The sequence below is a fragment of the Arthrobacter stackebrandtii genome (genome assembly GCF_017876675.1).
Lineage (GTDB): Bacteria > Actinomycetota > Actinomycetes > Actinomycetales > Micrococcaceae > Specibacter > Specibacter stackebrandtii.
Window position 1 is genome coordinate 515,910 of the sequence record NZ_JAGIOI010000001.1, and the last position, 114,663, is coordinate 630,572.

At 66.7% G+C, this 114,663-nt stretch carries 103 protein-coding genes, 1 tRNA gene, 4 pseudogenes and 1 riboswitch (2 of these 109 running past the window's edge); of the genes and pseudogenes, 42 read left to right on the plus strand and 66 right to left on the minus strand.

Annotation, left to right across the window (positions count from 1 at the left end; genetic code table 11):
* From JOF48_RS02105 to JOF48_RS02115, 3 genes are all read right to left on the minus strand, one after another.
* Positions 1-422: the 5' portion of a DUF998 domain-containing protein gene (locus JOF48_RS02105; protein WP_209676863.1), read on the minus strand. 226 nt of this gene lie to the left of the window's left edge; 422 of the gene's 648 nt are visible here — the first part of the coding sequence; its start codon is at positions 420-422; its stop codon lies beyond the left edge, outside the window.
* Between the two features lie 19 nt (positions 423-441).
* The gene (locus JOF48_RS02110) at positions 442-915 is read right to left on the minus strand and encodes an NUDIX hydrolase (protein ID WP_209676865.1); all 474 of its coding nucleotides are present in this window, start codon (positions 913-915) and stop codon (positions 442-444) included.
* Positions 916-1,118: 203 nt separating this feature from the next.
* Positions 1,119-2,618 carry a CitMHS family transporter gene (locus JOF48_RS02115; RefSeq protein ID WP_209676867.1) on the minus strand — a complete coding sequence of 500 codons (1,500 nt, stop codon included), beginning with the start codon at positions 2,616-2,618 and terminating at the stop codon, positions 1,119-1,121.
* A 154-nt stretch (positions 2,619-2,772) separates the two neighbouring features.
* On the opposite strand from JOF48_RS02115, the gene JOF48_RS02120 reads away from it, so the two are divergent.
* Positions 2,773-4,629 (plus strand): sensor histidine kinase, encoded by a 1,857-nt coding sequence (locus JOF48_RS02120; protein ID WP_209676869.1) that lies wholly within the window; start codon positions 2,773-2,775, stop codon positions 4,627-4,629.
* The gene (locus tag JOF48_RS02125) at positions 4,626-5,288 is read left to right on the plus strand and encodes a response regulator (protein ID WP_209676871.1); all 663 of its coding nucleotides are present in this window, start codon (positions 4,626-4,628) and stop codon (positions 5,286-5,288) included. The genes JOF48_RS02120 and JOF48_RS02125 overlap by 4 nt, the downstream gene beginning before the upstream one ends.
* Positions 5,289-5,386: 98 nt before the next feature.
* Here JOF48_RS02125 and JOF48_RS02130 read toward each other — a convergent pair whose 3' ends face one another.
* Positions 5,387-5,896 carry a prepilin peptidase gene (locus JOF48_RS02130; protein ID WP_209676873.1) on the minus strand — a complete coding sequence of 170 codons (510 nt, stop codon included), beginning with the start codon at positions 5,894-5,896 and terminating at the stop codon, positions 5,387-5,389.
* Between the two features lie 58 nt (positions 5,897-5,954).
* Here JOF48_RS02130 and JOF48_RS02135 point away from each other — a divergent pair, with 58 nt between their 5' ends.
* The 7 genes and pseudogenes from JOF48_RS02135 (at position 5,955) to JOF48_RS02160 (ending at position 10,804) form a co-directional block, all read left to right on the plus strand.
* A complete protein-coding gene (locus JOF48_RS02135) occupies positions 5,955-6,764 on the plus strand; it encodes a hypothetical protein (protein ID WP_209676875.1) in 810 nt (269 codons plus the stop codon).
* 147 nt (positions 6,765-6,911) lie between these two features.
* Complete coding sequence (locus JOF48_RS02140; protein ID WP_209676877.1) at positions 6,912-7,178, plus strand: hypothetical protein; 267 nt, start codon at positions 6,912-6,914, stop codon at positions 7,176-7,178.
* A 34-nt stretch (positions 7,179-7,212) separates the two neighbouring features.
* Positions 7,213-7,540 (plus strand): annotated as a pseudogene (locus JOF48_RS20120) (transposase); the annotation flags it as partial.
* A 64-nt stretch (positions 7,541-7,604) separates the two neighbouring features.
* Positions 7,605-8,378: pseudogene (locus JOF48_RS19475) on the plus strand (transposase); the annotation flags it as partial.
* Between the two features lie 294 nt (positions 8,379-8,672).
* Positions 8,673-9,761 (plus strand): IS110 family RNA-guided transposase, encoded by a 1,089-nt coding sequence (locus tag JOF48_RS02155; RefSeq protein WP_209676708.1) that lies wholly within the window; start codon positions 8,673-8,675, stop codon positions 9,759-9,761.
* Positions 9,762-9,777: 16 nt separating this feature from the next.
* Positions 9,778-9,996, plus strand: a pseudogene (locus tag JOF48_RS19480) (IS3-like element ISAar46 family transposase); the annotation flags it as partial.
* 289 nt (positions 9,997-10,285) lie between these two features.
* Positions 10,286-10,804 (plus strand): PDDEXK family nuclease, encoded by a 519-nt coding sequence (locus tag JOF48_RS02160; RefSeq protein ID WP_209676883.1) that lies wholly within the window; start codon positions 10,286-10,288, stop codon positions 10,802-10,804.
* A gap of 149 nt (positions 10,805-10,953) precedes the next feature.
* Here the strand turns inward: JOF48_RS02160 and phoH2 are convergent, their stop codons facing one another.
* The 3 genes from phoH2 to JOF48_RS02175 all read right to left on the minus strand — a co-directional run bounded on the left by phoH2 (position 10,954) and on the right by JOF48_RS02175 (position 13,913).
* The gene (phoH2, locus tag JOF48_RS02165) at positions 10,954-12,240 is read right to left on the minus strand and encodes an RNA 5'-3' helicase PhoH2 (RefSeq protein WP_245346684.1); all 1,287 of its coding nucleotides are present in this window, start codon (positions 12,238-12,240) and stop codon (positions 10,954-10,956) included.
* Positions 12,241-12,468: 228 nt separating this feature from the next.
* Complete coding sequence (locus JOF48_RS02170) at positions 12,469-13,143, minus strand: YoaK family protein (RefSeq protein WP_342591131.1); 675 nt, start codon at positions 13,141-13,143, stop codon at positions 12,469-12,471.
* Between the two features lie 8 nt (positions 13,144-13,151).
* Positions 13,152-13,913 (minus strand): isoprenyl transferase, encoded by a 762-nt coding sequence (locus JOF48_RS02175; protein WP_209684032.1) that lies wholly within the window; start codon positions 13,911-13,913, stop codon positions 13,152-13,154.
* A 175-nt stretch (positions 13,914-14,088) separates the two neighbouring features.
* Here JOF48_RS02175 and trhA point away from each other — a divergent pair, with 175 nt between their 5' ends.
* Positions 14,089-14,730: a PAQR family membrane homeostasis protein TrhA gene (gene trhA / locus JOF48_RS02180; protein WP_209676888.1), complete on the plus strand. Its 642-nt coding sequence runs from the start codon at positions 14,089-14,091 to the stop codon at positions 14,728-14,730.
* Positions 14,731-15,187: 457 nt separating this feature from the next.
* Here trhA and JOF48_RS02185 read toward each other — a convergent pair whose 3' ends face one another.
* From JOF48_RS02185 to mca, 6 genes are all read right to left on the minus strand, one after another.
* Positions 15,188-16,390, minus strand: a complete 1,203-nt coding sequence (locus tag JOF48_RS02185) for an ABC transporter permease (protein ID WP_209676890.1) — start codon at positions 16,388-16,390, stop codon at positions 15,188-15,190.
* Entirely contained in the window at positions 16,387-17,154 is a 768-nt protein-coding gene (locus JOF48_RS02190; RefSeq protein WP_209684034.1) for an ABC transporter ATP-binding protein, read from the minus strand. Before JOF48_RS02190 ends, JOF48_RS02185 begins: the two co-directional genes overlap by 4 nt.
* 53 nt (positions 17,155-17,207) lie before the next feature.
* Complete coding sequence (locus tag JOF48_RS02195) at positions 17,208-18,281, minus strand: efflux RND transporter periplasmic adaptor subunit (RefSeq protein ID WP_209676892.1); 1,074 nt, start codon at positions 18,279-18,281, stop codon at positions 17,208-17,210.
* Positions 18,282-18,771: 490 nt separating this feature from the next.
* Positions 18,772-20,970: a thioredoxin domain-containing protein gene (locus tag JOF48_RS02200; protein WP_209676894.1), complete on the minus strand. Its 2,199-nt coding sequence runs from the start codon at positions 20,968-20,970 to the stop codon at positions 18,772-18,774.
* Positions 20,971-20,976: 6 nt separating this feature from the next.
* A complete protein-coding gene (locus tag JOF48_RS19485) occupies positions 20,977-21,357 on the minus strand; it encodes a hypothetical protein (RefSeq protein WP_342591132.1) in 381 nt (126 codons plus the stop codon).
* Positions 21,358-21,415: 58 nt separating this feature from the next.
* On the minus strand, positions 21,416-22,324 hold the full coding sequence (gene mca, locus JOF48_RS02210; RefSeq protein WP_209676896.1) for a mycothiol conjugate amidase Mca: 909 nt from the start codon (positions 22,322-22,324) through the stop codon (positions 21,416-21,418).
* Positions 22,325-22,483: 159 nt separating this feature from the next.
* Here mca and JOF48_RS19830 point away from each other — a divergent pair, with 159 nt between their 5' ends.
* Positions 22,484-22,921 (plus strand): DUF4307 domain-containing protein, encoded by a 438-nt coding sequence (locus tag JOF48_RS19830; protein ID WP_209676898.1) that lies wholly within the window; start codon positions 22,484-22,486, stop codon positions 22,919-22,921.
* Between the two features lie 192 nt (positions 22,922-23,113).
* A complete protein-coding gene (gene greA, locus JOF48_RS02220; RefSeq protein WP_209676900.1) occupies positions 23,114-23,605 on the plus strand; it encodes a transcription elongation factor GreA in 492 nt (163 codons plus the stop codon).
* A gap of 188 nt (positions 23,606-23,793) precedes the next feature.
* Here greA and ilvA read toward each other — a convergent pair whose 3' ends face one another.
* From ilvA to JOF48_RS02235, 3 genes are all read right to left on the minus strand, one after another.
* Positions 23,794-25,032 (minus strand): threonine ammonia-lyase, encoded by a 1,239-nt coding sequence (gene ilvA, locus JOF48_RS02225; RefSeq protein ID WP_209676902.1) that lies wholly within the window; start codon positions 25,030-25,032, stop codon positions 23,794-23,796.
* A gap of 82 nt (positions 25,033-25,114) precedes the next feature.
* Positions 25,115-26,428, minus strand: coding sequence for an AI-2E family transporter (locus JOF48_RS02230; RefSeq protein WP_245346368.1), 1,314 nt, complete (start codon positions 26,426-26,428; stop codon positions 25,115-25,117).
* Between the two features lie 178 nt (positions 26,429-26,606).
* Entirely contained in the window at positions 26,607-27,536 is a 930-nt protein-coding gene (locus tag JOF48_RS02235) for an aldose 1-epimerase family protein (protein ID WP_209676905.1), read from the minus strand.
* Positions 27,537-27,650: 114 nt separating this feature from the next.
* On the opposite strand from JOF48_RS02235, the gene JOF48_RS02240 reads away from it, so the two are divergent.
* From JOF48_RS02240 to galK, 3 genes are read left to right on the plus strand one after another with little or no spacing between them, the layout of a single operon-like run.
* Positions 27,651-28,466 (plus strand): DeoR/GlpR family DNA-binding transcription regulator, encoded by an 816-nt coding sequence (locus JOF48_RS02240; protein WP_209676907.1) that lies wholly within the window; start codon positions 27,651-27,653, stop codon positions 28,464-28,466.
* Positions 28,463-29,578: a galactose-1-phosphate uridylyltransferase gene (gene galT, locus JOF48_RS02245; protein ID WP_209676909.1), complete on the plus strand. Its 1,116-nt coding sequence runs from the start codon at positions 28,463-28,465 to the stop codon at positions 29,576-29,578. The genes JOF48_RS02240 and galT overlap by 4 nt, the downstream gene beginning before the upstream one ends.
* Positions 29,575-30,735: a galactokinase gene (galK, locus tag JOF48_RS02250; RefSeq protein WP_209676911.1), complete on the plus strand. Its 1,161-nt coding sequence runs from the start codon at positions 29,575-29,577 to the stop codon at positions 30,733-30,735. Before galT ends, galK begins: the two co-directional genes overlap by 4 nt.
* A gap of 135 nt (positions 30,736-30,870) precedes the next feature.
* Here galK and JOF48_RS02255 read toward each other — a convergent pair whose 3' ends face one another.
* From JOF48_RS02255 to eno, 10 genes are all read right to left on the minus strand, one after another.
* Complete coding sequence (locus JOF48_RS02255; RefSeq protein ID WP_209676913.1) at positions 30,871-32,058, minus strand: TerC family protein; 1,188 nt, start codon at positions 32,056-32,058, stop codon at positions 30,871-30,873.
* A 93-nt stretch (positions 32,059-32,151) separates the two neighbouring features.
* Positions 32,152-32,997, minus strand: a complete 846-nt coding sequence (locus JOF48_RS02260) for a Bax inhibitor-1/YccA family protein (RefSeq protein WP_209676915.1) — start codon at positions 32,995-32,997, stop codon at positions 32,152-32,154.
* A 236-nt stretch (positions 32,998-33,233) separates the two neighbouring features.
* Positions 33,234-33,309 (minus strand) — tRNA-Leu (locus tag JOF48_RS02265).
* Positions 33,310-33,436: 127 nt separating this feature from the next.
* Complete coding sequence (locus JOF48_RS02270) at positions 33,437-33,937, minus strand: GNAT family N-acetyltransferase (protein ID WP_245346369.1); 501 nt, start codon at positions 33,935-33,937, stop codon at positions 33,437-33,439.
* Between the two features lie 140 nt (positions 33,938-34,077).
* Positions 34,078-35,538: an NAD(P)/FAD-dependent oxidoreductase gene (locus JOF48_RS02275; RefSeq protein WP_209676918.1), complete on the minus strand. Its 1,461-nt coding sequence runs from the start codon at positions 35,536-35,538 to the stop codon at positions 34,078-34,080.
* 115 nt (positions 35,539-35,653) lie between these two features.
* Entirely contained in the window at positions 35,654-37,270 is a 1,617-nt protein-coding gene (locus tag JOF48_RS02280; protein ID WP_245346370.1) for a S8 family serine peptidase, read from the minus strand.
* Between the two features lie 28 nt (positions 37,271-37,298).
* Positions 37,299-38,252, minus strand: a complete 954-nt coding sequence (locus tag JOF48_RS19490) for a Ppx/GppA phosphatase family protein (protein ID WP_245346371.1) — start codon at positions 38,250-38,252, stop codon at positions 37,299-37,301.
* 3 nt (positions 38,253-38,255) lie between these two features.
* The gene (locus tag JOF48_RS19495; protein ID WP_342591133.1) at positions 38,256-38,873 is read right to left on the minus strand and encodes a DUF501 domain-containing protein; all 618 of its coding nucleotides are present in this window, start codon (positions 38,871-38,873) and stop codon (positions 38,256-38,258) included.
* A gap of 91 nt (positions 38,874-38,964) precedes the next feature.
* Positions 38,965-39,756: an FtsB family cell division protein gene (locus tag JOF48_RS02290; protein ID WP_209676921.1), complete on the minus strand. Its 792-nt coding sequence runs from the start codon at positions 39,754-39,756 to the stop codon at positions 38,965-38,967.
* A 109-nt stretch (positions 39,757-39,865) separates the two neighbouring features.
* The gene (gene eno, locus JOF48_RS02295) at positions 39,866-41,146 is read right to left on the minus strand and encodes a phosphopyruvate hydratase (RefSeq protein ID WP_209676923.1); all 1,281 of its coding nucleotides are present in this window, start codon (positions 41,144-41,146) and stop codon (positions 39,866-39,868) included.
* 633 nt (positions 41,147-41,779) lie between these two features.
* On the opposite strand from eno, the gene JOF48_RS02300 reads away from it, so the two are divergent.
* On the plus strand, positions 41,780-42,535 hold the full coding sequence (locus JOF48_RS02300; RefSeq protein ID WP_209676925.1) for a PadR family transcriptional regulator: 756 nt from the start codon (positions 41,780-41,782) through the stop codon (positions 42,533-42,535).
* Here the strand turns inward: JOF48_RS02300 and JOF48_RS02305 are convergent.
* The 11 genes from JOF48_RS02305 to JOF48_RS02355 form a co-directional block, all read right to left on the minus strand.
* The gene (locus JOF48_RS02305) at positions 42,517-43,260 is read right to left on the minus strand and encodes a MazG nucleotide pyrophosphohydrolase domain-containing protein (protein ID WP_245346372.1); all 744 of its coding nucleotides are present in this window, start codon (positions 43,258-43,260) and stop codon (positions 42,517-42,519) included. The genes JOF48_RS02300 and JOF48_RS02305 overlap by 19 nt on opposite strands.
* Positions 43,250-44,467 carry an adenosine deaminase gene (locus tag JOF48_RS02310; RefSeq protein ID WP_209676927.1) on the minus strand — a complete coding sequence of 406 codons (1,218 nt, stop codon included), beginning with the start codon at positions 44,465-44,467 and terminating at the stop codon, positions 43,250-43,252. Before JOF48_RS02310 ends, JOF48_RS02305 begins: the two co-directional genes overlap by 11 nt.
* Before the next feature lie 10 nt (positions 44,468-44,477).
* A complete protein-coding gene (locus JOF48_RS02315) occupies positions 44,478-45,458 on the minus strand; it encodes a DedA family protein (RefSeq protein ID WP_342591134.1) in 981 nt (326 codons plus the stop codon).
* A 502-nt stretch (positions 45,459-45,960) separates the two neighbouring features.
* A complete protein-coding gene (locus JOF48_RS02320) occupies positions 45,961-47,286 on the minus strand; it encodes a thymidine phosphorylase (protein ID WP_209676929.1) in 1,326 nt (441 codons plus the stop codon).
* Positions 47,287-47,442: 156 nt separating this feature from the next.
* Positions 47,443-47,841 carry a cytidine deaminase gene (locus JOF48_RS02325; RefSeq protein WP_245346373.1) on the minus strand — a complete coding sequence of 133 codons (399 nt, stop codon included), beginning with the start codon at positions 47,839-47,841 and terminating at the stop codon, positions 47,443-47,445.
* Between the two features lie 4 nt (positions 47,842-47,845).
* Complete coding sequence (locus tag JOF48_RS02330; protein ID WP_245346374.1) at positions 47,846-49,141, minus strand: ABC transporter permease; 1,296 nt, start codon at positions 49,139-49,141, stop codon at positions 47,846-47,848.
* Entirely contained in the window at positions 49,138-50,400 is a 1,263-nt protein-coding gene (locus tag JOF48_RS02335) for an ABC transporter permease (protein ID WP_209676932.1), read from the minus strand. The genes JOF48_RS02330 and JOF48_RS02335 overlap by 4 nt, the downstream gene beginning before the upstream one ends.
* Positions 50,397-51,983 (minus strand): ABC transporter ATP-binding protein, encoded by a 1,587-nt coding sequence (locus JOF48_RS02340; protein ID WP_209676933.1) that lies wholly within the window; start codon positions 51,981-51,983, stop codon positions 50,397-50,399. The genes JOF48_RS02335 and JOF48_RS02340 overlap by 4 nt, the downstream gene beginning before the upstream one ends.
* 126 nt (positions 51,984-52,109) lie before the next feature.
* Positions 52,110-53,237 carry a BMP family lipoprotein gene (locus JOF48_RS02345; protein WP_425353698.1) on the minus strand — a complete coding sequence of 376 codons (1,128 nt, stop codon included), beginning with the start codon at positions 53,235-53,237 and terminating at the stop codon, positions 52,110-52,112.
* A gap of 255 nt (positions 53,238-53,492) precedes the next feature.
* Positions 53,493-54,701 carry an amidohydrolase gene (locus tag JOF48_RS02350; RefSeq protein WP_209676937.1) on the minus strand — a complete coding sequence of 403 codons (1,209 nt, stop codon included), beginning with the start codon at positions 54,699-54,701 and terminating at the stop codon, positions 53,493-53,495.
* Positions 54,702-54,914: 213 nt separating this feature from the next.
* Positions 54,915-56,060, minus strand: a complete 1,146-nt coding sequence (locus tag JOF48_RS02355) for a mannose-1-phosphate guanylyltransferase (protein WP_209676939.1) — start codon at positions 56,058-56,060, stop codon at positions 54,915-54,917.
* 301 nt (positions 56,061-56,361) lie between these two features.
* Between JOF48_RS02355 and sdhC the strand changes: the two genes are divergently transcribed.
* The 4 genes from sdhC to JOF48_RS02375 all read left to right on the plus strand — a co-directional run bounded on the left by sdhC (position 56,362) and on the right by JOF48_RS02375 (position 59,905).
* Complete coding sequence (gene sdhC / locus JOF48_RS02360) at positions 56,362-56,754, plus strand: succinate dehydrogenase, cytochrome b556 subunit (RefSeq protein ID WP_209676941.1); 393 nt, start codon at positions 56,362-56,364, stop codon at positions 56,752-56,754.
* A gap of 1 nt (position 56,755) precedes the next feature.
* Positions 56,756-57,223, plus strand: coding sequence for a succinate dehydrogenase hydrophobic membrane anchor subunit (locus JOF48_RS02365; protein ID WP_209676943.1), 468 nt, complete (start codon positions 56,756-56,758; stop codon positions 57,221-57,223).
* Positions 57,224-57,314: 91 nt separating this feature from the next.
* On the plus strand, positions 57,315-59,114 hold the full coding sequence (sdhA, locus tag JOF48_RS02370; protein WP_209676945.1) for a succinate dehydrogenase flavoprotein subunit: 1,800 nt from the start codon (positions 57,315-57,317) through the stop codon (positions 59,112-59,114).
* Positions 59,114-59,905, plus strand: a complete 792-nt coding sequence (locus JOF48_RS02375; protein WP_209676947.1) for a succinate dehydrogenase iron-sulfur subunit — start codon at positions 59,114-59,116, stop codon at positions 59,903-59,905. Before sdhA ends, JOF48_RS02375 begins: the two co-directional genes overlap by 1 nt.
* Before the next feature lie 133 nt (positions 59,906-60,038).
* On the opposite strand, the gene JOF48_RS02380 is transcribed toward JOF48_RS02375, so the two are convergent.
* The 7 genes from JOF48_RS02380 to JOF48_RS02410 form a co-directional block, all read right to left on the minus strand.
* Positions 60,039-62,723 carry a LuxR C-terminal-related transcriptional regulator gene (locus JOF48_RS02380; protein WP_209676949.1) on the minus strand — a complete coding sequence of 895 codons (2,685 nt, stop codon included), beginning with the start codon at positions 62,721-62,723 and terminating at the stop codon, positions 60,039-60,041.
* Between the two features lie 241 nt (positions 62,724-62,964).
* Positions 62,965-64,044, minus strand: coding sequence for a YihY/virulence factor BrkB family protein (locus tag JOF48_RS02385; protein WP_209676951.1), 1,080 nt, complete (start codon positions 64,042-64,044; stop codon positions 62,965-62,967).
* Positions 64,025-64,522: a 2'-5' RNA ligase family protein gene (locus JOF48_RS02390; protein ID WP_209676953.1), complete on the minus strand. Its 498-nt coding sequence runs from the start codon at positions 64,520-64,522 to the stop codon at positions 64,025-64,027. The genes JOF48_RS02385 and JOF48_RS02390 overlap by 20 nt, the downstream gene beginning before the upstream one ends.
* Before the next feature lie 59 nt (positions 64,523-64,581).
* The gene (trpS, locus tag JOF48_RS02395; RefSeq protein ID WP_209676955.1) at positions 64,582-65,610 is read right to left on the minus strand and encodes a tryptophan--tRNA ligase; all 1,029 of its coding nucleotides are present in this window, start codon (positions 65,608-65,610) and stop codon (positions 64,582-64,584) included.
* Between the two features lie 17 nt (positions 65,611-65,627).
* Positions 65,628-66,470 carry an exodeoxyribonuclease III gene (locus JOF48_RS02400; RefSeq protein WP_342591135.1) on the minus strand — a complete coding sequence of 281 codons (843 nt, stop codon included), beginning with the start codon at positions 66,468-66,470 and terminating at the stop codon, positions 65,628-65,630.
* 102 nt (positions 66,471-66,572) lie between these two features.
* Positions 66,573-67,226, minus strand: coding sequence for a hypothetical protein (locus JOF48_RS02405; protein WP_209676957.1), 654 nt, complete (start codon positions 67,224-67,226; stop codon positions 66,573-66,575).
* 76 nt (positions 67,227-67,302) lie between these two features.
* On the minus strand, positions 67,303-68,088 hold the full coding sequence (locus JOF48_RS02410) for a GAP family protein (protein ID WP_209676959.1): 786 nt from the start codon (positions 68,086-68,088) through the stop codon (positions 67,303-67,305).
* Between the two features lie 124 nt (positions 68,089-68,212).
* Between JOF48_RS02410 and JOF48_RS02415 the strand changes: the two genes are divergently transcribed.
* On the plus strand, positions 68,213-69,640 hold the full coding sequence (locus tag JOF48_RS02415; RefSeq protein WP_209676961.1) for a sensor histidine kinase: 1,428 nt from the start codon (positions 68,213-68,215) through the stop codon (positions 69,638-69,640).
* On the plus strand, positions 69,637-70,323 hold the full coding sequence (locus JOF48_RS02420) for a response regulator (RefSeq protein WP_209676963.1): 687 nt from the start codon (positions 69,637-69,639) through the stop codon (positions 70,321-70,323). The genes JOF48_RS02415 and JOF48_RS02420 overlap by 4 nt, the downstream gene beginning before the upstream one ends.
* A 3-nt stretch (positions 70,324-70,326) precedes the next feature.
* On the opposite strand, the gene JOF48_RS02425 is transcribed toward JOF48_RS02420, so the two are convergent.
* From JOF48_RS02425 to JOF48_RS02435, 3 genes are all read right to left on the minus strand, one after another.
* Complete coding sequence (locus JOF48_RS02425; RefSeq protein ID WP_209676965.1) at positions 70,327-70,608, minus strand: SHOCT domain-containing protein; 282 nt, start codon at positions 70,606-70,608, stop codon at positions 70,327-70,329.
* A gap of 151 nt (positions 70,609-70,759) precedes the next feature.
* Positions 70,760-71,431: a response regulator gene (locus tag JOF48_RS02430; protein WP_209676967.1), complete on the minus strand. Its 672-nt coding sequence runs from the start codon at positions 71,429-71,431 to the stop codon at positions 70,760-70,762.
* Positions 71,428-72,645, minus strand: coding sequence for a sensor histidine kinase (locus JOF48_RS02435; RefSeq protein WP_209676968.1), 1,218 nt, complete (start codon positions 72,643-72,645; stop codon positions 71,428-71,430). Before JOF48_RS02435 ends, JOF48_RS02430 begins: the two co-directional genes overlap by 4 nt.
* A gap of 153 nt (positions 72,646-72,798) precedes the next feature.
* Here JOF48_RS02435 and JOF48_RS02440 point away from each other — a divergent pair, with 153 nt between their 5' ends.
* Together JOF48_RS02440 and JOF48_RS02445 are read left to right on the plus strand one after the other, a co-directional pair.
* Positions 72,799-73,872 (plus strand): M4 family metallopeptidase, encoded by a 1,074-nt coding sequence (locus tag JOF48_RS02440; protein ID WP_209676971.1) that lies wholly within the window; start codon positions 72,799-72,801, stop codon positions 73,870-73,872.
* Entirely contained in the window at positions 73,869-74,177 is a 309-nt protein-coding gene (locus tag JOF48_RS02445) for a protealysin inhibitor emfourin (RefSeq protein ID WP_209676973.1), read from the plus strand. Before JOF48_RS02440 ends, JOF48_RS02445 begins: the two co-directional genes overlap by 4 nt.
* Before the next feature lie 315 nt (positions 74,178-74,492).
* On the opposite strand, the gene JOF48_RS02450 is transcribed toward JOF48_RS02445, so the two are convergent.
* Both JOF48_RS02450 and glyA read right to left on the minus strand, forming a co-directional pair.
* Positions 74,493-75,365 carry a bifunctional methylenetetrahydrofolate dehydrogenase/methenyltetrahydrofolate cyclohydrolase gene (locus JOF48_RS02450; RefSeq protein ID WP_209676975.1) on the minus strand — a complete coding sequence of 291 codons (873 nt, stop codon included), beginning with the start codon at positions 75,363-75,365 and terminating at the stop codon, positions 74,493-74,495.
* 5 nt (positions 75,366-75,370) lie between these two features.
* Positions 75,371-76,657, minus strand: coding sequence for a serine hydroxymethyltransferase (glyA, locus tag JOF48_RS02455; protein ID WP_209676977.1), 1,287 nt, complete (start codon positions 76,655-76,657; stop codon positions 75,371-75,373).
* Positions 76,658-76,739: 82 nt separating this feature from the next.
* Positions 76,740-76,828, minus strand: a riboswitch (ZMP/ZTP riboswitch).
* 49 nt (positions 76,829-76,877) lie between these two features.
* Here glyA and purU point away from each other — a divergent pair.
* Positions 76,878-77,753: a formyltetrahydrofolate deformylase gene (gene purU, locus JOF48_RS02460; RefSeq protein WP_209684048.1), complete on the plus strand. Its 876-nt coding sequence runs from the start codon at positions 76,878-76,880 to the stop codon at positions 77,751-77,753.
* 92 nt (positions 77,754-77,845) lie between these two features.
* Here purU and JOF48_RS02465 read toward each other — a convergent pair whose 3' ends face one another.
* Both JOF48_RS02465 and JOF48_RS02470 read right to left on the minus strand, forming a co-directional pair.
* Positions 77,846-79,357, minus strand: a complete 1,512-nt coding sequence (locus JOF48_RS02465; RefSeq protein WP_209676979.1) for an amino acid permease — start codon at positions 79,355-79,357, stop codon at positions 77,846-77,848.
* A 255-nt stretch (positions 79,358-79,612) separates the two neighbouring features.
* Positions 79,613-80,719: a YeiH family protein gene (locus JOF48_RS02470; RefSeq protein WP_209676981.1), complete on the minus strand. Its 1,107-nt coding sequence runs from the start codon at positions 80,717-80,719 to the stop codon at positions 79,613-79,615.
* Between the two features lie 70 nt (positions 80,720-80,789).
* Between JOF48_RS02470 and JOF48_RS02475 the strand changes: the two genes are divergently transcribed.
* The 7 genes from JOF48_RS02475 (at position 80,790) to JOF48_RS02505 (ending at position 88,207) form a co-directional block, all read left to right on the plus strand.
* Entirely contained in the window at positions 80,790-81,686 is an 897-nt protein-coding gene (locus JOF48_RS02475) for a LysR family transcriptional regulator (RefSeq protein WP_209676983.1), read from the plus strand.
* A gap of 108 nt (positions 81,687-81,794) precedes the next feature.
* Positions 81,795-82,784, plus strand: coding sequence for an aldo/keto reductase (locus tag JOF48_RS02480; protein WP_209676985.1), 990 nt, complete (start codon positions 81,795-81,797; stop codon positions 82,782-82,784).
* A gap of 33 nt (positions 82,785-82,817) precedes the next feature.
* A complete protein-coding gene (locus tag JOF48_RS02485; RefSeq protein ID WP_209676987.1) occupies positions 82,818-83,345 on the plus strand; it encodes a gamma carbonic anhydrase family protein in 528 nt (175 codons plus the stop codon).
* A 315-nt stretch (positions 83,346-83,660) separates the two neighbouring features.
* The gene (locus JOF48_RS02490) at positions 83,661-84,854 is read left to right on the plus strand and encodes an ROK family transcriptional regulator (protein ID WP_209676989.1); all 1,194 of its coding nucleotides are present in this window, start codon (positions 83,661-83,663) and stop codon (positions 84,852-84,854) included.
* A 172-nt stretch (positions 84,855-85,026) separates the two neighbouring features.
* Positions 85,027-86,319, plus strand: a complete 1,293-nt coding sequence (locus tag JOF48_RS02495; RefSeq protein ID WP_209676992.1) for an ABC transporter substrate-binding protein — start codon at positions 85,027-85,029, stop codon at positions 86,317-86,319.
* 89 nt (positions 86,320-86,408) lie between these two features.
* Complete coding sequence (locus JOF48_RS02500) at positions 86,409-87,314, plus strand: carbohydrate ABC transporter permease (protein WP_209676994.1); 906 nt, start codon at positions 86,409-86,411, stop codon at positions 87,312-87,314.
* Between the two features lie 50 nt (positions 87,315-87,364).
* Entirely contained in the window at positions 87,365-88,207 is an 843-nt protein-coding gene (locus JOF48_RS02505; RefSeq protein WP_209684050.1) for a carbohydrate ABC transporter permease, read from the plus strand.
* Between the two features lie 205 nt (positions 88,208-88,412).
* On the opposite strand, the gene JOF48_RS02510 is transcribed toward JOF48_RS02505, so the two are convergent.
* The 10 genes and pseudogenes from JOF48_RS02510 to JOF48_RS02555 form a co-directional block, all read right to left on the minus strand.
* Positions 88,413-88,655: a hypothetical protein gene (locus JOF48_RS02510; RefSeq protein ID WP_209676995.1), complete on the minus strand. Its 243-nt coding sequence runs from the start codon at positions 88,653-88,655 to the stop codon at positions 88,413-88,415.
* A gap of 3 nt (positions 88,656-88,658) precedes the next feature.
* A pseudogene (locus JOF48_RS02515) lies at positions 88,659-89,343 on the minus strand (DNA alkylation repair protein).
* A gap of 62 nt (positions 89,344-89,405) precedes the next feature.
* Positions 89,406-90,503, minus strand: coding sequence for a Gfo/Idh/MocA family protein (locus tag JOF48_RS02520; protein ID WP_209676996.1), 1,098 nt, complete (start codon positions 90,501-90,503; stop codon positions 89,406-89,408).
* Between the two features lie 196 nt (positions 90,504-90,699).
* Positions 90,700-91,413 carry an ABC transporter ATP-binding protein gene (locus JOF48_RS02525; RefSeq protein ID WP_209676997.1) on the minus strand — a complete coding sequence of 238 codons (714 nt, stop codon included), beginning with the start codon at positions 91,411-91,413 and terminating at the stop codon, positions 90,700-90,702.
* The gene (locus JOF48_RS02530; protein WP_245346376.1) at positions 91,400-92,293 is read right to left on the minus strand and encodes an ABC transporter ATP-binding protein; all 894 of its coding nucleotides are present in this window, start codon (positions 92,291-92,293) and stop codon (positions 91,400-91,402) included. The genes JOF48_RS02525 and JOF48_RS02530 overlap by 14 nt, the downstream gene beginning before the upstream one ends.
* Complete coding sequence (locus tag JOF48_RS02535; protein ID WP_209676998.1) at positions 92,290-93,570, minus strand: branched-chain amino acid ABC transporter permease; 1,281 nt, start codon at positions 93,568-93,570, stop codon at positions 92,290-92,292. The genes JOF48_RS02530 and JOF48_RS02535 overlap by 4 nt, the downstream gene beginning before the upstream one ends.
* Complete coding sequence (locus tag JOF48_RS02540; protein WP_209677000.1) at positions 93,567-94,574, minus strand: branched-chain amino acid ABC transporter permease; 1,008 nt, start codon at positions 94,572-94,574, stop codon at positions 93,567-93,569. The genes JOF48_RS02535 and JOF48_RS02540 overlap by 4 nt, the downstream gene beginning before the upstream one ends.
* Before the next feature lie 138 nt (positions 94,575-94,712).
* Positions 94,713-95,945, minus strand: a complete 1,233-nt coding sequence (locus JOF48_RS02545; protein WP_209677002.1) for a branched-chain amino acid ABC transporter substrate-binding protein — start codon at positions 95,943-95,945, stop codon at positions 94,713-94,715.
* 193 nt (positions 95,946-96,138) lie between these two features.
* Positions 96,139-97,599, minus strand: a complete 1,461-nt coding sequence (locus tag JOF48_RS02550) for an MFS transporter (RefSeq protein WP_209677004.1) — start codon at positions 97,597-97,599, stop codon at positions 96,139-96,141.
* Between the two features lie 169 nt (positions 97,600-97,768).
* The gene (locus tag JOF48_RS02555; RefSeq protein ID WP_209677006.1) at positions 97,769-99,988 is read right to left on the minus strand and encodes an NADP-dependent isocitrate dehydrogenase; all 2,220 of its coding nucleotides are present in this window, start codon (positions 99,986-99,988) and stop codon (positions 97,769-97,771) included.
* A gap of 182 nt (positions 99,989-100,170) precedes the next feature.
* Between JOF48_RS02555 and JOF48_RS02560 the strand changes: the two genes are divergently transcribed.
* Positions 100,171-100,674, plus strand: coding sequence for a ferritin (locus JOF48_RS02560; protein WP_209677008.1), 504 nt, complete (start codon positions 100,171-100,173; stop codon positions 100,672-100,674).
* Positions 100,675-100,817: 143 nt separating this feature from the next.
* Here the strand turns inward: JOF48_RS02560 and JOF48_RS02565 are convergent, their stop codons facing one another.
* Positions 100,818-101,003 (minus strand): hypothetical protein, encoded by a 186-nt coding sequence (locus JOF48_RS02565; protein WP_209677011.1) that lies wholly within the window; start codon positions 101,001-101,003, stop codon positions 100,818-100,820.
* Positions 101,004-101,376: 373 nt separating this feature from the next.
* Positions 101,377-103,044 (minus strand): bifunctional phosphoribosylaminoimidazolecarboxamide formyltransferase/IMP cyclohydrolase, encoded by a 1,668-nt coding sequence (gene purH / locus JOF48_RS02570; protein WP_209677013.1) that lies wholly within the window; start codon positions 103,042-103,044, stop codon positions 101,377-101,379.
* 78 nt (positions 103,045-103,122) lie between these two features.
* Between purH and JOF48_RS02575 the strand changes: the two genes are divergently transcribed.
* The 6 genes from JOF48_RS02575 to JOF48_RS02600 all read left to right on the plus strand — a co-directional run bounded on the left by JOF48_RS02575 (position 103,123) and on the right by JOF48_RS02600 (position 109,545).
* Complete coding sequence (locus JOF48_RS02575; protein ID WP_245346377.1) at positions 103,123-104,679, plus strand: glycoside hydrolase family 3 N-terminal domain-containing protein; 1,557 nt, start codon at positions 103,123-103,125, stop codon at positions 104,677-104,679.
* Between the two features lie 159 nt (positions 104,680-104,838).
* Positions 104,839-105,798, plus strand: coding sequence for an N-acetylmuramic acid 6-phosphate etherase (murQ, locus tag JOF48_RS02580; protein WP_342591136.1), 960 nt, complete (start codon positions 104,839-104,841; stop codon positions 105,796-105,798).
* Between the two features lie 67 nt (positions 105,799-105,865).
* Positions 105,866-106,999: a serine hydrolase domain-containing protein gene (locus tag JOF48_RS02585; protein WP_209677017.1), complete on the plus strand. Its 1,134-nt coding sequence runs from the start codon at positions 105,866-105,868 to the stop codon at positions 106,997-106,999.
* 49 nt (positions 107,000-107,048) lie between these two features.
* Positions 107,049-108,401, plus strand: a complete 1,353-nt coding sequence (locus JOF48_RS02590) for an MFS transporter (RefSeq protein ID WP_209677018.1) — start codon at positions 107,049-107,051, stop codon at positions 108,399-108,401.
* A 134-nt stretch (positions 108,402-108,535) separates the two neighbouring features.
* Entirely contained in the window at positions 108,536-108,838 is a 303-nt protein-coding gene (locus JOF48_RS02595; RefSeq protein ID WP_209677020.1) for a hypothetical protein, read from the plus strand.
* A gap of 83 nt (positions 108,839-108,921) precedes the next feature.
* Positions 108,922-109,545, plus strand: coding sequence for a DedA family protein (locus JOF48_RS02600; protein ID WP_209677021.1), 624 nt, complete (start codon positions 108,922-108,924; stop codon positions 109,543-109,545).
* Positions 109,546-109,646: 101 nt separating this feature from the next.
* Here JOF48_RS02600 and purN read toward each other — a convergent pair whose 3' ends face one another.
* The 3 genes from purN to JOF48_RS02615 form a co-directional block, all read right to left on the minus strand.
* Positions 109,647-110,210 carry a phosphoribosylglycinamide formyltransferase gene (gene purN / locus JOF48_RS02605; protein WP_209677023.1) on the minus strand — a complete coding sequence of 188 codons (564 nt, stop codon included), beginning with the start codon at positions 110,208-110,210 and terminating at the stop codon, positions 109,647-109,649.
* Positions 110,211-110,243: 33 nt separating this feature from the next.
* Positions 110,244-111,566, minus strand: coding sequence for a cell division protein PerM (locus JOF48_RS02610; RefSeq protein ID WP_209677025.1), 1,323 nt, complete (start codon positions 111,564-111,566; stop codon positions 110,244-110,246).
* A gap of 237 nt (positions 111,567-111,803) precedes the next feature.
* The gene (locus JOF48_RS02615) at positions 111,804-112,007 is read right to left on the minus strand and encodes a cold-shock protein (RefSeq protein ID WP_038467205.1); all 204 of its coding nucleotides are present in this window, start codon (positions 112,005-112,007) and stop codon (positions 111,804-111,806) included.
* Positions 112,008-112,491: 484 nt separating this feature from the next.
* On the opposite strand from JOF48_RS02615, the gene JOF48_RS02620 reads away from it, so the two are divergent.
* The 3 genes from JOF48_RS02620 to JOF48_RS02630 all read left to right on the plus strand — a co-directional run.
* Entirely contained in the window at positions 112,492-112,986 is a 495-nt protein-coding gene (locus JOF48_RS02620; protein ID WP_209677027.1) for a hypothetical protein, read from the plus strand.
* A 150-nt stretch (positions 112,987-113,136) separates the two neighbouring features.
* Positions 113,137-113,874 carry a DsbA family protein gene (locus JOF48_RS02625; protein WP_209677029.1) on the plus strand — a complete coding sequence of 246 codons (738 nt, stop codon included), beginning with the start codon at positions 113,137-113,139 and terminating at the stop codon, positions 113,872-113,874.
* 2 nt (positions 113,875-113,876) lie between these two features.
* Positions 113,877-114,663, plus strand: partial view of a cytochrome c biogenesis CcdA family protein gene (locus JOF48_RS02630; protein WP_209677031.1) — the 5' portion only. Its footprint extends 77 nt past the window's final position; only the first 787 of its 864 coding nucleotides appear in the window; its start codon is at positions 113,877-113,879; the stop codon falls past the right edge of the window.

Here is a 114,663-nt window from a genome sequence, read left to right on the forward strand (position 1 = left end):
TGGATGAGCGCGGAGACGGGAACCAGCAGGAACGCGGACGAGGCACCCACGTTGTGGACCATGCCGGTGCCGGTCATTTCTTCGGGCAGATCGGGCGTGCCGGCCGGGAATCCGCCCCCTGGCTGGCCGTTGCAGATCCCTGCGGCAATGAGCCCGGCAGCCGTGCCGCCCATGAGCCAGGTATGGGCCCGCGGGATATCCTTGCTGCGTGCCAGGCCCGCCGCGTACGCAGCGAACAGGGCACCGGCGGCCAGAAAGTTGGTCTTTTGCACCCAGCCGCCGGGGCCCAGGGACAGCGAGCTGACGGGATGTTTTTGCCAGTCATAACCTTTTCGGAAGGCTCCCTGCAGCGTGAACGATCCGATGAACGCGGGCCCGGCAGCGGCACCAGCACCCAAGCCAATGCGTTGTTTGTTGTCCAAGGGTGGTCTCCGGCTGGTCTCAGGAACGCTGGAAGTGGGGTTCGCCGGTGAAGGCCAGGGCCCGTTGGATGCAGTCGAGGTGCCCGGGGCGCAGGGGCGGGAGCGCGTCGATGGCGAACCAGCCGACGGCGAGGGATTCGTCGTCGTTCACGCGGGCGGTGCCGCTTTCGTAATGGCAAATGAATTCAATGTTCAGGAAGTCGCAGACGTCGCCGTTGGGAAATGTCACCGGGCCAACGGCCGCCACGCCAAGCAGGTGCTCGATCCGGGCCACGACGGCCGTTTCCTCGAAGATCTCGCGCAGCATGCCCGGGCCGGGTTCCTCCCCCGGCTCCAGGATGCCGGTGATCAGCGCCCACCCGCCGGTGTCGGAGCGTTCGCCCAGGAGCACCCGGCCGTCGCCGTCAAACACCACTGCACGCACGCCCGGGAGCCACAGCGGGTCGTGTCCGATTTTTTCGCGGAGCGCAACAATGAAGTCAGGTGATGCCATGCTGCCAGCCTATCGCCAGAAGGCCGCACGGCGGCTGCACCATGCGCGGTGACCGCCGGCCGGGGCACCGCTGCAGCCCATCCCCTGCCCGGACAATGCTGCGACAGCATCGGGTTTGGCCATGCAGAAGGGCCCGGCCCGGACGCCTTGCGGCGGTCCGGACCGGGCCCGGCGTCTGGCGCCTGCCCCAGCGGGGATGGCAGCTAGCCGAAGGGGATGACCCCGATGCCGACGGCCACGACGAGCATCACAAGTGAGACCACGAGGGCACGCCAGAGCACCTTCTTGTGGTGGTCGCCCAGTTCCACCTTGGCCAGTGAGACCAGCAGCAGGATGGCAGGCACCAGGGGGCTCTGCATGTGGACCGGCTGGCCGGTGATTGAGGCCCGGGCCATGGCGGCAGGGTCGATCCCGAAGTGGGCGGCAGTTTCGCTCAGGACCGGCAGCACACCGAAGTAGAAGGCGTCGTTGCTCATGAAAAACGTCATGGGGATGCTCAACAGGCCGGTGATGACTGCCATGTACGGGCCCATGGAGGTGGGGATGACACTGACCAGCCAGGCGGCCATGGCGTCGACCATGCCGGTGCCGCTGAGCACGCCGGTCAGCACGGCCGCGGCCATGACCATGGAGACGACGGCGACGATGCTGCCGGCATGGGACACCAGCGCCTTGGCCTGGTCCTTCACGTTGGGGAAGTTCACAATGAGGGCGATGGCCGAACCCACCATGAACACGTAGGCCAGGGGCAGCACGTCAAGAACCAAGGTCACCATGATGGCCACCGTCAGGACCAGGTTGAACCAGAACAGCTTGGGCCGCAGGGTGGCGCGATTGGGGTCCAGCTGCGAATCGGCCAGGCCAGTGTTCACGGAGTCCGCGTCCTGCTCGGCCACGGCGAGCACCTGGGCATCAAAGCGGGCCTGGGCTGCAGAGCGGGGTTTGTCCACAACCAGCAGGGTGCCGGAAGCTGCGCCGCGGGGCAAGCCGCTGCGGCCGTTGCCGCCCCGGGGTGCACCCGGGGTGCCGGTTCCGCCTGCGGGAATTCCGGCGTCGTCCATGTCAGCAGGCGTCCACAACCGCCCGGCCAGCGCCAGGCGGCGGCGTTCGCGGACGCCAAGGTGCCAGGCGAAGAGGAAGATCACGATCATGCCGGCGACGAGTGAGGGGATCATGGGGACGAACACCTCGGACGGGGAGACCTTCAGTGCGGCGGCGGCGCGGGCGGTGGGCCCTCCCCACGGCAGGATGTTCATGGTGCCGTTGGCCAGGCCGGCCACGCAGGTCAGAACCACGGGGCTCAGGCCCAGGCGCAGGTAGATGGGCAGCATCGCGGCGGTGGTGAGGATGAAGGTGGTGGAGCCGTCGCCGTCGAGCGAGACGACGGCGGCCAGCACGGCGGTGCCGACAACCACCTTGGCGGGGTCGTTGCCGAGGGTGCGCAGGATCAGTTTCACGAGGGGGTCGAACAGGCCGACGTCGATCATCATGCCGAAGAAGACGATCGCGAACATGAGCAGGGCCGCCGTGGAGGTCAGGGACTTCATGGAGTCCATGACCATGTCGCCAATGCCCAGCCCGGCGCCGGCGAAGAGGCCGAAGATCGTGGGGATCACGATCAGCGCCACGACGGGCGTTAGTTTCTTCGTCATGACCAGCGTCATGAACACCGCTATCATGGCAAAGCCAAGGATGACCAACATGAGAACTCCTTTGTACACGGCCGCAACCGCGACCCACTCATGCAAAGTTATAGTGATGCGGATCACGGCCCGGGGTTTAGTGCCCTTGACCCAAGTAGTGCCCGTTGAATACGTTTAGCCCATAAAACCCACCCACGCCCGGCGAGGAGGCCCCGTGAAACAGGCACGCACCGCGCCGCGGCTGCGGTTTGCCACGCGCGTGCTGCTGGTGCAGCTGGCGGTGGTGGCCGCCGTCGTGCTGGCCACGGCCGGCACCTTCGCGGCGCTCAGCTGCCAGTGGGCGGGTGAGCAGGCCGAGGCGCGGGCCCTGGCCGTGGCCCGGACCGTGGCCTCCTCGGACGACGTCAGGCGTGAAACCGCCCTCCTCGCGGCCGGCCCGGCGTCCGCGCTGACGCCGGAAACGCTGGCGGGCGGGGTCCTGCAGTCCGACGCCGAGACCACCCGGGAGCGCACCGGCGCCTTGTTTGTGGTGATTACGGACGACGCCGGCCTGCGGCTTGCGCATCCCACGCCGGCTTTGCTGGGGCAAAAGGTATCAACGGACCCGTCGGTGGCGCTGGCCGGGGGCGAGGTGACCAGCCAGGAGAAGGGGACGCTGGGCCGGTCTGCACGGGCCAAGGTGCCCGTGTACGCGCCGGGGTCCGGTGGCGCCGCCGCGGACGTGGTGGGCGAGGTCAGCGTTGGCTTCTCCAGCGACGACATCTCCGCCGCAGTGCTGGCCAACATTGTGCCGCTGGTGCTGACCGCGGCCCTGTCCCTGGCCCTGGGCGTGCTGGCGTCCGTGCTGTTGGGGTCCCGGCTGCGGCGGCTGACCCTGGGGCTCGAGCCGGAGGAAATTGCCGGACTTGCGCAGGACCAGGAGGCGGTGCTGCGGGGCGTCGACGAGGGCGTGATCGGGGTGTCGGCCAACGGGACCATCACCGTTTTCAACGAGGGCGCCCGGCGGCTGCTGGCCCCTGCTTCGACCTTGCAGTACGGCGGCCTGGCCCTGGCGGACAGCGGCCTGCCGCCCTTTCTTGCCGACGCCGCTGCTGCCGGGGGCGGCGAATACGGCCCCGCCGAGCACGTGCTGGGCGACCGCGTGGTCATTGTGAGCGCCCGGGCGGTGCGGCTCGACGGAAACGGCGGGCAGGGCCTGGGCCGGGTCATCATGGTCCGCGACCGCACCGAGGTGCAGGCGCTGACCCGCCAGCTCGACGCCGTCAACGCATTGGGCACGGCCCTGCGGGCGCAGCGTCACGAGTTCGCGAACAGGCTCCACACCGTGGCCGGGCTGCTGCAGATTGACCGGGCCGAGGAAGCCCGCGAGTACGTTTCCTCCCTCGTGGCCAACGGCCCGCTGCAATATCCCGCGGCAGACCTTGCGATGCTCCGCGACCCCTACCTGGAGGCGTTCATCGGCGCCAAGAGCATCGAGGCCCATGAGCGCGGCGTCGAGTTGCGCATCGGGGCCGAAACGCTCATCCGCGGCCGCATCACCGATCCCCAGGATGTCACCGCCGTGCTCGGCAACCTCCTGGACAACGCCATTTCAGCCGCCGTATCCGGCTCATCGCCCAGCCGCTGGGTGGAGGTTGAGCTGCTCGATGAAGAACACGCCGACGGCGGGACCCTCCACATCGTGGTGGCCGACTCCGGGGACGGGCTCCCCCGGCCGGTCACGACCGGCCCGGGTGGGGCCGATGGCGCCGCAGGTTCCGGCGCCGCAGAGATGCGCGAGCTGGTGTTCACTGACGGATTCTCCACCGCCGCGCATCCCCCACCCACGGCGTCCGCCGCGGCTGCCGCACCGCCTGAAAGGCGCCCGGATCCTGCCGCCTCCCTGCCGGGGCGCTCCGGCAGTGCATCCGGGCACGGAGTGGGCCTGGCCCTCGTGCGGCACCTGGCCCGGCGCCGCGGCGGCGACGTCTGGTTCGCCGACGCCGGTTCACCACAGTCCCACGGCGCAGTCGTCTGCGCCCGCCTTCCCGGTGTCGTGTCACCGGCCGCCCCCGCCGAGGAGAGACCATGAGCAGCACTTACACCGTCCTGATAGTTGAGGACGACTTCCATGTGGGCCGCCTGCATGCCAGCTATGTCGACGCCGTTCCAGGGTTCCGGGCCCTGCCGCCTGCATCCACTGCGGCCCTCGGGCTCAAGGCCGTCCACGAATCGGCTCCGGACTTGGTCCTGCTGGACGTGTACCTCCCGGACGCCACCGGGCTGGATCTGCTCGGCAGCATCGATGTGGACGCCATGATGCTCAGCGCCGCCTCGGATCCGGCCACCATCCGCAAGGCCCTGCGGCGTGGCGCCCTGGGGTACCTCATCAAGCCGTTCACGGCGGAAGTGTTGGCGTCGCGGCTGCGCGGTTACGCCCGCTACCGGCGGCTGCTGTCCGACAGCGTCACCCTCACCCAGGACAGGATCGAAACTGCGTGGCAGGCACTCCATCCGGCCGCCACCACGTCGGGGCCGAAATCTGTCTCCGCAACCGAAACGGCGGTGCTCGCCGCCCTGGCCGCCCGCCCGGACCAGTCGACGGCGGAGGTGGCCGCCGCGGTTGGGATCTCGCGGACCACCGCCCAGCGCTACCTTTCCGCTCTGGCCGACGACGGTGCCGTCACCATTGGCCTGCGCTACGGCAGCACCGGCCGCCCGGAGCACCGCTACAGTGCGGCCACTGACTGAACAGTGCCGCGACAGCGTCCTCGAAAAACCAGCCAGAGATGCGAGAGCGTCGGCGGAAAACCAACCAGTGCTGCGACAGCGTCCTGTGCGGGGCGGGATCAGACGGGCAGCAGGAGCATGGTGGCCAGGGTCCCGGCCAGCATCGACGGGCCGAACGGGATCGCGGACTTGGCCGTTCCCCGCCGGCTGACGATGAGCGCAATCCCCCACAGCCCACCCACCACGAAGCCCGCAGCGGTTCCCAGCACCACGTGCTGCCAGCCAAGGAAACCCAGGAACAGGCCCAGCACGCCCGCCAGCTTCACGTCACCGAAGCCGATCCCGGCCGGCTGCACCGCCCACAGCACCCAGTACAGCGCCGCCATCGCCAGCGCGCCCGCCGCGGCCGCCCCGGCCAGGGCCGGCATTCCGCCCGCCACCGCCGCCACCAGCAACAGCACCCCCGCCACCGGATACGCAGGCAGCACCAGCCGGTCGGGCAGCGTGTGGGTGCGGATGTCGACCACGCTCAATTGCACAGCCAGCCACACCAGGTACAGGCAGGCTGCCGCGGCGGCGAGAAACGCCGTCGTACTGTTTTCCCACAACTCGAGCAGCCGCGTGACCATACGCGCGATGCTACCAGCGCCCCGGACCAATTTGGCGCGCCGGGGCTAAGCTGTGGATATGACCGCCTACACCCCCGACGCCTTCAGGCACATCGCCCGCTCCTCCCCGTGGCGCTGGGACACGGTGCGGTTTGAGCTGCACAGAAAGTTCCCCAACGCGCCCGACGGCGGACCCGGGCGCAGCTGGGTGCCCTCGGCCGGGAGCGGGGCCGGGCCGGGCGGCGGGCTGCCGGACCTGGCGCTGAACTGCTGGGTGCGGCGGCCGGGCGCGCTGCGGGTCGAGACACTGGAGGGGAAGCTGCTGGCGAGCACCACGAAGATCAACGAGTCGCGGGATTCGTTGTTCATCAGCGGCAACCGGAAGCCGTGGCTGCTGCAGCCGTCGCTGGTGAACCCGGTGAAGGACGAGGACGGCTATGTGGTCCGCCGGCCGGAGGCGCGCTATGGCGAGCCGGCGTACGGGACGGGGCGCGCGTCGGCCTGCCTGGATCCGGTGGAGCTGGCCGGGGACCGCCCCGTGCCGCTCGAGGCGCCCTTTGCGAACGTGGCCGAGATTGAGGACATCGCGGCCGTGACCCACCACGGGCGGCCGGCGATTGAGGCCGTGCTGACGCCGAACCCCAGCTACCGGCCGCTGTTTCCCGATGCGCCGCTGCTGTTTCCCGGACGGACGGCCATCCGCCTTGACCTGGAGACGTCCATTTGCGTGGCATCGCAGTCGCTGGAGGGTGAAACCGCCGGGGCGGGGCACTGGATGGCGCTGCTGGGCATCAACGAATACATGCTCGACGACCTCTTCGAGGAGGTCAGCATGGGCCTGACAGACGTCCGCGCCCACATTCCTTGGAACCTGGGCCCGAACGCCTGACCCCCCCCTCCCGGCTATGACGCACTTGTTGTACCGTTTTCGGGAATGTAAGCGCTATCCAGTGCATCAGCTGCGTCATAGAATGTGGGGCGGGCAGGCTGTGGATAACTTTCTGCGGGCGGGACAAAAACCAGCCATGCTGGATCCATGGCTGCGTATCAAGGATTGCCCCGGAAATTTCAGGCCTCGCCGTTCACTGTGGCCGAGGCTGCCCAATCAGGGCTGAGTTATGGCAAGTTGCGCCACCGTGATGTCATGACACTCAGCCGGGGCATCAAGGCTCTCCGATCCGATGATGACGTCCCACTCGCGTTGCTGACCCCCTACGTGTCAGGCTGGGACGGTACCACGGTGAAAGAGCAAGTCCGTTTGATCGCGTGGGGCGAGAACCAGGAAACCAGTAATAATGTCTAGTCCAGTTTTGTCCGCGGTAGGCCATGATGGTGGCATGAGTAGTTCCGGTCCGCGTGCCGGTGGCCCGACCCGTCGTAGGTCGTACACCCCCACGCAGAAGCTTGATTTTTTGGTCCAGTACGAGGCCGCTGTCCTCTCCAATGAAGGTGGTGCTTTCCTGCGCCGCGAGGGCTTGTATTCCTCCCAGATGACCGAGTGGCGCCGCCTGCGTGACGCCGGTGTCCTGGAGGGCAAGAAGGCCGGGGAGTCCATCGGCAGGCTCTCCAAGGACCAGGCCGAGATCGCGCGTTTGCGCCGCCAGTTGGAGGTGACGCAGGGCCGGTTGAAGACCTCCGAGGCAGCCCTGGGTGTGCTGGGAAAACTTCACGCTCTCTTGGAGGATCTCTCCGAGAGGGAGGAAGGCGGGCCGAAGCCCGGCAAGCGCTGATGGCCGCCTACAAGGAACTCCTCGCAGTGGGGGTTCCCCAGCGTCGTGCCGCGGTTCTGGCCGGCGTCTCGAGGACGACCATGAATCGGAAGCCGGCCGAGCCCCGGGACCATGCACCGGTGGTCCCGCCGAACAAGCTCAGTCCCGCCGAACGGACCGAGCTTCTGGCCGCGGTGAACTCGCCCGAGTTCGTTGATCTGGCACCCCAGCAGGTCTACACCAAGCTCCTTGATGTGGGCGTCTATCTGGGCTCTGTCTCAACGATGTACCGGGTGTTGGAGGAGAACCAGCAGGTCAAGGAACGCCGCCGCCTGGCCAAGCATCCGCCCCGGGCCGTGCCTGAGCTCGTGGCCAACGCACCTGGCGAGGTGATCACGTGGGATATTACGAAATTGGCTGGCCCGGTCAAGGGTAAATACTTTGACTGCTACATGGCCGTGGACATCCATTCGCGGTTCATCGTCGGCGCGCACGTGCACGCCACCGAAACCGGCGATTTGGCGGTGGAGATGATGAAGGAAATGTTCGGCATCCACGGCATCCCGCACGTCCTTCACGCCGACCGCGGCACCTCGATGACGTCGAAGACCGTGGCCACGCTGCTGGCCGATTTGGAAGTCACCCAGTCCCATTCCCGACCCCGGGTCAGCAACGATAATCCGTGTTCTGAGAGCTTGTTCAAGACAATGAAGTTCGGCCCCACTTTCCCCGAACGCTTTGCATCCCTGCCCGATGCCAGGGCCTTCATCAGCGAGTTCGTGGACTGGTACAACTGTGAGACTTGTTTTAGCTGGTCTGGGACTGGCTGGCAGGATAGTTACCGGCCGCTCCACACTGCAGGCGTGACCCTTGGTACAACTGACCCTCATGGTGTCCTTTTGTGGACTTGTCCGTCTACCAGGATGGTTCGGCCGGTACCCGTCCGGCCCACCACGGTAGCTTGATTAGAAGATTGTCCACCCTCACGGGCGTGACCCCTCACAGTTCTGTTCCGTAGTGATTCCTACCCGGACTTGTACCGGCCGTCAACGGCCACCAACCAAGTCCATCACAAAAGGAAAAGCACGGTGACCGCTCTGTCTATCGTCTCTCATTGCCACCCATTTGTCGTGGGTGTCGACACTCACGCACGCAACCACGTCTACGCCATCCTTGACGCCACCAATGGCGCACTGCTGGATACGCAGTCTTTCCCGACTACCGCGGCCGGTATCAACCGCGCCATCAAATGGGTCGCACGCCGCACCAACGCCGACGCCGATACCCTCTGGGTTATCGAGGGAGCCGCGTCCTACGGAGCGATCCTCGCCGGTACCGTAGCCGCCCATGGATTCCCCGTTACCGAGGCTCCTCGTATGGATGCCAAGAAGAACCGCGGTGTCGGTAAAACCGATGCCTTGGACGCCCACCGGATGGGCATGGCCGTGCTGTCGTTGCCGGTCGAGAAACTGCGCTGCCCCCGCTTGAATGAAGGGATCCGCCAAGGCTTGCGGATCCTGGTCACCGCCCGCGAGTCCATGACCAAGGGCCGTACCCGTTCGATCAACGCATTGAACGCTTTGGTACGAAGTAACAATCTCGGCATTGATGCCCGCAGGAAGCTCACCCCAGTCCAGATCGAGGAGATCTCACGCTGGCGTGAACGCGTGGAAGAACTGGCTTTGAGTATCGCCCGCTCCGAGGCGGTCCGCCTCGCCAAACACATCCTGGACCTCGGTGAGCAGTTGGAGTCCAACGAGCAAAAGCTGGACGAGCTGGTCAAGGTCAGCGAAGCCGCGCCCCTGCTTGAGGAGAAGGGATTCCAGGCGGTCGCCGCGGCGAAATGTCTGGTGGCGTGGTCGCACGAGGGACGGGTCCGTAGCGAGGCTGCCTTCTCCTGTCTGGCCGGCGTGAATCCCATCCCCGCATCGTCCGGGAACACCGTTCGGCATCGGCTGAACCGTGGAGGCGATAGAAGGCTCAACAGTGCTCTTCACATGGCCGCGATCACCAGGATGACCTACGACTCTGAAACCTGCGACTACGTCGAGAAACGACGTGCCGAAGGTAAGACCGACAAAGAAATCCGACGTTGCATCAAGCGCTATCTGGCCCGTCGGGTGTTCAGGATTCTGACTGCCGCGGCTCAGGCGACAAAGGTGCAGGAAGCGGCTTGACAGATATAGAAGAGTCCATGACCACCAACACTCCGGAATCGGCTTCCACACACCCGCAAACGTCCACTACGGCCTCGCCGCCGAGATAGCCAGGCAACGCTCCGAAACACTCGCCGCAGCCCGGTCAAAAAACCCGATTCGCTTCAACAAAAACACTGACCCCAAGATCCTCGACCTGCCCGGGCCGGCGTGGATCAACAAACCAAAGGAAAGCACCCAGAAACAAGCCGCCTAACTCCCGTTGGTACCACCCGACTTGAAAAATTCCGACCCGCCCCCTCACCCTTGTTACCGGATATTCCGCCGCATCCCACGCCACGGCGTTTGCCATCTGGGAATTCCCCGGTTTCCTGCCGGGAGCAGACAGCCCACGAATCCACATCTCCCGCCAATATCCGCACACTTCTCCCAGACGGCAAGGGATCGAAGCTCATCGTGCCATGTTCCGCGACGACGAGGTTGAATTCCATGACGGGCTGTGGATCACAACCCGGGTGAGAACCTGGTTGGATTGCGCCCGCAAGATGAGCGTGGATGAACTGGTCGTGGTGGCGGATCATCTTGTCCGCGTTCCCCGTGAAGCGTTTGAAGGCCGCTCGGAACCTTACGCAACCATGCCAGAGTTGGCCGCGATGCTTGATCGACACAAGGGAACCCCCGGCATCGTCAAGGCCAGGGAGGCCCTCAGGCTTGCCAGAGTTGGCTCGGATTCGCCGCAGGAAACCAAGGTGCGGCTGGCCTGTGGGCGTGCGGGCCTTCCGGAGCCGGAGCTAAACGTGCCAACCACGTTGTCGCCCGGAGTGTCCCGAACCCCGGACCAGTCCTACCCTGAATACAAAGTCGCCTCCGAATACGACGGCGACACCCACAATGACCCCCGCCAGGTGGTGCGGGACGTTGAACGTGCCGACGACTACCGCCGGGCCGGTTGGATCGAAGTCCGGATCATGAAGACGCATATGCTCAACGATGCCAAGGAAGCGGTCCGGAAGATCCGCGACGCCCTCCACTCGCGCGGTTGGCGGAGCGCATCGGACCACTGAGCCTGCCGTTTCTCGTGCTGCACCCCAGTCCCCACCGGGCACCTTGCCGCCCCTCCCGTCTATGACGCAGCAGTTGCACTGGAAAGCGCTTGCTTTCGCGAAATTGCTACAACTAGTGCGTCATAGACGATGGGAGAGGAAGGAAGAGGCTAGATTTCCGCCCGCTCCAGCATTTCCGTCACGAGCGCCGCGATCGGCGAACGCTCCGAACGGGTCAGCGTCACGTGCCCGAACAGCGGGTTGCCCTTGAGCGTCTCCACCACGGCTGCCACTCCGTCGTGCCGGCCCACGCGGAGGTTGTCGCGCTGGGCGACGTCGTGGGTGAGGACGATCTTGGAGCGCTGGCCGATCCGGCTCATGACCGTCAGCAGCACGTTTTTCTCCAGCGACTGAGCCTCGTCCACAATCACGAAGGAGTCGTGGAGCGAGCGGCCGCGGATGTGCGTCAGCGGCAGCACCTCCAGCATGCCGCGGGCCATGATCTCGTCCATGACGGTCTCGGAGACCACCGACCCCAGGGTGTCGAACACGGCCTGCGCCCACGGGTTCATTTTTTCGCTCTCAGACCCCGGCAGGTAGCCCAGTTCCTGCCCGCCCACCGCGTAGAGCGGCCGGAACACCACCACCTTGCGGTGCTCGTTGCGTTCCAGAACCGCTTCGAGCCCGGCGCACAGGGCCAGTGCGCTCTTGCCGGTGCCGGCCCGTCCGCCCAGGGACACAATGCCCACCTCCGGGTCCATGAGCAGGTCCAAGGCCAGCCGCTGCTCGGCGGAGCGCCCGTGCAGGCCGAACACCTCCCTGTCCCCGCGCACCAGCCGCACCTGCCGGTCCTCGCCCACCCGGCCCAGTGCGGAGCCGCGGTTGCTGCTGATGATCAGCGAAGTGTTGACCGGCAGCACGGCGGCATCCGGGATGGGCACGGGCTCTTGGCTGTACAGCGCCGCCACCTCATCGTCGGTGGCATCGACCTCGGCCACGCCCGTCCATCCGGAATCGGGCACCAGCTCGTTGCGGTACTCCTCCGCGGCCAGGCCCAGCGCGGAGGCCTTGACGCGCATGGGCACGTCCTTGGAGACCACGCTGACCTCGTGCCCCTCACTGGCCAGGTTCTTCGCCACGGCAAGGATGCGTGAATCGTTGTCCATTCCCCGCATGCCCGCCGGAAGCACCTCAAGCGAAACGTGGTTGAGCTCCACACGCAACGTCCCGCCGTCGTGCCCCAGGGGAACGGGGGTGTCCAGTCCGCCGTGGGTCTCGCGCAGCTCATCCAGCAGGCGGAGGGCGGCACGGGCGAAGTAGCCCAGCTCGGGGTCGTGGCGCTTGCCCTCCAGCTCGGAGACCACCACGATCGGCACCACCACGTGGTGTTCGGCGAAGCGCATGATGGCGCGGGGGTCGGAGAGCAAAACGGAAGTGTCGATGACGTAGGTGCGCAGCTTCGTGCCGGCCTGCGCGCCGGGGGTGTGAGGGTTGGGGGAATGCTGCTCGGTGTGCAATGTTTCAACCACGTCGGCTCCAGCCCTTCCGGCTGCTGGGCGCAACCGGAAATCTACTCGGTACGTCGGGCGGAGTTGCCCTCCGTTATGCCCAAACTACGCCGAAACGCCCGGCCGCGGGGGGCGCCACGCCACGGCGCCGCATGAACGTTGCGTGAACGCCGCAGGCTACAAAACCACGCGCGTGGCCGGCGGGCGCGGCGGATTCCGGCGGATCCAGTCGTTGAACAGCACCCCGCCCACCAACACCGCCACGGCAATCCACAGCGCGTTCAGGTTCAGCGCCAGGTACGCCACGCCGCCAATGATCGACCCCGTCGTGAGCGAGAGCCACAGCAGCGCATACCGCTGCCACAGCGTCTTGTCACCGCCGGTCACCGCGTTGGCGATGTGCTGGCCCATCTTCACCAGCGTCCCGGTCATGTAGGTCAGGCCGATGCTGACCTCGCCGTCGCGCTCAAAAATGACGTTCTCGGCACCCATCGCCACCGCCATCATCGCCGGCGCCAGCCACCCGGCCACGCCCAAATCAAAGAGTGCGACGGCGCTGGCCAGTGCCGCTGTCACGTACAGCAGGACGGCCAGCCGCTTGCGGGACGGGACCAGCCGCCGCAGGATCGCTGCGGTGATGACGCCGAAGAGGAATGCGGCGACCAGCCCGAAGGCGATCGCGAAGCCCATCCAGTTTCCCTCGGCCAGGGACGTGCCGCCCCGGGTCGAGTTCCCGCTCATGAAGGAGACAAAGTAGCCGCCCAGGTGGATGAAGCCCACGGCGTCCACGAACCCGGCCGCGCAGGCGAGCACGGCGGCGAGGGTCATTTCGGAGCGCCGGTGTTTTTGCACGCGTGCGCCTAATTGCCGAAGCGGCGGCTGCGTCCGGCGTAGTCGCGGAGCGCCCGCAGGAAGTCGATCTTCCGGAACGCCGGCCACAGGGCCTCGCAGAAGTAGAACTCACTGTAGGCGCTCTGCCACATCAGGAATCCTGAGAGGCGCTGCTCCCCCGAGGTGCGGATGACCAGGTCGGGATCGGGCTGGCCGCGGGTGTAAAGGAACTTGGAGATGTCATCCACCGTCAGGGTGTCCGCAACGTCTGCCATGGTGCGCCCCGCGGAGTCCGCGTCGTGCAGGAGCTCCCGGACGGCGTCGACAATTTCCCGCCGCCCGCCGTAACCAATAGCCATGTTGACGTGGATGCGCTCCTTGGCGGGAACGCGGGCGGTGAGCGAGGAGAGCCGTGCGGCCAGGTAGTCCGGCAGCAGTTCCGGGGCGCCCATTGCGTGGACGCTGATGTCGGTGTCGGCGTCGAGCAGGTCAAGGGTGTTGGCGATGATGCCCATGAGCTCATCAAGCTCTTCCGGCGAGCGGCTCATGTTGTCGGTGGAGAGCATGTAGAGGGTGACAACCTTGATGCCCAGGTCCTGGCACCAGCCGAGGAATTCCAGGATCTTGTCGGCGCCGGCCTGGTGGCCCTGGCTCGTGGGGGCGTTGAACTGCTTGGCCCAGCGGCGGTTGCCGTCAACCATCACGCCTATGTGGGCGGGGACGCTGGAGAGGTCCAGCGAATTGGCCAGGCGGCGTTCGTAGAAGTTGTAGAGAATCTTTGGCATCCGCATGGACGCGGTGGACAACCGCATGAAAGTGCACCGGACCTTTGCGAATAACGGCCCTGCGGCCTTACGAATCTTGCAAGCTCTAGACTACCTGCCCCGGCCAAATAATCTCATTAGGAGTTGTCTTGCTACTTTGTACCAGCGAGTAACTTAGCAGCCGTTGCGATAGGCTTCGACCATGACGAGCACCGCCGAACTCAAACCCACCTGGCGCGGCTGGCTGCATGCCGGAACGGCGCCGCTGGTGCTCATCGCCGGGATCCTGCTGGTGGTTTTTGCCCCGGGAACCGCCGCCAAGGTTACGTGTGCCATCTACATTTTCACCGGCGTGCTGCTTTTTGGCACGAGCGCGCTATATCACCGAGGGAACTGGTCCCCGTCTGCCAAGGCCACCTTGAAGCGGCTGGACCACAGCAACATCATGCTGGTGATTGCCGGAACCTACACTCCGCTGTCGTACCTGATGCTCCCCCGCCCCACCGCGACGCTGCTGCTGTGGATGATCTGGATCGGCGCCATTGCCGGCGTCATCTTCCGGGTGCTGTGGGTGGGCGCACCGCGCTGGCTGTATGTTCCCATATACGTGTTGCTGGGCGTGACGGCGCTGTTTTTTCTGCCCCAATTCTGGGCTGCGGGGCCGCTGCCCACCATCCTGATTTGCGCGGGCGGGGCCATGTACATCGCGGGCGCCGTCATCTACGGCATCAAGAAGCCCAACTTCAGCCGCCGACATTTCGGCTTCCACGAACTGTTCCACGCCTTGACTGTGGCCGCCTTCGCCACGCACTTCCTGGCCGTGGTGCTGGTAGTTTTCGCCTGACCTCCCCACCGCCAGCCCAGCCCTCGCACCCCGACCCCGACGCTGTCGCACCATTGGCTGGTTTTTCCTCGACGCTGTCGCACCAATGGTTGCTTTCACGCCAACCCTGTCGCACCAACGACTGGTTTCAGGCGGACAGCGGCAATCTGGGCGGCGGGCGGGCAGGACCCTGCACACCGGATCCTGCCCGCTGCCAGGGCCAATCCCCGCCACCGCCGGCAATGGCGGCGGTTCCGATTCCCGGTGCCGGACTGACTCGCCGGGTCCGGATGAATCTCACTTTTTGCGTTTCCCCCTCGGCGAATAGTGCACGCCGCCGACTGCTGTTTCCGGCCGGCTGCAGCGGGAACCAGAAATGAGACCTTGACTGCGACGGGGTCGGGCAATAAATCAGCCAGTGCTGCGACAGCGTCGGAAGAAACCCAGCCAATGCTGCGACAGCGTCGGAATGGAGAAGCTAGAAGCGGATGGCGTCAATGACCTTTACGCGGATCGCCACGAGGGCGGGGATGGCGCCCGCAAAGGCACCCACCACCACTGCCGAGCCCAGGCCCAGCAGCGCGGCCTCCACGGGGAACGCCGGATACACGTCCAGGCCCGGAGCGATCTTTTCCTCCACCCACGGGTTCTTCACCACCGCGACGGCCAGCATGACGCCCAGGGCACCGGCCACCGTCGTGGCCACCACGGACTCCATCATGACGCCGGTAAAAATGCGCCCGGAGGTGGCCCCGAAGCTGCGCCGGATGCCGATCTCCCGCACCCGGTAGCGCACCGTGACCATGGAAATGTTCAGCAGCCCCACGGCCCCCAGCAGCAGAATCAGCGCCGCTATCCCCGACACCGCCAGCTGCACCGGGGCAAAGGGGTCGCCCCAGGCGGCGTAGTCGCTGCGGTAGACGCCCACGTCATAGTCGGGCAGCTGCGGGGCAACCTCGCGGGTCAGCACCTCCGTCAGCTCATCCGCCATGCCCGGCGGCACCCAGACGCGCAGCTCCCGCCCCACCGGCCCAAACATGTCCCCGCTGATCCCGAGCGCATCCACGGCCTCGGTCAGCATCACGGCCCGCGGCCGCTCCTCCGGATACATGTTCGGCACCACGCCGATCAAAACCCCCGTCACCGGCCCCGTGCCAATCACGGTGACCTTCGGATTCGTGGTGATGTTCGGCCGTCCCGCAACTTGATAAAAAGCTTCGTTGACGACGACGGCGGGAGCCAGCCGGTCGGCGTCGTCCGCGGCAAACCAGGAACCTTGGGAGATGTCCACCCGGGTGATGTCGCCATAGGCCGGATCAACCGCCATGAGGTCCACCATCTGGACGCCGTCGGGGAACTGGAAGCGGGCCTGCGTCTGCGTGAACCGCGAGGCGTGCGTGAAACCGTAGCGGTCCACTGCGCCCTGCAGCACCTCGTCCAGCGTCGCCGTGCCGGCGTTCTCCGGACCGCGCGGGAAGGCGGTGACGGACAGGGTTGCCTCGCGGCCGCCGTTGCGCTCGGAATCCACACGCATGCCCTCGCGGGCCAGCGTGCCCATGCCCACCACGGTGGTCAGCACGGCGACGGAAAGTGCCACGCCAACCAGTGCCAGCAGCACGCGGGTCTTGTGGATGCGCAGCTCCGACCAGGCCTCCACCATGGTGGAAATGAACGCCGTCATGCTCCCACCGCCACAAGGTCGGGTTCCGCGGAGGCGTCCATGGAGAGCACACCGGTGTCGAGCCGGTAGCGGGTGCGGGCGCGGGCTGCCACGTTGAGGTCGTGGGTGATGGTGACCAGGGCGGCCCCGGACTCCGTGGCGATGGTGTCGAGCAGGTCCATGACGGCCTGCCCGGTTTCCACGTCGAGGGCGCCCGTGGGCTCGTCGGCGAGGATCAGGCGGGGACGGCGAACCAGTGCACGGGCGATCGCCACGCGCTGCTGCTCACCGCCGGAGAGCATGTGCGGCTGCGTGGCTGCGCGTGCCGCCAGGCCCACCCTGTCCAGCATGTCCATGGCAATCTTGTTGCGCTGCCAGAATTCCTTCGCCGTGCCGTACATGAGCGGGGTCATGACATTCTCCAGGGCGCTGCGTCCGGGGAGCAGGTTGAACTGCTGGAACACGAATCCGATGCTGGCACCGCGCATTTTGGCGCGCGCATTGTTCCCCAGCTTCGCCACGGGCCGGCCTTCAAAGGCCATGGTGCCGGTGGTGGGCGAGTCCAGTAGGCCCAGGATGTTCAGCAGCGTGGACTTGCCGCAGCCGGAGCGGCCCACGATGGCCGTGTGGTCGCCGACCCGGATCTGCAGGTCGATGCCGCGCAGGATGTGCAGCTGCTCGTCGTCGGGCAGCAGGACGGTGCGGGTCACGTCCCGCAGGTCCACGAGCGGCGGGTTGCCCTGGCCTGCTGTGCCGCCGTCGTCCTGCGGCCAGGCTTCCGGCATGTCTTGGTCGACGGCGGATTCCTCCGGTTCGTCGTGAAAAATGCTGCTCACGGCTAGCCGCCAATCCGGCCGAAGCCGGCCATTTGTCCGTCTTCCGGCATCGGGGCGTCGGCGCCGGGAACAAACTCGAGCACAGACTCCCCTTCGGCCAGGCCGGAGACAATCTCAACCTTTACGCCGTCGTTCAGGCCAAGCACCACCTCGCGCTCCTCAGGCTGGCCGGCGCCGTCCTCGGAGGGAAGCCAGACCAGCCCCTTCTGAACGCTGCCCTTAACGGATGTCAGCGGCAGGGTCAGCACGTTCTGCGACTCGCCGGCCGTCAGTGTGATGGTGGCGCCGAGCCCTGAAAACACGCGCACGTCAGCGGGAACGGCGCAGCTGACCTGCCCCGCACCGCTGCCGCCTGACTGGCTGTCCGGCCCCATGGCTCCTGCCATCGGATCAGACGGTGCCGCCGGATCCTCGGCGGCCTCCTTGCTGCTCAAGGTCACGTTCTGGCAGCTGAACGGAGCCGGGCCGTTCACCACGGTGCCGATGGCGGTGGCGGGCTTGTCCAGAAGGCGGAACTGCTGGGCCGTGGTCAGCGTCCCGGCAATGGAAAAGGTGCCGGGGAGAACCGAGCCGGCGGTGTCGCCGACGCTGACTTCCTGGTTCAGCAGGACCGTCAGGGAATTCAAGGTTCCGGCGGCCGGGGCCAGGACGTCCGTGTAGGTGTAGACGGGTGCCGGCGGCGCTGCCGGCGGGGCAGGCTCATCGCCTTCCGCGGGGGCCTCCGGCTGCACAATCTCAGTGGGGTCCGGCATGACCTCGGAGCGGATCTGGAACAGCTGGTCGCCGGCTGCCACCTGGGCACCCTCGTTGACGAAGAAGTAGACCACCTTGCCGACTGCCGTGACACGCACGGGAACGGCCGGATCCTCCTGGACGGCACCCTGAAGTTCAACGGTGTTGGTGACAGTGTCCACGGTGGCCGCCACCACGGGCGCCTGGATCTGGGCTTCGGGCTGCAGTTGCGCGTTTTCCTGCTGGATCCCGTCGAAGAAGGCCAGTTTGACCAGTGCCGCCGCGATGACTGCGATGAGCAACAGCCACAGGATTGGAAAAACTATTCGACGCAAGACCCGCATGCCTGATTCCTTCCGGATTCTCCCCACAAGTCCCCGGACGGAGAAATGCACCCCACCAATCTATCCGGATAACACCATTCGTCAGCAATACGGCGACACAAACACTACAAAAGGCGTGGCAATCACGAATCCGCCGGACCGCCAGCCTGCCATGCCTCCGGACCCCCTCGCAGCAATGGCCGCCTCTTCGCAGACGCTGTCGCAGGCGTGCGGTTGCGGCGGCCGGAGTGCCCCGGAATGTGGGGCCGGCCAAGGTATCGAACCGCTTGTCCAGGGGCTGCCACGGCGGCTTGCGGTGCAAAGCCACAGTCGCCGGACCATTGCAGGTGCTCGCCCAGCACAGCAAAGGCCGCTGCAACAGCCCCGTGCAGACCCCGTGTCCACAACCATCCTGAAATTGGTGCGACAGCGTCCGGGGAAAACCCGCCAATGATGCGACAGCGTCGAAGAAGAAGCCGCCAATGGTGCGACAGCGTCGAGGGGGAAGGGGCTACTTCAGGAGGGGCAGCAGCTCGGATGCCGTCTCCACCGGCCGGGCGCACACCATGTTCCGGCACACGTAGGCCAGCGGCCGCGCCTTGCCGGAGGCCGCGGAAGTTGCAGCAGCCCCGCCGCGCTCCGCAATGGACCGGCCCTCCAGCAGCGGCACCGGCACATGGCCCGCCCCGTCCCAGACGGCCAGCACCATGCCCGGCGAGAAGGAATGCCATGCGGCACCAAGCAAATCGTCGCGCAGCTCCCCCGGCGCACCCACGACTGCGATTTCCAGCGGACCCGCCGCCAGCGCCAGCCCGGAACCCAACAGCCCGCCGGCAGCCCGCGGGGCACGCCGGACCAGCTCCGGGACAGAGCCCAGAATGGCCTCGGCCAGGGCCCGGTGCCGGCCCGAGCCGGTGTACGCCGACCACGCAACCAGCGCATCGGCGGCCAGGGCAGGCCCCGACGGCGTTGCGTTGTCGAAGGGATCGGCACTGCGCGACCCCGGCACGGGACCGCCTGAACCGTCCCCGGCACCCTGCTTCAGCAGCACGCCGCCGGAAATGAAGTCCCGCTCCAGAACCTCCAGCAGCTGCCCCGCAAACACAAACCAGCGCGCCTCTCCCGTGGCCGCATACAGCGAAAGATACCCGCCGGCGCACGCCGCATAATCCTCCAGGAGACCTTCGATGCCGCGGGCCGCACCGTCGTGGGAGACCCGGTGCAGGGTGCCGTCCCAGTGCACGGCCTGCAAATATTCGCCAAGCTCGACGGCGGCGGCCAGCCAGGCGGGCTCCCCCAGCACCATGGCGGCCTCGGCCAGCGCACCCATGAGCGTGCCGTTCCAAGCCGCCACGACCTTGTCGTCCCGCGCCGGCATGACCCGGGCCGCCCGCTGGCGCAGCAATGCGGGCTTGATCCGGTCCCAGGCGGCGGCCTCGTCCGGCGTCAGTTCCCGGCCCGGGTTCAGCGGCCGCGCCTCCCGGGCATCCAGCCCCATGAACCCGGCCACGGAAAGGGCCAGCTGCCGCGCCGAGGCGGCGGCATCGGCACCCGCACCCGCGCCTTCCAGGGCGGCCGCCTCAATGTCGGCGACGGTCCACTTGTAGCTGGCTCCCTCAAAGTGGCGGCCGTCAATGACGGTGTCGGCATCCAGCGAGGACGCAAACGCCCCGCCGTCCAGCCGCATCTCCGACAACAGCCAGCCCACGGTGGCCCGCACGGCGACCTCCGCCTCGGCGGCACCCAGCGGCGCGGGACCGCCCGGGGCGGCACCGGCGTCGGGCGCACCGGGGGCATGCCCGGCCAGCCGGATCCACCCGACCAGGGCGGACAGCAGCCCGGCATTGTCGTACAGCATTTTCTCGTAGTGCGGCTCCGACCAATCGGCCGTCACGCTGTAGCGCGCAAAGCCGCCGCCCAGCCGGTCAAACAGCGCCGAGCGCACCATGGCGCCCAGCGTCCGCCCGGCCAGCCCGCGCGCCCCGCCCTCCGGGTCCAGCGCCGCGAGCCGCAGCAGGAACTCCAGGCCGGGAGTGGGCGGGAATTTCGGGGCCTGCCCCAGGCCTCCGTGCACCGGATCCTCCGCCCGCAGCATGGCCGCCAGCGCAGTCCGGGCCGTTTCCAGCCGGTCGGTTCCGCCTGTTTCGCCAAGTTCGACGGCGTTCGGCCCGCCTGCCGCTGCCGGTGCCGCGGCGTCCGCGCGCACCTGCCACAGCGGCCTGTCCAGGGCCTCGGCGAGGGCGCCGGCCGTCTCATTGACCTGGTCCCGGCGCTCGGTCCAGGCCTCGGTGACTGCTTCAAGAACCTGCTGGAAGGACGGCCGGCCGGTGCCGGGGCGCGGCGGGAAGTAGGTGCCGGCGTAGAAGGCGCGCCCGTCCGGGGTGAGGAAGACGCTCATGGGCCAGCCGCCCTCGCCGCTCAGTGCCTGGGTGGCGGCCATGTAGGCGTCGTCGACGTCGGGGCGTTCCTCGCGGTCCACCTTGATGGAGACGAAGTGCCCGTTCAGGTACGCCGCCACGGCGGGGTCGGCAAAGGACTCCCCCGCCATGACGTGGCACCAGTGGCAGGCGGCGTAGCCCACCGACAGAAAGATGGGCACGTCGCGTGCCGCCGCCTCCGCAAAGGCAGCCGCGTCATACGGCTGCCAGTCAACGGGGTTGGCTGCATGCTGGCGCAAGTATGCACTGGGCTCACCCGCCAGCCTGTTCATGCTTGGCTACTTGCTGTCCGGGGCGGGGCCGTCCGCGTCCGTTCCGGGAGCGGGAGCCGGCGGAACGGCGGAAGGTTCGCTGTCGGCGTCGTGCAGGTAGCTGGCTTCCTTCATGTCCTGCTCACTCATCATGGGGATGCCCATGTGCTCGGCGGCCGGACCGTGCGAACCTCCGATGTGCTCGCCCTCCACCTGGGCCCGGTAGCGGACGCGGCGGATGCGCTTGACCATGTCGCGGATCAGGAAAACCATGACCACCACGATGGCGAAGGTCATGACGAAGCCCAGCAGGCCCGGGGTGATCTGGTCCTCGGTCAGGCCGGGGCGCAGGCCGGGAGGTGAGGGGACCGCGGGGTCCGGGGTGGCCAGCAAAATCAGTGTGTGCACAATTCGTCTTTCGTTTCATCCCCGCCAGGATTGGTGCATGCGGGAAAACGTCCATTGTCTATCGTAGGCCAGCAAACAGGTCGTTCTCTGGGAGCGTGGTGGGCACGCGGGACTCGATGAGCGAATAGTCCTCCCACGGCCATACCTTGCGCTGCATGGCGGGGCTGACGGCGAAGAAGAAACCGTGCGGGTCAACCTGGGTGGCGTGGGCGCGCAGGGCGTCGTCGCGAGTCTCGAAGTAGTCGCCGCAGTCAATCTGCGTGGTGGTGGGGTGCTTGCTCGTGGGCGGGGTGTGGCCCTCGGTATCGGCCTCGAGCCAGGCGGCCAGGCGCTCGGCGTAGGGCGAGGCCAGGCCGGCCTCCTCCAGCGCGTAGTGCAGGGCCCGGAAGCGCTGCGGGTTGAAGGCCAGGTCGTAGTACAGCTTGGACGGCTCCCAGGCGTCGCCGGTGCCGGGGTACTTCTCCGGGTCGCCTGCCGCGTTGAAGGCCTCCACGGAAATCTTGTGCGCCATGATGTGGTCCGGGTGCGGGTAGCCACCGTTCTCATCGTAGGAAACTATGACGTGCGGCCGGAAGCGGCGAACCAGGCGCACCAGCGGAGCCGCGGCAGTCTCAAGCGGCTTGGTGGCGAAGGAGTTCACCGGCAGCGGCGGCAGGGGGTCGCCCTCCGGCAGGCCCGAGTCGGTGAAGCCCAGCCACTGCTGCTGGATGCCCAGGATCCTGGCGGCCTTCGCCATCTCCAGGCGGCGCGCCCCGCCCATGTCCCGGGCCGGGTGCGGGTCCCCGATGAGGGCCGGGTTCTGGATGTCCCCGCGCTCCCCGCCGGTGCATGTGGCAACCATCACCTCGACGCCGGAGGCAACGTAGGAGGCCATCATGGCGGCACCCTTGCTGGCCTCGTCGTCGGGGTGGGCATGAACCGCCAAAAGACGCAGGCGTTGCGCGTCCGGGTGCTCGTTGTTGTTCACGGGGGCTACCTTCGATTCTGGTCAAACTGTCAAGTGGTGAAAATCCCTGGGAGGAACAGCAGCGGCGAAATCAAGGCTAAACTTGTGGTTAGTCCAGCGCCCCGTTGACTGGGGCGGCCAGCCGCGCAAAATTGCGCGGAACAGACACAAGTGGATGCAGTGACAACTTCTGATTCTCCAGCAGCTCCCAGCCTAGCCAATCGCTACGGCACACCCAAGCGCAAGGTCTCCAAAAAAACACAGGCCGTCATTCTTGCCGTGGTTGCTGCCCTGTCCCTGGGCTGGGTCCTGTGGGCATCCCTGGGCATGAACAACGGTGTCAGCAACAAGCTCCTGAGCTACAACGTGGTGGATGCAACCATGACCACGGTGGACCTGTCTGTCAGCAAGGCCCCCGGCGACACCGCCCGCTGCGCCCTGAAGGCCATGAACGACAGCTACGCGGTGGTTGGCTGGAACGTCATCACCATTGGCCCCAACGCCAAGGATGTGGGCAGCGAAAACGGCCGCACCACCACCGTCCGCGGGGCCATGCGGACCGACTCCCTGGCCGTGACCGGCGTCGTTGAAAGCTGCTGGATCGCCACGCCGGAGTAACACCCGCCACGTCATTTCTTGGGTTTATCGACCTTATTGACTAAACTGGACCCTATTACCACCTGCCCCGCTTGGTCAGTCTTTGAATCTTCAGCGTGTGGCATGCGCACTGCAACGCAGTGTGCTGCCTGCGAATGTTCATTGGACCGCCTGTCGCGGGGCCTTTGCTTTTGTACACTCAAGGAGAACTACGTGCCTACCACCAACAGTGCGCCTTCCGCATGGCTGACGCAGGAGGCCTTCGACCGCCTGCAGGCTGAACTGACCCACCTTTCCGGCGCCGGCCGCGCTGACATTGTCAGCAAGATCGAGCAGGCCCGCCAGGAAGGCGACCTCAAGGAAAACGGCGGCTACCACGCCGCGAAGGATGAGCAGGGCAAGATCGAGGCCCGCATCCGCCAGCTCAGCGAGATGCTGCGCAACGCGCGCGTTGGCGAAGCACCGGCCGACGACGGCGTCGTGGAGCAGGGCATGCTGGTTGTGGCGACCATTGCAGGGGACAAGACCACGTTCCTCCTCGGCAGCCGCGAGGTTGGCGCCGGCGACCTCGAGGTCTTCAGCGACCGTTCCGCACTGGGCGCAGCCATCATCGGCCACAAGGTGGGCGACAAACTCAGCTACCTGGCCCCCAACGGCCGCGACATCGCCGTGGAGATCATCTCCGCCAAGCCCTACGAGAGCTAGCCTCAACGCGCCTTTCGGCGCGCCCGGACCCGGGCGGGCTTTACCATTAGTGGTGAAGCCCGCCCGGGTCTTTTTTGCCTGAACTCCGCCCCACGCCTATGACGCAGTTGTTGCAGTGGAATGCGCTTGCCAGGGCGAATTCAGTGCAATAACTGCGTCATAGACGTGCGCGGGCGGAGCGAGCCGGGCTAGTGCACCACGATCGGCTGGAAGCCCTCGGCGCGCAGTGCAGTCAGCACCAGTTCGCAGTGCTCGTGGCCCTTGGTTTCCAGGTTCACGGTGATGGAGACGTCGCCCATGGAGATGGAGCCTCCCACGCGGGTGTGGTCCACGCCGGTGACGTTGGCATCGTTCTCGGCGATGATGCGTGAGATTGTGGCGAGCGAGCCCGGACGGTCGTTGAGCATCATGCGCACCGTCATGAAGCGCCCGGCCGCAGCGAGACCGCGCTGGATGACCTTCAACATGAGCATGGGGTCGATGTTGCCGCCGGAGAGGATCACCGCAGTGGTGCCGGGGTTCTCGATCTTGCCCTCCATGAGCGCGGCAACGCCCACGGCGCCGGCCGGCTCAACCACCATCTTGGAGCGTTCCAGCAGGAAGATCAGGGCGCGCGCCAGCGAGTCCTCGCTGACAGTGATGACGTCGTCCACGAGCTCGCGGATGATGGAGAACGGCAGCTGGCCCGGACGCCCCACGGCGATGCCGTCGGCCATGGTGGAGACCTTCTTCAGGGGCACCAGCGCATCGGCAGCCAGGGACGGAGGGTAGGCGGCAGCGTTCTCCGCCTGCACGCCGATGACGCGGATCTCGCGCCCCAGCTCCTTCGCGCGCGCCTTCACGGCAACCGCCACACCGGCCAGCAGCCCGCCGCCGCCGACGCCCATGATGATCGTGTCCACGTTCGGGACCTGGTCCAGGATCTCCAGCCCGATGGTCCCCTGCCCGGCCACCACGTCAACGTTGTTGAACGGGTGCACAAACACGGCGCCGGTCTCGTTGGCGTAGCGCTCGGCCTCGGCCAGCGACTCGTCCACGTTGTAGCCGTGCAGCACCACCTCGGCGCCATGCCCGCGCGTGGCCGCCAGCTTGGGCAGCGCCACGCCAACAGGCATGTAGATCCGGGCCTTGATGCCCAGCGCCTTGGCCGCCACGGCCACACCCTGCGCATGGTTTCCGGCGGATGCCGCCACCACGCCGCGCGCCCGTTCCTCAGGCGAGAGCCGCGCCATGCGAACATACGCACCGCGCACCTTGAACGAGCCCGCGCGCTGCAGGTTCTCGCACTTGAAGAACACCTCCGAGCCCGTCATGCGCCCCAGCGCCCGCGAACTCTCAATCGGGGTGAGCGCAATAATCTCCTGCAGCAGCTCCCGAGCCTGTTCAACATCTGCAAGGGTGACGGGGAGATCGCTGGTTGCGTTCACGATTTGGTTCTCTTTCTCATAGGAAATGATGGTGGTGCAGTTCTCCGCCCACTCACGGCGGGAGTTTGGGGGCCTTGCGGCGTTAATGGTCGACGGCGGGACCTGGTTCGCGGCCTTCGGCGCCTTCGCTTTTGCCCGGCTCCGGGACGGCCCCAGAGGCGGGGGTGCCTCCGGCTTCGGCAGTGTTCTCCGCTTCGCCGATTCCGGTGGCCACAGTGCCGGGGGCGGCGCCGGCAGCGGCCGCCGCGGCAGTTGCGCCGTCGGGCACCACCTGCGGCAATCCGTAAATGTCCGGCAGGTCTGGATCGTTTTCCCAGCCGCGCGCGGCAATGTAGCGGATAAACGAGTTCGCCACCGCCAGCATGGGCACGGCGAACAGGGCGCCGAGGATGCCCGCCACTCCGGAGCCGGCGGCCACGGCCAGGATCACGGCGACCGGGTGCAGGGACACCGCGCGGCCCATGATGAAGGGCTGCAGTGCGTGGCTTTCCAGCTGCTGGACGCCAAGCACGATCGCGAGCATGATGAGTGCATTGACCCAGCCGTTGGCCACGAGGGCCAGCAGCACGGCCACGGCACCGGTCACCAGGGCACCGACGACGGGGATGAAGGAACCCACGAAGACCAGCACGCCGAGGGGCAGCGCGAGGGGCACCTGAATGATGGCGGCGCCGGCGCCGATGCCGATGGCATCGACCGCGGCCACGAGGATCTGCACGCGGGCGTAGTTGCCGAGCGAGGTCCAGCCCTTGCGGGCGGCACCGTCGATGGCGGGGCGGGCGCGCTTGGGGAAGAACTTGACCACGAACGCCCAGATGTCCTGGCCTTCCAGCAGGAAGAACAGCAGGATGAACAGGGTCAGCAGCAGCCCCACCGTGAAGTGGCCGAGGCCGGTTCCCACGCCCAGTGCGCTGCTCAGGATTGCGCCGGTGTTGTTCTGCAGCGCCGCCAGGGCCTCGTTGAGGTACTTGGTCATTTGGTCGTTGCTCAAGCCCAGGGGGCCGCTGGTCAGCCATTCCTGGATTTGTATCAGCCCTGTGATGGCCTGTTCACTGAGGTCGCTGAAGCCCACCACCATCTGCCGGCCCACGAGCGCCAGGGCGCCGATGACCAGCAGGATCAGCCCGCCCTCGGCGATGGCGACGCTGAGGCCCTGCGGCACGCGCCACTGTTTCAGCTTCCTCACCACCGGGCGCAGCAGCGTGGCCAGGATCGTGGCGATCATGATGGGGATGATCAAGATGCTGACCTTGGCCAGCAGCCAGACCAGCATGGCGGAGACAATCAGGAGGGCGCCGATGCGCCACGACCATGCGCCCGCCACCCGCATCCCGTATGGCACCGCCATGGACTCGTTGATGGGACTGCGCTCGTGGCGCTGCTTCTCAGGCGTCATAACCCAATAATTCCCCATGTGGGACAAATACGTTAACCCGAGTCCATTTGCGCGCGTGGCGGGTGTCCGCTTCACCCTGGCGCACGAGCCGGCCGCGGCTGCAGTCTGTGCTGCAACAGTTTCCGTTCGACGGCGTTCGGCCGCGGCCGGGTGCGTGGTGCGGCCCGGGCCCCTGCGGTCAGAGGGAGGACTCGATGCCCCAGTTCATGGTGAACGACTCCCCGGGCGCCAGCCAGCGCAGGCCCTCGCCGGAGTTGAACGCGTTGGCGGGCCCGGTCATGGGCTCCATGGCCACGGCCAGCGTACGTCCCGGGAACTTGTCCGTGATGTACACGTGGACGTATTCCACGCTTCCGTCATGCCACAGGCTGACACTGCGCCCGTCCGGCGCCGACAGCGTATGCCACCCCACGCCGTCGTCCGTGACAAGGCCGGTGAAGGCCGTGTCCATGAGGCTCTCGGGGACAGGGCGGGCGGTGCGCAGGTCGAAGCGGCCCGCCACCGGCGAGGAGCCCGTGGGGATCATGCGCTCGTCGGCCTTCAGGAAGGTGTCGGCGTTGAGCTGGATGTGCAGTTCCTCGGGGGCCGTGCCGCCAAGGGTGAAGTACGGGTGTGCGCCCAGGACGAAGGGTGCGGCCGCCGCAGAGTCGTTGTGCAGGGTCTGGGCGACGCGCAGGTGCCCGTCGCCGTCAAGTTCGTAGCGGACCTGGTGGCGCAGCAGGAAAGGGTAGCCGTGCTGCGGGTGGATGGCGGCCTCGAGCAGCACGTGTTGCCCGTCATGCCCGAGCACGTGGTAGGCGGTGTTGCGCAGGAGGCCGTGGATGGCGTTGTTGAGCGGCACCTCGGTGATGTCCAGCTGCTGTGGGGCGCCGTCCAGCTGCCACAGCCCGCCGTCCACGCGGTTGGCGAACGGGGCGAGCGTGATGCCGGAGGCCCCGGGGGCAATCTGGTCCTCCGGGTAGCTCTCCACGAGTGCGGCGCCCCCGCGCGTGTAGCTGCGCAGTCCCGCAGCCAGTGCGGTGACGGTGGCGGTTGCGCCGCCGTGCTCCAGTGTGAATTGCTGCCCGGTGGCCGCGGCGTGCCCCGCGGCGCTCTCGTGAATGACCATGAGCTATAGGCTACTGCAATCTTCCGGGGTCACCTGCCGGGGAATGCTTGCAAAGCCATCGGGCAAAATGTAAGATTTTGTTTGAATCTGTTAATAATAGGAAGGTGATGGTCCATGCTGGCACCCGAACGCCAGGCACGCATCCTCAAGGAACTTCAGCTGCACGAGGCCGTGCGGGTCGCGGACATTGCGGCGGTCCTCAACGTCAGCGAAATGACCATCCGCAGGGACATTGACGCCCTGGACGGCAACGGCCTGCTGCGCAAGATCCACGGCGGCGCCACGCGGCTGGCCCGGCTCAGCGCCATTGAACCGGGCTTCCTGCTCAACGCCGACAAGCAGATTGATGCCAAGCTGGCCATTGCGGCCCAGGCCCTGGCGCTGATCCAGCCCGGCATGACGCTGGCGCTCACCGGGGGCACCACCACCTACCAGCTGGCCGTGCTCCTCGCCGCAGACCCCGAACGGCTGCACCAGCTGAGCGTGGTCACCAACTCCCTGAAGATCGCCGAGCTGCTGCACCGCCAGCAGGGCGGCGCAAGCCTGAAGGTGATCCTCACCGGAGGCGAGCGCACCCCGTCCGAGGCCCTCGTGGGCCCCGTGGCGCGGCTGGTGCTGAACAGCCTGAATACGGACCTGTGCTTTATGGGCGTCCACGGCATCGACGCCAAGCGCGGGCTGACCAGCCCCAACTGGCTCGAGGCCGAGACCAATACGGCCTTCATTGACGCCAGCTCCCGCCTGGTAGTGCTGGCCGACAGCACCAAGTTCCATGTCCGTTCACTGGCATCCATCGCACCGCTGGACGCCGTGGACACCATCATCACGGACTCCTCCGTCGCGCCGGCAACGAACGAGCTGTTCACCGCCCGCGTCCCCCATTTCATTGCGGCCCCGCCCGCACCAACCCCCTCCAGGAAGTCATCATGACCCGCGCCACGACAACCCTGCTGGCCGACGGCCGCGAACTCATCTACTTTGACGACGGCGCCACCGCCAAGGACCACACGGCCGCGGACACGCGCCCCCTGGACCCGCGCCAGGAGGAGCACACCGGGGAGTTGCGCTTTGACGCCCTGACCGGCGACTGGGTGGCCATCGCCGCCCACCGCCAGACCCGCACCTACCTGCCCCCGGCCGACCAGTGCCCGCTGTGCCCCACCACGGGCAGCAACCTCTCCGAGATCCCGGCCGCCGACTACGACGTGGCCGTGTTCGAAAACCGCTTCCCCTCACTGGGTCCGGCCGTTGGAGCCATCCCGGAGAGCCCCGTGTGGGGCACCACGGGCCGCGCCTTCGGCCGCTGCGAGGTCGTGGCGTTCACCCCCGAGCACACCGGGTCCTTCGGCGGCCTGTCCACCGAGCGCGCCCGCACCGTCATCGACGCCTGGGCGCACCGCACCGAGGCCCTGAGCGCGCTGCCCGGCGTCAAGCAGGTGTTCCCCTTCGAGAACCGCGGCCAGGACATCGGCGTGACGCTGCACCACCCGCACGGGCAGATCTACGCCTACTCCTACGTCCCCCCGCGCAGCCAGGTCATGGCCAATGCTGCCCTGGACTTCTACCAGAAGAACGACGGCGCCACCCTCCTGGGCGACATCGTCGCCAAGGAGTCGGCTTCCGGAGAGCGCATGGTTGCTGAGGGGAAGCACTTCAGCGCCTATGTCCCCTTTGCTGCGCACATGCCCCTGGAAATCCACCTGACGCCGCACCGCCACGTCCCCGACTTCGCCGCGCTGACCGGTGAGGAGCGCGACGAACTCGCCGTCATGTACCTGGACATCCTGCGCACCGTGGACGGCATCTATGACACGCCCACCCCGTACATTGCCGCCTGGCACCAGGCCCCGCTGGACTCTGTGCTGCGCCCGGCCGGCCGCTTCCACCTGGAGCTGACCAGCCCGCGCCGCGCAGCCGACAAATTGAAGTTCCTGGCCGGCTCCGAGGCCGCCATGGGCGCCTTCATCAACGACACCACCCCGGAGCAGACCGCGGCCATGCTCCGCGAGACCGCCGCAACCATGAAAGCAGGACTGGCATGAGCGCCACCATCGACGCCGCCCAGGTGGGCGCCGACTTCACCCGCACCTTCGGCACCGCGCCCGACGGCGTCTGGGCGGCACCGGGCCGGGTGAACCTGATCGGTGAGCACACCGACTACAACGAGGGTTTTGTGCTCCCGTTCGCCATCGACCGCGCCGCCGCCGTCGCCATCCGCCTCCGGGATGATTCCACGGCGCGCCTGGTTTCCAGCTACGGCGAGCAGCTCGTGGTCGAGGTGGACCTGGACACCCTCTCCCACGACACCATGACCGGCTGGACCGCCTACCCGCTGGGCGTCGTGTGGGTCATGCGCCAGATGGGCATCGCCATCGGCGGATTCGACCTCTACCTGCACTCCACCGTGCCTTCCGGTGCCGGGCTGTCCTCCTCCGCCGCGATCGAATGCGCCGTCGCCACCGCCTTCAACGAGCTGGAAAACGCCGGGCTGAGCCTGAACGAGCTGGTCCTGGTGGGCCAGCGCGCTGAGAACGAGGTCGTCGGCGCCCCCACCGGCATCCTGGACCAGTCCGCATCGCTGCTCTCCACCGACGGCCACGCCGTGTTCCTCGACTGCCGCACCCAGGAATCCTCGCTGGTGCCGCTGGACCTGGCCGCCGCCGGCCTGCTGATCCTCGTGGTCGACACCAAGGTCACGCACGCCCACGCCACGGGCGGCTATGCTGCCCGCCGCGCCTCCTGCGAGCTCGGCGCCGAGGTTCTGGGCGTCGCAGCCCTGCGCGACATCGCCGCCGCGGACCTGCCCGAGGCCGCCGGCCTGCTGGACGAGGAGACGTTCCGCCGCGTGCGCCACATTGTCACCGAGAACCAGCGTGTCCTGGACACCGTTGGGGTGTTGGGCGACGCCGGACCGGCCGCCATTGGTGCGCTGCTCACCGCAAGCCACGCGTCCATGCGCGACGACTTTGAGATCTCCTGCCCCGAGCTGGATCTCGCCGTTGACACCGCGCTGGCGCAGGGCGCCCTGGGCGCCCGCATGACCGGCGGCGGCTTTGGCGGCTCCGCCATTGCCCTGATCCCGGTCGCCGACGAGGCTGCCGTCAGCGCCGCCGTCGTCCGGGCCTTTGCCGATGCAGGCTTCACCGCCCCGGACATCTTCGCCGTCTCCCCCGCACCGGGAGCCCGCAAGGTCTCCTGACCGCGCGGCACACAAAAGACCCGCCGTGTTGATGTGAATTCATCAACACGGCGGGTCTTTTTAGGTGGATCGGCCCACAGCTCCGAGGGCCCCAGTGTGGCTCGCTGGCGAGCCGCACTGGGGAGGAGCTGGGGACTACGCCCCCAGGTGGTCCTTGTGGGCCTGGTGCGCCTGGGCGATTTCCGCCAGGATGGCCTCGGATTCCGGGTGCTTGTCGCGGTACTTGGGCTCCATGGCGGAGATGGTCTTTTCCTCGACCATGAGCAGGCCGTAGACGCGCTCGCGCTCGCCCTTGTCTGCCGTGTAGTCCAGGTCCAGGTAGCTTTCCGCGTGGCGGCGGGCGTTGTTGAGCACCGTCTGGGCCTTGCCTGACTTGCTGACCAGGGAGGCGACGATGGTCAGTGTCAGGACGCCGATGATCACGGTCAGGGAAAGGCCCGTGCTGATTTCAAAGACGGGAACCGGCTCGCCACCGTTGATGAACGGCAGGTTGTTCTCGTGGAGGGCATGCAGCACCAGCTTCACGCCGATGAAGGCGAGGATCGCGGCAAGGCCGTAGGAGAGGTAGATGAGCCGGTCCAGCAGCCCGTCGAGCAGGAAGTAGAGCTGGCGCAGGCCCATGAGGGAGAACGCGGTGGCCGTGAACACGATGTACACGTTCTGGGTCAGGCCGAAGATGGCCGGGATGGAGTCCAGTGCAAAGAGGAGGTCTGTTCCGCCGATCGCCACCATGACCAGCAGCATGGGGGTGAGGACCTTCTTGCCGTCGATGACGGTGGTGAGCTTGTCGCCGTCGTACTTCTCAGAGGTGTTGAACATGCGCTTGGCGGTGCGGATGATGAAGTTGTCCGCATCGTCGCCCTCGCTGTCCTCTTCCTTGAGCAGGTTTCCGGCCGTGATCAGCAGGATGATGCCGAAGATGTAGAACATCCATGACCAGGTGTTGATGAGTGCGGCGCCGGCGAAAATGAACGCGGTGCGGGCAATCAGGGCGAAGACGATGCCGAAGAGCAGCACCTTCTGCTGGTCCTCGCGGGGAACCTTGAAGCTGGCCATGATGACCAGGAAGACGAACAGGTTGTCGACGCTGAGCGCCTTCTCGGTGATGTAGCCGGCGAAGTACTCGCCGCCCATCGTGACACCGCCGAAGGCAAGCACCACGATGCCGAAGACGACGGCAAGGCCCACGTAGATGGAGGACCAGATGGCCGCTTCCTTCAGGGTGGGGATGTGTGCCTTGCGGATGTGGAAGAAGTAGTCAAAGGCCAGGAGGCCCAAAATGACCACAATGGTAATGCCCCAAATCAGAGGGGAGACGTTCATGAGCTGCTTTCGTTAGGTGCGTGCAGGGCTTGGACGGGTCATGCATCAACAACGCCCGGTCCCACCGGGGCCGGGCGTTGTTGCCTGGGGCAGCTAGTCGTTGCCCCGGAGAATCGCCAGGAGGCGCAGGATCTCCACGTAGAGCCAGACCAGTGTGACGGTCAGGCCGAACGCGGCGGTCCAGGAGTATTTGGCGGGCAGGCCGCGCTGGACGCCCTGCTCGATGGAGGTGAAGTCGACAATCAGGGAGAACGCGGCCAGGCCGATGGCGAACAGGCCGATCACCACGCCGAAGGGGATGTTGGTGCCCGGGATGTCCATGCCGTTGACGCCCCATGGGGTGGTGGTGACGTTGAAGATCATCAGGAAGAAGTTGATGAGCGAGAACAGGGCGTAGCCGCCCAGGGCGATCATGAAGAAGCGCGTCATCTTCGGGGTGGCGCGGACCTTGGCGTTGCGGAACAGCACCAGGGTCACCAGGAACACGCTCAGCGTGCCCAGAAGGGCCTGGATGGCAATGCCGGGGTAGATGCTGTCAAGCACGCCGGAGAGACCGCCAAGGAACAAGCCCTCGAAACCGGCGTAGGCCAGGATGAGTGCCTTGGAGGGCTCCTTCTTGAAGGAGTTCACCAGGCCCAGGACCAGGCCCACGATCATCCCGGGCCACATCAGTGCCGGGAACATCCAGCCAACGGCTGCACCAACCAGGACCAGGCCCAGGGTGGCGACGGTCTTCATGATGACGTCGTCGTAGGTCATCCGGCCGGTCTGCGAGGCGTTGGCAGACGGCTTGTTGTACAGGTCCTGCAACTGCTGGGCCGAGAACTGGGACTGGGCGGCCATGGTGTCGGCACCGGCGTTCATGTAGCCGCGCTGGCCTGCGGGCGCGTCCTTGAAGTTCTTGTTGTTGGCAAAGACCGGGTTTCCACCAAGTGCCATGATGCTGCTTCCTCCAAAATAGGGGGTAGATAGATTGTTCAACTCTACCAAGTAGGACGTCTGCGGCGGGCCAAATGTTCCGCTGATTCAGCATTGCCAGCGCATTCCCAGACAACACACAGGCCCAGTTCACTTTGCCGGGGTTCAAAGTGGACACTTAATGGACATTTTTGCCAAAAATAGAAGCCCAATGAGCTTCTCCCACGCTTCAAGATCCGCGGCATTGTGCAGAATTTTGGTACCCCCGGTCGGACTCGAACCGACACTGAATGGATTTTAAGTCCACTGCCTCTGCCATTGGGCTACGGGGGCGCGGCCGTCTCCGGCACATGTCAACACTACTGGATTCACCGGCGTCGGCAGAAACCCGGTGGACCGTCCCATGGCCGGCGCAGATGTACGGCCGCCGGCCAGAATTCAGGCTGGCAACACCCTCCGGTCACAGTGCGTTGAACGGCTCCGCGTACTTGAAGTGGCCGTGGACCCCCGGCACGTGCGCGTCCAGCGCCAGCGCCATGAAGTGCGATCCCCACGACGGGTCCGGGGAAGTGATGCCCATGGAATCGGCCGGAACAAAGCCAAACCGGGGATAGTAGTCGGTGCTGCCGAGCAGGACCAGCGTGGACTCCCCCATCGCATTGGCGGCATCGATGCTGGCCCGCATGAGCGCGGAGCCGATCCCCTGCCGCTGGCGTTGCGGCGCCACGGCAATGGGCCCCAGCCCCAGCGACGGCGTGCTGCCGATCCAGCCGCGCGTGGTGATGACGTGCCCCAAGATCTCGCCGCCCGCACCCTCGGCCACGAGCGAGAGCTGCGGCAGGTACTCCCTGGCGGCGAACAGTTCGCGCAGCAGCTGCGCCTCCACGGAGTCCGGGAAGGCTGCCTCTACGACGGCGAAAATCTCCGGCCTGTCGGGCGCGGTCTCGCGTCGAATGATCATGCCCCCAGCATAGCCGTGGCGGACAGCGTGGAACATGCCCGGGCGCGGATTCGAAAGGCACTGCCTCGGAGCCGGCCAAAGCGCGACGGCGGCCCTCCCGCATGTGGGGAGGACCGCCGTCGTGCTTGGCTCAGGTACGGCTACTTGGCAGCAGCAGTTTCCTTGGCGCCGTTCTTTTCTTCAGACTTTTCCGGATCGGCCTTGGCGTCCTCGGCCGGGGCCGGCTTGGCAGCAGGCTTCGGTGCCGGGGTGGCAGCCGCGACGAATGCGCCGCGCGGGTTGTCCAGGTTTTCCAGCTGGGCGAGGTCGCGGCCGGCAAACACGGCGACGAACCAGTCCATGATCACGCGGAACTTGCGCTCCACGGTGGGCATGGCCAGGCCGTGGTAGCCGCGGTGTGCGAGCCAGGCCAGGGGTCCCTTGAGCTGGATGCCCATGATCTTGGCGACACCCTTCCACGGTCCGAAGCCTGCAACGGCGCCGAGGTTCTTGTGCTTGTAGCCCTTCAGCGGCTTGTTGAAGCGGCTGGCCCACAGGTTCTTGGCAAGGCGCTTGGCCTGGCGCAGGGCGTGCTGGGCGTTGGGGACGCAGGTGCCGTCCGGCAGGCCGCCGGTGACATCCGGAACAGCGGCGACGTCGCCGGCAGCCCAGGCGTTCGGGATGACGCCGAATTCGCCGGTGACCTGCAGGTTGGTGTTGACCGAGACGCGGCCGCGGGGTTCGATCGGGAAGCCGGTGGCGCGGACCATGGGGTTGGCCATGACGCCGGCGCACCAGATCAGGGTGTCGGCCTCGAATTCCTGGGCGACGGTCTTGTCCGGGAGGTTGATGAGCTTGATGCCCTTGCCCTCTGCGTTGTCCAGCGAGGTGTTCAGCAGGACCTCGACGCCGCGGCTGCGCAGGTGCTCCACAACCCAGACGGCCTGCTTCTCGGTGACCTCGGGCATGATGCGGCCCATGGCTTCAACGAGGACGAAGCGCAGTTCGGACTGGTCCACGCGCTTGTTGAGCTTGACGGCGGCGCGGGCCATGTCCTCGAGCTCGGCGATGGTTTCGATGCCGGCAAAGCCGCCGCCGACGACGACGAACGTCAAGGCACGCTTGCGGGCCTCGGGGTCGGTCTCCGTGGAGGCCTGCTCGATCAGGTCGAGGACCTGGTTGCGCAGCGCTACGGCTTCTTCAATCGTCTTGAGGCCGATGCCGGCCTCGGCAAGTCCCTTGATGGGGAAGGTGCGCGTGACGGCACCGGCGGCAATGACGACGTCGTGGTACGGCAGTTCAATGTTTGCGCCACCGTCTGCGGGTGCGACGACGGCCGTGCGGTTCTCGTGGTCGATGCTGGTGACGGAGCCCTGGATCAGCTCGGTCTGCTTGAGGTGCTTGCGGTGGGAGACCACTGCATGGCGTGCCTCGATGTTGCCACCGGCCACCTCGGGCAGGAACGGCTGGTACGTCATGTAGGGCAGTGGATCGACGAGGGTGACTATGCCACCGGAGTTCGCGATCTTCTTCTGCAGGTTAAAGGCCGTGTACAGGCCAACGTAGCCGCCGCCAACTACAAGGACGCGCGGGCGTTCGGAAAAGGTGGGTGTGATTGCCATGTCTCCATTGTACCCCGATTGTGAAAACATTCACTAGCCCTGTTACACGACGGCGTAACGCAACTTTTCGATGGTCGTCACCGGCGTTCCGGGCCGGGCCGGAGACGGCGGCGTGTCAGTGTTTGTGGCCCGGCTTTGTCTTGGCGCTGTGGCCCGGATGGCCCTGCTTGGCATCGGGCGCCGGTGTGGTGGCGGGCCCATTCTGGTCCGAAGCCGGGCCAGCAGGACCTGTCGGTGCCGTTGTGCCGGACACGGCAGCCGTGGGGGCCCCAACGGGCGTGGCTGGTCCCGATGTCCCACTGCCGGAACCACCCGAACCGCCGGGCGCACCGCCGCCGGAGGGTCCGCCGTCGGACGGGCCGCCGGTCGCCGCCTCTTGGGCGCCTTCTGCGCGCCGCCGCGCCAGCAGAATCCGCCAGGCGCCCACACCGCCAACACCGAGGAGCAGCACGAGCGAGCCGATCACCAGTGTGGCCGGCAGTGCGCCCGAGCCCTGCGCGGCGGGGATGGGGCTCGGTGCGGCCTGGTCCACGAGTGTCGGTTCGGGCTGGGGCACCACGTTGCCGGTTTCGCCGCCCTCGGCCGGGGGCGCCTCCTGGCCGCGGCGGTGCACCCGGATCCAGTCGGAAATGCTGCCCAGCGGGTTGGCCTCGACGACCGGGACGTCCGCCGTCAGGGCGGCCTCGGCATCGAGGATGCCGTAGCCGTAGATGGCGTTGGGGACACCGTCGCCGGCGGGCTTGGCCGTGGAGATGATGCGGTTGATGACCTGCGCGGCGCTCATGTCCGGGTACTTGGAGCGGATCAGGGCCGCGACACCGGAGACGATGGGTGCGGCGCCGCTGGTGCCGCTCCACTGGGCGTAGCCGCCGCCGGGCAGCCCGCCGATGAGGTCTTCGGCCGGTGCACTGACGCCGAGGCTGATGCCCTGCGAGGACGAGTCGACGCTGGCGCTGCCGTCACGGTCGAGCCCGCCCACGGCCAGAACGCCGGGGATGGTGGCCGGGGCACCCACCTGTTCGCTGCCTGACTTGCGGTTGCCCGCGGCCGCCACAATCACCACGTCGCGCTGTTCGGCGTAGGCAAAGGCGTCGTCCCAGCTCTGCGGCCAGGCGGTGGAGGTGCTGCCGAGGGACATGTTGATGACCTTGGCGCCCTGGTCGACGGCCCATTTCACGGCGGCGGGAATCTGGTCGTCAATGTTCTTCCCCGAGGGGTTGTCGCTGCCCAGCCATACCGAAACGCTCAGCAGCTCAGCTTCCGGCGCCACGCCGATGACGCCGTCCGGCCCCCCGGCTTCCGGCTCTTCCGTGGCCTTGGCGCTCGCGCTGGACTTGGCCTTGGGCTTGGCACTTGGCTTGGCCGTCGGCGAGGCGGTCTTGTGCCCTCGCCCGCCCAGCATGGTGGCCACGAGCGTGCCGTGTTCCGGTTCGGCCCCGATCCCCTTGCTGCCGTCGGCGTCGCCGGCCCCGGAGATGTCGGTCCCGGGGCCCATGGCGCCCTTGAGGTCCGGGTGTGACTTGTCAACGCCGCTGTCGATGACGGCAACCTTGACGCCCTCGCCCTTGGAAACCTTCCACGCCGCCTCGATGCCCGACTGCGACAGCCAGTACTGGCGGTCGCGAATGTCGTCTGCAGATGCGCCGCCGGCCCCCGCCACAACGAATGCGGCCGCGAGGGCAACGCTCATGAACGCGGCGGCGAGTGGACGCAACCGAGGGGCAAACTGCATGAAGGCTCGTTTCGAAGAGAGGGAAAGGTCAGCTTTTGGCGGCACCCAGGGCAATTCCGTCAAGAATATCGTGTTCACTGGTGGTTGCCGATTCCACCCGCCCGCCGGTCACGGCCGCGAGGCGGCGCAGCACGGTGCGCCAAATAAGCGCGCCGGCGCCAATGACGTCCACGCGGCCGGGGTGCATGAAGCCCAATGCGGAACGCTCCGCACGCGTCATGCCCAGCAGTGATGTTGCGGCTGCATCGATTTTTTCCAGGGGCACGACGGCGGCATGAATCGCCTCGGGCTGGTAGTGGGCCAGGCCGAGGGCGTGGGCCGTGATGGTGGTGATGGTCCCGGCCACACCGACGACCCCGTCAACGTCGCCGAGCGGCACAGCGGCCAGGACCTCGTCCAGCTTGGCGGCGATGGCTGCTTCCGCGGCGGTGATTTCAGCTTCCGTGGGCGGGTCGCTCCTGAGGTAGCGTTCGGTGAACCGCACACAGCCCATGTCTGTGCTCAGTGCCGCACCCACCCCGGATGCGGTGCCCATGACAAATTCGGTGCTGCCGCCGCCGAGGTCCACTACGAGAATGTTGCGGTCCTCCGTCAGCGGCAGGACGCTGGCTGCCCCGGCAAAGGAAAGTGCTGCTTCCTCGTTGCCGCTGACCACTTCGGGGCCGATGCCCAGCCGGGCCCGGACGCCGGCAACAAATACGTCCCGGTTCCTTGCGTCCCGGGTGGCGCTCGTGGCAACGAAGCGCACCCGGTCCACCTCCGCAGAACGGATCAATTCCGCATACTCGTCAAGTGCCGCAAAGGTGCGTTCCAGCGCAGCCTCGCCCAGGATTCCCGTCACGTCCACGCCCTCGCCCAGCCGGACCACCCGCATGAGGCGGTGGACGTCGGAAAGGCGCGTGCCGCCGTCGTCCGTGGGGAGGACATCGGCGATGAGCAGGCGGATGGAATTGGTCCCGCAGTCGATGGCTGCAACGCGCATGGGTTACTTCTCCTGCTGGTTCAGGTGCTTGACGTGGCGGCTGAGGTCCTTGTTGGGGACGGGTGCGGCGTTGTCCCAGGCGCCCTCGCAGTAGCAGCGGTCGGCGGTCCACCACGGGGCGACGGCGGCCAGTGCCTCATCGCCGAGCGGGTTAGCGCCGGGGCCCTCAGCAAGGGCATGGCCGATCAGCACGTGCAGGCACTTGACGCGTGTGGGCATGCCTCCGGCGGAGATGCCGGCAATTTCAGGCACGGGGCCGGTGCCGGCACGCTCGCCGATGGCCTCGCGGGCAGCGATGTAGCTCAGGTGTGCTTTTTCATAGGCGGCGGCGAGTTCGTCGTCGGTGCCCAGGCGCTCGGTCATCTCGTTCATCATGCCGGCCGCTTCCAGGCGTGAGGCCGCGGCGGTCAGGACGGGGTGCGTCAGGTAAAAGGTGGTGGGGAACGGGATGCCGTTGCTCAGGCGCGGAGCCGTGGCGGCCACCAGCGGGTTGCCGCAGACGCACCGGGCCGGGATCTCGACGACGTCGCGCACCGGCCGGTTGAGCTGACGGCTGAGCGTGTCCAGGTCCTGCTGGCTGGGGACGCGCCCGTCGGGGGTGGAGCTTGCGGTTGCGGGCACGAAGGGGCCTTTCATGAAACATCTTCCGGTTGGTTCAACCAGCCATTTTAGCGTGGATCGGGAGGCCCGGCGTCTCGGGCCGGGCGGAACCCTACGGTGCGGGTTCGGGGTCCGCCGGATCGGCAGCCGGCGCGCTGGCGGGATCGGCAGGCTTGTCCGCGGGCTTTTCTGCCGGCTTTTCTGCCGGGGCCTGGACCGTGGCCGACTCCTTCACGGCGCCCCACAGGTTGTCCACCCAGTGCGATTCCTTCACCTCGGTGGCCGACTTGGCACTTGTGGATTGGCCGGCGGCGGCTTGCGCCTCCTGGACAGAGTTCTCCAGCCCGGCAACGCCGTCGGCACCGTAGACCCAGTAGCCGGTCTCCCCCGGCATGAGCATGCTGACGCGGTCGCGGGCCTGCTTCTTGACGTAGGCGGGATCGTCCCAGCGGGCCAGTTCCGCCTGGAAGTCGCCCTGCTGCGTCTCGCGGACGGCAATGTCCGCCTGAAGTGCGGAAATTTCTGCGCGCTGGGTCATGAACGTGTGGACGTTGGGGGCCAGCAGCACCGTGAACACGCCCAGTGTCAGGCCCAGGGCCAGCAGCCGGCCGGAAAATGTCCGCGCCGGGACGGGGCTGTTTTCGGCCGCATGCACCACGCCTTCCTGGCGGCTGCGGGCGTTGGGGTCCGACGCCGGCTTGCGCTCACGCTTGGGCGCATCCTTCCGCCCGCCCTTGTCGGGGCTGCCCGCACCAACCTTTTCGGAACCCTTGGCGGGCAGTCCGCCGGAGCCGGGCTCCGCCGTCGTGCCGGAAGTGGCCGGGCCGTCTCCCTCGCTGCGTGGGGCGCTGGCAATTCCTGTGGTGAATTGCGCCTTGGGCACTGAGGGCCGTCGCGTGGACATGGAACTCCTAAAAAATCCTGCTGCAAAAGACCGTGGGGACGGCAAAGCCGCGGCCAGCCGCCAAGGTCTGTTACCAACCTTAGCGAGCTGCCGCGGCCCTTGCTGTTATTTAGCCCTTGAAACGCGGGAAGGCGCTGCGGCCTGCGTAGACCGCTGCATCGTCGAGTTCCTCTTCGATGCGCAGGAGCTGGTTGTACTTGGCAACGCGCTCGGAGCGGGCCGGGGCACCGGTCTTGATCTGGCCGGCGTTGGTGGCAACGCAGATGTCGGCGATCGTGGTGTCTTCGGTCTCGCCGGAGCGGTGCGAGGTGATGGTGGTGAAGCCGGCGCGCTGGGCCATGGACACGGCGTCCAGGGTCTCGGTCAGCGAACCGATCTGGTTGACCTTCACCAGCAGCGAGTTGGCCGTGTTGGTCTCAACGCCGCGGGACAGGCGCTCGGGGTTGGTGACGAAGAGGTCATCGCCCACGATCTGCACCTTGTCGCCGATGGTGTCCGTGAGGGTCTTCCAACCTGCCCAGTCGTCTTCATCCAGGGGATCCTCGATGGAGACCAGCGGGTAGTCGGCAACGAGCTCTGCGTAGTAGGCGCTCATTTCCTCGGCGGAGAGTGCCTTGCCTTCGAACTGGTAGGCGCCGTCCTTGAAGAACTCGGAGGAGGCGACGTCCAGGGCCAGGGCAACGTCCTTGCCGGGCTCGTAGCCTGCGCGCTTGATGGCTTCCAGGATCAGGTCCAGGGCAGCGCGGTTGGAGGGCAGGTTCGGGGCGAAGCCGCCCTCGTCGCCCAGGCCGGTGGAGAGGCCCTTTTCCTGCAGCACGGCCTTGAGGTTGTGGTAGACCTCAACACCCCAGCGCAGGCCCTCGGAGAAGGTTGCTGCGCCGAGCGGGACAACCATGAATTCCTGGATGTCGACGTCGGAGTCGGCGTGCGAGCCGCCGTTGAGGATGTTCATCAGCGGCACGGGCAGAACGTGCGCGTTGGGGCCGCCCAGGTAGCGGTACAGCGGCAGGCCGGCCGACTCTGCAGCGGCGCTGGCCACGGCCAGGGAGACGCCGAGGATCGCGTTGGCGCCCAGCTTGCCCTTGTTGGGCGTGCCGTCGAGTTCGATCATCATGGCGTCAATGAGGCGCTGGTCGGTTGCGTCGACGCCCTCGAGCTCGGGTGCGATGACTTCCAGGACAGCCTCGACTGCCTGCAAAACGCCCTTGCCCTGGTAACGGCCCTTGTCGCCGTCACGGAGCTCAACGGCCTCAAAAGCACCGGTGGATGCACCGGAGGGAACACCAGCGCGGCCCATGGCGCCATCGGTCAGGAGAACTTCAACCTCAACGGTCGGGTTTCCTCGGGAATCCAAAATTTCACGTGCATGGATGGCTTCAATAAGTGCCACGTGTTGCTCCTAATAGTCAGCTTTATTCGGTAAACGTTCGACCACGCTGTCGCCTCAATCCTAGCTGACAGCGTGACGAGGCACTCATTGCTACGCTCCCAGCATGATTGTGGCGTTGCGCCACGCCTTTCCTGCCCTTGAAGCGCGACGCCGGGTGCCCGGCTTTCCGCGCCGCCGGCAACCCCCTGCGACCCTCCTTGCACAACGCTCCTGCCCCGCCGGAGCCCTAAGCGTGCTGTTCTGCGCACCGCCAGGGTCATACCTGCCGCAGAACACTGTTATGCGTCAGGCCGGCAGCTGTCGTTGCGCAGAACAGCACGGTCCAGGCATCCACCGCCCGCCGCCAAGGACCCATCGCGCGAAGAAGGGGCCGCCAACTGCCCCTGCTGGCCTGGAGCCCGCCGGGAAAAAGAGTTTCGCCCAGCCCCTTGACGATAAAGAACATAGCGATATATCGTTAAGTATCGCGACATTCCAAATCGCGTTTTGAAACAGTCAGTGGGCGGCCTCCAGCGCCGCCCCGCCCGGGCCGGATGCGCCAACCGATCAGGTTCCCGCCTCCGCCGCCCACTACAACAACTTCACCCGGGCTTCCCCGCGAAGCACCCGCAAGAAAATTAGGCAAAACACCCCATGAAAAACTTTCCATTTTCCCCAGAATTCAATGATTCCGACCGCCGGGGACAGCGCAGCCCCCGCGCCCGGCGCCACCACGACCCCCACTCCCCCACGGGCGACGGCGAATTTCCAGACCGCCACGGCCGCGGGCGCGACCGCGGCTTCGGCGACGAAGGCCCCAAAGGCGGCGGACGCCCCGGCGGACGCGGCTTTGGGCCCGGCGGCAGGCGCGGCCCGGGCTTCGGACCCGGCGGCCCCGGTTTCGGACCGGGCGGTTTCGGACCCGGACCGGGCGCGTTTGGCCCGGGTTTCGGTCCGGGCGGCCGTGGCGGCAGGGTCCGCAAGGGCAATGTCCGCAGCGCCATCCTGTCTCTTTTGAACCAGCACAGCTACAACGGCTACGGCATGATCCGGGCCATCGCCATGCACACCGACGGCGCCTGGCGCCCCAGCCCCGGTTCCGTCTATCCCGCACTCGCTGCACTGCAGGCGGAGGGCCTGATTGCCTCCTCCGAGGAGGGCAAGCGCACGGAGTTCTCACTCACTGAGGCGGGCAAGGCCTATGTTGCGGAGAACCCGGACGAAATGGCGCAGGTGTGGGCCGATGTCAACGAGGAGGCGGGCGCCGGCACCGAGCTGCGGGCAGAGATGCACAAGCTCGGCGGCGCCGTGCAGCAGATCGCCATGGCGGGCACGGAGGAGCAGATCAAAAGCGCCACCGAGGCCCTCGATGCCGCACGCCGGACCATCTATCAGCTCTTGGCGGACTGACCCGGACTTTTCCCGCCGGCCGAAGGCCGCTGCTGGAACTTGCGGACGGCCGTGCGCAGTGCGCGTTCCGCGTCCAGGCCCTGCGTCCGGGCGGCCCGCACCACCTCGAACAGCAGCTGGCCCAGCTCATCCTCGGTTTGCGGCTGACCGCCCTGATCGCCGTCGATTCGATGGGCGGCATCGGGGGCCCTGCCGCCGGTGCGGCCCTCCACCCGGTCCAGGGTCTTGGCGGCGAGTGACAGGGCGGGCAGGGATGCCGGCAGGGAATCGAACACCGAATGTTGCGAGGACTTTTCCGTCGCCTTGGCAGCCTCATAGCTTCGCTCAATTTCGGCGATGCTTTCGGGAAAGTGATCCTGCAGGGTCCCGTCCGGACGGAATACATGGCCGTTGCGCCGGACCAGCTTGGCCCGCAGCGCCTGCGCCACGTCCCCCAGCGTGAACCCGCCCGACTCGGACTCCAGCAGCGAGTGGAGCACCACTTGGTACAGCACGTCGCCCAGCTCGCCCTGCAGTTCCTTGGCATCGAGGGGTCCCGGCGCCTCCACCACGTCAGCCAGCTCGTATGATTCCTCGATCAGGTAGGGCATGAGCGATTCGTGGGTCAGGGCCGCCGTCCACCTGCAGTGTTCGCGGAGGTCTGCAATGACGCCAACAAGGCGGGCCATTTCCACCTCAGTGGAATTGGCCCGCCCGTTGGCGTCCGGTGATGGATTAGTCTTCAAGCTCGGATTCGTCCAGGTCTGATGCGTCGAACGCCTCGAACTCGTCGTCGTCCTCAAAATCGTCCATTTCATCCATGACGTCGTCGTAGTGCTCGAGGATGAAGTCGGCAAGCTGTTCGCGTGCCTCGATGGGCAGGAACGATGCGTGGACCGCATTCAGCGTCAGTTCCAGCACCGTGTCCAGGCCGTAGCCGAAGGTCTCCACGAGCAGCCCGAATTCGCCGCTCAAGGTCACCCCGCTCATGAGGCGGTTGTCCGTGTTGACGGTGACATTGAAGCCCAGCTGGTGCAGCAGGTCGATCGGGTGCTCGGCAATGGTGGGGCCAAACGCAGCAGTTGCGCCGGTCTGCAGGTTGGAAGAGGGGCACAGCTCCAGCGGAATCTGGCGGTCGCGCACCCACTGCGCCAAGTCACCCAGGGTGAGGGTTCCGACGTCGTTCCCGTCAACCTCCTCCACGTCCAGGTGGATGTCCTCGGCGATGCGCACGCCGTGGCCAAGGCGCAGGGCGCGGCCGTGGACCAGGGCGTCCTGGATGCTGTCCAGCCCGGCGCCCTCGCCGGCGTGGACGGTGGCCGGGAAGTTGTTCTCGGCCAGGTAGGTGAAAGCCTCCTTGAAGCGCGAGGGCAGGAAGCCGTTCTCGGCGCCGGCAATGTCGAAGCCGACCACGCCGTTGTCGCGGTGGCGCACGGCCAGCTGGGCGATTTCGGAGCCGCGGTCGGCATGGCGCATGGCGGTGATGATCTGGCCCACCTCGATGTAGCCGCCGGCCTCATCGACCAGGTCCATGCCCTCCTCGAGGCCCTCCTGGACGGCTTCGACGGCCTCATCCAGCGAGAGCCCGCCGGCCAAGTGCTGCTCCGGGGCCCAGCGAACTTCACCGTAGACCACGCCGTCCTCGGCAAGGTCCTCAACGAATTCCCGGGCCACACGCACCAGGTTCCCGTGCGTCTGCATCACGGCAATGGTGTGCTCGAAGGTCTCGAGGTAGCGCTCCAGCGAGCCCGAATCCGCCGATTCCAGGAACCAGGCGCGCAGCGCGTCGGGATCGGTTTCCGGCAGCTCGTGGCCCGCCTCGGCCGCGAGCTCGATGATGGTTTCGGGACGCAAACCGCCGTCCAGATGGTCGTGCAGGGACACCTTTGGCAGCGATTTGAGGTCCACAACGGGGATGGACGGGGCTGCTTGCTCTGAAGTTGGGTTAGTCACGTTTCCCACTCTAGGGATGAGTGTCATGCTGCGCTAGTTTCCTGGGATCCCAGTGCCGCGGCGCACGCACTGCCGCGACCACCGGCAGGGGCGAGGTGCACGGCCCCGGCACGGCGTTATCCGGCACCACTGCGGGGATTTCCGGGGGATGCCCGACGGCGGGAACCTGCCCGGGTGCCTCCCCCGCGTTCGCCACGGGCGCACCTGCCGCCGGTGTGCCGGCGCGTCCCTCCGAGCCGTGCCCGGGTGAAGCGGCTTCGGCGGGAGAAGCCTGGGCCTGGGCTGCCGCGGCCTGCGCGGCCTCTGCCTGGACGCGGGCGGCGACTTCGGCAGCCGCGGCGCCGGGTGCCGGCCGGGGCGCGATCCGGCCGCGCTTTTCCAGGAAGTGGTGCAGGTATTTCATGGCATGGTCAACGATGAAGCCAATCGCAATGGCGAAGACGATGGCGATGCCCACGCCCAGCAGCGGGTTGTCGTGAACCCACCGCCCGGCAAAGGTGCCCACGGCCACGGAGTAGCCCGCCCAGGTAACCACGGCGATGCTGTCGAGCAGGGCGAAGCGGCGCCACGGGAAATAGGTGGCGCCGGCGGTGAAGTTCACGGCGATCCGGCCCACCGGAATGTAGCGGGCCGTGAAAATAAGCATGGCGCCGCGCTTTTCCAGTTCCTTCCCGGCCCAGGCGAACGCCTTGGCACCGCGCGGGCGGCGCATCCAGGCGAACCGCGTGGTGCCCAGCTTCCGGCCCATGAGGTACGCGATGTTGTCGCCCACGATTGCCCCGATGGACGCGCCCAGGATCAGCAGCCAAATGTTGGGCTCCCCGCTGCGCGCGGCAATGGAGGCGAGGGCGACAATGGCGGTTTCGCTGGGCAGGAACAGGAAGAAGCCGTCAATCAGGCAAAAGAGGCTCACCAGCGGAATGACCCACCACTGGCTGGCGGAATGCTCAATCAGGACATTCAGCTGGCCGATTATGTGTAAAAAATCCACCCTGGACGGTTCCTCTCCGATAGTGGTTGACTAAACCAAGTTTCCCACGGTGCCCCCCGCGCTGTATCCACCCAGCGGTGGATATTCGACGGCTGCCTCCACTACTTTCGTCGGGGTCTGCTCCGTCCCCGGACGGAGCCGCGCCATAAATTGCGACGGCGGACGGCCCGCCTGCCGTCGGGGCCGCGCCGCGGCGGTTGGCTGGATGCGGCGGGTGCACCTGCGTGGCAGGAACTTAACCCATGCGCCCGGCTGGAGGCGTCACTTGCGCCACCGCTGCTGCTGCGCACGCGGGGCCCCTGGCCCTGCGCATGGCCAAGGAAGTTTTGCCGGAGCCCGGCGTGGCAGGAACTTATGCGCAATGCCCACCCGGTGTGCAGCGCATAAACCACCATGCGCAGGACTCAAGCCAGGCGCTGGGCATGAGTGCAGTGCTGCGCCCGGGAACCAGCCGGGCCCCGTGCCTGGACCAAGTCCCAGGCAGGCACCATGCAGGAGAGCCTCAGGCGATGCGGTCGATGATCAGCCGGTTGGCCGGCCGGGACCCCTCCGGGGCGATCACCACGGCCGCGGCCAGCGCCTCACGGGCGCTGGCAAACTTTTCCGGGGTGTCCGTCAACAGCGTCATGAGCGGCTCGCCCGCCCGGACCAGTGCGCCAGGCTTGGCATGCATCCGCACACCCGCCCCGGCCTGCACTGCATCTTCCTTCCGGGCCCGCCCGGCACCGAGCCGCCAGGCGGCGACGCCCACGGCCATGGCATCGAGCCCCACCAGCACGCCGTCGGCCGGCGCATACACAACGTCCGATTCCCGGGCCGCCGGCAGCGCCGCATCCGGGTCGCCGCCCTGTGCGGAAATCATCCGACGCCACACATCCATGGCCCGCCCGTCCCGCAGGGCGGCGGCGGGATCGGCATCGCGGATGCCGGCAGCCTCCAGCATCTCCCGCGCCAGCGCGACGGTCAGCTCCACGACGTCTTCAGGTCCGCCGCCGGCCAGCACCTCCACGGATTCCTCCACCTCGATCGCGTTGCCGGCGGTCAGGCCCAGCGGTGTGGACATGTCGGTCAGCAGCGCCACAGTGTTCACACCGGCGTCCTTGCCCAGCGCCACCATGGTCCGCGCCAGCTCGCGCGCCCGCTCCTCGGTCTTCATGAACGCGCCCGAGCCCACCTTCACGTCCAGCACCAGCGCCCCCGTGCCCTCGGCAATCTTCTTGCTCATGATGGAAGAGGCGATTAGCGGGATCGATTCCACCGTCCCCGTCACGTCGCGCAACGCGTACAGCTTTTTGTCCGCCGGGGCCAGGTTTCCGCCCGCTGCACAGATCACGGCACCCACCTCGGACAGCTGCCGCAGCAGTGCGTCATGGCTGACGTCCGCGCGCCAACCCGGGATCGCCTCCAGCTTGTCCAGGGTTCCGCCCGTGTGGCCCAGGCCCCGCCCGGACAGCTGCGGCACGGCAGCGCCAAAGACTGCCACGAGCGGTGCCAGGGGCAGCGTGATCTTGTCGCCCACGCCGCCGGTGGAGTGCTTGTCCGTGGTGGGCAGCGGCGCCCCGGCCCTGTTGCGCAGCCCGCTGAAGTCAAGCGTCTCGCCCGAGGCGACCATGGCCGCTGTCCACTGCGAGATCTCCGACCGGTCCATGCCGTTGAGCAAAATGGCCATGTTCAGGGCAGCCATCTGTTCCTCGGCGATGTCGCCGCGGGTGTAGGCGGCGATGGTCCAGGCGATCTGCTCCGGGGTGAGGCGTCCGCCGTCGCGCTTGGCGGCGATGACCTCCACCGCGGTGAACGGCTGGCTGGCAAAGGATTCCTGGGCGTTCATGGCTGCTCCTTCAGGTGGTGCCGGGCATGCAGGTCCTGCATGTTTGTGGATGCTACACCGCGTGCTTGGCAAATGGTGCGCCCGGCCCTCCGCCCGAAGCGAAACCGCGCACTGGGGTCCGGCCGGCGCGGGTGCAATGCTGCGCCGGGCCGCTGGCTACTTCAGGTTGTCCGGGCCAAAGGCGTCCGGCAGGATCGCGTCCATGGTCCTGGGTCCCGAGGACGTCATGACCTGGGTGTCCGGAGTGCTGAATTCGAACAGGATCTGGCGGCAGCGCCCGCACGGCATCAGGATCTCCCCGGCACCGTCAACACAGTAAAACTCCGTGATGAGGCCGCCGCCGTTCATGCGGGCCGCGCCGATCATGGTGCATTCGGCGCAGAGGGTCAGCCCGTAGCTGGCATTTTCCACGTTGCAGCCGGAGACGATGCTGCCGTCGGCCAGGCGTGCCGCGGCACCCACGGGGTACTTGGAGTACGGCACGTAGGCGCTGGCGAGGGCCGCGGTGGCGGCCAGGCGCAGTGGTTCCCAGCCGCCGTCGGGCATGGCAGTCATGCAGCTACTCCTTAATATATGGTTCGCCGTCCGCGGCCGGGGCCACGGCCTTGCCGACGAACCCGGACACGGCCAGGATGGTCAGCGCGTACGGCAGCATGGCCAGGAACTGTCCGTCGATCGGTGTGCCGGCGAGGGACAGGATGGACTGCAGGTTGCCGGCCACGCCGAACAGCAGGGCTGCCAGGGCGGCGCCGATCGGGTTCCAGCGTCCGAAGATCAGTGCCGCCAGGGCGATGAAGCCCAGGCCGCCGGTCATGTCCTTGCTGAAGCTGCTCACGGCAACCAGGGTGAAGTACGCCCCGCCCACGCCGGCGACGGCGCCGCCGGCCAACACATTCACCACGCGGGTGCGGTTGACGTTGATGCCCACGGTGTCGGCGGCCTTGGGGTGTTCGCCCACGGCCCGCACGCGCAGTCCCCAGCGGGTGCGGAACAGCCCGAACCAGAGGGCTGCAACGAGGACCAGCATGAAGTAGCCGATGATGGACTGCCGGAACAGGGTGGGGCCGATGATCGGGATCTCCGAGAGCAGCGGGATGGGGATGTTGGGCAGGTGCGCCGGCTGGTTGTAGATGGTCACGCCGTCGACCTTGGTCTTCATGATCTTCTCAAACAGGAAGCCTGTCAGGCCGGAGACGAGCACGTTCAGGACGACGCCGACGATGATCTGGTTGACCACGTACTTGATGCTGAACAGTGCCAACAGCAGCGACACCAGGACGCCGGCAACCGCGGCGGCGAACAGGCCCGCGAACGCGCTGCCGGTCATGGAGGAAACGAGGGCGGCCGTGAAGGCGCCGGCCAGCAGCTGCCCCTCAATGGCAATGTTGACCACGCCGGCACGTTCGGACAGCACGCCGGAGAGGGAGCCAAACACAATGGGGGTGGTGATCAGCATGGCACCCGTGAACAGGCCCACGAGCGTGATGTTCTGGGTGGTGGTCCCACCGATCATCCAGACCATCAGGCCCACCACAAACACGACGGTGAAGGTCAGGACCACCCATTTGGCGATCTTGCCGGCGTCGCGGGTCTGGCGCCAGGCCAGGTAGGCGAGGGCGATGCACACGACGGCGACGGCGATGCCGACGCCCTTGGCGGAAACCACGAGGTCGGGCACCTGCCAGGCGTCGGTGTCCTGGGAGATGCGGAACGTGGCCGTGCCGCTGGGGCCCAGCAGCACAAACACGACGACGGCGAACAGGGCCAGCACGCCGAGGAGGATCGGCAGCTTCCAGCTGCGGATCGCGACGGCGTCGGCAACCTTGGGCGTCTCACTCTTCATGGTGATGCTCATGCCTTCACTCCTTCGCGGCGGACTTCCTTGATCCGGAACATTGAGCGCACCAGGGGCGGGGCTGCGATAAACAGCACGATCAGCGACTGCACCACGGCCACAATGTCAATGGAGACATCGGCGTTGATGGCCATGGAGGTGCCGCCGGCCTTGAAGGCACCGAACAGCAGGGCTGCGAAGAACGTCCCCCACGGCGTGGAGCGGCCCAGCAGGGCCACGGTGATGGCGTCAAAGCCGATGCTGCCGGCGATGTCGGCGTCCAGCATTTTTTCCGTGCCGGCCAGCTGCGTGACACCGGCCAGACCGGCCAGGGCGCCGGAGATCAGCATGACGGTGATGTAGCCGCGCGAAACGTTCATGCCTGCGGTGCGGGCCGCGCGCGGGTTGGCGCCGATGGCCCGGTATTCAAAGCCGAGGGTGGAGCGGTTCAGCAGCCAGGACACGACGAACACGGCAAGCACGGCCAGGATCAGCCCGGCGTGGACGCGGTAGTTGGGGCCCAGCAGCAGCGGGAACATGGCACTTTCGTGCATGCGCGGGCTGATGGGGTTGCTGCTGGAGGGGTCCTTCAGCTGGTTCTTCAGCAGGTACAGCACGAGCGAGACGGCAATGTAGTTGAGCATGATGGTCACGATGACCTCATGCGCGCCGGTCTTCGCCTTCAGGAACCCGGCAATGCCGCCCCACAGGGCGCCGCCGACGGCGCCGGCCAGGATCACGGCGATGAGGTGGATGCCCGGCGGGAGCTGGATCATGAAGCCCACGACGCCGGCAAAGGTGGCACCGAGGATGATCTGGCCCTTCGCACCAATGTTGAACAGGCCCACGCGGAAGGCCAGGGTCACGGCCAGGCCGGAGAGGATCAGGGGGGTGGCGAAGGTCAGGGTTTCAAAGATGCCCAGCCGGCCCTGCCAGGTGCGGGATCCGGGATCGTAGGTGGCTCCGCGCCACAGCGCGCCGTAGGCTTCCGAGACCGCCGCCCAGATGGCGGAGAACGTGGCGCCGGGGTCGTTGAAGAAGTACCCCATGGCGGTGAGCACCCGGGGGTCGGTGAACGCGATGAGGATGCCGCCGATGACCAGGGCGACCAGCACCGCAAGGACGGAGATCATGGCGTTGCCGCTCATGATCTCGCGGATCACCTTGGTACCCTCGCCCTCATGCTTGGGGGCCGGCGCGGCGGGCTGTTCCTTGAGCGCCCCGCCCGTGCCGTCGGGCGCTGTTGCGCCGCCGGGCGTAGTGGTTGAGTCCCCGCTCATGACGGCTCCCCTTCCGAGGTTGGTTCGGTTGTGGCGTCCGGGGTGCCGGGGCCATGTTGTTCAAGCAATTGTTGCTGTGCCTCGTCCGCGGGCAGCCCGGCCATCATCAGGCCGAGCAGCTCGCGGCTGGACTTGCCGGGCACGATGCCCATGAGCTTTCCGGCGAACAGCACCGCGATCCGGTCCGCAAGTTCCAGGACCTCGTCCAGCTCGGTGGAAACGATGACCACGGGAGTGCCGGAGTCGCGTTCAGCGACGATCCGCTTGTGCAGGAATTCGATCGATCCGACGTCCACGCCGCGCGTGGGCTGGGAGGCGATGAACAGTTTCAGCGGCCGGGCCAGTTCCCGCGCCAGCACCACCTTCTGCTGGTTTCCGCCGGAGAGGGTGTCCGCTGCGTCCTGGGACGACTGGGCCCGGACGTCGAATTCGGCCACCTTGTCCACGGCGTTTTTGGCAATGAACGCCTTGTTAAGGGTTCCGGCCTTTGAATAGGGGGCCCTGGTGTAGAGGTCCAGGACCAGGTTCTCGGCAATGGAAAGCTCGCCCACGAGACCGTCGTCCTGCCGGTCCTCGGGGACGAAGCCGACGCCGGAGTCCAGTACCTGGCGGACGGTCTTGCCCACCAGCTCCTGTCCGTGAAGGGTGATGGAGCCGAGCACGTGCCGTTGCAGTCCGAGGACAGCCTCAGTCAGCTCGGTCTGGCCATTGCCCTGGACCCCGGCGACAGCCAGGATCTCACCCTGGGACACGCTCAGGGTAACGTCGTCCAAAAGCCGCTGTCCGGCGTCGTTCATGACGGTGAGGTTGGTGACCTTGAAGGTCTCCTCGCCGGGGGTGGCGTCGGCCTTGTCCAGGGTGAGGTTCACGGCGCGGCCCACCATCATCGCGGCCAGCTCCGTGGTGGAGGTGTCCGGCGGGGCGGAGCCGACCACCTTGCCGCGGCGGATGACGGTGATGGTGTCCGAGACCGCCTTGACCTCGCGCAGCTTGTGGGAGATGAAGACAATGGAGGTGCCGCCGTCGCGCAGCTGGCCCATGATGTCCATGAGCTCGTCGGTTTCCTGGGGCGTGAGCACGGCGGTGGGCTCGTCCAGGATCAGGATTTTGGAGTTGCGCACCAGCGCCTTGATGATTTCCACGCGCTGCTGCACGCCCACGGGGAGGTCCTCCACGAGCGCGTCGGGGTCGACGTCGAAGCCGAAGCGGTCGGAGATTTCGCGGATTTTCCTGCGCGTCTCGGCGAGGTTCAGCACGCCGCCGAAGGAGGTGGACTCGGCGCCGAGTGCCACGTTCTCTGCAACGGTGAAGACCGGGACGAGCATGAAGTGCTGGTGCACCATGCCGATGCCGGCGGCCATGGCGTCGGCGGGGCCGGAGAACTTCACCGGCTTGTCGTCCACCAGGATTTGCCCCGATGTGGGCTCGTACAAGCCGTAGAGGACGTTCATCAGGGTGGATTTCCCTGCGCCGTTCTCGCCGAGCAGGCTGTGGATTTCCCCGGATTCCACCACCAGGTCGATGTGGTCGTTCGCCACCAGGGAACCAAAGCTCTTGGTGATGCCCCGAAGTTCAAGTTTCAACGTTTTAGCCCGTCTGGGAAAGGGCCCGCGGCGGCGTGCTGCCGCGGCGGGGATGTGCGTGTCACGTGGGACGGACGCGGGTGTTGGGGGCCGCCGGCGGCAGCCCCCAACACCCGCGTCCGGCTGCTACTTGGGGCTGGCGGCGGATTCGACCTTGATCGAACCGTCGATGATGCCCTTCTTGATTTCATCCAGCTGGGTCTTGGTGTCGGCGCTGACCTCGCCGTCCAGGTCGTGGAACGGTGCCAGTGCAACACCGCCGTTGTCCAGGGTGCCAACGTACGGTGTGGGGTCAAACTTGCCGTCCAGGTCTTCCTTGACAATGGACTCCACGGCCTCGCCCATGGTCTTCACCACGGAGGTGAGCAGGATGTCCTTGTAGGTGGGTGCCGTGACGAAACCGTCTGAGTCAACCCAGACGAGCTTGACGCTCTTGCCGTCCTTGTTGGCCGCCAGGATGGCGTCGCCGGCACCCTTGCCGAGGGGGCCTGCAACGGGCATGACCACGTCGGCACCTTCAGAGATGAGGTTGTTGGTGATCTTGGTGCCTTCCTGGATGATCTCGAAGGTGTTGGCGAAGGAGCCCTGCTGGGTTGCCTTGTCCCAGCCGATCAGCTGGACGTCCTTGCCCTGCTTCTCGTTGTAGTACTTCACGCCGTCGGCAAAGCCGTCCATGAAGATGGTGACGGTGGGGATGTTGATGCCGCCGAAGGTGCCAACCTTGCCGGTCTTGGAGACGGAGGCTGCCACGTAGCCGGCCAGGAACGCGGCCTGGGCGGTGTCGTACACGACGGGCTTGACGTTGTCCGCCTTGATCGAGTTGTCATCGATGATGGCGTAGTGCAGGTCGGGGTTGTCCGCGGCGGCCGTCTTCGTGGCCTCGGCCAGCAGGAAGCCGATCGTGAGCGTCAGGTTGCAGCCCGCGCTGGCCATGGTGGCCAGGTTCGGTGCGAAGTCCGAGGTGGCGGAGGACTGTGCTTCCTTCATCTTGATGCCGAGGTCGGCGACAGCCTTCTTCAGGCCCTCGTAGGAGGACTGGTTGAAGGACTGGTCGTCGAATCCGCCGGAGTCGGAGACGATGCAGCCGAGGTAGTCTGCGGCGGCCGGGTTCTCCGATGCGCCGGCGTTGCCGCCGGGTGCCGGCGGGGCCTCCCCGCAGCCGGTGAGGACAAGTGCCGCGGCACTGATGGCAATGGTTCCCACGAGGGCTCCGCGCTTGACGGACTTCGTGGTGTTGAGAAGCAGGTTTTTCAAGGTTCCTCCATCGGTTCTTGGCTGCAGAGGAAGGCTGGAAGGGCAACACACGCGCCGCCCGCCACCGTCCTGGACTACGCTGTCCAGCCCCATGGAGGGAATGCCAATGCCTTGCCGCACCCAGCACTGCGGCGCTTATGACAACAGACTAGTGGGACAAAGCCGCAAGCTGCCAGTGTGGGGACACCCGGCGGTGCGCATTGTTGGGGAACCGTTACATGGCGGATCCGCCCCGGGGCTGCCCCGGGCCGGGCATTACGGCTCGACGGGGGCGCGCAGGGTGCGCAGGGCCGCGGCGCACAGCACCTTGATGCCCACGGCAAGTGCCCGCTCGTCAACGATGTAGTCGCCGCGGTGAAGGTCGTACTCCTCGCCGCCCGGCACGTGGGTGCCCAGGCGCATGAGGGAGCCGGGGATGCCCTGCAGGAACCAGGCGAAATCCTCCCCGCCCATGGACTGCGGGGCCAGCACCACGGAGTCCTCCCCCAGTTCGGCGCGGGCGGAGGCCTCAATCAGCGCCGTCTCATGCTCGGAGTTGACCACCGGGGGCACACCGCGGGTGTGTTCCAGGTGCACGTCGACGCCGAACGGCGCCGCCACCTGCTGCACGACGTCGTCGAGCAGTTCCCCGGCGGCATGCCAGGCCTCGCGGTCCAGGCAGCGCATGGTCCCGCTCATGACCCCGTGGCCGGGGATGGCGTTGGGTGCGGAGCCGGCGTTGATCTGGCCCCAGACCACGGAGACGCCGCTGCGCACGTCAACGCGGCGGGAGAGCACGGCCGGGACGCTGATCGCAATCTGCGCCAGGGCAAACACGAGGTCTTCGGTCAGGTGCGGGCGGGAGCTGTGCCCGCCGCGCCCTGTCAGCTCGATCTTGATGGTGTCGGAGGCGCTGGTGATGGGCCCGATGCGCGTGCCGATCTTGCCCACCTCAATCCGGGGGTCGCAGTGCAGCGCCATGATGCGCGGCACCCCGTCAAGGGCGCCCTGGTCGATGCACGCCAGCGCACCGCCGGGCAGGGTTTCCTCGGCGGGCTGGAAAATAATGCGGATACTGCCGCCCAGCGGCATCTGCTCGTGCATCTTCGCCAGCACCAGGGCGATGCCCAGCATGGTGGCGGTGTGAAAGTCGTGTCCGCAGCCGTGCGTCACCCCGTGGTTGCGCGAGGCGAACGGCAGCCCGGTCACCTCCACGATCGGCAGGGCGTCGATGTCCCCGCGCAGCGCCGTCGCGATGGGGCCCTCGCCCACGTCAACAATGACGCCGGTGCCGTCCAGCCGGCGCGGCGACAGGCCTGCCGCCAGCAGCCGGTCGTAGATCTTGCCGGAGGTACGGAATTCCTGGAAGGAGAGTTCCGGGTGGGCGTGGAGGTCGCGGCGGAATTCGATGACCTCATCAATCAGCGGCTCAAGCCACGGGCCCACGAGCTCGGTCGGTTCTGTTTCCAGCGAGTAATTGCGCACCCTCCAACACTAGCCATGTGTTTGCTTTGCGGCGGCATTGGCGGCGCCGCGTTACGTCCCGTAACTTCTCCCAGGCACGACGGCGGCCGGCGCCTTCGCGAGAAAGGCACCGGCCGCCGTCGTGCTTTGGGCGCTTATGCGCACAAGCCCCCGACGCCGGCAGGGCGCCGGCCGAAAGGTGTCGCCGGGTGGTGCGGCGCCGGCGGCCGGGGGCTAGAGGACGTCGGTGCGGCCCTGTGCCTTGAGGCCGGCCACGGCGTTCTTGACCAGCTGCGAATGGGCGCGGGTGGTGACGAGGAGGGCGTCGGGGGTGTCAACGACCACCACGTCCTGGATGCCGATGAGGGCGATCACACGGGTGGTGTCCGTGACGACGATGCCGCTGCTGTCGTCGGTGAAGACGCGCCCGCCCTCCCCGATGACCTTGACGTTCTTATCTTCCTTAGCGCTGCTGAGCCGGGCGATGGCTGCGAAGTCGCCGACGTCGTCCCAGCTGAAGTCGGCGGGGATGACTGCCACGTCGCCGGCGTCGGCTGCGGGCTCGGCCACGGCGTAGTCGATGGCGATCTTGGGCAGGGTGGGCCAGACGCGGTTCTTCACGGCGATCCGGTCCGGGGTGTCCCAGGCGCGGGCAATCTCCATGATGCCGTCGTAGAGGGCGGGCTCGTTGGCCTGCAGGTGGTGGAGCATGAGGCCCACGGGGGCGACGAACATGCCGGCATTCCAGTTGTAGTCGCCGCTGGCAAGGTACTGTTCGGCGATTTCCTCGCTGGGTTTTTCCACGAACTCCTCCACCGTGTGGGCGCTGGGTGCGCCGGCAACAACCAGGGGCGAGCCGGTGCGGATGTAGCCGAAGCCCGTGGAGGCGTGCGTGGGCTTGATGCCGATCGTGACGATCTTGCCCGAGGCGGCCGTGTAGATGGCCTCATGGACGGCGGCCTGGAACTTCTCGTCAGGGCTGATCACCTGGTCTGCGGCGAAGGAGCCCATGATCGTGTCCGGGTTGCGGGTGTAAAGGATGGCCGCGGCAAGGCCGATCGCGGCACCGGAGTCCTTGGGCTCCGTCTCAAGCACCAGGTTCTCGTCCGCCACCTCGGGCAGCTGCCGGCAGACGGCCTCGCGGTGGGCGTCGCCCGTCACCAGCAGCACCTTGGTGCCGCTGAGCGGTTCGAGCCGGTCATAGGTGGCCCGGATCAGGGTGCTTCCGCTGCCGGTGAGGTCGTGCAGGAACTTCGGGGCGGCGGCCCGGGACAGGGGCCACAACCGGGTGCCGACACCGCCTGCGGGGATCACTGCGTAAAACCTGTCCAGGGGGTCTGTTGAGCCTGACTGCGGCTGAACCAAATTTTCCGTATTCATCATCTCCACCATAGGTGACGGCCACCCCGGCACCGCCCCTAAACACGTCATTGTGTCCAAACTTCCACCCGTGGGCGGAGGCCGGGCACTCCGGCGTCGGACATCCGGGGACCGGGCAACGCACCCTTACACCATCATTTTGTGACACGCCTGTGATTTGCCGCATAGAGCAAGGAGTGCCTAAGTTGAATATGCTGTTAGCTAAGCCTAAATTTAGGCACAAGTATGAGTGCTTACGCCGAGTGCGTTTCCCCGCGTGGAACCACGCCAGCGCATCGGTGACGCAGGGAAGGTTTAATCAGTGCCGACAAAACCAGCTGGCACTCTGTACCGCGGCCGAGAAGGCATGTGGTCATGGGTGGGACACCGTATTACCGGTGTAGTGATCTTTATATTCTTGTTGGTGCACGTCCTCGACACCTCATTGGTGAGGGTTTCCCCTGAGGCGTACACAGCAGTCATTGGGGCGTACAAAAACCCCATCATGGGCCTGGGTGAAGCGGCCCTTGTCGCAGCAATCGTGTTCCACGCCTTCAACGGCCTGCGCATCATTGCCGTCGACTTCTGGAAGAAGGGCCCCAAGTACCAGCGCCAGCTGCTCTGGGGGGTCCTTGCACTGTGGGCCGTGACGATGATCCCGTTCTTGATCCGTCACCTCACCATTGTCTTCTCCAATTTCTTCGGAGGGAACTAGCATGAGCACCAACTCCATCGCCTCGCCGCGCTCAAACAGTGCGCAGTCGCCCAAATACAAGCGGAACAAGGCCTCGCACTCAAGCTTTGAGATGTTCGCCTGGCTGTTCATGCGCCTCTCCGGCGTGGTCCTGATCGTGCTGATCTTCGGCCACCTGTTCGTCAACCTCATGGTGGGCGACGGCATCCACGCGATCGACTTCGGCTTTGTTGCCGGAAAGTGGTCCAGCCCGTTCTGGCAGGTCTGGGACCTGGCCATGCTGTGGCTTGCCATGCTGCACGGCACCAACGGCGTCCGCACCATCATCAACGACTACGCCGAGCGTGACGGCACCCGCATGACGCTCAAGACCATCCTTTACGTGGCCACTGCGGTCATCATCGTCCTGGGCACCCTGGTCATCTTCACCTTTGACCCCTGCCCTCCCGGCGCCGTCATTGACCTTCCGTCCTTCTGCCCCGTTCCGTAACTTTTAGTTTCGGGCACCCGGCGCCTTATGGCCGGGCGGCAAGAAGTGAACACCAGCATTTAGTGCAGTACAGAGAGAAAGAGCATCCAGTATGCAGGTCCACAAATACGACGTCGTAATCGTCGGGGCCGGTGGCGCAGGAATGCGTGCCGCCATTGAATCAGGACAGCGTGCCCACACCGCCGTCCTGACCAAGCTCTACCCCACCCGCTCCCACACGGGTGCAGCCCAGGGCGGCATGTGCGCAGCACTTGCCAACGTGGAAGAGGACAACTGGGAGTGGCACACCTTTGACACCGTCAAGGGCGGCGACTACCTGGTGGACCAGGACGCGGCGGAGGTCATGGCGAAGGAAGCCATCGACGCCGTCATCGACCTGGAAAAGATGGGCCTGCCATTCAACCGCACGCCCGAAGGCCGCATTGACCAGCGCCGGTTCGGCGGGCACACCCGCGACCACGGCAAGGCCCCTGTCCGCCGCGCCTGCTACGCCGCGGACCGCACCGGACACATGATCCTGCAGACCCTGTACCAAAACTGCGTCAAGCACAACGTTGAGTTCTACAACGAGTACTACGTTCTGGACCTGCTCACGGTTGAGGAGGAGGCCACCCGCGAGGACGGCACCACCTACATGCAGAAGCGCATTGCGGGCGTCGTTTCCTACGACCTCGCCACGGGCGAACTGCACGTCTTCCAGGCCAAGAGCGTCATCCTGGCCACCGGCGGCGCGGGCAAGGTCTTCAAGACCACCTCCAACGCCCACACCCTGACCGGCGACGGCATGGGCATCGCGTTCCGCAAGGGCATCCCGCTGGAGGACATGGAGTTCTTCCAGTTCCACCCGACAGGCCTTGCCGGCCTGGGCATCCTGCTCTCCGAGGCGGCCCGCGGCGAAGGCGCCATCCTGCGCAACTCGGACGGTGAGCGCTTCATGGAGCGCTACGCCCCCACCATCAAGGACCTGGCACCGCGCGACATCGTGGCCCGTTCCATGGCCAACGAAGTCCGTGAAGGCCGCGGCTGCGGCCCGAACAAGGACTACGTCCTCCTGGACCTGACCCACCTGGAGCCGGCGCACATTGACGCCAAGCTTCCGGACATCACCGAGTTCGCCCGCACCTACCTGGGTGTGGAGCCGTACACCGAGCCGGTCCCCGTGTTCCCCACGGCGCACTACGCCATGGGCGGTGTTCCCACGAACATCACCACCGAGGTCCTCCAGGACAACGACACCGTCATCCCCGGCCTGTACGCAGCCGGCGAAGTCGCCTGTGTCTCCGTCCACGGCTCAAACCGCCTGGGCACCAACTCGCTGCTGGACATCAACGTGTTCGGCAAGCGCGCCGGAGTTGCCGCGGCCGAGTACGCCAAGACGGCCGATTTCGTTGAGCTGCCGGAAAACCCGGAAGCCGACACCAAGGCCCTGCTGGACCACGTCCGCAACTCCGACGGCGGCGAGCGTGTTGCTGCGATCCGCAAGGACCTGCAGGACACCATGGACGCCAACATGCAGGTGTTCCGCACCAAGGACTCCCTGAACAAGGTCCTGGGCGACATTGCCGGCTTCGAGGAGCGCTACGGCCGCATCTCCGTCCAGGACAAGGGCAAGCGCTTCAACCTGGACCTGCTGGAAGCCGTTGAACTGGGCTTCCTGCTGGAACTGGCCAAGGTCATGACCGTTGCCGCCCTGCACCGTGAGGAATCCCGCGGCGGACACTACCGCGAGGACTTCCCGGACCGCGACGACGAGAAGTTCATGAAGCACTCCATGGCCTACCTCGATTCCGGTGTCACGGCAGAGAGCTCGGAAGAGCACATTGCCGGCATCCGCCTCGAAACCAAGCCTGTTGTCGTTACCCGCTACCAGCCGATGGTGAGGAAGTACTAATGAGCACCGTAGAAGCCGAACTGCCGGAGCCGGCATCAAAGATCGAACTGCCCGCCCACCTCGGTGGCGGCGGTGAAATCCCCACCTTCGACATCACGCTGCGTGTTCGCCGCTACGACCCCGAGTTCTCGGAAGAGTCGAAGTGGGAAGACTTCACCATGACCATGTACGGCACCGACCGTGTGCTGGATGCCCTGCACAAGGTCAAGTGGGAGCAGGACGGCTCGCTGTCCTTCCGCCGTTCCTGTGCGCACGGTGTGTGCGGTTCCGATGCCATGCGCATCAACGGCCGCAACCGCCTGGCCTGCAAGACGCTGTTGAAGGACCTGGACACGTCCAAGCCCATCACGGTCGAGCCCATCAAGGGCCTGCCCGTCGAGAAGGACCTGATCGTGGACATGGAACCGTTCTTCCAGTCCTTCCGCGAGGTCATGCCGTTCCTGATCAACCGCGACCACACCCCCACCAAGGAGCGCCTGCAGTCCGCCGAGGACCGCGAGCGTTTTGACGACACCACCAAGTGCATCCTGTGCGCCGCGTGCACGTCCTCCTGCCCCGTCTTCTGGACCGACGGCCAGTACTTCGGCCCGGCAGCCATTGTGAACGCACACCGCTTCATCTTTGACTCCCGCGACGATGCCGGCGACATGCGCCTGGAGATCCTCAACGACAAGGAAGGCGTGTGGCGCTGCCGCACCACCTTCAACTGCACCGAAGCATGCCCCCGCGGCATCCAGGTCACCCAGGCAATCGCCGAGGTCAAGCAGGCCATCCTGGCCCGCCAGATCTAGCAATTCCTGCTTCACAAAAGCGCCGCTCCCCTTGTGGGGGCGGCGCTTTTGCGTTCCCCCTGAAGCACGACGGCGCCCGGCCCCTTCCAGCGCGGGGCCAGGCACCGTTGTGCTTCGACCCGGCCGGTGGAAGCTACCGGCGTGCCGACTCGAAAGTGTCCAGGGCCTCGGCAATGTCATCCCGGGACTTGATGTTCAATTTCTGGTAGATCTTGGCCGCATGGGTTTCGGCGGTGCGCTTGGAAATGACCAGTTTCTTGGTGATCTGGTTGTTGGTGTAGCCGAGCGCCAGGAGGCCGGCGAGCTGCTGTTCCCGCGGCGTGAGGATGTGGATCGGGGCAGCGGGCACCATGAGGCCGCGGCGGGCCAGCAGGCGGGCCGCATCGCCGCGGCTCGGCAGGCCGCCGGCCGCCACGTGTTCGCAGCTGGCCAGGAGCGGGGCTGCCACCGGGGCGTCGACGGCGGCCGCCAGGGTCCTGGCGCGTTCCAGCTGGGCCGGGGTGGGCCCGCCGGGCGCGCAGCAGGCCAGCAGGTGCAGCGCCCGCAGTTCCATGAGACCAAAGTCAAAGCTGCGGGCCAGTTCAACAAGTTCCAGTGCCTCGGCGGCCTCGCCGCCCGAGGGGGAATACATGGAGGCCAGGAGCAGCGAATAGCGGGAGGGCAGCTCCAGGAGCCTGCTCTCGCCCGTGGTCCGGTTGAGCAGTTGCCGGCGCACCTGGGCCGAGGCTGCGTGGTCGCCGTTGGCGGCATGGGCCAGGGACAGGGTGGCCAGCAGCAGCCCCTCCGATCCCGTGCCGGAGAAGTCATCCAGCTCGGCACAGGCCAAGGTCAGGTGCTCGGCCGCCGTGGGCCATTCCCCGTTCATGGATGCGAGCAGGCCTCGGCCAAAGGCCACCAGGGTCTTGCGCATCTGGACGTTGCCCGGGTTTCGTGCGACCGCGGCATTCATGAGGCCAAAGATGAAGGATGCTTCGCGGATGTTGCCGGTGAACATGTCAGACAGGCACCAGGCCGCCACAATCTCCCCCGCTGCGAGCGGATACTCCTTCATCGACCGCACGGCATGGGTCAGCTGCGCCCTGGCCAGTGCCCGGGACCGCTTGGATTCGCCCCGCTGGCCCAGTGTGATGAGGTTGGTCGATGCGAGCGGAAGAAAGTGGGGTGTGGAACGGGTGGCGAGGAGAGTTTCCTGCTGGACCGTGAACGACTCCGACATTTTCCCCGCGTAGCTCAGGTAGATGCCGCGGGAGGCGGCGAGCCGGTGCATGTCCGTCGGGGAAGGAACGGCGGAGCCGGAGACCAGGTTCTCAGCCCAGTCCAGAATCTCCAGGGAGTCCTGCCACAGGCCCTGCTGCAGCGCGTAGGCGTCGGCGAGCACAGTGGCCAGGTCGGCGGCGAGCCCGTTGCGTTGCGGCCCGTCAGGGAGGTTCTCCACTGTCGCCCGGGCGCGCGGGGCGTCGGCCGACACCGCCTGGGGGTTGTTGCTGAACCGGTGGGCCTCCATGCGGTTGATGAAGGCGCCGGCCCTCAGCAGGGCAGGTGTTTCTGGATGGTGCAGAAGCATCGTGGCGGTCCGGATGCGGAAGGCATGGTCAGACAGTGTGCGCCCGTACTCAAAGGCGTCGGCCAGGAGCGGCAGCGGGACGTCCTCGCCGGCATTCAAGCCCCAGCCCACCACGATGAGCAGCTCCGAGGTTTCGCCCCTCCAGGTGACCGGAGTGGACTCCTCCGGCCCCGGCGCGGCCGGCGCGTAGCGGGCCATGGCTGAAGCATAGAGTGCCTTGTAGCGGCGCCTGGACAGGGCCGGGGTCAGCAGCCCCTCCATGGCTTCACCAAAAATTGGGTGTGCCAGGGAAACAACCGTCCCACCGTGCCAGTCTGCGCCGGTGAGACTGATGAGCCCTGCTCCGGCGAGAGCCTCAACGGCTTCAAGCTCCACTTCCCCGCCAAGCAGGTGCAGCGGAACGGGCGCGCAAAGCGCCACAATTTCAAAGGCTGCCCGCTGCTGTGCCGAAAGCTGCTCAATCTCGACCCGCAGGATGTCCAGGAGTGAGGTCCCGCCGGGCAGCCCTCCCGTCCACACCCACAGGCCCTGCCGCGGCTCAAGCTGCTCGGACGCCTCCAGCAGGCGGAGCAGCTCGTGGAGGAACATGGCATTGCCGCCGGTCAGCCGGTGCAGGCGCTCGATGGTTTCGGCGGCGATGGGCCGTCCGGGCAGGAAGGCCTGCGCGAACTCCTCGGTCTCCTCGGCTGAGAGCCCGGGCACGTCGATGCGGCTGAGCAGTCCGTCGCGCCAGGCCCGCACCAGCGTGCGGGAGGGTCCGGGGACACTGCGGCAGGTGAGCACCACCCTCACGTCGGTTCGGGAAATAAGGTACTCCACAACCTCCTCACTCATCTGGTCCAGGAGCGGCACATCGTCGATGTGGATGACCAGGCGGCCGGGCTTTCCGCCGGCACGGCCGGGCCTTGCCGCGGCATGGCTGAGGCACTGCTGGATGATGAACTCGCCGATCCGGTCCGGCCGCCGGGCACCCGGCTGGCTGTCCTCGGACAGCACCGAGGCAAACACAGCCAAGGGAGTGCGCTGTGTTGCTTCCGTCGCGGTGAAATGGACGGGCAGGAGTCCGGCTTCGCGGCTGCCAAGAACCTCGATGGAATGCCCTGCCAGCGACGTCTTGCCCACCCCGCCCGCGCCCACGAGCAGAACGTTCGAGCCCTGCCGCCCAAGGCAGGACACCGTCTGGTCCACCAGCTGCGCGCGGCCCAAGAACTCGCGCTGGCGCATCGAGGTACGGCCCAAGCCCATTCCTGACATGTACGTTTGCTCCATCCGGGTTGCTGGCGTCCTTGGAGCAAAACCGGTGCAATTTTCCTGCAGCCCGCCCCAGCGGCAAGCGCATCGGGCCGGGGCCAGCCGGCCACGCTCTCCCTAATACATTCGACAATAGATTTTCATTGTAGGTCAGAAATCCGCACCGCTGCGACCGGGCCGGACTCGGAAGGCGGCGCGCCAGCCCTCGTCCGGTGCCGCCGTCGTGCGTGGGAAAAGGGGCCCGTCAGGCCTTGGTGCGGGCGCGGCGGTCTGCGGCGAGGATGGCGGCGACCGCGGCCGAGATCAGGTACACCTGGCTGAGCAGGAAGAACCAGACAAAGAGGCCCAGGATCACGGCGAACGGTGCCAGCAGCGGGTTGCTGGTGACACCGTTGAGCAGCATGGCGCTGAAGAAGCGCAGCACGGTGGCCCCGGCCCCGGAGATCAGGGCGGCGACCACCAGCACTCGGCGGGGCATGTGCACGCGTGCGGCGATGCTGAACATGATCACCGCGACTGCCACGTCCAGGACAAACATGAGCCCCAGCGAGGCCAGCTTGGTGGTGGCGCCGGAGAACAGCCCGTCCAGGCCCAGCAGCTGGCCCACCCCGTCCATGATCGCGGAGCTGAGCAGGCCCAGCACGCTGGTGAGGATCAGGGCCACTCCCAGCACCAGCAGGGTGAGCAGGTCGCGCACCTTGGACAGGACTGGGTTGGTGCGGTCGCGGGCCAGGCCCAGGATGGAGCGGATGCCCTCGCGCAGGCCGTTGATCCAGCCCATGGCCGTGACCAGCAATGCAGCCAGGGAGACCAGCAGCGTGGTCCCGAAACCGCGCGTTCCCAGGAGCTGCTCAGGCTTGACCAGGCCACCGTCGCCGGTGTCGATCAGGCCGGGGGTGCTGTCCGCGACGAGGTCGACCACGGCGTCGCGGAGCACCTCGTTGCCAGAGGCGAACAACCCCAAGATGGCAAAACCTGCCACGAGCATGGCGCCCACGGAGAAGAACATCAGGTACGCGTTGCCGGCCGCCAGCAGGGGGCCGCGGCGCCGGGAGTAAATTTGCCACACGCGCAGGGGGAACAGCTGTCCCGCCCACGCGTTGAGCCACGGAAACAGGGTCTTGAGCTGCTGCCACCGGCTGCCCTCGCGGCGTGCCGTGATGAAATCCCCGCGCTTGGTCCCGGTCCACGCGGCCAGGGACTTGCGGTCCAGGGGGCTCGGCGGCGGCGCCGGCGACGCCGCCATGGGCTTTTTGGCCGCCACGCCCGGGGCACTGAACCCCGGAAACTGCGCGGCCAGTGCCTTATCTTCCCGATCCCCCAAGTGCCAGCTCCTCCCGCAGCGCCCAGCCGCCGCCCAGATAGTCATACAGCCCGATGCTCGTGACTTCGAAGTCTGCCACAAAATCCGCCATTCCCGCCTTGGCCCGGGCCATGGCCGCTTCATCCAGGTCGTGGGCGATCGTCAGGTGCGGGTGGAAGTCAAACTCGAGCAGGTGCTCCAGCGGACCCTGGAGGAGTTCGCCGTGCAGCCGTGCACAGTCCTGGGCACCGCCGTCGACATTGAGGAAAACCACGGGCGAAACCGGCTCAAATGTGCCGGTCCCCCGCAGTGAAATCCGGAACGGCTCCGCCGCTGCCGCCACCTTGCGCACGTGCGCGGCCGCATCGGCCCAGTCGTCGGTGGCCCGCCCCGACACCAGCGTGATGTGGGGAGGCACGACGGCGGACGAGGGCCCTGCGTACTCGGCCCGGCTGTCGCTGAGCTGCTTCGCCAGGGCAGGGGGCAGGGAGATGATCACGCCAAGGCTGTCCGCATGCGGTGTGGGCGAGGCGCCGCTCTGGCCAATGCCGGGCACGGCTAGCCGACCGGTCCGAGGGGCGGCAGGAAGCCCACCTTGTTGTAGACGTCGGCGAGCGTCACGGAGGCGATCTCGCGCGCCTTGGCAGCACCGTGGGCCAGCAGGGAGTCCAGTTCCGCGGGATCGTCCAGCAGCTCCAGCGTTCGCTTTCGGATGGGCTCGAGGCGTTCCACCACCGCCTCCGCCACATCAACCTTCAGGTGCCCGTACATCTTGCCATCGTACTCAGCCACCAGTGTGTCCACCGGTTTCTCCGTCAGCGTGGACAGGATCTCCAGGAGGTTGGTGACGCCGGGCTTTTTGGCACGGTCGTGGGCGATCACGGTGTCGGCATCCGTGACGGCGGACTTGATGCGCTTGGCCGTGACCTTGGGCTCGTCGAGGATGTTGATCAGGCCGTTGGGGCCCGACGCGGACTTGGACATCTTCGCCGTCGGGTTTTGCAGGTCATAGATCCGGGCGCCCTCCTTCTGGATGAAGGCCTCCGGCACCACGAATGTCTCACCGAAGCGGTGGTTGAAGCGCTTGGCGAGGTCGCGGGCCAGCTCCACGTGCTGGCGCTGGTCGTCGCCCACGGGCACGCCCTGGGGGCGGTACAGCAGGATGTCCGCGGCCATGAGCACGGGGTAGGTGAACAGGCCCACGCTCGCCACGTCCGCGCCGCCCTTGGCCGACTTGTCCTTGAACTGGGTCATCCGCGAGGCCTCGCCAAAACCGGTGATGCAGTTCAGCACCCAGGCCAGCTGGGCATGCTCGGGCACGTGGGACTGCACAAACAGCGTGGACTTTTCAATGTCGATGCCGCCGGCAATGTACTGTGCTGCCGTCTTGCGCGTGCGTTCGCGCAGCTCGGCGGGGTCCTGCTCCACGGTGATGGCGTGCATGTCCGGGATGAAGAACAGCGTCTGGTAGTCGTCCTGCGTCTTGACCCAGTTGACCAGGGCACCGAGGTAGTTGCCCAGGTGCAGGGAGTCGCCGGAGGGCTGCATGCCCGAGAGGACGCGGGGGCGCAATGTGGTCTCACTCATGATGGTTCAAAAGTCCTTTAGAACTTGTAGTCGACAACTAGCGGGGCGTGGTCTGAGAAGCGCTCCTCGTAGGAGGCGGCCCGGTCCACCACACAGGACTCCGCCCTGGCCAGCAGCCCGGGCGTGGCGGCGTGGTAGTCGATCCGCCAGCCGGTGTCGTTGGTGAAGGCCTGGCCGCGGTTGGACCACCAGGTGTACGGCCCGTCGACCTCGCCGGCAAGCTCCCGCGCCACGTCCTTGAAGCCGATTTCCTCGCCGAAGAAGCGGTCAAAGTACGCGCGCTCCTCGGGCAGGAAGCCGGAGCGCTTGACGTTGCCCTTCCAGTTCTTGATGTCCAGGGTCTTGTGCCCCACGTTGAGGTCGCCCACCACCAGGGCATGGTCGCTGGCGGCGGCAAGCTGCGGCAGGCGCCCGATCATGGTGTCCAGGAAGCGGAATTTGTCGTCCTGCTTCGGCGTGCCGACCTCGCCGGAATGCACGTAGGCGCTGACAACCGTCAGGGTCTGCGCCGTGCCGTCCGAGCCGGTCAGCGCATAGTCCGCCTCAACCCAGCGTCCGGTGGTGGCAAAGTAGTCGTCGCCGATCCCGATGCGCGTGGCCACCGGTTCCAGCCGGTCCTTGCGGGTGGCGATCAGCACCCCGGCACGCCCCTTGGCCTCGGCCTCGGCGTGCAGCAGGTGCCATTCCTCGCCGAGGAAGCCCTCCACGATCGCATCGGGTGCGCGCACCTCTTGCAGGCACAGGATGTCAACATCGCGCTCCGCCAGCCACGGGCCCATGCCGTTCTTGTAGGCGGCACGAATGCCGTTGACGTTGACGCTTGCGATCCTCAATCGACCGTTTTCAATACCGTTGCTCACGTGTTCAACCTTACCCGCAGGATGTGTATGTTTTTGATGCCCGACGCCGCAGCCCCGGACAGCGTGCCCCGTCCGCCCGCGCAGGGCGGAAGCTGGGGGACGCTAGTCGATGATGGTGCCGCTGACGGGCTCGTCGCCGTCGTCCGCGGAAGCCGTCTTGGTTTCGGCAGCCCCGGCTGCCGTGCCGGCCTGGGCGCCCGAGGCGTTTTCGGCCTGGCGCTCGGCGTTTTTCCTGGCCATGGCGGCATCCATCTTGGCTTCCTGGGCTTCCCAGTTGGGGTTGATCATGCCGCGGCCGTTGGTGGCCGTGATGTCGATCGTGTCCAGGGCGCGGGCCACCATGTCGGCATCCTTGCCCAGGTATTCGTTGACCACGCCCACCTGGACGCTGATGATCTTGAACGAGTGGTCCAGCTTCATCTCGCGCGCCTTCTCTGCCGTGCGCGAACCGGAATCCTGCGAGACCAGGCGCGTGCCGCCGTCGGCCGGGGCATTGGCGCTGTTCTGCTGCGCCATCTGTGCCTGGGCCAGCGCCACCTGCCGGGCCCCGAAGGCTGCGGCCTTGTGCACGCCGATGTAGACGAACGTGGACAGCACCAGCCAGCCGAACGCAATGGCGGCGATGATCCAGCCAAGCACGGTGCTGTTGTTGGCCGCGAACACCAGGGCCACGAGGAAAACTGCGGCAAGGACGATGGTGCCGACGCCGGCAAACTTGCCGGGCTTGGTCATTTTGCCGGTATCAGGAGAAGTCATGCCCCCATTCTCTCAAATCGCGCGGCGGTCCGCGCCCGGCTTCCACCCGTGGCGAACGTGGCCGCGGCCACGCACCTCACGTGAACGGGTTCCATGCCGCCACGGGCGCAAGTTCGATCAATCCGGCCCGCAGCAGCAGGAATCCCACAATCCCCACGATCCAGAGGATCGTTTCCCCGGCAAACTTCCCCAACTTGTTGGATGCGCGTTGGAGCAGCGGATCCAGCCTGTGGCCCAGTGTTGTCCGCAGGGCCAGCAACAGCAGGGCCGGCGCCAGCATGACCAGGCAATAGGCGGCCAGGACGAACACTCCGGCCGGCAGTGCCAGCGTCGAGTTGGAAAGAAGCCCAATCGCCACCAGGTACGGCAGCATGGTGGGCAGCTCGAGCAGTCCTGCGATGAGGGCCAGGCCGATGATGCCGCCGGGGCTGCGCAACGCCTTGGACAGCCGGGACTTCCACTTGGCTTCCACCTTAGATTCCAGCATGGCGCTTTCTGGCCCGGAGGTGCCGCCGGCGCTTGCCGCCATGGCGGCCTTCTTGTGCGCCTTCTTCGCCGGATCGGGCTGAAGCGAGTACGCCAGCATGCCGCCCCCGCCGAGCACCATGGCCCACTGCACCGCCGGCAGCTTGGTCAACGCTTGCCAGCCCGCGCCGTTGGTGATCCACTCGGCCCCGCTGAGCACGGCAATGCCAACCGCGAAGTAGAAAGCAGCCAGGACACCCAGGAACAGCAGGATTCGCGGCAGGATGCGGCGTGCGTCCGGGCGCAGCATGAGCCACAGCGGGATCAGCAGGGTTCCGATGCTGGTGCTGTCGATGAGTGCCAAAACTGCCAGCTGAACATAAATCGCGATCGTCATGGTTTCAGCCTCCCAACCCGGGCCCCGCAGGGAATCGGCCATTGGGCCCACCCCGTGTCATACCTTCGTCCCACAGGCCAGCGATTCGTTTGCCCATGCTCGCGCCGCAACGGAAGATGGGGGCATGGATGAATCCACCCCGCCCGCCGGCACCGGGCACGCAGGCACAGCCCCTCCCCCGGCCGCCACGCCGCCGCTGCGCCGCCTGGGTGCAGCCTTCATGGGCATGGCTGTGCGGCGCCTGGGGAACACCAAGGTTGAGGACGTGGCCCTGGCCGTTGGCTATTTCCTGTTGTTCTGGCTGCTCGACGCCGTCAACTTCGCAGCATTCGGCAACCTCAAGGTGGAGGCCCTGGCATCGGCCTGGCCGGCCATTGCCCTGCTTGGCTGCGTCGGCGTCGTGTTCCGCCGCACCGCACCCGCGGCCATGGCGTGGATGTGCGGGCTGGCGGCCGTCGGGCTGCTCCTGGCCGGGCACGCCGGGTGCTTCGTCCTCATGTTTGAGTTCTTCTTTTCGCTGGTGTTGTTCGGCTCGCCCAGGGCCGCCGCGCTGGCCTCCCGCGCAGCCTGGGTGGTGACAGCCGTGCTGGTTGTTGCCGCCTTTGCCTCCTTCAGGGATGCCGGCCTCACAGTGGTTGCCGGGCTGCTGGGCGTCATCACCTTCCTGACCCCCGTCGAATGGGCCGGCAACCTGCGCAAGGCCATCCTGCTTGCCGAGAGTGAATCCGCCCGCGCCGACGCCGTCCACGAAGCTGCCGCGCAGCGCCTCCTCGCCGAGCGCAACGCCCACGACCTCTCCCTGGAACAAGAACGCCAGCACATGGCCCGCGAGCTCCACGACGTCATCTCCGCCCGGCTCTCCGCCATCGCGCTGCAGTCCGGCGCGGCCCTCCACGCGGCGAAGGCTGCCCCGGCCGGTTCACCCGGGACCGCGCTGCTGCGCCAGATCCGGCAAGAGAGCGTTGCCGGGCTCGAAGAGCTGAACGCCATGATCCGCCTCCTGCATTCGGGTGCGGCATCGGAGGCCCCGGGCCGCATTGCGGAGCTGGAGCCGCTCGTGGGGCGGCACCGGAGCGCCGGTCTGGAGCTCAGTTTTTCCAATGGGATGCCCGACGGCGGCCGCCACCTGCCGCTGCCCGTCCAGACCACGGTGTACCGGGTCGCCGCCGAGTCCCTGGCGAACGCGGCCAGGCACGCACCCGGCCAGCCGGTGGCCGTCTCCCTTGCTGCGGTCAGGAAGGATGAGGCGGGGACACCGCAGCAGCAGCCGGCCACGCCGGCACAATCCCAGGACAGGACGCCGTCCCCGCCGCCTGCCATGGAACTCGTCTTGACTGTTTCCAGCGAGCTTCCCGCCCACCAGCCCGCGGCATCCCCGGGAACAGGCACCGGCATTCCCAGCATGCAGTTCCGCGCCGCCCACGCCGGCGGCACCCTCACTGCCGGCCCCGAAAGCGGGCAGTGGAAGGTGCTCCTGCGGCTGCCGCTTCCCGGCCCCGCACCACAAGCACCCGCAGGCACCGTGAACACCAACGAAGGACTCCACGCATGAACACGCCCGACACCCGAATTGAGGCGCCGGAACCCCCACCGGCACCGATCACCGTGCTGATTGCCGACGACCACGCCGCCATCCGGCTCGGCATGCGCATGGTGGTGGACACCGCACCGGACATGGAGGTGGTGGGCGAGGCAGGTGACGGGGCAACCGCCGTCGGCATGGCGCGGACGTTGCGGCCCGACGTCGTTCTGATGGACTTGCGCATGCCGGTCCTTGACGGGGTGGGCGCCACGGAGGCGATCCGCGCCGAGGGCCTGGCCAGGGTGCTGGTGCTGACCACCTTCGACCATGACTCGTACCTGTATGGCGCGCTGCGGGCCGGTGCCGACGGCTTCCTGCTCAAGAGCGCCGAACCGGAGGCGATCACCCAGGCGCTGCGGCGCGTCCACCGGGGCGAGCAGGTCATTGCGCCGGAGGTCACGGCGCGGATCGTGGCCGCTGCGCTGGCCGGCGGGGGCGGTCCGGCCCCGGACGTCAGCGAACCGGCGGGGCTGGCGCAGCTCACGGAACGCGAGCGCGAAGTTTTCGACTGCCTCGGCGACGGCCTCACGAACTATTCGATCGGCCGCCGCCTGGGCATTTCCGAGGCCACCGTGAAGACCCATGTCTCCCGGGTGCTGGGCAAACTCGGCCTCCAGTCACGGGTTCAGGCGGCCCTGTACCGCCACGGCTGAGGGCTATTTCTGCCCGGACCTGAGCACCTCCAGGCGCTGGCGGTATTCGGTCTCATCGATCTCGCCGCGGGCGTAGCGCTCACGCAGCACCGATTCTGCGCCCTGTTCCTGGTGCCAGGCATGGTTTCGGCGCCAGCGGCGGGGCCCCAGGAAGATGAACAGCCCGATCACCACGATCCAGAACAACGGGAACAGCAGGAACCAGGGGCCCGGCCACCCGTAGCCCCAGCCGTGCATCACGGCGGGGGCTGCGAGCGCGGCCTGGGATGTGAGTGTTGCAAGCATGGTGTGCCTCCAGGGGTTGTTGTCCGCCGTCATTCGGCGATGCTTCAACTCTTCCCCCGCACCTGCTCGACGGCGTCTGCCGCAGGGAGGCACTTTGGCCCGCCGCACTACTCCCGGCGGAGACGCCCCGGCGGCGGGGCGGCGCATGCGGCTACACGGCAGTTCCCCTGCCGGGCCTGACCAGCCCGGATTCATAGGCGGCCACCACCAGCTGAACCCTGTCCCGGGCGCCGAGCTTGGCCATGATCCGCGAAACATGCGTCTTGGCCGTCAGCGGCGTGATGAACAGGCGCGCGACGATCTCGGCATAGTTCAGCCCTTCCCCCACAAGGGCCAGCACTTCGCGCCCCCGCCCCGTGATTGCCTCCAGCGGCGGGCCCGCACCTGGTGCCGGTGCCAGCTCCGCCATGGCGGCCATGAGCCGCCGGGCCACCGACGGCGACAACAGCGCGTCGCCGTCCATGACGACCCGCACGGCGCGCAGCAGCTCCTCCGGCTCGGTGTCCTTGACGAGGAATCCGGCCGCCCCCACCCGGACCGCCTGCACTATGTATTCGTCGAGTTCAAACGTGGTCAGGATGATGATGTGGGTCCCGGCCAGGTTGGGATCGGCCAGGATGCTGCGTGCGGCGTCCAGTCCATCGCCGTCGGGCATGCGAATGTCCATGAGGATGACATCCGGGCGGAGCCGGGCCGCCAGGCGGACGGTTTCACGCCCCGTGCCGGACTCCCCCACCACTTCCATGCCTGGCTCGGCGGAGAGCAGCGCACGGAAGCCGGCCCGGATGAGCGTCTGGTCGTCGGCTATGAGGATCCGGATCATCGCGCCACGTCCGACGGCGGTTCGGCCTCTTCTGCGCCGCCGGTGCCATGCAGCGGCACCACAACGGTGACGAGGGTTCCGGGGTGCCCGTCGGTGATGTCCACCGTTCCGCCGACTGCCGCCAGCCGCTCCCTCATGCCACGGCGCCCGTTCCCCTCGGGCGCACCCCGGACGCCACGGCCGTCGTCCCGGATGCTCACCCTGAGTTGTTGCCCTGCACCGGCAGCCTGTCCCGGGCCGGGGACTGCCGGGCGGGGTTCCCCCGGGACAGCCTGCAACTCCAGCCGCACCGCAACGCGTGAGGCCCCTGCATGCCTGACCACGTTCACCACCGCTTCCTGCACCACCTTGTACACCACAGCCTCCCCCGCGGGACCGAGCCTGTCGCGCACAAGTCCCGGACCGCCGTCGAACGTCAATTCCGCAGCCAGCCCGGCACCCCGGGCATCCTCCAGCAGCCGGGACAGCCCGTCCAGCGTCAGCCCGGGCTGCAGCGGCGCGTCGCGGCGCAGCACGCCGAGGAGTTCGCGCACCTGCTCCAGGGCGTCCTTGCTGCCGGACTTGATGGCCTCGAGTGCGGGCTTGAGCTGTGCGGGATCGCGTTCGGCCAGGTGCAGTGCCACGGAGGCGCGGACGTTGATCATGGACAGGGAATGGGCCACGACGTCGTGGATGTCTCGGGCCAGGGCGAGCCGGTACTCGTCCTCCGCCCGTTTCTTGGCCTCCTGCGCCTTGGCACGGCGTTCCGCAGCCCGCTCCCGGCGCAGGCGCAGCCCCTCGCCGAAGAACACGAGGATCACGAGCCAGCCGGAGACCGCCGCGGCACGGACGAAATCCGCTCCGCCGCCGTGCACGGCCGCCCAGATGAACAGTGCGGCCACCAGGGCCCCGGCCACGGACCAGGCATAGGCACGGCGCCGGGCAGCCGTGGTGAGAATGATCGCGAGCCCCATCGAAAGCGGCACCGGCCCCCAGGGGTAGCCGAGGGCAAGGTACCCGGCCGTGACCGCCAGCACCCCGCCCAGCATGGCCTCCGGTGCCCGGCGGTGCAGCAGGAGCAGGGCTGGACCGGCCAACAGCAGCACAACGCCGAACCAGTCCAGCGGGCGCGCCAAGGGCTGGCGCGAGGCTGCAAAGTGGGTGCCCACCAGCTGCATGGCGGCAGCGGCCAGTGCCAGCACCATTATTGGCCGGTCGCGGCGCACAGCATCCATTGCTTGAGCGTAGCCCCGCCCGGCCCGGGGCACATCACCCCCGGCGCTGACGGGACGTACTCCGCCGGGAGTACGCCCGGCGGTGCCGCGGATCCTTGCCGCGCGGGCGGATCCGGCGCATCATGAACTTAGGCCCAGAGGAAGGCGGAGACCGTGTCCAGGTTCCAGAGCTCGTGCAGCATCGCCCCGCCGGACCTGTTGGCGTGGCTGGCGGTGGAGGGCAACCCCAAGCAGCGGGAGGCCGCCGTCAGGGCGCTGGCCACTTCCGCGGCCTTCCGTTCCCAGCGCGCCGTGGTGGGCCACCTCAGCCGCCGGCTCGACATCAACACCGGGGCCCTGATGGGTCCGGAACTCGCCTCGGGCAAGCGCCTGAGCGTCTACGACAACCAGAAACAGGGGCGGCCGTTCCTGCCCGGGGTCCTGGTCCGGGACTGGGGGCAGCCTCCTGTCAAGGATGAGGCCGTCAACCAGGCCTACGACGGCAGCAACGCCACCTACGAGTTCTACCGGGACGTGTTCCGGCGCGACTCCCTCGACGGCAAGGGCCTGGCGCTGGTGTCCTCGGTCCACTACGGGGTGGCCTTTGACAACGCGTTCTGGGACGGCAGCCAGATGGTCTATGGCGACGGCAGCGGCCGGATCTTCCAGGTAGGCGGGCTGACAAAGTCCGTGGACGTGATCGGCCACGAGCTCACCCACGGCGTCACCGAGTTCACCGCAGGGCTCGCCTACAGCAAGCAGTCCGGGGCATTGAACGAATCCTTTTCCGACGTGTTCGGCATCCTCGTCAAGCAGTACAGCCGGCACCAGACGGCGGCCGACTCGGACTGGCTGATTGGCGAAGGCACCCTGGTTCCGTCGCTGGGCAAGGCGCTGCGGTCCATGATCAACCCGGGCACGGCCAACAGCGGCGACCGGCAGCCGGGAACCATGGCCGGCTATGTGGACCTGCCGGACAACAACGACCCCCGCAACGACAACGGCGGCGTGCACATCAACTCAGGCATCCCCAACCATGCGTTCGCACTGGCCGCCACCGCCCTGGGCGGCAATGCCTGGGAGACGGCAGGCCACATCTGGTACACCGTGCTGACCACGCAGCTGGCTGCGAATGCGCAGTTTATCGATGCCGCCAACGCCACGGTGTCGACGGCCGGCAAACTGTATGACTCCACGGTCCAGGACGCCGTGCACAATGCCTGGCAGCAAGTGGGCGTGCTCCCATGAGGGTGGTGATCATCCGCGGCGGCGGCATTGCCGGGCTCACCGCCCGAACCGAGCTGGATTCAGGTGCGCTTCCGAAGTCCGCCGCCAAGACCCTCGCCTGCGAGCTCGCCCGTGCCGACCTGGATTCCGTGCCCGAGCCCGCAGGCACCCGCCGCCGGCCCGATGCCCAGCTCTACGAAATCTCCGTTGTCAGCCGCGAACGCTCCATCACGGCCCACTTCACGGATGAAAGCCTGACGGAGAACGTCCGGCTGTTCATGGCCTGGGTTGATTCCCGCCCGGAACGCGTGGAATCGGTCGAATAGCGGCCGCCGCGTGCTGCATGATTCGTTGGGACACCGTTTGCGGGTGAAACCGCCTTGAAGCCGCCGGCAGCCACCACGCCTGCGCACGGTTTTTCTTCAACCACGCGCAGCTCTTGGAGTTGCGCATGGTTACGGATTAACCGTGCGCGGGCGTGGTGGACGGTGGAGTCCGAAAGCCCCACGGGCGCCGGCACCAAACCTGGGCAAAGCAAAAGGCGGGCGACGCGCGGAACTCAGGTTCCGGCGTCGTCCGCCTTCTGCATGGGAGTGGGAGGAACTGGGCCCTCCCCACGCCCGGGGTGAACGCTAGGCGCGCTAGGCGCGCTCGGCGGCCTCAACCACGTTGGCCAGCAGCATGGCCCGGGTCATGGGACCCACGCCGCCCGGGTTCGGGGAAATCCAGCTGGCAACTTCTGCCGCCGCGGGTTCCACGTCCCCGGTGACCACGGCCTTGCCGTTGCCGTCGTCCACGCGGCTCACGCCAACGTCCAGGACAACCGCGCCGGGCTTGAGGTCGGCGGCCTTGATCATGTGCGGCACGCCGGCTGCGGCAACCACCACGTCGGCGTCGCGCAGTTCGGCGGCGAGATCCTTCGTGCCGGTGTGCGCCAGGACCACCGTGGCATTGATGTCGCGGCGGGTCAGCAGCAGGCCCATGGGCCGGCCGATCGTGACGCCGCGGCCAACAACCAGGACCCGCTTGCCGTCCAGCGTGATGCCGTGGCGTTCCAGCAGCACAATGCAGCCCTTGGGCGTGCAGGGCAGCGGGGAAACCATGGGGCGGTTCACGTTGGCGACCAGGCGCCCCAAGTTCATGGGGTGCAGGCCGTCGGCGTCCTTGGCCGGGTCCATGGCTTCAAGCACCACGTCCTGGTCAATGTGCTTCGGCAGGGGAAGCTGCACGATGTAGCCGGTGCATTCCGGGTCCTCATTGAGCTGGCGGACGGCGGCCAGGACTTCATCCTGGGTGGCAGTCTCGGGCAGGTCGATGCGGATGGACTTGATGCCGACTTCGGCACAGTCCTTGTGCTTTCCGCCCACGTACCACTGCGAGCCCGGATCCGAGCCGACGAGAATGGTGCCCAGGCCCGGGGTGACCCCGCGGGCGGCGAGGGCCGCGACGCGTTCGGTCAGCTCGGATTTGATGGCAGCGGCTGTGGCCTTGCCGTCAAGGATTTGCGCGGTCATGCTTTTTACCATTCTTCCTGGCCGGGGTACAGCGGGAAGTCTGCGGTCAGTGCCTTGACACGGGCGCCCAGGGCGGCAATGTCGGCACCGCCCTTCAGTGCTGCTGCGATGATCTCGCCAACCTCGGTGAACTCCTTGGCGCCGAAGCCGCGGGTGGCCAATGCCGGGGTGCCGATGCGCAGGCCGGAGGTGACCATCGGGGGGCGGGGGTCGAACGGGACGGCGTTGCGGTTGACGGTGATGCCGACGCTGTGCAGGAGGTCCTCGGCCTGCTGGCCGTCCAGGACGGAGTTGCGCAGGTCAACGAGCACCAGGTGCACGTCGGTGCCGCCGGTCAGCACGGACACGCCGGCTGCTGCAACGTCGGGTGCATTCAGGCGCTCGGCAATGATCTTGGCACCTTCCAGGACGCGCTGCTGGCGCTCCTTGAATTCCTCGCCTGCGGCAATCTTGAACGCCACTGCCTTGCCTGCAATGACGTGCATGAGCGGGCCGCCCTGCTGTCCCGGGAACACGGCGGAGTTGAGCTTCTTGGCCCACTCCTGCTTGGCCAGGATCACGCCGGAGCGCGGGCCGGAGAGGGTCTTGTGCACGGTGGAGGTGACGACGTCGGAGTACGGCACCGGGTTCGGGTGCAGGCCTGCTGCGACGAGTCCGGCGAAGTGGGCCATGTCGGTCCAGAGCAGTGCGCCAACTTCGTCGGCGATGGAGCGGAATGCTGCGAAGTCCAGCTGGCGCGGGTAGGCGGACCAGCCGGCGATGAGGACCTGGGGCTTCTCGGCAATGGCCTGCTCGCGCAGCTTGTCCATGTCGATGCGGAAGTTGTCTTCCTCAACCTGGTAGGCGGCGACGTCGTACAGCTTGCCGGAGAAGTTCAGCTTCATGCCGTGGGTCAGGTGGCCGCCGTGGGCCAGGGACAGGCCCATGATCTTGTCGCCGGGCTTGATCATTGCGGCGAGGGCCGCAGCGTTTGCCTGGGCGCCGGAGTGCGGCTGGACGTTGGCGTACTCGGCGCCGAAGAGGGACTTCACGCGCTCGATGGCCAGGTTCTCGGCCACATCAACGGCCTCGCAGCCGCCGTAGTAGCGGCGGCCCGGGTAGCCCTCGGCGTACTTGTTGGTCAGGACGGAGCCCTGGGCCTGGAGCACTGCGCGGGGGGCGAAGTTTTCGGAGGCGATCATTTCCAGCGTGTCGCGCTGGCGGGCAAGCTCGTCCTTCAGGACGGCTGCAATTTCCGGGTCAAGCTCGGAAAGCGGGGCGTTGGTGACGGACTGTGTGGGGGAAAAAGACACTGCTGACTCCTGGGTGGACTGCACGAAAAAACTCTTCTAGGAAAGATTATCGCCAAACACGTAAGTGTTGGCTTTTCGTGACCTTTGCGTCCCAGGCGTACGATCGCTTTGGTCTTTGTTCGTGCTGCTCCCCGGTGGTGTCCCACCTCATCGCCAGTCGCAACCCCTCCATAGTAATACAGTGGCGCAATTGGACGGTAACGTTGATGGGGTGACTGACATGATTTCGCCCACGGATTCCTCCCCGGCCGCCACGCACGGCTACGTTCTGACGCTCTCCTGCGCCGATACGCCCGGCATTGTGCATGCCGTCTCCGGCTCACTGCTGGAGGCAGGTTGCAACATCACCGACTCCCAGCAGTACGGCAACCCGGACACCGGCACCTTCTTCATGCGGGTTGCCGTTGACACCACGACGTCGTTCAGCCGGCTCCGCGAGCACCTTGAGTCGGTTGCCGCGCAGTTTGGGCTCAAGTGGACGCTGCACCGGGCCGGGGCACCGATCCGCACCCTGATCATGGCCTCCAAGGCCGCACATTGCCTCAACGACCTCCTCTTCCTGCAGCGCTCCGGCACCCTGCCGGTGGAGATCCCGGCCATCGTCTCCAACCACCGGGACCTGGAGCCGCTCGCCGAGTTCTACGGCATCCCCTTCCACTACATCCCCGTCACCGCCGGCACCAAGGCCGACGCCGAGGCGGCGCTGCTCGAGCTGGTCGAGGAGCTCGACGTCGAACTTGTTGTCCTGGCCCGCTACATGCAGGTTCTCTCCGACGACCTCTGCAACCACCTGGCCGGGCGCGCCATCAACATCCACCACTCGTTCCTCCCCTCGTTCAAGGGCGCCAAGCCGTACCACCAGGCGCATGCCCGCGGCGTGAAGATCATCGGCGCCACGGCGCACTACGTCACGGCGGCGCTGGACGAGGGTCCCATCATCGAGCAGGAAGTCATCCGCGTGGACCACGGGCATTCCGTGGAGCAGTTTGTCTCCATGGGCCGCGCGGTCGAGGCCCGCACCCTGGCCCAGGCGGTGCAGTGGCACGCCGAGCACCGGGTCCTGCTGGACGGGCACCGCACGGTCGTCTTCGACTGACGGCCTCCCGCCCTCCCTGTCGACTGTGACGCAGTTATTGCACTGGAAAGCGCTTGCTGTCGCTGATTTGATGCAACTGCTGCGTCACAGATCTAATGAGGGTCAATCGGGGCGGCGGAAAGCACCTCGTAGTCGGGCTGTGAGAGCGCAGCGACCTTCGAATGGCGGCGGCCGTAGGCAAAGTAGGCAACCTGTCCCACAACCATCCAAAGCAGGAAGACCAGCCAGGTCAGGCCTCCCAGGTTGATCATCAGGTACACGCACATCAACGCGCCGAGGATTGGCGTCACCGGGTAGAACGCCACCCGGTAGCTGCGCTTGAGTTCGGGGCGGTTTCGGCGCAGGTAGACAACGGAGACGTTGACCAGGGCGAAGGCAAACAAGGTTCCGATGCTGGTTGCATCCGCCAGGGCGCCCAGCGGCACGAGTCCGGCCGTCAGGGCGACGGCGATGCCAACGATCAGCGTGCCGGCAACGGGTGTGCCGCGCTTGGCCGAGATCCGGCCAAACACCTTTGGCACCAGACCGTCGCGCGACATGGAGACCAGGATCCGGGTCTGGCCGTACAGCACGGCCAGCACAACGCTGGTGATGGCCAGCACCGCGCCGATGGCGAACACTGCTCCAATCCACGGCTTGCCGGTGATCTCCAGCAGGATCTGGACCAGGGCCGCCTCGGTGCCGTCAAACCACGTCCAGTCGCGGGCGCCGATGGCGGCAACGGCCACCAGGACGTAGACCGAGGTGACAATCACCATGGACAGCATGATGGCCCGGGGCAGGTCGCGCTGCGGGTTGCGGGCTTCTTCGCCGGCCGTGGAGGCGGCGTCAAAACCGATGTAGGAGAAGAACACCCGTGATGCCGCGGCCGATACACCGGCGGTGCCCATGGGCAGCAGCGGGTCGAAGTTGCCGGCGTTGAACGCGGTGAAGGCCACGGCACAGAAGAACAACAGGATCACAATCTTGATGAGCACAATGGCGGTGTTGACCCAGGCGCTTTCACGGGCCCCGCGCATGAGGAGCACCATGCACAGCAGCACGATGACCATGGCGGGCAGGTTCATGACACCGCCGGAACCGGGCGGTTGGGACACAAAGTCGGGCAGCACCCATCCCAGGCCCGCCACGGATTCGTTGATGTACTGGCCGGCGCCCACCGCAACGGCAGCCACGGAGACGGCGTATTCCAGCACCAGGCACCAGCCGCAGATCCATGCCATGCCTTCGCCCAAAGTCGCATAGGTATAGGAGTAGCTGGAACCGGACACCGGCACCATGCCGGCCATTTCCGCATAGGAGATTGCTGAGAGCAGCGCCGCAACACCGGCGATCAGGAAAGAAATGAAGATGGCGGGGCCGGCCATCGGCACGGAGTCCCCCAGGATCACAAAGATGCCGGTGCCCAGGGTTGCGCCAACGCTGATCATGGTCAGCTGCAGGACGCCGAAGCTCCTGACCAGCTTGCGCCCCTCGGTGCCGCTGCCCGCCTCCTGGACCATCTGTGCAATCGGCTTGCGCCGCAGCAGCTGGCGGCCCAGCCCCAGTGAAGGACCGGAGCGGCCGGCAGACTTCGCGGCGCGCGGCTCATCCAATGCTGACATCCAACGTGTTTCCGATCTGTGGTCCCGGACGGCAGGTGCGTCTGCCGTCCCTCGCGTTTCCAGTCCGCCGCCCAGCCTGGGCGGCGCCGCGGGCGGTCATGCCGCCAGGCCCGCCGGGCGATGTGGGCCCGCAGTCCGGAAGCGTTTCGCGGGCGTGAGGCGACATGCAAGTTTATCGTGTCACGACCGGCGCCCATGGGCTGCAGGGGTGGAATGCACAGTGGACTGTGTCACTGCGGGCAAGGCATGGTCCGGTCAGGGGTGGACCAGCTCGATCCCGGCCAGGGCGATGACCGCCACGAGCAGCGTGGAGGCCGCAGCGAGTATGAATGGCCGCGCACCCACCTTCACCAGGCTGCGGACCTTCACGCCGCATCCCAGGGCGAACATGGCGGCCGCAAGCAGTGCCGTCTGCACCAGGGCTCCCGCATGGACCGCGGCATCCGGCAGGTCCACCGCGGAGCGCAGCAGCACCATGGCCAGGAAGCCCACGATGAAAAGCGGCACAATGGGCGGCCGCTTTTCACCGGGCTTGGCCGTTCCCGCGCGGCGCTGCCGCAGGCTGAGGACGGCCATGACGGGAGCCAGCATCAGGACCCGTGCCAGTTTCACCACCACGGCAACGCCCAGCGCCCCTCCCCCGATGATCCCGCCGGCAGCCACCACCTGGGCAATCTCGTGAATGGAGCCGCCGGCCCACATCCCGTTCAGTTCCGGGCCCATGCCCAGCAGCCCGCCCAGCAGCGGAACCAGCGGAATCATGAGCGTGCCAAAGATGACCACCAGCGCCACGGCCGTGACCACGTCCTCCTCCTCGGCCTCGATGCCGCCCTCGGCCCCCGCGACGGCGGCCGCGCCGCAAATGGAGAAGCCGCAGGCAATGAGCAGCACCTGCGAGCGCCGCAGCTTCAGCAGCCCACCCATCAGGACCGTGCCGAAGATGCCCCCGGCCACAATGCACACAATAACCACCAGCATGGGTGCCCCCAGTGCGGCAATGTCGGAGAGGACCAGCTGCAGGCCCAGGAACACAATGCCCCAGCGCAGCAGCCTCTTGGCCGCGACGGCGATTCCCGGCGCCACGGCCTCGGGCAGCCGCACCGTGTTGGCGACAACCACCCCCAGCACAATGGCAACGATGAGCGGGCTGAGCGCCGGCAGCAGTGCATTGACGGACAGGGCTGCGGCGACGGCGGCTGCGCAAAGGAGCAGCCCCGGCGCATTCCGCTTCAGTTCGACCCTGACAGATTGGAAGGGGGCGCCGAAACGCGCGGCGGCGCAGGTGCGCAAGGCGCTGGCGCGGCGGGGCGCGGTGGCGGGTGCCGCCGTCGTGCCTGGAAATTGCCTGGTTGGAGTAGCCATGCCCCCATGCTTCCAGCGTCGCGTACCCGCCGGTAGACGGGAGTTTCGCATCGGGTTATATGCTTTCCATATGACTGAGAACTGGCCCAACCTGCAGGTCCTGGAACTGTTCGTGGCCGTTGTGGACACGGGCAGCGTGGCGGCCGGGGCGCGGAAGGTGGGCATGGCCCAGCCCAATGCGAGCCGGGCCGTGGCCGATCTGGAGGCCGCGCTCAGGACCACGCTGCTGGAGCGCAGCCCGCGGGGTTCGGCACCCACGGAGTCCGGGCTGTCGCTTGCCGTCCAGGCGCGGGAGCTGCTGGAATCGGCCGCCCGGTTCAACGACTGGTTTCGCTCCAGCCACACGGCCGAAACCCGGGAACTGCGGGTGGGGGCCAGCATGACCATTGCTGAAACCCTCCTCCCGGCCTGGCTGGCGGAAGTCCGACGGCGCCTGCCCCACCTGCGCATTGAGGTGCGCGTGCTGAATTCCGCACAGGTGCTCCACCAGGTGCAGCAGGGCGAGCTGCAGCTGGGCTTTGTGGAGACACCGAATGTGCCAGTGCGACTCAACGCAATGGTGGTCCGGGAAGACAAGCTGCTGGTGGTGGTCCCGCCGGGCCACGATTGGTCTGGGCGCACGGGCAGGATTTCCCTGCAGGAATTGGCCAACACACCCCTGGTGGTCAGGGAACCCGGGTCCGGAACACGCGAGGCCCTGGCGGAACTGCTGGCAGGGCACTCCCCCGTGGAACCGGCGCAGGTGCTGGGCAGCAACGCGGCGGTGCGGGTGTCGGTGGCCTCGGGCGCCGGGCCCGCGGCCCTCAGCGAGCTGGCCCTGCACGAGCAGCTCGCCAGCGGCGACCTGCTGAGCGTCCCCTTCGAGGGCCAGGGCATCAGCCGTCCGCTCACGGCCGTGTGGTCGGGCCCGCAGCGGCTGGCCGGGCCGGCGGCGGAACTGGTGGCCGTTGCCAGGGCCGGCGTCTGAGACGTTCGCGGCGGCTTGAGCGGCGGGCACCGGCAGGCCGCACGGCGCCCGGGCCGCGCATGCCGCGCCAACCCGAAATCGTGCCGCAACTGCCGCTAGGCTTGCACCATGCAGACTCATGTACTTGGAAAAACCAACCGCACCGTGTCCGCCGTCGGACTGGGAACCTGGCAGCTGGGCGCCGACTGGGGCGATGTCAGCGAGGCCGACGCCCTGGCAGTGTTGGCCGCCTCCGCCGATGCCGGCGTCACGTTTTTTGACACCGCGGACGTCTACGGCGACGGGCGCAGCGAGGCGCTGATCGGGCAGTTCCTGCGCAGCCGCGGCGAGGGCCACGGCATCACCGTCGCCACCAAGATGGGCCGCCGCATGGAACAGCTGCCGGAAAACTACGTCATGGAGAACTTCCGCGCCTGGACCGACCGCTCCCGCAAGAACCTGGGCGTGGACACCCTGGACCTGGTCCAGCTGCACTGCCCGCCCAGCGCCGTCGTCACCTCCGACGAGGTGTACGACGCCCTGGACACGCTGGTCGCCGAGGGTGCCATCGCCGCCTACGGACTCAGCGTGGAGACGTGCCAGCAGGCCCTCGACGCCATCGCCCGTCCCAACGTGGCCACCATCCAGATCATCCTCAACGCCTTCCGCCTCAAGCCGCTCGACGCGGTGCTGCCGGCGGCGCGGGAGGCCGGGGTGGGCATCATCGCCCGCGTCCCGCTCGCCAGCGGCCTGCTCACCGGCAAGTACACCGCCGAAACGACCTTCGCCGAAAACGACCACCGCAACTTCAACCGGGACGGCAGCCACTTCGATGTGGGCGAAACCTTTTCCGGCGTTGACTTCGCCGTGGGGCTTGAAGCTGCGGACAGGTTCTCGGCACTGGCCGACGGCGTGGACGGCACCACCACGCAGGCCGCCCTCGCCTGGGTGGCCCAGCTGGACGGCGTCTCCTCCGTCATCCCCGGGGCCCGCTCCACCGGCCAGGCAGAGGCGAACGCAGCCGCCGGGTCCATGGCACCTCTCGGCGCGGACTTCACCGACGGCGTCCGCGGCATCTACGACGACTTGCTGCGCGCCGGCATCCACCCCCGCTGGTAGCAGCATCCACCCTCCACCAGAAAAGGACCCGCAATGAAGCAACTGATCACCTTTGACGGCAGCACCCCCACCGTCCACGCCACCGCCTTTCTCGCCCACAGCGCCGTCATCATCGGCCAGGCCGCCATCGGCGCACACTCCAGCGCGTTCTACGGAGTGGTGGTGCGCGGGGACACCAACTCCATCTCGGTGGGCGAGGGCAGCAATCTCCAGGACAACGTGGTGCTGCATGCTGACCCCGGCTTCCCCACCCGCGTCGGCAACGGCGTCAGTGTGGGGCACGGCGCCGTCGTCCACGGCTGCATCGTGGAGGACGACTGCCTGATCGGCATGGGTGCCACCATCATGAACGGTGCGGTGATCGGCGCCGGATCCCTGGTGGCCGGCGGCGCGGTGGTCCTTGAAGGCGCGCTCATCCCGCCCGGCTCCCTCGTGGCCGGCGTCCCTGCCAAGGTGCGAAGGACCCTCACCGCCGAGGAACTCGAGCATGTCCGCGAAAACGCCCGCAACTACGTCACACTGGCTGGCAAGCACAAGGCGCTGCAAGGCCAGCCGGAGTAGCCGTTCCCCGGTGCGTCCGGGCGCACAAGGCCCCCTCCGCCGTCGTTCCTGATGTACGACGGCGAAGGGGGCCTTTTGCCTGCCCGGCACCTTTGGCGGGCCGGCTTGGGAGCGACCGTTGCAACAAAATCAACAAATTACGGACAATATTGTGGGCTTTTGCGTCCGGCAGAGGCATCCGCAGCACCCAGAATGCCCTATTTGGTGAGGTTTTTACCCATTTTTGTGTTTTGCGTTAAGTGAAATTCAACTGGAGTTATGCTTTTTGTGTTCATATCTTGACTACAAGTGCCTTTGTGATGCACGCTACTACCCATGAACAATTCACCCGGTCTGCCAGCCGCCGCCAGCCCAAAACCAGGGTCGCAGTCCGCACTGAGGCAGCGCAATGAGCAGCTGATCGTGGCATCGCTGCGTGAAAATGGTGCCCTGACCCAGGCCGATCTGGCCCGCGTCACCGGCCTGTCCACCGCCACGATTTCCAACATCGTCAAGGCGATGTGCGCCAGCGGGCTCGCAACCACGGAGCCCACCACCAGCTCGGGTCGGCGCGCGCTGGCGGTGTCGCTGCTGGAGACGCCGGATGTGGCAGCAGGCATCGACTTTGGCCGCAGCCATGTGCGGATCATCCTGGCAAGCCCCGGATTCGCGGTGAAGGCGGAGAAATTTGTCCAGCTTCCCGTGGGTCACTTGGCGAGGGAGAGCATCGCAACGGCCGCGGCCATGCTGGAGAGCCTGCTCGCGGAGTCGGGCATCGCCCGCAGCCAGGTCACGGGTGCGGGGGTAGGTGTCCCCGGGCCCATCGACCACCGCACCGGCACGGTGATCCGCGGCGCCATCCTGCCGGAATGGGTGGGCGTGGACATTGTCTCGCAGCTTGAACAGGCACTGCGGATGCCGGTCTTTGCCGACAACGACGCCAACCTGGGCGCCCTGGCGCAGGTCACCTGGGGCGAACACCGCACCGTGCGGGACCTCATGTTCCTGAAGATTGGCAGCGGCATAGGTGCCGGACTAATCCTCAACGGGTCCCCGTATTACGGGCACACGGGCATCACCGGCGAGATCGGGCACGCCCCCATTTTTGACCAGGGCCTCGTCTGCCGCTGCGGAAATCGGGGCTGCCTGGAGACCGTCGCCTCAACCGCCGTCATGATCGAACTGCTCAGCCGCGGCGAACCCGCACCCCTGAGCGTTTCCGACGTCATCGACCGCGCCATGTCGGGCGACGCCGCCACATTGAGGGTCATCGACGACGCCGGCATGGCCGTGGGCAAGGCGGTTGCCAACGTTGCCAACATGATCAATCCAGAGATCATCGTGGTGGGAGGCCCGCTGGCCCCGCTGGGCGAAACACTGCTCGCCCCCATCCGCCGGGGACTGGTCCGCCATGCAGTGCCTGCCGTCGGCGAGGGCACGGTGGTTGCCATGTCGTCGCTGGGCGACCGCGCCGAGGCCCTGGGCGCCATTTCACTGGCGCTGAGCCACAGCCGCCACTGGCCCCGATAGCCTTCAAATCCCCGGCCCCGCGCGCCGGCAGGTCCGCCGCCGGCACACCGTTACCAATCCGTTGTGTTAAATAGTTGACGGCAAAGAGTGATGCAGGTAACTTTTGGAGAGCGGGCATTTCAAATGCACGCTCGGATCATCATTTTCGAACAATTTTTCACGGAGGAACAATATGCGACGTCGTCTATCGTTGCTTGCCGGTGTTGCAGCGCTGGGTCTGACCCTGGCTGGCTGTGGCGGAGGCGGCGACAGCACTGCCAGTGACACCACCAACCCGAAGGATGCAACCGGCAAGGTCGGCGTCTTCACGTGGTGGGCGGACGGTTCCGAAAAGGCCGGCCTGGACGCCCTCGTTGGCGTTTTCAACAAGGACTACCCGAACCTCACGTTCGACAACCTCGCCGTGGCCGGCGGTGCCGGTTCCCAGGCCAAGAGCGTCCTGGCCGCACAGCTGAAGGCAGGCAACCCGCCGGATTCCTTCCAGGCCCACGCCGGTGCCGAGCTCCAGGACTACATCGATGCAGACCAGATCGAGGACCTGAGCGGCTTCTACAAGGACAACGACCTCACCTCGCAGTTCCCCAAGGACCTGATCGACCGCCTCACCGTTGACGGCAAGATCTACTCGGTCCCCTCCAACATCCACCGCGCCAACGTGGTGTGGGCCAATGTTGAGGTGCTGAAGAAGGCCGGGCTGGACCCGACCAAGCCCGCCACGGACCTTGACGGCTGGTTCGCCGACATGGACAAGATCAAGGCCTCCGGCACGATCCCGCTGTCCGTTGCCGGCTCCTGGACCCAGGTGCAGCTGTTCGAGAACATCCTGCTCTCCAGCCTTGGCTCCGACGGCTACAACGGCCTGTGGGACGGCAAGACCGACTGGAAGAGCGCCGAGGTCACCACGGCGATTGAGGCCTACAAGAAGGCCCTGTCCTACACCAACACCGACCGCGACTCGCTCAGCGACTGGGCCCCGGCAACGCAGCTGGTTCAGGATGGCGCCGCCGCCTACAACGTCATGGGCGACTGGGCCGAGGCCAAGTTCGAGCAGGACGGCGACAAGTCGGGCGTCGACTACACCTACTTCGCCACCCCCGGCACGCAGGGCGTCTTCGACTTCCTGGCCGACTCCTTCACCCTGCCCAAGGGCGCCCCGAACCCGGGCGGCGCCAAGGCATGGCTGACCACGATCGGCTCGGCCGAGGGCCAGACCGCTTTCAACAAGGTCAAGGGCTCCATCCCGGCCAACACCACGGCTGACACCTCGGACTTCTCCGAGTACCAGCAGAGCGCCATCAAGGACTTCGGCCAGGACAAGATTGTCTCCTCCCTGGCACACGGCGCAGCAGTGCCGGTTGCCTGGTTGAACGACCTCTCCACCGCTGTCAGCAAGTTCGGTGGCGACCAGGACGTTGCGGGCCTGCAGGACTCCGCAGCATCCATCGCGGCGAAGTACGCCAAGTAATAATTCTGCAAGGGTTGGGGCGGCCGTGACAATCATGTTGCGCCGCCCCAAGCCATGCGCCCCCAATCTTCTTCGGAAGGAGGCAAACTGTGTTAAAGCGCGCTAAAACATGGGGTCCCGGCGTACTGCTGCTGGCACCCACCATCATCCTGGTTGGCGTCTTCGTCTACTGGCTCATCATTGAAAACTTCCGGGTCAGCCTCACCAACCAGCACACGGCCAAGCCGAGCAACAAGTATGTCGGCTTTGAGAACTACACCAATCTCCTGGCCGACCCCAATTTCCAGCACTCGCTGTGGAACCTGCTGATCCTCACGATCGTCTTCCTGGGCGGCACCCTGATTTTCGGCTTCCTGTGGGCCTGGCTCCTGGAACAGCCTGCCAAGGGCGAGGGCTTCTTCCGCTCCGTATACCTGTTCCCCATGTCCATTTCCTTCATCGCCTCCGGTGTTGTCTGGCGCTGGCTGCTCTCCAGCCTGCAGACCACCCAGCCCGGCGGCGAACGCACCACGGGCCTGAACCGCCTGCTGGACAGCGTGGGCCTGGGCTTCATGCAGAACGACTGGTGGTCCAACCCCACCTGGGGCATTGCCGCCATTGCCGTCCCTGCCATCTGGCAGCTCTCCGGCTACGTCATGGCACTGTTCCTGGCCGGCTTCCGCGGCATCCCGGACGAGCTGCGCGAGGCTGCGCGGATCGACGGCTGCACCGAGTGGAAGCTGTACCGGCACGTGATCTTCCCCCAGCTCAGCCCGGTCATGCTCTCCGCGATCATCATCATCGGCCACATGTCACTGAAGCTGTTCGACCTCATCCGCGCCATCGTCCCGGACGCCAACACTTATGACGTGCAGGTTCCCGCCACGATGATGTGGGTCAAGTACATCGGCAGCGACTACGCCGATGCAGCCGCGATCGGCATGATCCTGCTGGTCCTGGTGGCCATCGTGGTCATCCCCTACCTCATGTACACCTCACGAGCGGAGAAGCGCTGATGTCCACCGCCACAGTGAACAACAAGAAGCGCCTGCGGTCGGCGCAGGACATGAAGTCCGACTCCAAGCGCACCACCAAGCGGCGCATCAACCGGACCCTGAAGTACGCGATCCTGATCTTCTTCGTGATCATCGTCCTGCTGCCGGCCTACGTCCTGTTCATCACCAGCTTCAAGGGCACCGCCGACGCCGACCCCTCGCGCGCTTGGTACCTCCCGCAGGTCTGGGAGACCGGCGGCTGGGTCAAGGCCTGGGAAACCCTGGCGCCGTCACTGGGCCGCACCGTGCTCCTGGTGGTCCCCTCCGCGCTGGTCTCCGCTTTCCTGGGATCCATCAACGGCTACGTGCTGTCCAAGTGGCGCTTCCCGGGTGCGAACATCGTGTTCACGCTGATCCTTTTCGGCATGTTCATCCCGTACCAGGCCGTCATGATCCCGCTGACCCAGCTGGTGAGCAACCTCGGCATTCCCCAGGGCATCCCGTCACTGATGCTGCTGCACATTGTCTACGGCCTGCCGATCTGTACGCTGATCTTCCGCAACTACTATGCGTCGGTCCCCGATGAACTCATCGAGGCCGCCCGCATGGACGGCGCCGGAATCCTGCGCACCTACGGCTCGGTGATTTTCCCCGTCTCGGCCCCCGGCTTCGTCGTGGTCCTGATCTGGCAGTTCACCTCCGCCTGGAACGACTACCTCTTCGCCGCGTTCTTCTCCTCGGGCCGCAACGGCCCGGTGACGATCGCACTGTCCTTCCTCGCCGGAGGCCAGCTCACCGACTACGCCGCCTCCATGGCCGGCGCGCTCATCGCCTCCGTCCCCACGCTCATTGTCTACATCCTGTTGGGCAAGTACTTTGTGGGCGGGCTGATGAGCGGTTCCGTCAAGGGATAGCACCTCCTCCCCAGGCGGGCCCAACGCAGCAGGCCCCGTCCGCCGTCGTACTTAATTACGACGGCGGACGGGGCCTTTCGCGTCTCCGGCACCACCCGGCCCGCTCCCCCATCCCGACGCTGTCGCAGCACTGGTCAACTTTTCCCCGACGCCGGCGCAGCACTGGTCAACGTTTCCCCGATCCGGCGGCGGTCGATGCCCCGTTTCAGCGGCCGGAGTCGCGCTTTTTGGGGCGGGTGTAGATGATGGGCACTGCGGCGAGGGCGGTGCCGGCGGAGAGCTGGAGCAGGATCCGGCCCCAGCCCATGGCGATGGTGAAGGCGTCGGAACCGTGCACAGTGGCAAACCAGGCGAAAGCGGTGGCCGCCAACCCAGCCAACAGCAGCGCGGCCACGACGAAGGCCAGGAACCGGCGGCCGGTGCTGGCGCTGTGCCAGATGGTTCTCATGCCTCAGCCTGCCTTCCGGCGCACCATCTCGTTGATCCAGTCAGGAGCAAACGGGGAGGTGCAGTTGGGCGGCGTGGGGGTAGTCCTTGAGCACCTCAAGGCGTTCGCCGATGTCGAGGGCGCGGGCCCTCAGCTCCGGATTCTCGATGCCGATCTGTGCGAGCGCATTGTTCATGGCCCATTGGAGGCGGTCGGGGGCTTCCTTCATGTGGGCTTCGATGATGTCCAGGAGGCCGGGAAGGTCGAGTCCCTCCGGCTTCTTGACAATGCGTTCGCTGGTCAGGGCCCAGCCGGACGCGGCCACCACGGGATCCGGATCGGCAAACCACGCCTGGCGCAGTTCCTCGGCATGGGGGCTCTTCTTCACCACGTAGTTCACGAACCAGTCGTTGACCTTCGGCACCGGAGCCTCGCGAAGCATGGTGTCCAGCTCCTCCGCCGTGAACGCCTTGGGCCGGCAGATGAGCAGCGAGAGCAGCCGTGCGGCGGTGTCGCCGGTGGCCCACAACTCCCTGGACAGCTCCTGCTGCGTTTTCACGCGCTTGGCGATGGCCCGCAGCTTGCCCAGGTTCACGCCGTGGTCGTCGCCGTGCTTTTCATTCACGGCCCGGGCCCTCGGGTCTTCGAGGGCGGCGAGTTCCGCCATCAGCCCCGCCGCGGTTTCCGACGTCTCCGTTGTTGCAGCCATCGTCCGGCCTCCTCTTTCACTGGTGGTTCCAAGCCTACTGACGTCCGGAACGTTCCGGCCGGCTACAGGTCTGTGCGGGTGTCGTTCCAGTAGCTCACGCCAAACTGGCGGCGGGCGTCGTCGAACAATTCCATGACGGCCAGCGAATCATCCAGCGGCATGGTGGTGCTTTCCGTCAGCCCGGCTTGGATGCAGCGCGTGACCTCGCGCAGCTGGTACGTGTAGCCGCTGCCGGGGTGTTCAAACGTCTCCACGCGTTCGCCGTCCCAGCCCACCGAGACGCGCAGGCCCTTGGGGTTGTTGACCGAACCAACGGTCTCGATGAACCCCTTGCTGCCGGCGACCGACGCCGTCCGCGGACCATGCGCACCGAGGTAGCTGATGAGCTGTGCCTGTGCGCCGGACGGGTAGCTGAGGTTCAGCACGTTCTGGGCGTCGACGCCCAGCGGCGTCAACTCGGCCGCGGCGTGCAGCGAGGTTGGGGCGCCGAGGGTCCCCCACGCCCACAGGAGCGGGTAGACGGTGATGTCCAGGAGCGCCCCGCCGCCGTCGGCCGGGGCCCAGATCCGTGCAGCGTCGTCGACCGGCGCCGGGAAGCCGAGGTCGGCACGGACCCACTTGACCTCGCCGATCTCCCCGGATGCCACGATCTCCATGGCCCGCTGGAAGCCGGGGACAAACCTTGCCCACACGGCCTCCATGAGGAACAGCTGCTTCTCCCGCGCAAGGGCGATCAGGACCCGTGCCTCCGCCGCCGTGATGGTCAGCGCCTTTTCACACAATACGTGCTTTCCGTGCTCCAGCGCGGCCTTGGCAATGTCGAAGTGCTGGGCGTGCGGGGTGGCGATATACACAACGTCCACGTCGGGATCTGCCACGAGCTGCATGTAGCCGGGGGACTCCAGGCCGTCCGGACCGCCGTCGTAATAGTGCCGGGCGAAGCCGAACTCGCCGGCGAAGGCCGCCGCACTCTTCTCGCTGCGGGAGCTCACGGCCAGGAGCTCCGCGTCCTCCAGCAGGGCCAGGTCCGCCGTGACGGTGCGGGCAATCCCACCGGTGGCCACCACGCCCCAGCGAAGGGTGGTGCCGGTTGCGGCGAGGGTTTCGGGATTGAAGGTGTCGTACCAGTCGGGCCGGCCGACAAATCGTTGGATGCTCATCCCGCCATTCTGCCAGTTCACCCGCCGCCGTGCCGGGCATGACCCGCGCGGAGGCTCAAGGGGGTACAGCCCGCCAGGCGGGGCCGCCCCTCGATATCAGAGCGGCTCCCCGGACAAGCCACGGGCGGAAGGCCAGCTTTCGCCTGAAAGGTGACCTCCCGCCGTCGTGCTTCATGCGGTCCGCGCCGGGGACTGGCTACCCGACGCCCAGGTAGGCCTCCTTGATGGCCGGATTAGCCAGCAGTTCCTTGCCCGTGCCGCTGTGGGTGATGGCCCCGGTTTCCAGGACGAAGGCGCGGTGTGCCCGCGCAAGGGCCTGGTTGGCGTTCTGCTCCACAAGCAGCACCGTGGTGCCCTGGCCGTTGATCTCGGTGACGATCTTGAAGATCTGCCGGATGAACTGCGGGGCCAGGCCCATGGAGGGCTCGTCGAGCAGCAGCAGCTTGGGCCGCGACATCAGGGCGCGGCCGATGGCCAGCATCTGCTGCTCGCCGCCGCTCATGGTGCCGCCAAACTGCTTCTCGCGCTCCTTCAGCCGCGGGAACAGGGTGAACACCCGCTCCAGGTCCTCCGGCACGCCGGTGCGGTCCTTGCGGCCAAACGTGCCCATGTCCAGGTTTTCCAGCACAGTCATGGCCGGGAAGATGCCCCGGCCCTCCGGTGCCTGCGAGATGCCCTGCACCACCCGGATGTGGGCCTTCATCTTGGTGATGTCCTCGCCCATGAACTTGATGGTCCCGGCGGAGGGGTTAAGCAGCCCGGAGATGGTCTTCATGGTGGTGGTCTTGCCGGCGCCGTTGGCCCCGATCAGGGAGACAATTTCGCCTTCCTCCACCGTGAACGACATGTCGTGGATGGCCTGGATCCGGCCGTAGTGGACGGATACGTTGTTCAGCTCAAGCAAAGTCATCTTCAGGCTCCCCGAGGTAGGCGGAAATTACTTTGGGGTCTTCGCGGATGTCGTGGGGCAGGCCGTCGGCGATCTTCTTGCCGAATTCCAGCACCACGATCCTGTCGGTGACGCCCATGACCAGCTTCATGTCGTGTTCAATGAGCAGGACCGTGTAGCCGTCGTCGCGGACGGTGCGGATGAGCGCCATAAGCTCCTCCTTCTCCGCCGGGTTGAAGCCGGCCGCAGGTTCGTCCAGGCACAGCACCTTTGGATCGGTGGCCAGCGCCCGGGCAATCTCCAGGCGCCGCTGGCTGCCGTAGGACAGGTGCCGGGACAGAGTGGCCGCGTGGTCGGCGATGCCCACGAACTCCAGCAGCGCCATGCCGCGCTCGATGGCGCTCTTCTCCTCCCGGATGTGGCGCGGCAGGCGCAGCAGGGCGCCGACAACGCTGGTCTTGTGCCGGGCGTCCAGGCCGACCACCACGTTCTCCAGCGCGGTCATCTCCCCGAAAAGGCGGATGTTCTGGAAGGTGCGGGCCAGCCCGGCGCGGGTGATCTTGTGCTGCTTCATGCCGTTGAGCAGCCGCCCCTCCAGCAGGACCTGCCCGCTGGTGGGCTTGTACACGCCGGTCATGGCGTTGAAGCAGGTGGTCTTCCCGGCACCGTTGGGCCCGATCAGGCCCAGGATTTCCCCGCGCTTGATGGTGAAGCTGACGTTGTCCATGGCCACTAGGCCGCCGAACTTCATGGTCAGGTTCTTCACCTCAACCAAGTCTTCACCCACTCCGACGGCGAAGGACCGCTCGGGTGCGACGGTTTCCGCCACCTCCAGGTCGATGCCGCCTGCGGCCAGCGCGTCCTGGTCCACGGATGCTTCCGGATCCAGTGATTCACTCATGATGCGGCCCCCTCAGCGTTGGGTTTGGGTGCGGGCGTGGCGGGCTTTCCGGATGGACCTGACGGGCCGGAACCCGTCCCGCCCGTCCCGGACGGCTTGGCCCCCTTGCCGGAGAAGCGTGCACGGACCGCGGCGTAGGCCTGGGTGCCGTAGGCCAGCAGGCGCTGCTTGGCGGGGATCAGGCCTTGCGGGCGGTAGATCATGATCAGGATCAGGGCGACGCCGAAGATCAGGAACTTGTACTCTGCAATGGCCGTGAACCGCAGCGGGATGTAGGCGACCAGCGCGCCGCCCACAATGGCACCCACCTTGTTGCCCGAGCCGCCCATGACGACTGCCGCGACAAACAAAATGGACGTAACGACGTCGAACTTCTGGTTGTTCACGAAGCCGACCTGGCCGCCCATGAGGGCCCCTGCCATGCCGCCGACGCCGGCGCCGAGCGCAAACGCCCACACCTTGTACTTGAACGTTGGCACGCCCATGGTCTCGGCGGCGTCCTCGTCCTCGCGGATGGCGATCCAGGCACGGCCCACGCGGCTGCGCTCCATGTTGCCGACGAGGAAGAGGAGAACGATCAGGATGCCCAGGGTCAGCCAGTACCAGGGGGTTCCGTTGGAATTGGCGAAGATGGGGATGCCGTCGTCGCCGACGCCCGGCGGGTGGCCCACGTTCTGGAATCCGGGCTGGCCCTTCATGGCCGGAATGATGGTGGCCAGGATGCGCACGATCTCGCCGAAGCCGAGGGTCACAATGGCCAGGTAGTCGCCGCGCAGGCGCAGTGTGGGCAGGCCCAGGAGCACGCCAACGAACATGGACACCGCAATGGCCACCGGGATGGTCCACAGGTATGGGATCTTGATGAACGCAGAATCCGGGCTGGTCAGCATGGCTGCCGTGTAGGAGCCGACCGCAAAGAACGCGATGTAGCCCAGGTCGAGCAGGCCGGCGTAGCCAATCACGATGTTCAGGCCCACCGCCACGAGGGCGAAGATGGCCATGGCCTGGCAGGCGAGCGGCCAGTCGTTGCCCGGTTCGGTGGTGATGAACGGGATGTTCATCAGGGGCAGGAAGAATGCCACGACGACCACGGGGATGAGGATCATCCACTGCTTGGGACGGGACATTTCCCGCCAGCGGTCGCTCCAGCCGCCGAACCTGCCGTGGCGGGGAACGTCAGCGCTGGTGCCGGGCAGGGGCCCGACGGCTTCCGAGGCGTCGGTCTGCTGTTCTGATTTGGAGGTTCGGAGAGGCCTGGGGCCTTCTGTCATGCTCATGCCTTGCTCCTTCCAAGCGAGGTGCCCAGGATGCCTTCGGGGCGGAACAGCAGCACCAGGACCAGGACCAGGAACGCCACGACGTCGGTCCACTGGGAGTTGCCCAGCAGGATCTGGCCGTAGTTGCCGATCAGGCCCAGCAGGAGCCCGCCGAGGAGTGCGCCTCGGACGTTGCCGATGCCGCCGAGGACGGCTGCGGCGAAGGCCTTGATGCCAAGGATGAAGCCTCCGTTGTAGACAACTCCGGAGGGGATCTTCATGGTGTAGAACAGTGCGGCCGCACCGGCGAGGATGCCGCCGATCACGAACGTGGTGATGATGATTCGTTCCTTGTTCACGCCCATGAGCGTTGCCGTGTCCGGGTCCTGGGCGACGGCGCGGATGCCGCGGCCGGTGCGGGACTTGCTGATGAAGCGTTCGGTGATGACCATCAGGATGATGGCGGCCGTGACGATCAGGATCTGGTCGTTGTAGATGAAGGTGCCAAATACTTCAAAGACCGGCTTGACCTGGAACATGGTCAGGGCCTGTTCCGGAACCGCGCCGCGCCAAACGTAGATCAGGTACTGGATGGTGAAGGATGCACCGATGGCGGTGATGAGAAAGACGAGGCGGGGTGCGTTGCGTTTGCGCAACGGCCTGTAGGCGACTCGTTCCAGAACAAAGGCAGTCAGTGCCGAGGCTATGATGCCGACGATGAGCGCAAGCAGGAGGTTGACGACGATTGCACCGACGCCCAGGTTGGGGGCCGAGGGGCCGAAGCCAAGGAATGACAACGTGAACCAGACGCCGTAGCAGCCAAGGATGAATACTTCGGAGTGGGCAAAGTTGATGAGGTTGAGCACGCCGTAAACCAGCGTGTAGCCAAGCGCCACGAGGGCGTAAATGGATCCAAAGGTCAGCCCGTCAAAGGTGGCAGACCAAAAGTTTTGGGCCAGGGAGGCAAAGTCCAGCGTAATCCAGTCACTGGTTGGCGGTGCCGCCGCAAGGATGGTTGGGATCATGGGAGCAGTCCATTTCCGTGCGCGGTGCCCGGCGGCCCATGCCGCGGGCCGGCGCACGTTGAAAGGCGGGTTGGTGGCAGTGTGCACGGCCATGCTGCGGGGCGGAAGCCCGCCCCGCAGCATGGCCGCCGGAGGGGGTTACTCCCCGATGGCACCGATGGGAACAATCTTGCCGTTCTCCACCTTGTAGCCGTAGACCGTGGGGGCCGCCAGCTCGCCCTTGTCGTTCCACTTGTAATGCTTGCTCAGACCGTCCTTGTCGTAGGTCTTGACCCATTCGAGCAATGACGCGCGGTCCTGGTTGCCGGCGTCGATGCCTGCCAGCAGCACGGTGGCTGCGTCGTAGCCTTCAATGGAGTAGGTTCCGGGGTCAATGCCGGCCAGCGCCTTGTAGTCCTTGGCGAAGGTCGGGATCAGCTCACCGGGAATGCAGGGGCAGGTGAAGAAGGCGTTCTTGGATGCGTCGCCTGCCTGCTTGATGAACTGGTCGTCCTTCAGACCGTCCGGGCCGACAAACGTTCCGGTGTAGCCCTTGTTGACCAGCTGCTGGTCGAACGGTGCGCCTTCAGCGTAGTAGCCGGAGTAGAAGACTGCGTCGGCCTTGGAGTTCATGATCTTGGAGATCGTGGCCGAGAAGTCCTTCTGCCCGGTGGTCACCTTGTCGGTGCCCACGAGTGCGTCTCCCAGTCCGTCAGCGGTGGTCTGGCCCAGGCCGATGCCGTACTCGGAGTCATCCTGGACGATGTAGACCTTCTTGGCCTGCAGCTTGTCCACCATGAACTTTGCTGCCGCCGGGCCCTGGACTGCGTCGTTGCCCAGGCCGCGGAAGAACGTGGTCCAACCGTTTTCGGTCAGGCCCGGGTTTGTGGCTGCCGGGGTGACGTGGACCAGCTTGACCTGTTCAAAGATGTTGCCGGTGGCCTTGGATTCGCCGGAGAACGGCAGGCCGACAACGCCGATGATCCCTTCTTCCTTGGTGGCCTGGGTGACCGGGCCCGTGGCCTTGTTGGGGTCGCCTTCCGTGTCAAACTTCTTGAACACGACCTGGCAGTCCGGGTTCGCCGCATTGTGCTCGTTGATGGCGAGCTGCACGCCGTTGAAAATGTTGATGCCGAGCTGGGCGTTTGGTCCGGTCTGGGCACCCACATAGGCCAGCGTCGTCGTGGCAGGGCACGTGGCCTTGCCGTCACCCGCCGGGAGCACCGCGTTGGGCGGAGTTTCAATGGAAGTCAGGGCCGGGATGTCGATCGCCGAGGCGCTGCCGCCAGATGTGCTGCCGCCTTCAGGCGCTGCCGTATTCGCACAACCACCCAAGATCATCCCCAAGGTCGCGGCCGCAGCCAGCGTGGTCATAACTTTCTTGCGGTACATGAATCTCCCTTTCGCAGTAAGCCGCCCGACCGCCGGGCGCCGTTACCAGGCGTGATCGTCGGCTTTACATGGATTCGACCATACTCCTGAACATGTGACCTGAAGCACATTTCTTGCGTAAAGATCTGGTAACGCCTGTTTTCGTTGTCCTGCGGAAGGCACGACGGCGTGTTCCCGGCAAGAATCTTGCCCCTCACCTTCCGCTGCGCCCCGGGTCCCGTGCCGCTGCCGAGCCGGAGGGCCCCGCAGCCGCCTCCCGCCGGGCGGCCTCATCGTAACTGCGGGACAGCTGGCGGTATTGGCTCGTGCACAGTGCCGCAAGGGCCAGTGCCACGGAGGCCAGCCCGGACACGAGGAACACCAGGGCGATCCCCCGGGCATCGCCGTCGCCAAGCAGCCAGCCGAAGTCCCGCCGACCGGAGGGGCCTTCCATGTACGGGATGAGCCAGAACTGGGCCAGCGGGGCGATGGCAAACGCCGTGACGGGGGCGGCCGCCGATTCAACCGTCATGGCCAGGCCGAACACGCGTCCCTGGGTGCGCGCCGGCACCACCTGCTGGATGATGGTTTGCTCGGCCGCCTCGACCGCCGGCATGAGGGTCATGAACAGCCAGACGCCGCCGGCGTACAACCACCACCATTCCCGCAGGGTGAATACCGCGCCAAGGGCTCCCGTGCAGGCGACCAGGAGAAGCATTGTGCGCAGGGGGCGGCGCCCCAGGCCGAACTTTGCCACGAGTCCGCCGCCAATAATGAAGCCGGTGGCCGTCACGCCCAGGACCAGGCCCCACACCTCCACGGGGAACAATGTCAGGCCGTAGGGGTCCATGAGCGCCATGTAGACCCCGCCGGTGAGGTTGTTGAAGGTGGTGAACACAATGAGCGCCACCAGTCCCTGCGTTGCCCGGACGGCTGCCACGCCCTGCCGCAGTTCCTTCATGCCGGTACTGTCGCCGCTGCGCAGCGCCTTGGGCTCGGGGATGCGGATGGCGAGCAGGTGAGCCGCCACTGCCGCGGAGGCGGCCAGCCCGATGGCCAGTGTGCCGCCCATGCCCAACAGGCCGACGGACAGCCCGCTGAACACACTCGTGACAAGGAAGGCCAGGCCCTGCACCGAACCGACCAAACCGTTGGCCCTGGCCCGGTCCGCCGACGGAACCAGCAGGGTGACCGTTGTGGAGAGGGCAATGTTGCGAAGCTGCTCAATGACGGCGCCAACCAGCACAATCATGGCAAAGACCCAGAACCAAGGCGCGGCAATGGTCAGCAGCAGCTGTTGCGGGACCATGAGGAACATGATCCCGGCCAGGCCAAAGAACACCAGCGTGCCGAAGGCGGAGCCAAGCATGACAGCGTGCTTGCGGTAACGGTCGACCAGCACGCCGAAGAACAGCCCAAAAACGGCGACCAGCAGCATGTAGGCGCCGCCGACGAGGCCTGTCGCCAGCACCGACCGCGTTTCCAGGTACACCCAGAAGGTCAGGGCAAACCACAGGAAACTTGTGGTGACATTGGCAATGGCCGTATTGACCAGCACGTGGAGGAAAGTGCGGCGGCTCCGTGCCCCGGGAGCCGGGGACGCGCCGTCGTCCGTCTCAAGCGCGGCATCTTGTGTGGCGTCAAGTGCTGCGGAGGGGAGGTCTTCCTGCGGCATGGAACAAGCCTAAAACTCCCGGCCCGTCCTGGGAAGGGACGCTCGGGGCCGGGCACCCGCCGTCGGTCCTGGACGCAAAAAAGCCGGTGTTCGCGGTTTCGGACGATGGTATGCCACCGTCCGAAACCGCAAACACCGGCTTCAGTGGGAAGGGGGGCAGCCCCAGTTGCTAGCTCAGGGTGTCGATGGCCTTGTTCAGCAGCGCCGACGGGCGCATGATGGCCGCGACCTTGGCTGCGTCGGGGCGGTAGTAGCCGCCCAGGTCAACCGGTGAGCCCTGGACCGCTGCGAGTTCGGCGATGATCGCGTCCTCGTTGCTGGTCAGGTCCGCGGCGACGGCCTTGAAGGCCTCCGCCAGCTCGGCGTCAACGGTCTGCGTGGCCAGTTCCTGTGCCCAGAACTTGGCCAGGTGGAAGTGGCTGCCGCGGTTGTCGATCTCGCCGACCTTGCGCTTCGGTGACTTGTTTTCCAGGAGGAAGGTGCCGGTGGCGCGGTCCAGGGTGTCGGCCAGGATCTGCGCGCGGGCGTTGCCGTAGTTCACGGCCAGGTGCTCGAAGCTGACGGCCAGGGCCAGGAACTCGCCGAGGGAATCCCAGCGGAGGTGGTTTTCCTTCACGAGCTGCTGGACGTGCTTCGGGGCGGAGCCGCCGGCGCCGGTCTCGAAGAGGCCGCCACCTGCGATCAGCGGAACCACGGAGAGCATCTTGGCGCTGGTGCCCAGTTCCAGGATCGGGAACAGGTCCGTCAGGTAGTCGCGCAGCACGTTGCCGGTGACGGAGATGGTGTCCTCGCCGCGGCGGATGCGCTCCAGGGTGAACTTCGTGGCGTCCTCGGGGGACATGATGCGGATGTCCAGGCCCTCGGTGTCGTGGTCCTTGAGGTACTCGGTGACCCGGACAATGAGGTTGGCGTCGTGGGCGCGGGTCTCATCGAGCCAGAAGATGGCGGGGGTGGCTGAGGCGCGGGCGCGGGTGACGGCCAGCTTGACCCAGTCCCGGACGGGGATGTCCTTGACCTGGCAGGCGCGCCAGATGTCGCCGGCCTCGACGTCGTGGGCGATCAGGACGTCGCCTGCGGAGTTGACCACCTGGACGGTGCCGGTCTCGGAGAGCTCGAACGTCTTGTCGTGGCTGCCGTATTCCTCAGCGGCCTGTGCCATGAGGCCCACGTTCGGGACGGTGCCCATGGTGGTGGGGTCGAGGGCGCCGTTTTCGCGGCAGTCGTCGATCGTGGCCTGGTAGACACCGGCGTAGCTGCTGTCGGGCAGCACGGCGAGGGTGTCGTGCTCCTGGCCGTCGGCACCCCACATGTGGCCGGAGGTGCGGATCATGGCAGGCATGGAGGCGTCAACGATCACGTCGGAGGGGACGTGGAGGTTGGTGATGCCCTTGTCGGAGTCGACCATGGCCAGCGCCGGGCCGTTCTCGTAGCCCTTCGCGATGGCGGCTTCGACGCCTGCACGGACGTCCTCAGGCAGTTCGCCCAGGCCGTTGAGGATGGAGGCCAGGCCGTTGGCCGGGCTCAGGCCGGCCTTGGCCAGCGCGTCGCCGTAGTTGGCGAAGAGTTCCGGGAAATAGGCCTTGACCACGTGGCCAAAGATGATGGGGTCCGAGACCTTCATCATGGTGGCCTTCAGGTGTGCCGAGAGCAGGACGCCCTCTTCCTTGGCGCGGGCCACCTGTGCGGCGAGGAATTCGTCCAGCGCAGCGGCGCGCATGACGGTGCCGTCAACGATTTCATCGGCCAGGACAGGGAAGGAATCCTTCAGCACGGTGGTGGTGCCGTCGGCGGCGACGAACTGGATCTTGATCTTGTCGTCGGCCGGGATGACCACGGACTTCTCGTTGTGGCGGAAGTCGCCGTCGGCCATGGTGGCGACGTTGGTCTTGGAGTCCTTGGACCAGGCGCCCATGCTGTGGGGGTTCGCCTTGGCGTAGTTCTTGACCGAAAGGGGTGCGCGGCGGTCGGAGTTGCCTTCGCGCAGGACCGGGTTCACGGCGCTGCCCTTGATCTTGTCGTAGCGGGCGCGAACGTCCTTTTCCTCATCGGTGGAGGGGTCGTCCGGGTAGTCCGGGAGGGCGTAGCCCTGGCCCTGGAGCTCGGCGATGGCCGCCTTCAGCTGCGGGATGGAGGCGCTGATGTTAGGCAGCTTGATGATGTTGGCTTCCGGGCTCTTGGCCAGGGCACCGAGTTCGGCCAGTGCGTCGCTCACGCGCTGCTCTTCAGTGAGGTAGTCGCCGAACACTGCAATGATGCGGCCGGAGAGTGAAATGTCCCGGGTTTCCACGTCCACGCCGGCGGTGGAGGCAAAGGCCTCAACGATCGGCAGGAGTGAGTACGTGGCCAACATGGGCGCTTCGTCTGTCAGGGTGTAGATGATTTTGGCCATGGGTGGGCTGTCTCCTGCGAAAATTCAGTGGATAACTTCAGAATCTGGTGAGATTACTTTCCCTATACAACTTACCCGAGTCAGCCCGTTTGCTCGCCATCGCGGCCTTAGGTGACACTGTCCTAAGTGAATTTAGCCTTACATAGCATGCACAAACGGGCTTTTGGCAATAGCGTGAAGGCATGGAACTCAAAGGAAAACTCGCAGACGCATTCAACGAACAAATCACGCTGGAAATCCAAGCCTCGGTGGTGTATCGCCAGCTGGCCATTGAAATGGATGTCCAGGACCTCCCCGGAATCTCCGGCTGGTTCCTGGCCCAGTCCGCCGAGGAGCTGGTGCACGCACAGAAGTTCACCGATCACATGACGGACCGCAGCGCAGCCCCGAAGATTGGCAACCTGACTGCCCCGGACGTCACCATCAACAGCGTTCTGGAGGCCTTCCAGGCCTCCCTGGCCCACGAGCAGAAGGTCTCCGAATCCATCCGGAACCTCTACCGCCTCGCCCAGGCCGAGGGCGACATCGATTCCATCCCCCTGCTGAACTGGTTCATCGAGGAGCAGTTGGAGGAGGAAGCTTCGGTTGGCGAGATCATTGGCCGTGTACGGCTGATCGGCGCCGACGGCAACGGACTGCTGCGCCTGGATGCCGAGCTCGGCGCCCGCAAGGCAGGCGGCGAGTAGCCGCACACCCCCACCCCTGCAGACGCGGCATCACATAATGCTGTTAAACCCATTACGCTCCCTCACTTGGTGAGGGAGCGTAATGGGTTTAACCACAGAATAATGATGCCGCGTCTGTGTGGGGTGATGCCGCGTCTGTGTGGTCAGCGCGATCCGGTGGGCGGTATTGCCTCGCCCCGCGGATGCGGCACCACTTCCGGCGGGGTTTCCACGCCGCCGGCGCCCGACTTGCTGAAACGGCCCACCAACAGCAGCACACCCAGCACCGCCACCACCAGCACAAACACCCCGGCCACCACGTAAACCCACGCCGTTCCCAACACGTCCACCACTCCCCTCGCCAGCCATTGTTATGTGGTGCCGACTATGCCACACGGCCGATGCCGGATTCATGCACGGGCATCCCGCAGGCAGAGTTCGGTCCGTACGGCCGGCGTCCTGGGTGGTGCCGCGTTGGGAGAAAACGGGGATTATCTGGTGCAGCGTTGGCCAAAAAAGGGGCTTATCTGATGCCGCGTTGCTTAATGGACGACGGCGGGAGGCGCCTTTCGCTTGAAAGGTGCCTCCCGCCGTTGTGCTTTGGGGAAATGCTACCGCCTGCGCATCGCAACCACGATGCCTGCAAGCAGGGTGAGGAACGCCAGCGTGCCGGCCCCGATGATCAGGGTGGCGGCAACGCCGGGCTCCAACAGCCACGCCATGTTAGTGGAAGAAGTGGCGGGCGCCGGTGAAGTACATCGTGATGCCGGCTTCGTTGGCTGCCGTGATGACTTCCTCGTCGCGCACGGATCCACCGGGCTGGACCACGGCGCGGACGCCGGCGTCGAGCAGGATCTGCAGGCCGTCGGCGAACGGGAAGAACGCGTCCGAGGAAGCCACGGCGCCGATGGAACGCTGGGCCGAAACACCGGTTTCGCCCGAGGCGCCGCCGGCTGCATCGACGTCGGATTCCACCGTGACGCCGAGCGTGTTGGCGCGCTCAACGGCCAGCTTGCAGGAGTCCACGCGGTTGACCTGGCCCATGCCGATGCCCACTGCGGCGCCATTGTTGGCGAGCAGGATGGCGTTGGACTTGGCGGCGCGGACGGCGGTCCAGGCGAACTTCAGGTCTGCGAGGGTTGCGGCGTCGGCCGGGGCGCCTGCGGCGAGCGTCCAGTTGGCGGTGTCGTCGCCGTCGGCGTCAACCTTGTCCGAGATCTGCACAAGCATGCCGCCGGAGACCTGGCGGACTTCGGCCGGGTAGCGGCCGTAGCCCTCGGGCAGGGCGAGCAGGCGGATGTTCTTCTTCTTGGAGAGGATCTCGACGGCTTCAGGCTCGAAGTCCGGGGCGATGACAACCTCGGTGAAGATGCCGGCCACGGTGCGGGCCATGCCTGCGGTGACGGTGCGGTTGGCTGCGATGACGCCGCCGAATGCGGAGAGGGGGTCGCAGGCATGGGCCTTCGCGTGCGCGTCGGCGATGGGGTCGGCGGCGTCCGGGGAGGCCACGGCCACGCCGCACGGGTTGGCGTGCTTGATGACGGCCACGGCAGGCTCGTCGAAGTCGAAGGCTGCGCGGAGGGCGGCGTCGGCGTCAACGAAGTTGTTGTAGCTCATGGCCTTGCCGTGGAGCTGGTCTGCCTGGGCGATGCCGGAGGGTGCGCCCTTGTCCACGTACAGTGCGGCCTGCTGGTGCGGGTTCTCGCCGTAGCGCAGCACCTCGGAGCGTTCCAGCGAGTAGCCGGCGTAAGCGGGCCAGTCGATCACGCCGTCGCCGTCTTCGTCGAGGAACTGGGCTGAGGTCCAGGCCGCCACGGCGTTGTCGTAGGCGGCGGTGTGGGAGAAGGCTGCGGCGGCGAGGCGCTGGCGGGCGGCGAGCGTGAAGCCGCCTTCCTTCGCGGCTGCGATGACGGTGCCGTACTTGGCCGGGTCAACTACCACGGCAACGGAGGGGTGGTTCTTCGCGGCGGCGCGGACCATGGAGGGGCCGCCGATGTCGATCTGCTCAACAACTGCGTCCTGGCCGGCACCGGAATTCACCGTGTCCACGAACGGGTAGAGGTTGACCACCACGAGGTCGAAGGGCTCAATGTTCATGTCTGCCAGCTGCTGGACGTGGTCGGGCAGGCGGCGGTCGGCCAGGATGCCGGCGTGGATCAGCGGGTGCAGGGTCTTGACGCGGCCGTCGAGGCATTCCTGAAAGCCGGTCACCTCGGAAACCTCGGTTACGGGAACACCGGCAGCGGCGATGCGGGAGGCGGTGGAACCGGTGGAGACAATGGCGACACCGGCGGCGTGCAGGCCCTGGGCCAGCTCCTCCAGCCCGGTCTTGTCGTAGACCGAGATCAAAGCCCGGCGGATGGGAACACGGTTAAGAGGAACGCTGGTCACAGAAAATCTCCATAGGGGTGGCTTGAGGGTGGTGACACATCAAGTTTAGGCCACGCCGGCACCGGTAGGATCTCAATCATGAGCACCCGTGAGATGCGCCACGCGCCAACCGCAGAAAACCATCCCGACGCCCTCAAACCCGCGGACCTGGCCCGCCTCATCAACTCGGTCATCCTGCCCGGTTTTGTTGGCACAACCGTGCCACAGTGGTTGGCGTCGGCCCTTCGAAACGGGTTGGCCGGCGTCGTCTTTTTTGGCCACAACATCGACCCGGACTCGCCGGCGCAGGTGGCCGCGCTCTCGGCAGCCATCCGTGCGGAAAACCCGGACGCCGTCATCGGTGTGGACGAGGAAGGCGGCAACGTCACCCGGCTGCAGACCCGCGACGGCTCCACCGTTCCGGGTGCGGCCGTGCTGGGCGCGCTCAATGACCTGGCGACCACCGAGGCCGCCGGCCGCGCCATTGGCCGGCTGTGCCGGGACGCCGGCATCAACCTGGCCATCGCGCCGGTTGCGGACGTCAACACCAACCCGCTCAACCCGGTCATCGGCGTGCGGGCGTTCGGCGCGGACACGGAGCTGGTCAGCGCGCACACCGCCGCCGCCGTCAAGGGCATCCAGGCCCTGCGCGTCGCCGCCTGCGCCAAGCACTTCCCCGGCCACGGCGACACCATGGCCGACTCCCACATGGACGCCGCCCGCGTGGATTTGACCATGGCCGAGATGGCCGCGAACCACCTGCCGCCGTTCCGCGCCGCAGTGGCCGCCGGCACCGCCGCCGTCATGAGCGCGCACATCATCATCCCCGAGCTCGGCGAGGCTCCGGCCACCCTGATCCCGGCCGCGAGCGCGCTGCTGCGCGAGATGGACTTCGACGGCGTGCTCATCACCGATGCCCTGGACATGGCTGCCGTGCGCGCCACCGTCGGTCCCGGCGAGGGCGGCGTGCTGGCGCTGCTGGCCGGCAACGACCTCCTCTGCGTGGGCAACCCGCTCAATGCCTACACCACGGGCCGCGACGACGAGGCCTGCTACACCGAGGTCTACGACGCCCTGCACGCCGCCGCGGTCTCCGGCCGCCTGCCGCTGGAGGTGCTGCGGCGCGCCGCCGCCCGGGTGCAGGCCCTCGCCGAGTGGTCTGCCGGCCCCGTGTCCGCTGATGCTGCGGAGGAAAAGTTCGACGGCGCGGGCTGGGTTTCGGTGGCTGCCCGCGCCGCCCGCATTGACTCGCTTGGTGCGCGCCCTGTGCTCTCCGGGGCAGGACGCGTCACCCTGGTGGATGCCCGCGCCGAGCCCAACATGGCGGCCGGTCCCACCGCGAACTTCCTTGCCACCGCACTGGGGCGCTACGCCGTAACGGAGGTGGCTGCGGCCGAGATCTCCGGCGTCGAGCTCGAGGTCGCCCTCATGCAGTCTGCCGGCGTCGGCGAGTCCGTGGTGCTGGTCCTTGTTGATTCACTGGGCTCGGCCGGGCAGCAGGAAACCATGGAAATGGTGTTCAGCACCGTGCCCCAGGCCGTCTGCGTCAACGCGGGGCTGGCACCGAGGCAATCCACCCCGTACTCCGCCATCCACACGCACGGCTTCAGCCGGGTCACGGCCGAAGCCGTGGTGAGGATCCTCGAAACCCCCTGACGCCGGGATGAGCAATAAATGGCGCCTCTTCTTCGTTGAGGGGCGTCGTTATCCCACACCTCAACGGCAGAAAGGGGGATGATGGTGTGGGAGAGAATGTTGCAAGGCACGTACCACCACAAACTCGCACCCAGAAGCTGCAAAGGAAACCCCGCCACCGTGAGCACCCCCGAGACCACTGTTGACGCCGTCCGCACCCAGATCGGCGCCCTCGTCACCGAGGCTTCCAACCCCAACTACCCGGACCTGGCCGCCCTGTCCACACAGGAACTGGTCACGGCCATGAACGGCGAGGACGCCCTCGTCCCTGCCGCAATCGCCGGGGCGCAGCACACCATTGCGGCCATCATCGACGAGATCGCCGCCCGCATGTCCCGCGGCGGCCGCCTCATCTACGTCGGCGCCGGCACCCCGGGCCGCATGGGCATCCTGGACGCCAGCGAATGCCCGCCCACGTTCGGCACCGACCCTTCCCTGGTGGTGGGCGTCATTGCCGGCGGGCAGGCGGCCGTTGACCAGGCCGTGGAGAACGCCGAGGACTCCGAGGAGGCCGGCGCCGCCGACATGGCCGCACTGGCCATCGGCCCCAACGACTCCGTGGTGGGCATTGCAGCCTCCGGCCGCACCCCCTACGTGATCGCCGCCGTCAAGGCCGCCCGGGCCGCCGGCGCCTACGCCGTGGGCTTTGCCTGCAACAACAACTCTCCCCTGGGCGCCGCCGCCGACACCGCCCTGGAAATTGAGCTGGGTCCCGAATTCCTCTCCGGCTCCACGCGGCTGAAGTCCGGCACCTGCCAAAAACTGGTCCTAAACATGATCAGCACCATCACCATGGTCCGGCTCGGCAAGACCTACAAGAACGTCATGGTTGACCTGCGTGCCACCAACGCCAAGCTCCACGCCCGCAGCGAGCGCACCCTCATGCGCGTCACGGGCGCCGACGCCGCCACGGCGAAGGCCGCCCTCACCGCCGCCGGCGGCCACGTCAAATCCGCCATCCTGTCGATCCTGACCGGCCTGGACGCCGCAGCGGCCGCCGAGCTGCTTGAGCAAAACGGCGGCTTCCTGCAGGCCGCGATCGACGCCGGATCCCCTGGCACCGCAGGCGGAAACAGCTAGCCCCTCCCACCCCACCAACAGACAAGACCAAATCCCACTCCATCAAGCACGACGGCGGTTCCCACCCATGAGCGCACACGAACCCTTCCCCACTGGCCCCCTCGCCACGGCACAGGACCCTTCACGCATCAGGCCCGAACTCCAGCGCCTGCTCGACCACGGCGTCAGGGCGGGTGTGGCACCGTCGGTGAGCTGCGCCGTCGTGCTGGGCGGGGAAGACCTTCCGGTGCTGACGGCCGGCAGGGCCGGGGTGGACACGTACTTCGACCTGGCCTCGGTCACCAAGCTGTTCACCACGGTGACGGCGCTGGCCCTGGTGGGCGACCGCCGGCTGGAGCTGGACGCGCCCGTGGGACGGCACCTGCGCGAGTATGCGGGCGGCGAGAAGGCGAAGGTGACGCTGCGGCACCTGCTGACGCACACGTCGGGGCTGCCGTCGGAGTGGCGGGGCTGGTGGACGGCGCTCTCGGAGGGGCGCGGCTTCAACCGGACGGAGCTCATGGCTGACCTGCTGGCCACGGAGCTGGAGGCAGCGCCGGGCACCCGCTTTGAATACTCCTGTGCGGGTTTCAACACGGTCATGGCGCTGGCCGAGAAGGTCACGCGGACGCCGTGGGAGCTGCTGGTGCGCGAGCGGGTGCTGTACCAGCTGCCCACATACGGGCTGACCGGGTCCCCGCGCGTTGAGCACTGTGCGCCGACGGAATTCCAGCCGGAGCTGGGGCGCGGGCTGGTCCGCGGGGTGGTGCACGACGAGGCGGCATGGTCGCTGGGCGGGCTGAGCGGGAACGCCGGCATGTTTGCCACGGCCGACGGGCTGCGCGTGTTCGGCTCGGCCCTGCTGCACGGCATGCCCGGCATCCTCACCCCCGAGATCGCCAACGAGATGTGGCGCAGCCAGCTGCCGGAGGTGCTCGGCCCCCACTTCAACCCCGACGACCCCGGGTTCGGCCACGGGCTGGGGCTGCGCATCAACCAGCAGCCGTGGATGGGCGACGGCGCCATGCACGCCCGCGGCCACGGCGGATTCACGGGCACGTCCCTGCTGATGGACAAGACCAACGGCACCGTCGTGGCGCTGCTCAGCAACCGGGTCAGCCCCAGCCGGGACGGGGATGACGCAACGGGCCTGCGCAAGGCGGTGTCCGACGTCGTCCGGGCGAAGGCGGCGCTGCTGGCCCCCTCGCGGGCACGCACATGAACACCGGCGCAGCCGCGCAGCACAAGACAACAGTGATTCGAAAGGCCCCATGAGCACTCCCCTTGCAGTTTTGACCGGCGACCGCGTGGTCCAGGAGCTGCCATGGAAGTGGCGCGTGCAGGGGAGCATTTTCCTCATCGGCGGGCTCGGCTTCATGTTTGACGCCTGGGATGTGACGCTGAACGGATTCCTGATCCCGCTGCTCTCGAAGGAGTGGGGGCTGAGTCCCGGGCAGGCGGCATGGATCGGCACGGCAAACCTGATCGGCATGGCCGTGGGCGCGTTTGCATGGGGGTCGATCGCGGACATCATCGGGCGCAAGAAGGCGTTCACGCTGACCCTGCTGATCTTCTCAATCTTCACCGTGCTGGGCGCCGTCTCCAACGAAATTGTGCTGTTCTGCGTGTTCCGTTTTATGGCCGGGTTTGGGCTGGGCGGCTGCATCCCCGTGGACTATGCGCTGGTGGGCGAGTTCACCCCGCGCAAGCACCGGGGCCGGGTGCTGACGGCGATGGATGCTTGGTGGCCCATCGGGGCTTCCCTGTGCGGGGTGGTTTCCGCCGTGCTCATGGCGTCGTTTGGGAACTGGCGCTACCTCATGCTGGTCATGGTGCTGCCGGCACTGCTGGTGTTCTGGGTGCGGGTGGGCGTGCCCGAGTCTCCGCTGTACCTGGTGCGGGCCGGACGCCCGGCCGAGGCGAAGGCCGTGATTGAACGGCTCGTGGAGCGGACCGGAGCCGTGGTGGGGCCGTGGGTGCTGCCGGATCCGGCCACCGCACCGAAGCTGTCGCTGGGGCGCGTGGGCGAGCAGCTCGCCGGGCTCTGGCGCTTCAACTGGCGCATCACCGGGGTGGCGTGGTCGCTGTTCCTGTCGATCCTGCTCGTGTACTACGGTGCGCTGACGTGGATGCCGTCCATCCTGGTGGCCACCGGCTACGCCGAAAACAAGGCGTTCATGGCCACCGCATCCATGACGGGCATTGGCTTTCTGGGCGTTGTGGCTGCCGCGCTCCTGGTGGAACGGGTGGGGCGGAAGTGGATACTTGCCGTCACCGGTCCGTTCGCCGCATTGTCCTTGGTCATTTTTGCGCTGGTCCTCGACGCCCCGGTGGCCGCCCAGATCTGGCTGCTGGTGTTTGGTTTCGTCATCCAGGTGGCCATCCCCGTGCTGTACACGTACGTCTCGGAGCTGTACCCCACCGAGCTGCGGGCCACCGGGTTCGGCTGGGCCTCCACCATTTCCCGCGTGGGCGCCGGGCTCGTGCCGCTGATTTTCGGTTCCATCCTGTGGCCGGTGCTCGGACTGCCGCTGACTTTCGCCATCACGGGCGGGCTGGTGCTGCTGGCCGTGATCTGGATGGCTGTTTCGGCCCCCGAGACCACGGGCGCGGCGCTCGAGTGACAGTGGTAGGGTTCCGGCAGCCAGGTACCGACAGCCGGAGTCCGGCAGTGGGCTGGGCTTGCCTTCCGCGCAATCCGGCAGCCACCCGGTAGCCTGTTGCCTGAACCGATTTCCACCCCACGTTAGGATCACCCATGAGCGCCCTCCTCCCCACCGCCTTCGCCACCGCCGGACTTCTGGGCGGATACCAGACCGCCCGCGCCACGAAAAACCGCCAGCTCGGCGGGGCAGTCTTGGCTGCGGCGGGCGCGGCAGCCTTCATCGGCTGGAAGAAGAGTGCAGGAACGGGCACCGCACTCGCGCTGACCGGCACCTACATCGCCGCGTTCGGCGCCTCTCACCCGCTCGCCAAGAAGATGGGCTCCTGGCCCGCCGTCTACAGCGTCACCGCCGGCACGGCCCTGGCCTCCCTGGTGTTTGGCCGCGCCCGGAAGTAGCCTGCTCCGGCCCCCTGGGCCAGCCACCGTAGACTTGTCCGGGCATGCCGCGAGCATGACGCAATCCATTTCTAAGGGGACCCATGGATCTCGCCTCTGACACCACCGGCTTTCTGGGAAGCATTTGGGTTTACCTCTTCGCCGGCGGCTTCGTCGTGCTTTCGGCACTGATTCCGCCCATCCCCAGCACCACGGTCTTCGTCGCCTTGGGCGCAATAGCAGGACTCGAAGGCGGACCCCGCGCCATCCCGCTCGTGTTGGCCATGATGGCCGGCGGCATGCTCGGGGACCTGCTGAGCTATTGGGCGGTGAAGCTGTTCGGCCACACAAAGTGGGGATCGACGGCAGGGCCGCGGCGCAGCCGTGCCGTTGCTGCCGCCACCAAGCGGCTGCGCCGGCACCCGTACATGTTCACCATGACGTCCCGGTTCATTCCGCTGGGGCGGCTCTCGTCCAACATTGCGGCCACGGTGGCAGGTTACACCTTGAAGGCGTTCATTATCTTTTCCCTGGTGGCTTCCGCCATCTGGTCCGTCTACGCGGTCGGGATCGGCGTGCTGACCCAGTTTTGGCCGGGCATCTCCACGGAACTGGCCGTTGTCATCGCCATCGTCTCATCGCTGATCCTGGGCTGGCTCGTGGGCAAGGTTTCCGCATGGTTCCTGGACCGCAAAACGGCGAAGGCGACCCGCCTGGCCGAAGGCTGAACCGACTACCTGTCACATCCTTGACGCACTTGTTGCACGAAAATGGCGCGGGCAAGCGCATTCCACTGCATCAGCCGCGTCACAGATCGAGATGCTGGGGATTAGGCGCGGGCCAGGTCTCCGAGAACCTGGATGAGCAGTTCCCGCTCGGCCACCTTGATGCGCTCGTGCAGCGTCTCCTCGGTGTCCTCCGGCAGCACGGTGACGGGAGTCTGGGCGATGATCGGCCCCGTGTCCACGCCGGCGTCGGCAAAATGCACGGTACAGCCAGTGACCTTGACGCCGTAGGCGATGGCGTCGCGGACACCGTGGGCCCCGGGGAAGGACGGCAGCAGCGCCGGGTGGGTGTTGACGTATCGGCCTTCGAAGGCATTGATGAAGCTCGGTGCAACGATCCGCATGAAGCCGCTGGAGACCACGTAGTCCGGCTTGTACGCGGCGACCGCTTCCAAAAGTGCGGCGTCCCAGTCGGCGCGCGCGGCGTAGTCTTTGAAGTTCACCACAAAGGTTTCCAGGCCGGCGGCGGCGGAGCGCTCCACGCCGAACGTGTCCGGCCGGTCGGCGCCGACGGCGGCGATCTCCAGGGGCAGGCTGCCGTCGGCGACGGCGTCGATCACGGCTTGGAGATTTGAACCGGTTCCGGAAACTAAGACAACTATGCGCATGGGTCCAATTTTAGGGGCAAGGGCGGCCAGGCCCTATTCGGCGGGCTGCTTGCGCGGAGCCAGGGACGGTTGCGCCCTGCGCTCACCCTCCAGCCATGGCCCCACGAGGGAACCCACCAAGACGCCGGCCGCAACCTCCGCGCCCAGCCACAGCGAGGCGGTGAACGGGTCGGGGCCCACTTGGTTGAGGCGTCCGATGCCGATGGAGCCCTGCGACAGGAAGAACGGGAGCCAGGCCAGTGCGGCGGTGAAGGCACCGATCACGGCGCCCAGGAAAATGGTGGATGCCGGGAGGGAGAGCCACCGGACCCGGATCTTGAGTGAGAGCCACTCGTCAAAGTGGTTTTCTCCGGCGCGGACAAACCACCAGCCGGCCAGCATCCCCGCAACCACGGGAATCAGCAGTGCGGCGAAGCCCCACGTCAGCGTCCCGGTGGGGAGGGCAGCCAGCAGCGGGATGGGCGGGACGGGGGCTACCGCAGTGCCCAGCGGTGACACCGCCGACCCGTCACCCAGTGCGAAGCCGTCGCCGGTGGCCCATGCAAGGGTCCAGATGGCCAGGTTTGGCATGTAGGAGATTTCAGCCAGTGTCAGGCCCGCTCCACCGACCACACCCGCCTTCAATCCCTGGTAGACGGAGGCGATGTCGTTCCATCGGGCAATAATGTCCCCCGCAAGCAGGAGTGCAGAGAGTGACAGGGCCGCCATGAAGGCAACGAAGGCGGACCGGAAAACTGCCCACGCGTAGGAACCGGCCCACCGCTGGTCCTGGGTGGTCTTGTCGATCCAGTCGGCGGCGCTGATGCCCACGAGCCGGCTCCAGGAACCGGCTTCAAGGCGTGCACCAATGATCAGTCCCGAGACCGCGGGGATCAGCGGCATGAGCGTGCTGGCAATCAGCGGAGCATTGACGGCCGGATCGCTGCAGATAAAGGCGGTGGCCAACCCGGCTGCGGCGTATATGGCCGCGGCACTGGAGAGCGGCTGCCACAGCTGGTCCGTGTACGACGCCCGTGCCAGCCGCCGCCCGGCACGCCAGGAAAGGAAGAAGGGGACAAGGAACAGTCCCATCGGCATCAGGTTGAAGACGCCGGATTCCACCGTGGCCGAGATTGGGCCCGGTGCTGCGGTCAATTTCAGCGGGACGCCGTGCCCCACCAGCCAGACCTGCCCGGCCAGCCGTGCGATGACGGAGGCGTCTTTTTCGGCAAAACCGCCAGCCAGCCACGTGGCCGCAAGCGGAATGGCAACCACCAAGGCGGAGATGATGAACATTTGGGCAGCCTCAAAGGCCCCCTGCAGCCAGAGCGGCATGGGAATTCCTTCGCGTTGGCGCTTGTCCGCTGTGCTGTTCATCGTCTTCCATGGTGCCATACCGCGGCGCCAACGGTGCACAGCCCGGCGGTGGACATGGCCACATGTTCGGCGGCGGCCGAACTGCGGCCCCGCAACGCCGCGACCAGCCTGGTCTTCCGCTCCAGGCAGGCGCAGTCCGCCCTTAAGCACAAATAGGGCCCGGGATAAACCCGGACCCTATTTGTTCAAGCCCTAAAGGCTAAAGAAAATACGGTTGCCCGCACAGTTTCTTTAGAATTAGATGGCCTGGATGTTGACTGCCTGAGGACCCTTGGGACCCTGCTCGACGTCAAAGGAAACCTTCTGGTTCTCTTCGAGGGAGCGGTAGCCCGAGGAGTTGATTGCGGAGTAGTGTGCGAACACGTCCTGGGACTGGTCATCGGGGGAGATGAAGCCGAAGCCCTTTTCAGCGTTGAACCACTTGACGGTACCTGTTGCCATTATTTCTATTTCCTTCTGAAGTTGGAGATTCCGCCCGACCTTCGGGCCTCCGTGTTTACGGTGTAAGTCCGCTTCTCCAGAAAAGCGACGTCTCCCCAAGGGGCGGCGTCGCTTCAACTACAAAAAACGCAACACTACAACTGCGTCTAAGTATACATGGGGATATCCCTTACGCCACTTATTCTTGAGATGTGCGTCACGTTTCTATAACGACTCCGCGCTTTCCCGTCAAACGCCCCCTACATTCCGCGGATCCTGCGCCACTGCGTGCGCAATGACACGCAATGTTTCACTTTTGTTCACCGGGCGCGTTGCCTTGATTGACGCCATGCCCGACGCCGGACGCCTCCTTCCAGCCATCCCTCCCCTACCAGTTTGGCCCCGGAAGGCTGACGTATAGTTGGGGAGACTGTGCCGCGAACCGTTTCGCGGCGCCCCCGGACGCATTTTCACCCGGGATCGGGCCACAACATGGAGGGGCAAAATGCAGGGCACAACCACGATGCTGCGCACCGGCACCCGGCTCCTGTTCATGGCCATCCTGTCCCTGGTCCTGGTGGCGCTTGGGGCCGCCGGCGCCCAAGCCATCCCCGCAGCCCCCGCCCATCCCGCGAGCTCAGTTCCGGCAGCCACTGCTGCGTCCACGGCAGCGGTGGCACTTGAGGCCGCCGCAACACCGGCACCGGAGTCCTTTGGATCGGTGGGCGCACCGGCGTCCGGCCCGGCAGGCGCACAGGACGGTCCGCCCGTCCTGGTTCAGTGGGCGGACCTGGAACAAACCACGTGCATTCCGGGGCGCAAGAAGGTCCGGCTGGAAAGCGCTGCGGTTGTCCCTTCATACGCACTCCTGCAGCATGCGCCGGAATCCGGCGGCCGGTTCCTGCCGCACGCCCAGGTCGCTGGCTCCGACGGCGTCCGGCCCTCCGGCAGGATTCCGGCGTCCCTGACCCACCTGGACCTGGGCATAGTAAGGACGTAGACCAAGGTTCGCCCGCACCCGGCCGACGGCAGCAGCCAAAGGCGGGTGACCGGCGTCGAACGTGTCCTTATATATAGGCATGGCGCACGGCCGCACCGCGACATCCGCGGCGGCACTGGTTTGCGCGTGCAAAACCTTGGGAGTTTATTGATGGCGGCAAAGAAGATGGCAGCGAAAAAGACGCGAAACGTGGTGCTGGCGCTGGTTCTGTGCGCGGTGTTGGTGCTGGCAGTGATTTTTGTGGGCGAGATGGCCCGGCAGGACCGGCTGGACGACGCCGGTGCACAGCTGACGGCACAGCCGGGGCCGGGAACCGCGGAAGGCACGGCACCGCCGGTTGACCTTGCGCGGCGGATCGCCGATGACCCGCTGGCGGTCGGCGCCGTGGATGCGCCCGTGGTGATGGTGGAGTACTCGGACTACACTTGCCCGTATTGCGGCGCCTATGCGCGCAAAACGCAGCCGGAGATTGTGAAGAAATATGTGGATTCCGGGCAACTGCGCATTGAATGGCGCGACCTGCCGGTAATCGGCGAGCAGTCGGTGAGTGCCGCCGTGGCGGGGCGTGCCGCCGGCGAGCAGGGCCTGTTCTGGGAATTCAACGATGCCGTGTACACGGCGGCGCCGGAGCGGGGCAAGGCCGACCTGTCCGAGGCCGTGCTGGTGAAGTTTGCCGAGCAGGTGGGCGTGCCGGACATGGACAAGTTCAAGGCGGACCTGCAGAGCCAGGAACTGCTGGAGCGGGTGCACACGGACATGAGGCAGGGCACGGGGCTGGGGCTGAACAGCACGCCCACATTTGTCATCAACAACCAGGCGATCCCGGGCGCGCAGCCGATGGAAGTCTTCAGCCAGGTGATCGATGAAGCACTGGCCCAGGTGAAGTAGCCGTGGACATTGGCTACACGGGGGCGTTTCTGGGCGGGATCCTGACGCTGTTGAGCCCCTGCTCCGTCATGCTGCTGCCGGCGTTTTTCGCCTACGCCTTCGCCAGCCCGGGGAGGATGCTGGGCCGCACCGCACTGTTCTACGCCGGCCTGCTGGCAACGCTGGTGCCGCTGGGACTGCTGGCCGGGCTCGTTGGATCGCTGGTCATGGAGAACCGGACGATGCTGGTGAACGTGGCGGCCGGCGTCGTGATTGTCATTGGCCTCCTGCAAATCGCGGGCGTGGAGTTTCCGGGGCTGAGCCGGCGGGCGGGTGCGGACGGGACGTCGGCGGTGTCCGTGTTTGTGCTGGGCTCCGTGTACGGCGTGGCGGGCGTGTGCGCGGGACCCATCCTCGGGTCCGTGCTCGCTGTTGCCGCGGCGGGCGGCAGTCCGGTGTACGGCGGCATCATGCTGGCCATTTTTGCGCTGGGGATGGTGCTGCCGCTGGGCGTCCTCTCGCTGCTGTGGACGCGGCTGCGCCTGGGGCAGCGCGGCTGGCTGAAGCCGCGGCGTTTCCGGGTGGGGCCGTGGGAAAACTCCGTGTGGATGGTGGTTTCCGGGCTGCTGTCGGTGGGGATTGGCGTCCTGCTGCTGGCAACGCAGGGCACCGCGTCACTGGGCGGGGTGCTGACCATCGATGCCCAGTACGAGGCCGAATCCTGGATCGTGCGCATGTCGTCGCAGGCCTCCAACCTCTGGTTTGGCGCCGCGGCGCTGGCGCTGCTGCTCGCCGTGGGCGGGGTCTGGC

Excerpts from the sequence above, each read along its gene's own strand:
- JOF48_RS02300 (WP_209676925.1), top strand. The coding sequence starts at position 41,780 with ATGAAAAACTTTCCATTTTCCCCAGAATTCAATGATTCCGACCGCCGG.
- JOF48_RS02505 (WP_209684050.1), top strand. The coding sequence starts at position 87,365 with ATGAAGTCCGACTCCAAGCGCACCACCAAGCGGCGCATCAACCGGACC.
- JOF48_RS02595 (WP_209677020.1), top strand. The coding sequence starts at position 108,536 with ATGAGCGCCCTCCTCCCCACCGCCTTCGCCACCGCCGGACTTCTGGGC.
- trhA (WP_209676888.1), top strand. The coding sequence starts at position 14,089 with ATGACGAGCACCGCCGAACTCAAACCCACCTGGCGCGGCTGGCTGCAT.
- JOF48_RS02200 (WP_209676894.1), bottom strand. The coding sequence starts at position 20,970 with ATGAACAGGCTGGCGGGTGAGCCCAGTGCATACTTGCGCCAGCATGCA.
- JOF48_RS02230 (WP_245346368.1), bottom strand. The coding sequence starts at position 26,428 with ATGACGCCTGAGAAGCAGCGCCACGAGCGCAGTCCCATCAACGAGTCC.
- JOF48_RS02115 (WP_209676867.1), bottom strand. The coding sequence starts at position 2,618 with ATGTTGGTCATCCTTGGCTTTGCCATGATAGCGGTGTTCATGACGCTG.
- JOF48_RS02240 (WP_209676907.1), top strand. The coding sequence starts at position 27,651 with ATGCTGGCACCCGAACGCCAGGCACGCATCCTCAAGGAACTTCAGCTG.
- JOF48_RS02290 (WP_209676921.1), bottom strand. The coding sequence starts at position 39,756 with ATGTCCACGCGACGGCCCTCAGTGCCCAAGGCGCAATTCACCACAGGA.
- JOF48_RS02280 (WP_245346370.1), bottom strand. The coding sequence starts at position 37,270 with ATGCAGTTTGCCCCTCGGTTGCGTCCACTCGCCGCCGCGTTCATGAGC.
- JOF48_RS02625 (WP_209677029.1), top strand. The coding sequence starts at position 113,137 with ATGGCGGCAAAGAAGATGGCAGCGAAAAAGACGCGAAACGTGGTGCTG.
- JOF48_RS02475 (WP_209676983.1), top strand. The coding sequence starts at position 80,790 with ATGACTGAGAACTGGCCCAACCTGCAGGTCCTGGAACTGTTCGTGGCC.
- JOF48_RS02495 (WP_209676992.1), top strand. The coding sequence starts at position 85,027 with ATGCGACGTCGTCTATCGTTGCTTGCCGGTGTTGCAGCGCTGGGTCTG.
- JOF48_RS02235 (WP_209676905.1), bottom strand. The coding sequence starts at position 27,536 with ATGGTCATTCACGAGAGCGCCGCGGGGCACGCCGCGGCCACCGGGCAG.
- JOF48_RS02255 (WP_209676913.1), bottom strand. The coding sequence starts at position 32,058 with ATGAACGTCTCCCCTCTGATTTGGGGCATTACCATTGTGGTCATTTTG.
- JOF48_RS02520 (WP_209676996.1), bottom strand. The coding sequence starts at position 90,503 with ATGAGCATCCAACGATTTGTCGGCCGGCCCGACTGGTACGACACCTTC.
- JOF48_RS02325 (WP_245346373.1), bottom strand. The coding sequence starts at position 47,841 with ATGACTGCCATGCCCGACGGCGGCTGGGAACCACTGCGCCTGGCCGCC.
- JOF48_RS02425 (WP_209676965.1), bottom strand. The coding sequence starts at position 70,608 with ATGCTTGCAACACTCACATCCCAGGCCGCGCTCGCAGCCCCCGCCGTG.
- JOF48_RS02545 (WP_209677002.1), bottom strand. The coding sequence starts at position 95,945 with ATGTACCGCAAGAAAGTTATGACCACGCTGGCTGCGGCCGCGACCTTG.
- JOF48_RS02380 (WP_209676949.1), bottom strand. The coding sequence starts at position 62,723 with ATGTCAGGAATGGGCTTGGGCCGTACCTCGATGCGCCAGCGCGAGTTC.
- JOF48_RS02600 (WP_209677021.1), top strand. The coding sequence starts at position 108,922 with ATGGATCTCGCCTCTGACACCACCGGCTTTCTGGGAAGCATTTGGGTT.
- JOF48_RS02160 (WP_209676883.1), top strand. The coding sequence starts at position 10,286 with ATGAGCGTGGATGAACTGGTCGTGGTGGCGGATCATCTTGTCCGCGTT.
- JOF48_RS02450 (WP_209676975.1), bottom strand. The coding sequence starts at position 75,365 with ATGACCGCGCAAATCCTTGACGGCAAGGCCACAGCCGCTGCCATCAAA.
- JOF48_RS02435 (WP_209676968.1), bottom strand. The coding sequence starts at position 72,645 with ATGGATGCTGTGCGCCGCGACCGGCCAATAATGGTGCTGGCACTGGCC.
- JOF48_RS02470 (WP_209676981.1), bottom strand. The coding sequence starts at position 80,719 with ATGGCTACTCCAACCAGGCAATTTCCAGGCACGACGGCGGCACCCGCC.
- JOF48_RS02535 (WP_209676998.1), bottom strand. The coding sequence starts at position 93,570 with ATGAGCATGACAGAAGGCCCCAGGCCTCTCCGAACCTCCAAATCAGAA.
- JOF48_RS02490 (WP_209676989.1), top strand. The coding sequence starts at position 83,661 with ATGAACAATTCACCCGGTCTGCCAGCCGCCGCCAGCCCAAAACCAGGG.
- JOF48_RS02275 (WP_209676918.1), bottom strand. The coding sequence starts at position 35,538 with ATGGCAATCACACCCACCTTTTCCGAACGCCCGCGCGTCCTTGTAGTT.
- JOF48_RS02445 (WP_209676973.1), top strand. The coding sequence starts at position 73,869 with ATGAGGGTGGTGATCATCCGCGGCGGCGGCATTGCCGGGCTCACCGCC.
- JOF48_RS02330 (WP_245346374.1), bottom strand. The coding sequence starts at position 49,141 with ATGAGCATCACCATGAAGAGTGAGACGCCCAAGGTTGCCGACGCCGTC.
- JOF48_RS02465 (WP_209676979.1), bottom strand. The coding sequence starts at position 79,357 with ATGTCAGCATTGGATGAGCCGCGCGCCGCGAAGTCTGCCGGCCGCTCC.
- purU (WP_209684048.1), top strand. The coding sequence starts at position 76,878 with ATGATTTCGCCCACGGATTCCTCCCCGGCCGCCACGCACGGCTACGTT.
- JOF48_RS02485 (WP_209676987.1), top strand. The coding sequence starts at position 82,818 with ATGAAGCAACTGATCACCTTTGACGGCAGCACCCCCACCGTCCACGCC.
- JOF48_RS02620 (WP_209677027.1), top strand. The coding sequence starts at position 112,492 with ATGCAGGGCACAACCACGATGCTGCGCACCGGCACCCGGCTCCTGTTC.
- JOF48_RS02530 (WP_245346376.1), bottom strand. The coding sequence starts at position 92,293 with ATGAGTGAATCACTGGATCCGGAAGCATCCGTGGACCAGGACGCGCTG.
- galT (WP_209676909.1), top strand. The coding sequence starts at position 28,463 with ATGACCCGCGCCACGACAACCCTGCTGGCCGACGGCCGCGAACTCATC.
- JOF48_RS02175 (WP_209684032.1), bottom strand. The coding sequence starts at position 13,913 with ATGCGGATGCCAAAGATTCTCTACAACTTCTACGAACGCCGCCTGGCC.
- JOF48_RS02135 (WP_209676875.1), top strand. The coding sequence starts at position 5,955 with ATGACCGCCTACACCCCCGACGCCTTCAGGCACATCGCCCGCTCCTCC.
- JOF48_RS02320 (WP_209676929.1), bottom strand. The coding sequence starts at position 47,286 with ATGAACGCCCAGGAATCCTTTGCCAGCCAGCCGTTCACCGCGGTGGAG.
- JOF48_RS02410 (WP_209676959.1), bottom strand. The coding sequence starts at position 68,088 with ATGACGATCGCGATTTATGTTCAGCTGGCAGTTTTGGCACTCATCGAC.
- JOF48_RS02615 (WP_038467205.1), bottom strand. The coding sequence starts at position 112,007 with ATGGCAACAGGTACCGTCAAGTGGTTCAACGCTGAAAAGGGCTTCGGC.
- JOF48_RS02185 (WP_209676890.1), bottom strand. The coding sequence starts at position 16,390 with ATGACGGCGTTCATTTCCACCATGGTGGAGGCCTGGTCGGAGCTGCGC.
- JOF48_RS02140 (WP_209676877.1), top strand. The coding sequence starts at position 6,912 with ATGGCTGCGTATCAAGGATTGCCCCGGAAATTTCAGGCCTCGCCGTTC.
- JOF48_RS02420 (WP_209676963.1), top strand. The coding sequence starts at position 69,637 with ATGAACACGCCCGACACCCGAATTGAGGCGCCGGAACCCCCACCGGCA.
- JOF48_RS02510 (WP_209676995.1), bottom strand. The coding sequence starts at position 88,655 with ATGAGAACCATCTGGCACAGCGCCAGCACCGGCCGCCGGTTCCTGGCC.
- JOF48_RS02550 (WP_209677004.1), bottom strand. The coding sequence starts at position 97,599 with ATGCCGCAGGAAGACCTCCCCTCCGCAGCACTTGACGCCACACAAGAT.
- JOF48_RS02610 (WP_209677025.1), bottom strand. The coding sequence starts at position 111,566 with ATGAACAGCACAGCGGACAAGCGCCAACGCGAAGGAATTCCCATGCCG.
- JOF48_RS02110 (WP_209676865.1), bottom strand. The coding sequence starts at position 915 with ATGGCATCACCTGACTTCATTGTTGCGCTCCGCGAAAAAATCGGACAC.
- JOF48_RS02405 (WP_209676957.1), bottom strand. The coding sequence starts at position 67,226 with ATGACTTCTCCTGATACCGGCAAAATGACCAAGCCCGGCAAGTTTGCC.
- JOF48_RS02540 (WP_209677000.1), bottom strand. The coding sequence starts at position 94,574 with ATGATCCCAACCATCCTTGCGGCGGCACCGCCAACCAGTGACTGGATT.
- JOF48_RS02355 (WP_209676939.1), bottom strand. The coding sequence starts at position 56,060 with ATGAATACGGAAAATTTGGTTCAGCCGCAGTCAGGCTCAACAGACCCC.
- JOF48_RS02480 (WP_209676985.1), top strand. The coding sequence starts at position 81,795 with ATGCAGACTCATGTACTTGGAAAAACCAACCGCACCGTGTCCGCCGTC.
- JOF48_RS02270 (WP_245346369.1), bottom strand. The coding sequence starts at position 33,937 with ATGATCATTCGACGCGAGACCGCGCCCGACAGGCCGGAGATTTTCGCC.
- JOF48_RS02335 (WP_209676932.1), bottom strand. The coding sequence starts at position 50,400 with ATGAGCGGGGACTCAACCACTACGCCCGGCGGCGCAACAGCGCCCGAC.
- JOF48_RS02555 (WP_209677006.1), bottom strand. The coding sequence starts at position 99,988 with ATGGCCAAAATCATCTACACCCTGACAGACGAAGCGCCCATGTTGGCC.
- JOF48_RS02125 (WP_209676871.1), top strand. The coding sequence starts at position 4,626 with ATGAGCAGCACTTACACCGTCCTGATAGTTGAGGACGACTTCCATGTG.
- JOF48_RS02190 (WP_209684034.1), bottom strand. The coding sequence starts at position 17,154 with ATGCCGGAAGCCTGGCCGCAGGACGACGGCGGCACAGCAGGCCAGGGC.
- JOF48_RS02525 (WP_209676997.1), bottom strand. The coding sequence starts at position 91,413 with ATGACTTTGCTTGAGCTGAACAACGTATCCGTCCACTACGGCCGGATC.
- JOF48_RS02260 (WP_209676915.1), bottom strand. The coding sequence starts at position 32,997 with ATGGCACTTGGTGGAAACCCGGTCTTTGCCAACAACAAGAACTTCAAG.
- JOF48_RS02575 (WP_245346377.1), top strand. The coding sequence starts at position 103,123 with ATGAGCACCCGTGAGATGCGCCACGCGCCAACCGCAGAAAACCATCCC.
- JOF48_RS02130 (WP_209676873.1), bottom strand. The coding sequence starts at position 5,896 with ATGGTCACGCGGCTGCTCGAGTTGTGGGAAAACAGTACGACGGCGTTT.
- JOF48_RS02585 (WP_209677017.1), top strand. The coding sequence starts at position 105,866 with ATGAGCGCACACGAACCCTTCCCCACTGGCCCCCTCGCCACGGCACAG.
- JOF48_RS02560 (WP_209677008.1), top strand. The coding sequence starts at position 100,171 with ATGGAACTCAAAGGAAAACTCGCAGACGCATTCAACGAACAAATCACG.
- JOF48_RS19490 (WP_245346371.1), bottom strand. The coding sequence starts at position 38,252 with ATGCGCGTTGCAGCCATCGACTGCGGGACCAATTCCATCCGCCTGCTC.
- trpS (WP_209676955.1), bottom strand. The coding sequence starts at position 65,610 with ATGAGTGAGACCACATTGCGCCCCCGCGTCCTCTCGGGCATGCAGCCC.
- purN (WP_209677023.1), bottom strand. The coding sequence starts at position 110,210 with ATGCGCATAGTTGTCTTAGTTTCCGGAACCGGTTCAAATCTCCAAGCC.
- JOF48_RS02195 (WP_209676892.1), bottom strand. The coding sequence starts at position 18,281 with ATGCGGGTCTTGCGTCGAATAGTTTTTCCAATCCTGTGGCTGTTGCTC.
- JOF48_RS02415 (WP_209676961.1), top strand. The coding sequence starts at position 68,213 with ATGGATGAATCCACCCCGCCCGCCGGCACCGGGCACGCAGGCACAGCC.
- JOF48_RS02430 (WP_209676967.1), bottom strand. The coding sequence starts at position 71,431 with ATGATCCGGATCCTCATAGCCGACGACCAGACGCTCATCCGGGCCGGC.
- JOF48_RS02590 (WP_209677018.1), top strand. The coding sequence starts at position 107,049 with ATGAGCACTCCCCTTGCAGTTTTGACCGGCGACCGCGTGGTCCAGGAG.
- sdhA (WP_209676945.1), top strand. The coding sequence starts at position 57,315 with ATGCAGGTCCACAAATACGACGTCGTAATCGTCGGGGCCGGTGGCGCA.
- JOF48_RS02375 (WP_209676947.1), top strand. The coding sequence starts at position 59,114 with ATGAGCACCGTAGAAGCCGAACTGCCGGAGCCGGCATCAAAGATCGAA.
- JOF48_RS02365 (WP_209676943.1), top strand. The coding sequence starts at position 56,756 with ATGAGCACCAACTCCATCGCCTCGCCGCGCTCAAACAGTGCGCAGTCG.
- galK (WP_209676911.1), top strand. The coding sequence starts at position 29,575 with ATGAGCGCCACCATCGACGCCGCCCAGGTGGGCGCCGACTTCACCCGC.